We start from the raw sequence: 115343 nt of genomic DNA on the forward strand, positions 1-115343 counted from the left end.
ATCACATACTGCCACTAAAACTGCTTCATCTTTATTGGCTGCCAGAGCTTCAACATGTTTATATGAAATCCTTCCACAGCCTATAATGGCAAATCTCAATTTCTTCATAGAAGTAACCTCTCTCTCTTTCTTTATCAATAGTATAAGTCCTACAAATTAGGACTTATACAAATTTCACTTTTATAATTTATGAATTTTATTTCTGTTGTTCTTAACATCTTTTGTAGCATTTCTGGTATCATATACAAGTTTTGCCCTTTCCACAATCCGCTCATAATCATAACAGCTGTGGTTTGTAGTTATAATTACTATATCACTTTCATCTATAACTTTTTCCCAGTCAACACTGTGATATTCTTTTCCCTTGTGCTTAAAATTCGGTATATAGGGATCATTTATTATGATATCCGCACCATTTGCTTCAAGATGTTCTATTACCTTGAGAGCAGGTGACTCCCTCATATCATCTATATCATTTTTATATGCTACTCCCATAAGGAGTACTTTTGCCCCATTCATGGCCTTTTTCTCATACTTGTTCAAAAGTTTCATGGCATTGTCCACTACAAATAGAGGCATTGAATCATTTATGTCTCCAGAAGTCTCTATAAGCTTAGTGTGAAAATCATACTCTTTTGCCTTCCATGAAAGATAAAATGGATCAAGTGGTATACAATGTCCTCCTAATCCCGGTCCCGGATAAAATGGCATAAATCCATAGGGCTTAGTCTTTGCCGCCTCAATTACTTCCCATATGTCTATTTTCATTCTATTACATAATATTGCCATTTCATTTATAAGTCCTATATTTATATTTCTAAATGTATTTTCAAGTATCTTCTCCATTTCAGCTACTGCCGGCGAAGATACCGTAAACACATCACTATTAAGTACACTTTTGTAAAGAGCTGCTGCAACTTCCGTACATTCGGGTGTACAGCCTCCAACTACCTTGGGTGTATTTTTGGTCTTGTATTTTTTATTCCCGGGATCAACTCTTTCAGGTGAAAATGCCAAAAAGAAATCCTCTCCACATTTCAATCCACCTTTTTCAAGTATAGGTTTCAGCACTTCTTCTGTTGTTCCAGGGTATGTAGTACTTTCAAGTACTACAAGCATTCCTCTGTGAAGATATTTCGCCACACTTTTAGTAGAATCAACTACATAGGACAAATCCGGCTGTTTGTATAGATCAAGTGGTGTGGGAACAGATATCGTAACTGCATCCACGTCCTTAACAAATCCAAAATCAGTAGTTGCCTTAAGTTTTCCTGCTTCAACAAGTTTGGATAAATCTGAATCAACTATATCGCCTATATAATTATTCCCTTTATTTACCATTTCTACTTTCTTATCCTGAACATCAAATCCTATAACATTAAATCCTACTTTTGCTTTCTCCACAGCAAGGGGAAGTCCTACATATCCTAAGCCTACCACTCCCAGCTTAGCAGTTCTATCCTTCAATTTTAATATCAATTCATCTTTTAATTGTGACATTTCTTTCCTCCCGAGTTCTATAATTTATATAAGTTCACCATATAGTTTTGTAACTTTTTTGGCATTTGTATTCTACGTAAAATACTTTTGGATTGTATTCTTTCCTGTATTGCCTCCCTGTCTGTTTATGCAGATTCCTCCTCATTTTTCTTTCTCCTATAAGTCGGAACCTTTTCCTCCATAAGCTTAAATATATCTTCCCTGCTTCCAACAACAGCTCTTTCAAATTGTGCTATGGATTGTTCCACAAACTTAATATCTACATTATCCGATTTTTCTACAAATATTTTATTGTGTTCCGTTGCAGTAAGTGCTATTTCATTCATAAGTGGTTCCTCATATAACTTTTCTCCGGGCCTCAATCCAGTATACTCTATTTTAATGTCAACATCAGGCTTATACCCGGAAAGTGTTATCAAGTCTCTTGCCAAATCAACTATTTTAACTGGCTTACCCATATCCAGAACGAATATCTCGCCTCCATGGGCTATAGCTCCGGCCTGTATAACCAGCTGGGCAGCCTCAGGTATTGTCATAAAAAATCTGTTTATCTCTGGATGTGTAACAGTAACCGGTCCCCCATGGGATATCTGTTTCTTGAAAAGTGGTATAACCGATCCATTGCTGCCAAGGACATTTCCAAATCTGACAGCAACGTATTCAGTACTACTTATTTGATCAAAAGCCTGAACCATGATTTCACAAAATCTCTTGGTAGCTCCCATAATATTGGTAGGATTAACAGCCTTGTCTGTGCTTATCTGGACAAATTTTTTGACATTGAATTCATTGCAGCATTTAAGTACATTATAAGTTCCTATTATATTGTTCTTTATTGCTTCTTCTGGATTCAATTCCATAAGCGGAACATGCTTATGGGCAGCAGCATGAAAAACCACATCTGGCTTATATTGTGAAAATATGCTTCTCATTCTATTTATATCCCTTATAGATGCTATTATAACTTCTTTATTCAACTCCGGATGATTGTAGTTCAATTCCATTTGAACACTGTATACATTATTTTCATATATATCCAGTATCAATAATTTTCTTGGATTGAACTTCGATATCTGCCTGCATAATTCTGAACCTATAGAACCGCCGCCTCCAGTTACCAATATTACTTTATCCCTTATGTACTTGTTTATATTACTGTTATTTAATTTTACCTCTTCTCTTCCAAGCAGATCCTCTATATTGACATCTCTCAGTTTGCTTATATTCACTCTTCCATCTACAATTTCATATATACCAGGAAGTGTTTTTAGCTTGCAATCGGTTTTTTTGCATATATTTATAATATTCCTCTTCGCATCTATATCCACGGAAGGAATTGCAATTATTATCTCTTCAACTTCCTTCCTTTTGCAAATATCTACAATATCATCTCTTCCCCCTAGTACCTCAATTCCACTTATAAACTTTCCCTTCTTGGAAACATCATCGTCAATAAGTCCCACTATATCGTAATTTAGATTATTATGTCTTTTTATCTCCTTTATCAGTATTGACGACGCATCACCTGCCCCTATTATTAAAAGCTTCTTACATCTTTTCCTTACTTCCTTTTCTCCCTTGCTCTGATCCACTATCCTTATTAAAAATCTGGTTCCACCCAATGTAATTACAGATAATATCCAAAAAATTATATGTACGGAAAATGGAAATCTATAATACCTATTCTCCAAAAATCTAAAATTTACAAAATGACTGTAAATCACAAATACAACATTTGAAAGTGAAATAGAATATATTATAGACATCAATTCCTCTATAGAGGCATACTTCCATATGCTGTTGTACAATTTAAAAAACTTATTAAATATAAGTGTTATGGCTATTACTGGAATTAAAGAAAGCTTCAAAAAGCCCATATATTCATCAGGTATCTTAAAGTCGAATCTTAAAAGCAGTGCAAAATACAACGAACCAACCAGTAAAACTATATCATATATAATAAGTTTTCTATCTTTCTGCATACCAACACTTCCTAAAGTTTTTTGCAAAAGTTTTAGACAAAACTCCCTTTTTCTATTTTACCTCATAATAAAAATTATTCAACATAATTTTATTTACGAATTTATGAACTTATTTTGTCAGATTTATCTATTATCTCCTCGTTTACTTTCTTAAATAATTCGGTTTTTTTCAAATCCAGAAGGTATTTCATAAAAGGCTTTTTAAGTTCATCCCTCTTCAAAGCATATTCTACAGTAGCCTGCAGGAACCCCAATTTGTCACCTACATCATATCTTCTCCCTTCAAAAGCATATGCATACATGGCTTCATTTTGAGCAAGTGTCCTGAGGGCATCTGTAAGTTGAATTTCTCCTCCTTTTCCAGGAGTGGTATTGTCAAGTATTTCAAATATAGATGGAGTTATTATATATCTGCCGAGTATAGCTATATTGGAAGGAGCTTCTTCCACTTTAGGTTTTTCTATTAAATCTTTAACCTTATATACTTTATTTTCTATATACATACCCTTAACTATACCGTATTTATAAACCTCGTTTTTATCTACTTCCTGAACTCCTATGATTGAAGTCTTATATTCATCGTAACAAGCTATAAGTTGTTTCAAGCAGGGAACTTTACTGTCTACAACATCATCTCCAAGCATTACTGCAAAAGGTTGATTACCCACAAAGGTCTTAGCACAACTTATGGCATGACCTAGTCCCCTAGGCTCTTTTTGCCTTATATAGTAAATATCCGCCATATTGGATATATCCTGCACCATCTTGAGAAGATCACCCTTACCTTTACTGTCCAGTTCTTTTTCAAGCTCCACAGATTTATCAAAATGATCCTCTATTGCCCTTTTATTTCTTCCGGTTATTATAAGTATCTCTTCTATTCCAGAGGCCACTGCCTCTTCTATAATATACTGTATAGTAGGCTTATCTACTATAGGAAGCATTTCTTTAGGTTGAGCTTTGGTAGCAGGTAAAAATCTTGTTCCAAGCCCCGCTGCCGGTATTATAGCCTTTTTTACATTCATTTTAAAGCATCCTTTCCATAATTTATTTAATACGTCTTTATTCTAAATGTTTTTTCGAATTGGGTATATTTTTGATTATATTCTCCAATTGAATTACTACCTCATCTTTTGGATTCAACTTTTTTGCCATCTCCAAATGAATTTTTGCATCTTTTAAATTTCCCAAATTTAAATAGCACATTATGAGATTCGTACATATTTCCACAGACTTAGTAGCTTCAAAAGCCTTCCTTAAATAAGCTACAGCAGTTTCGTAATCCCCTAAAGAAGCATAATTTATTCCCATTTCATTCACAATTTCCACTATACTGCTGTCTATATTTAAAGCTTCATTTAGATAATAAATTGCTTTTTCATAGTTTTCAAGCATCCTATAGGCAACAGCTATATAGTAGTATAAAAGAGCGCTGTCACCTAAGGTATCCATGAGTGGTATCAACAGCTTTAAGGCCTTTGTAGGATTAGCCGGTGTACCTTCTAAAAGCTCTTTCCCTCTGTCATAATTCACAATGGATATCAGCCACTGCTTTAAATCCGTTACCTCTATGGTTTCTTTGCCGCCATTTTTTATATAGGAATTTATACAAAATAATGCCCTCTCATAATCCCCATCTTCTTTTTTTAAAATGGCTTCATAAAAATATGGAAGTGCATAGTTTTCTTTGCCTTCAGCCTTTTCCAGAACATTTAATTCCTCTTCTCTATATACATTATTTTTCTTTCTCATTTCATCTACCATAATTATAAGTTTGTCATATATTTTTTTAGTATCTTCTAAAACAGATAGTCCTTTTAAATTTATATAAGCGTCCTCATAGTCTTTATCTTTAATATTTTTAGAAATTACACCCTTTATAAATTTATTATTGTCCTCATGGCTTATCAATATATCTTTATAATATTTGTCAAATTTGAAATTTTCGTCTGCGCCCAATACATAGTACATTCCTTCAATAAAATATCCTACAGGTATTTCATCCATATTCCTCTTGAATTTAATATTATTTACTATATATTTAGAATTAACAGGCAAATATATGTTTTCTGAAATTCTAACTCCAAATATCTTTTCCACATTTCTCTTGCTGATTTCAAGAAATAAAAATCCAGATAACTTCTCTGCAAAATATGATCTTATATCCATAAATTTTTATCACCTACACCGTTTATCATCAATCTGCATTTCTAATTATATCCATGACGTTTTTTTCCAGTACTGTCATCTTATTTTGGGAATCCTCAAGGCTTCTGCCTATTACAGAAAGATATATTTTTATTTTGGGTTCTGTTCCTGAAGGCCTTACCACAAACCAGGATTTATCCTCCATAATAAATTTAAGTACATTTGATTTAGGAAGCTCTATATTCTTTTCACTTATATTCACCAAATCTTTTTCCACACTCAATTTATAATCCAGTTTTTTAACTATTTTCACATCTCCAAGTACTCTTTTCATTGAATGCCTGAGGCAATGCATTATTGTCTCGATTTTTTCATGCCCTTTCTTTCCCTTAAGTTCTATTGGTATAAGCTTTTCCCTGTAAAAGCCATATTTTTTATAAAGATCTATCAAAGCTTCATAAAGACTTTTACCTTTCATTTTATAGTACAAAGTCATCTCACATACTAAAGTAGATGCAATCACTGCATCTTTATCCCTTACAAAATCTCCAGCTAAGTATCCATAGCTTTCTTCAAAACCAAATATATATTTTTTATCTCCCTCTTCTTCAAATTCTTTTATTTTCTCTCCTATATATTTGAATCCAGTGAGTACATTTATCAAATTGACTTTATATTCTCTTGCTATATCAGCTGCCATTTCTGTAGTAACTATAGTTTTAACTATTTCACCATTTTCAGGAAGCTTATTAAATTCCTTCAAAGAAGATAGAATATAATCGGTCAGAAGCACTCCAACCTGATTTCCTGTAAGTACTCTGTATTCACCCAGAGAATCTTTTACAACTACACCAAGTCTATCACAATCCGGATCTGTCCCAAATATTATATCCGGCCTTATATCTTTTGCCATATCTAGGGCAAGATGAAATACTTTTGGATCCTCTGGATTTGGATAAGCTGCCGTTGGGAAATTCCCATCTGGTTTCTCCTGTTCCTCAACCACAAATACATTTTTATATCCAAGTTCCTTTAGAGTTCTTCTCACCGGAATGTTTCCAGTTCCGTGAAGAGGTGTATATATAACTTTCAGATTTTCTGCATGAGAACGTACGAATTCTTTTCTTATCACCAGATTCTTCACTTTTTCTATATAAGACGTATCTATTTCTTCCCCTATAATATGTAGAAGATCTCTATTCTCAGCTTCATCCATACTGATGTGTTTTATCTCTGAAAAATCTTCAATACTCTCTATATTTGAAAGTATTTCATTTGCCCAGTCATCCGTTATCTGGCCGCCGTCTTCACCATATACTTTATATCCATTATATTGTTTTGGATTGTGGGATGCTGTTATGACAATGCCAGCTTTACATTTTAATTCTCTTACTGCATAAGAAAGCATTGGCGTAGGATGAAGTGTTTTAAAAAGATTTACCTTTATTCCATTTGCGCATAAATTACATGCTGCAGTCTGTGCAAATTCCCTGGACATTATTCTGCAGTCATAGGCTATTGCCACGGAAATATCTTTTTTATATTTTTTTATAAGATATTTAGACAACCCTTCCGTAGCTTTCCCAACAGTATATATATTCATTCTATTTGTACCCAGACCTATTATTCCTCTAAGTCCACCTGTACCAAATTCTAAATCTTTATAAAATCTATCTTCTATCTCTCTTTCATCATTTATGTTTTTTAATTCGAATTTTCCTTTCTCATCTATATAAGGTGAGTTCAGCCAATATTCATATTTCTCTCTATACATACCATTTCCCCCTATATGCACTATTTAATAAGTACTATTATACTATAAAACAAGATTAAAAACACTTAAGCCATATATTTTTACTATAGTTTTACTTTATACATTTATATGAAATATTATTTAAAATCTGTCAATAATTTATTCCATAAAATTTATGCCTATATTGTTGAATTTATAGATCATTTAACATATAATTATATTAGTTTTTATTAATAATACAGTCCAGCCCTTTAATTTCAAGAGTTAGAGGGATATTTTTATGAAGGAAGGTGCTTTATCAAGTTGTATAGATTAGATCAAAGTGAAACACCGTTATTTGATGCATTGATGGAATATGTAAATAGAGAAACTATACCTTTTCATGTTCCAGGTCACAAAAAAGGTGTTGGAGCAGATATGGAATTTAAAAAATTTATGGGTGAAAATCCTTTTAAAATCGATGTTACCGTATTTAAATTAGTAGATAGCCTTCATCACCCTAATGGGCCTATAAAAAAGGCTCAACAATTAGCTGCTGACGCTTATGGTTCAGATGCTGCTTTTTTCTCAATTCACGGCACTTCTGGAGCCATCCAGGCAATGATCATGTCCGTGGTAACTTCAGGTGATAAGCTCATAATCCCCAGAAATGTTCACAAATCTGTTACTGCTGGAATTATACTGAGCGGAGCTATCCCCGTATATATGCAGCCTGCCCTGGACAAAACTATTGGTATCGCACATGGTGTTACTCCCGAAACCGTAGAAAAAACCTTAAGGGAAAATCCTGATGCAAAAGCAGTTTTAATCATAAATCCCACTTATTATGGAGTGGCTGCGGATATGAAAAAAATTACAGACATCGTACATAATCATAACATTCCATTAATTGTAGACGAGGCTCATGGACCTCATCTTGGTTTCAATGACAATCTGCCGATATCATCTATACAAGCTGGTGCAGATATGTGTTCTCAAAGCACGCATAAAATAATTGGCGCCTTGACCCAGTGTTCACTACTTCATGTTAATTCAGAATATATCGACATAAATAGGGTACAGCAAGTATTATCATTACTTCAAACAACTTCCCCTTCATATATTTTAATGGCCTCTCTGGACTGTGCTAGAAGGCAAATAGCTCTCCACGGAAAAGAGCTATTGGATAAAGCTATTGAACTGGCAAATTATGCCCGATATGAAATAAATAATATTCCAGGCTTCTACTGCTTCGGCAAAGAAATAATAGGAAATGAAGGCGTATTTTCCCTAGATCCTACTAAAATAACCATAACCTGCAGGGACTTAGGAATTACTGGATATGACTTGGATATGATCTTATCAAATAAATACCACATTCAAATGGAGTTGTCGGATATATACAATATTCTAGCTGTAGGCTCCTTCGGTGATACAAGAGAAAATATGGATTCTCTGATTCATGCTTTGAAAGAAATAAGCAATGAATACTATGGTAAGGGAAATAAAAAATCAGATTTTCTGGATATACCTGCTATACCAAAACAATTAATAATTCCTCGAACAGCTTTCAATTCCACAAAAGTTTCAGTAGCTTTAAAAGACAGTGTAGGAATGATAAGTGGTGAATTTTTAATGGCATATCCACCGGGAATACCCATACTTTGCCCTGGAGAAGAAATAACAGGGGAAATTGTAGACTATGTACAGGAACTGAAAAATACTGGCCTATACATTCAGGGTACAGAAGATCCTGAAGTTGAATATATAAAAGTTGTAAAATAAAAAATCCGGTATATAAAGCATCCCATAAATACTTTATATACCCTTTATTATTCTCTTCAAGCTATGAAACAACTGATCCAAGAGCTATTGAATAAAGTTTTGACATTGCACTATTTGTTCTAGATACCAATACTACAGGACATTTAGCTCCAACTATAATTCCTGCATTTTCTGCACCTGCAAAATATGTCATGGATTTTCCAAGTAAATTACCTGCTTCTATATTGGGAACCAGCAATATATCTACATCACCTGCTACTTCACTTGTTATTTTTTTATGTTCTGCAGAGGTTTTAGACACAGCCACATCCAATGCTAGAGGTCCATCAACTATGCAGCCGCCTATCTGTCCTCTTTTATTCATTTGAGCCAGAACTGCCGCATCCAGCGTTGACTGCATATGTGCATTTACAACCTCCACTGCGCTTATGGCAGCTACCTTAGGCAAGGTTATTCCCAACCTGTTAGCTACAAAAACTGCATTTTTTATTATTCCGATTTTCTCTTCTAAATTAGGATAAGTCAGCATTCCTCCATCTGTCAAAAATAATAATTTATGGTATGCTGGAACTTCATAGATCATTACATGAGATAAAAGTTTACTTTTTCTAAGCCCCGTTTCTTTATTTAAAACAGCCTTCAGCATTTCTGCCGTTTTAAGCATACCCTTCATTATAAATTGAGCTTTTCCCTCAGATACAAGTTTCACCGCTGCCGCTGCTGCTTTAGATGGATCTTTCTCATTTACTATCTCTATATTATTTTTATGTAAATTTTCTCTTTCTAAAATATCAACTATACTTTTCTTATCCCCTACTAAAATTGCATCTATGATTCCAAGTTTTACTGCTTCTGTAACAGCTTTTAAAACTTCTTCATCTTGAGCTACAGCCACAGACAGTACTTTTTTACTTTTTTCTTTAGCTATATCCACAAGTTCCACTAGTTTTTTTACCATTTTACATGTTCCCCTTCCACACCTCAAAAATAGCAAAAGTAAATTTTTTTAATCCTATGATAAAATTTACTTATTGCTATTTTCATTCTATGTTATTAAATTTGATTATCTGCTGTATAATATTCTACTATCTACATGCTCAATAGATTTACATCCAGTTAAAACCATGGCTGACTTCAGTTCACTCTTTAAATTTTCCACGTATAATTTTACTCCTTCTCGCTGTCCTCCAAAAGATGCAGTTACGAATGGTCTACCTATAAGCACGGCATCTGCGCCAAGTGCTAACATTTTGAGTATATCTACACCGCTTCTGATTCCGCCATCTGCTAATATTGTAACCTTTCCCTTAACTGCTTTAGCTATGTCCGGAAGAACTTCTGCCACTCCTGGAGTTTGATCTAAAACCCTACCACCGTGATTTGAAACTACTATTGCATTGACTCCGGCTTCTACAGCAAGCTCTGCCTCATCTGGCGTCATTATACCCTTTAGTATAAATGGAAGTTTAGTGCTTTCCACTATCTCTTTTATCTCCTCTATAGTTTTAGGACCCACGGGTTTTCCATGAAGTGCTAAAGTTATAAGACCTGCTGCATCTATATCCATTCCCACGGCAAAAACGCCTGCCTCTTCTGCAATTTTTATTTTACTTATAACATTTTTATTTTCCCAGGGTTTTATTATAGCTATACCATTGCCACTATATTCCTTCAGCTTTTTTAAATTGGTTATCAGAAAAGAATCTACAGCAGTATCTCCCACTATAGGATATATCCCTCCATCCAGACATCCTCCTATAACCCAGGATATATATTCTTCTTCAGTAAATTTCCCTCCCATGTTAAGGGTAGTCCCAGAGACTGGAGCTGCCAGTACAGGTATGTCCATTTTTCTTCCAAATATCTGTATGGAGGTATCTGGATTTTTAGCATCATGTATAACCCTCATATTCAGCTTGTATTTATTAAGTGAATTGAAGTTTTCTTTAAAAGAATCTCCTGTTCCCTTTCCTCCCATACCTGGAACTTCTCCAGCACAGGCATTTCCATTACAAGCAGGACATACCCTGCAACTTCCATTTAAATTTTCACGTGCATTTTTCAATACATCCTTATAATTCATGACAATAATACCGTTAAATAATGAAATTACATTAGCATGTAGAATTTTCATTATTCAGCGGATTTTTCACCCCTCTCTCTTTTAATAAAATTTTCTTTCAACGCTGCCCCTGTCAACATCCCCCAGCCTCAACTCTATGAAGTCATGGACAGACATTGGCAAATACCTATATAATTCTTCTAATATTCAGATGCAGAAAGTATATTTCCATGAGTAAACTTACCTAAGTCTAAATAACATTTAATATAATAATTATATCATATAAGATAGCGCTATTACTGTTAAAAAGTTTTAGAAAAATTTTTCATCTTACTTCATAGATTTAATCATTTTAACTCTACTATTGTGACGCCTGTACCGCCTTCACCATATTCCCCTAACCTATAATTTTTTACATGAGAATGATGTTTCAGCATATCTGCTATAGAATTTCTAAGTACACCGGTACCTTTTCCATGTATTATAGTGACTTCCTTCAGCCCACCTAGATAAGCGTCATCTAAATATTTATCTGTAATATAAGTTGCCTCTAAAGAATCCATTCCCCTCAAATCTACGGAAGTAGAAACACTTCTTAAATTCAGTTTAGCTTCTCTTTTAACCTTCTTCTTATCATTACTTGGGCTATTTTTACATGCTCTTAAATCTCTTAGATTCACTGTTATCTTCATAATTCCAGCTTGAACCTGAAGTTCCCCTTTAGCATCCGGTTTAGACAAGACCAGTACTTTTTGATTCAAAGAAGGTATAAACACTTCCTGCCCTTCTTTTACCGACTCAAGCCTATCCCCTTCCTCATCTCTGGTTTTATACAGATCCTCCTCAGTTTTTTCCAGTTTATTTTTCAATTTTTTTCTGTTTTCCTCTAGCTTATGTCTCGCTGAAGAAGTATATCCCATCCTCTCCAATTCTCTCATGTCCTTTAAAATTTTGTCCGCCTCTTCCTTGGCCTGTTTTAATATTTCTTTTGCCTCTCTCTTGGATTCAATAATAGATTTATCTCTTATATTCTGAAGTCTATCTGCTTTTTCCTGATATTTAGATTTAATCTTATCTGCCTCATTTTTTAAAATTTCTGCTTCTCTGGCAAAATTTTCAGCTTTTGCCCTCTTTTCTTGAAGACTCTGAATCAAATCTTCAAATCTCAAAGCATCGCTGGTTATATTTCTCCTTGCATCCTCTATAATAAATTCGGGAAGTCCAAGTCTTTTTGATATTTCAAAAGCATTTGACTTTCCGGGCAATCCTATCATAAGTCTGTAAGTAGGCCTCAATGTTTCCACATCAAATTCCACCGATGCATTTTCCACCCCTTTACTTTTCAGTGCATATACTTTCAATTCACTGTAATGAGTTGTAGCAACTATGGTGCATCCCCTATTCTTTAAATTTTCAAGTATGGACACCGCTAGTGCTGCACCCTCCGTAGGATCTGTACCTGCACCCAGCTCATCAAATAGCACCAAGGATTTCTCATCTGATTTCTTGATTATATTCACTATATTAGTCATATGAGAAGAAAAAGTGGATAAATTCTGCTCAATGCTCTGTTCATCTCCAATATCTGCAAATATCTCATTAAAGAACCCCACAGTTGAATTTTCTCTTGCAGGTATCATAAGCCCACTCAATGCCATAATATGTAAAAGGCCTATGGTTTTAAGAGCTACAGTTTTACCTCCTGTATTCGGCCCGGTTATGACCAGACATGTAAAGTCCCTGCCTATGTGCATATCCATTGGCACTACAATTTTCCTATCTATAAGAGGATGTTTACCTTCTATTATATCCACCAATCCCTCATCATTTACATTCGGCACAACTGCATTTAATTCACTTCCAAACTTAGCCTTTGCAAACACAAAATCCAATTCCCATATTATATCTGCATTGATTTTAACTTCATTTATATTCCCATATATTTCACTGGACAATTGAGCCAATATCCTGTCTATTTCTGCTTTTTCCTTCAATTTTAGTTCTTTTATCTCATTGTTTAAATTTACAAGCCCCATTGGTTCTATATAAAGAGTAGCTCCGCTGGAACTCTGATCATGGACAAGACCTGGTACTGAAGCTTTATTTTCTGCTTTCACAGGCAGTACATATCTATCTCCTCTCATAGTATATAAATTATCCTGTAAATATGAAGAATAAGACCTCATAAGTGAATTCACCTTATCCCTGACGGAAGTATTTTTATCTTGTAAATTTCTTCTTATACTATATAATACAGGGCTTGCTTTATCCGACACCCTTTCTTCACTTTCTATGGACATAAAAATTTTATTCTCCAGCTCCATCAAAACCGTAATATTTGAACATATATCCTCTATTATTTTAAAATGCTCTTCTTCCTCTTTGGCACTTATATACTTTTTAAATCTTCTAGCAGCTCTTAAAATAGCACCTATCTTCAAAATTTGTTCCGGCATCAGCACAAAACCTTTTTGGGCCATCTCTATGCCCTGTCTTACATCATACACTCCTTCAAAAGGCGGTGCTCCCTTAAGCACAAGAAGTCTTAAAGCCTCACTGGTTTCCTTCAAATGCTCCTTTACTTCATATATATTATTGTATGGAGCTAGAGATTCTATTAGATCTTTCCCTGCACCGGTATTTGCATATTTTTTTAATTTTTCTTTTATTTTATAAAACTCCAGTATTTTTAAAGACTTTTCATTCATTTAAATCTATCTATCCTTTCAGTCAAAAATAAATTTATTCTACACCATTTTTATAATGACCCCGTGTAAACTTGCTAAAATCACCCTTAAACATTTCTTTTTGAAAACATGACAATATACTTTTAACCTCATTATAATCTTCATCAATAAAATCTGCTCTGAAGCTATTAATACCTATACTTCTCAACTCCTTCATATTCGATATCAAATTAATAGGTACAGAATTGTATATATAACTTCTACAAAATTTATCTGTTTTCAACACAAACTTTTTTTTCTTTCTGTCCAGAAGTAAAAAACCTTCCCTTCTGCAGGGTTCACTGCAATTTTTAAAACGGCCTTTATTCCCTATAGTACTTCCTACAACACAGTATTCACTTACCATAAGTTCTATTTTGCCGTATACGAGCACTTGTGCTTTGACATCACTTTTCCCAATAATATCTTCTATTTCATTTCTATTTAATTCCACACTTAGACAATCTCCACTTGTGATTTTACCATAAAAATCTAATGCAGAACTATTGGTTATATTTAATTTGTAATCCCCTAAAATTCTTATTTTATCTTTAAATTTACTCATTATGCCTAAGTTAGCTGTAACTATACCTTCAATCTTATTTAAGTTTTTATTTATAAAATTCTCTATATAACTAAACTCTCCTCTTATTATATTAGGTACTCTGACATATATTTTTTTGAATTTCAAGCTTTCTAAATTATTAATTTTTTCCCGCTGAAATGGATTTATGCATATATACTGAAAGTCCGATTCCAGTACTGCTTTTAATTGTTCACAGTTGTTTACAAATATCATTTTACGAGGCAGCTCATTTCCAACAAATTTACTTTTTATAATAAACGGATGATGAATTTCATTGTTGAAATTATTATCGTTTCTACCTTTACGCAATATATATTCCCTGACTTTTTTCAAAAGCTTTCTTCTAACTTCATTTAAAGCAGATATAGGTAAAAATCCATTTTCAAAATATTTAAATTCTATACTTTTGAATTCAAACATCTCTTTTCCCGTTTTATTTAAACTTTCACATATTCTCTCTTTGCTCAAAGGCTGCTTTAATGCCTCTACAATTTTTTCCCCCTCTACCCTAAAATCCAGTTGATCATAAACTGTATGTAGTGCAATAGGCTCTCCCCTCTTAAATTTCACGGTTAAAAGTAATTTAATTTTTTTCAGAGATCCATCCTTATAATTTTCTCTCAGTTTTTTAATCTGAAGAAAATCAGAAGTTCTATACACAATATTTCCAACTTTATAATTAGAAGGGAGAATTTTTACATTTTCTCCTGTACAAGCTTTTATTACCTCCCTCTTTCCCTTTAATATTTTAGAAATCACAAATCCTGAATTTCCCATCCGGACTCCATCACCTACAGATATGTCCTCCATTAAAGAAATACTTTTATCCTCTTTAATAGTACCTATTTTTACGCCAGTGTTTTTAGGAAAAGCATAGGACATCATATCTTTCCCAGTATTTCCAAACAAGTAGGCTTTCGAAAATCCCTCTCTATTGAACAATTGCAAAAGATTTCTTTTACTGTAATTCAAATAAGACATATCTTCTAATTTTTCAGGATTTTCATAAAAACTATCAATCATTTTTCTATATTCTTTTACCACTCCTGCCACATATTCGGGTCTTTTCATCCTGCCCTCAATTTTTAAAGAAGATGTACCGGTTTTTATTATTTCTCCTATATTTTCAATGGTACACATATCTTTAGGACTTAAAAGATATCCATGTTTTCTATTTTTACCCTTTTCATCTATTATTTCATAGGGCAGCCTGCAGGGCTGTGCACATCTTCCTCTATTACCACTCCTACCTCCGATAATACTGCTCATAAGACACTGTCCCGAATAGCAAACACACAATGCACCATGTACAAACACTTCTGTTTCTAAACCTAGATCTCTTGATATACGTTCTACTTCATTCAGTGAAAGTTCTCTTGAAAGCACTATTCTTTTAAACCCCATTTTTTTTAAAAATAAGGCAGCTTCTCCATTATGTATGGTCATTTGAGTGGATGCATGTAATTCAAAATTTGGAAGTATCCTTTTCAAAATAGAAGAAAAACCTATATCCTGTACTATAAGGGCATCTACTCCAATATCATATAAGAATGTTGCATATCTACAAGCTTTTTTCAATTCTTCTTCCTTTATTATAGTATTTACAGTTACATATATTTTAACATTGCGGAGATGGCAATATTCCACTGCATTTTCCATATTCTTATCATCAAAATTAGGTGCATAAGCCCTGGCAGAAAATTTACTTCCCCCAAGATAAACAGCATCTGCTCCTAATTCAACTGCCGCATACATGCTTTCTAAATTTCCTGCTGGAGCCAATAGTTCTATCTTTTTCATCGATTTCTCTCCTCCATATCAATATTATATAATAAACCAATATAATTGAAAATCACAGGGTTATTTTATCTTTTTAAATATATATTATTTTAAAACATGTAACAAAACGCCAAAAAATTTATATATTATAATTGAAACAGTTTTAAATTATTGTACAAGAGAATAATACTCGAAAAGTGAGGAGGAAAATTTATGGCTTTTTACAAGGCTTATCCAACTGATGATGTATATATATCTCAATTCTTTCCAAATCAAAACTTCGTTTCATCATCCGTTTTGTATACAGGAGAATATGTCCAATACAATGGATGCCCAGATGATTATAGAAGCCTATTAAAATTCGATATTGCCAGCTCAATACCTTCTGGAGCCACAATAGCGAATGCAACCCTATATCTTTATGTAAATCGAAAAGAACAATCTGATTGTCAACAGCCATATCAACAGATAACTGTTTATAATAATTTAAGTGATTTTAATGAAAGTTCAGTTACCTGGAATAATGCACCTAATATTTCCATGACCCCATACACTAAAAGAATATTAGATGAGGATGTTTGCAATTATATACAAATAGATATCACAAATTTAGTCCTTAATTGGTATGAAAACACAGTTGCAAATAATGGAATAACCTTAGCTAGTTCAGAAGACATCATTAATACTATAATAGGTTACGACAGCAGCAGAGGAAATTACCCACCTTATTTACTAATAAGAGATGACTACTGCCATGATCCCTGTTATGATCCTTGTCATCCCATATGCCCACCAGTATGCCCAACTGGCGCCACAGGCCCGACAGGACCGACTGGTGCTACTGGACCAACCGGTCCTCAGGGTATTCAAGGAACTCAAGGGCCGACCGGCGCNTGGATCAACTGGTGCTACTGGACCAACTGGTCCTCAAGGCATACAAGGTGTTCAAGGACCTACCGGCGCTACTGGTCCTCAAGGAATCCAAGGACCGACCGGTGCCACCGGGCCGCAAGGTGTTCAAGGTGTGACGGGACCTACTGGGTCAACTGGTGCTACTGGTCCTCAAGGTATTCAAGGTGTAACTGGACCTACTGGATCAACCGGTCCTCAGGGTATTCAAGGAACTCAAGGGCCGACCGGCGCTACTGGTCCTCAGGGAATTCAAGGCGTAACTGGACCAACCGGACCTCAAGGTGTTCAAGGACCTATAGGGCCAACCGGGCCTCAAGGTGTTCAGGGTATTCAGGGCGTTCAAGGACCCACCGGCGCTACCGGACCTCAAGGTATTCAAGGTGTGACGGGACCTACTGGACCGACCGGGCCAACGGGACCTACTGGACCTCAAGGTATTCAGGGCGTTCAGGGGCCGACCGGNTCCTCAGGGTATTCAAGGAACTCAAGGGCCGACCGGCACTACTGGTCCTCAGGGAATTCAAGGCGTAACTGGACCAACCGGGCCTACGGGGCCTACTGGACCTCAAGGTATCCAAGGAATTCAAGGACCAACTGGTCCGACCGGACCTCAAGGAATTCAAGGCGTAACTGGACCAACCGGACCTCAAGGTGTTCAAGGACCTATAGCGCCAACCTGTCCTCAGGGTATTCAAGGAACTCAAGGGCCGACCGGCGCTACTGGTCTTCAGGGAATTCAAGGCGTAACTGGACCAACAGGGCCTACTGGGCCTACTGGACCTCAAGGTATCCAAGGAATTCAAGGACCAACTGGTCCGACCGGACCTCAAGGAATTCAAGGCGTAACTGGACCAACCGGACCTCAAGGTGTTCAAGGACCTATCGGGCCAACCGGGCCTCAAGGCGTTCAAGGTCTGAAGGGACGAACAGGCCCAACAGGACCTACTGGACCTCAAGGTATCCAAGGAATTCAAGGACCAACTGGTCCGACCGGACCTCAAGGAATTCAAGGCGTAACTGGACCAACCGGACCTCAAGGTGTTCAAGGACCTATAGGGCCAACCGGGCCTCAAGGTGTTCAGGGTATTCAGGGCGTTCAAGGACCCACCGGCGCTACCGGACCTCAAGGTATTCAAGGTGTGACGGGACCTACTGGACCGACCGGGCCAACGGGACCTACTGGACCTCAAGGTATTCAGGGCGTTCAGGGACCAACAGGTGCTGCCGGGCCTCAAGGCGTTCAAGGTCTGAAGGGACGAACAGGCCCAACAGGACCTACTGGACCTCAAGGTATTCAGGGCGTTCAGGGGCCGACCGGTGCTACTGGCGGAGGCGGTGCTATAATCCCATTTGCATCAGGTGTTCCCACTTCATTAACTACTGTTTTAGGTGGGTTATTAGGTACCGTAAGCCTAGTTGGGTTTGGCAATTCAGCTGCTGGTGTTAATATTGCAAGCAATGGTACTATTGATTTAACAGGTGCTTCGGGAACTTTGCTTAACCTGGCACTTTCTGTTCCTCGTACCGGTACTATAACTTCAATAACTGCATATTTCAGTACTACTGCATCATTGACTCTTATGGGATCAACCGTAAGCATTACCGCACAATTATACCAGTCAACTATACCCGATAACACTTTCACCCCAGTTTCTGGTGCTGCTGTAACATTATCTCCAGCATTAACAAATATAATTTCAATTGGCTCTGTCAGCAGCGTTTCTATTTCAGGTCTGTCGATACAAGTAACTACGGGGACTCGTTTATTAATGGTATTTTCAGCAGACGTCACATCCGGTATTGATTTAGCTACAACTATTGCAGGTTATGCAAGTGCTGGCGTCAATATTGACTAGCTTAGTCCTTTAATAAATATGAGTGTTACAAAATCATTTTTAAATAATTTTGTAACACTCCTTTTTAAAATTTGTCTAAACCCAGTAATTACTTAGTTTTATATCATCAAATGATTCTTAGATCTTTGAAAAAAATTTTTTTATAAGCAGATTTGACTTCTATGAACTTAAGAATTATTTTATCCAAGTGCATATTCAAATATCAGAGTTCAAATATCAAATAATAGTAATTTTAGGATAGACTTTAAAATCAACTAAATTCAATGTTTAAATATAAGAATGGAGATGATATATTGAAACATTCCATAAGCATAAGCCTGTGTATGATAGTAAAAAATGAAAGTGCTACAATAGAACGCTGTTTGTCATCAATTAAAAATATAGTCGATGAAGTTATAATAGTTGATACTGGTTCTTCTGATAATACAAAGAATATATGTAGAAAATTTACTGATAAAATATATGATTTCAAATGGATAGATGACTTTTCAGCAGCAAGAAATTTCTCTTTCAGTAAAGCAACCAAAGATTATATATTGTGGCTTGATGCAGATGATATCCTACTTTCCGATGATATAAAAAAATTTGAAGTTATGAAGAAATCCTTCGATATTTCCTTAGATTCTGTAACTATGAATTATAATGTTGGATTCGACGAATATGATAATATTACTTTGAGCTACAGACGTAATAGATTAGTCAAAGCTTCCCGAAATTTTAAATGGATAGGTTTTGTCCATGAATATCTAGAAGTATATGGTAATATATTTAATTCTGATATTAGTATAACACATAAAAAAGTAAATTATAAGCCAAATCGTAACATTGAAATATATGAAACTAAACTAAAAGAAGGAGTTCATTTTTCTTTAAGAGATATTCTCTATTACGGAAATGAGCTTTATGAGCATAAAAGATATATCGAGGCTATTCAGTATTATTCTAAATTTCTAGAATCAAATGAAGGATGGTCAGAAGATAAAATTAGAGTGTGCAATAATATATGTGATTACTATTTATCAATAAATAAACCTGAAGAATCTAGAAAGTATATATTCAAAAGCTTTGAATACGGTAATCCTAGAGCCGAAGGATGCTGTAGAATTGGATTTTCATTTCTAAATGAAAACAAACTATATCAGGCTATATTCTGGTATGAAACAGCTTTGAAATTAGAAAAGCCTAAGAACAGTCTAGGGTTTTTTAATGAAGCTTGCTGGACCTGGCTCCCTCATCTTCAACTGTGTGTCTGCTACGATAAACTCGGTAATCACAAATTAGCTTACTATCATAATGAAATGGCCAGTAAATTCAGACCTAATGACAAGCATATACTTTTTAACAAAAAATATTTTCAGAATATGAATATATAATTTATCTCTTTTTCAAAGTTAAATAAAAAATAACATGTCAAAAATATCCTCTTTCAGCGATATTCTTGACATGTACATAATTAATTACTATATTGTAATAAAGGCATAAAAACAGATTCGTTGGCCTTTATATTTGTGCTAAACAATTTCATTTTACAAAGTTGATCTTAATATAAAAATATAAATTAGAAAAGAGGATACTGTTATGAAACAGTGCATGGATTCTGACAATTTACATAGACGTATTAAAAAAATCATAGGACAGATAAATGCTATTGATAAAATGATTGATGAAGATATTCCCTGTGAAGATATTTTAATACAGATCAATGCAGCTAAAAGTGCAATGCACAAAGTGGGGCAAATAGTTTTGGAAGGTCATTTAAACCACTGCGTCAGGGATGGAATTCAACATGGAGATGCTGAGAAAACCATATCACAATTTGCAAAAGCATTAGAACATTTTTGCAGGATGTCCTAAAATATCTTAAACTGTCTATATAAACTCGTGCAGCTTTTTTATTGACAAGAATATAAGCATGACATTAAATTTTACTGCTGTAACTTTGGTTATATAATGATGGGTTTTCAGCAATAGCTGAAAACCCATTTGAATTTTAATATTTTTGACTTCAGTTTCTACTTTTGACTCCCCACACCAAATAAATTTTATTATTTTCTCCCATATTAAAAACATAAATATCGTGAATATTTACAATAGAATTATATCTTTTTAAAATATCAATTTTGGAATTGAACCATCTAACATGACCTTCAGAATAAAAATTAGGTACAGAAAATATAATATTCGAGCCACCTTTAATTCTACCTATTAACTTCAGATCTCCATTCAAATGCTCCAAGACTTCAAACAAAACAACCGTGTTATACTCATCGTCCATTATGTCGGATGTATAGGCATTGTCCACTTTAAACAAATTCCTGTATTTATCATTTCTTATTTTAGCTATTCTAATTGCCCTTTCACTGAAATCTATCCCCCTGTAACTGGTTATACCATTATCAAATACAAAATTGGCAAATTGACCGACTCCACAGCCTATATCTAGGATACTAATACTATCTATACCTTTAATAATTTCTATGCTCTTACTCCAAACAGGAAAATAATGAGTTTCACTATAATGCTTTAAATAGGTTTCATTCCATCCGCCGCTTTTGTATACAGTATTATAAAACTGGCTCTGCTTTTCCTTAAAATCAAAATCATCCCCGTGAAAATTAGAAATTACCCCATCAAATACATTGGCCAGGCTTTCCGTGAGGTGTTTTCTTTCATACTTTTCAATTTCACTATTTATTTCAAAATGGTCTTTATAATTATTTTCCCAATTTTTATAGACTTTCAATGTATGATCTTTTATGCCATCTACATCATCTATTTCAAAATTTTTGCCCCTATGTGTTTTAAGAATCAATTTTTCCACTAAGCTGCCCTTAGGTGACAGAGATATAACTTGTCTACATAATCTCAAATACTCAAAAATCTTGCCTGTATACACGGATTTTACCCTCACATCACTTCCAATTATCAGCAAGAGCAAATCCGCCCTGCTGGCATTTCTCAAGCTATCTACATGAGTCATGTAACTTTTTACTTCTATAACTTTATATATATCCAATTTAATAATTTTATCTAAAATATCTTCTTCAATTTTCCCGACAAATTCTATACTTATTTTTTTTCTATGAATTTTTTTCTCCTGTATTAATTGATTTACAGCAATTATAAAGTAATATGGATTTATTTCAAGATAAAGAGAGCCATTAAAAATTACTGTAAATTTGTCATTTCTATTTTTATTTTCTCTTATGCTCTTAAAATCATCTTCATCATACCCATTGGTAATGGTTTTTACCTTGCTTTCAGCTAAATTGAATTCATTTATATAATTTCCCCTTGATATTTCACTTACAGTTAATATCTTATCTGAACATCTCAATATATTATTTTCCATCTTTCTCTGCATTTTATATAATATAGATTGCTTATCTAAATCAAAATAAGGATTATTTGTCCATTCATCTCTAAAATCAGCTATCCAAGGTTTTTTATACTTTTCTTTTAAATAATATCCTATTATATGATCAGAATAAGGTCCAGAAGTCGAATAAACCAAATCTATATCATCAAAATCAATAATATCTCCTATTTTATCCATAACCTCAACAGCCCAGGTAACATTTATATCAGTAACAAAAATTAGATTTTTAAAATTATTTTGTAGTTTCAATAACTCTATTTCATACTGCCTTGTCAAATAATCGTCCTTTACGATTCCTCCATATAAATCAACAAAATCCTTATAATATTTATTATCTATATCTGTTTCCTCTATTCTGATAACTTGGATATCTTTTGGAATTTCACAAAGCAGAGTATGATCTTCAGGTGTAAATTTCCAATTCAAAACCGTAACAATTACCGGCTCATAATTAAATTCTCTCAAATACTTCACAAATTTTAAAGTTCTTTGAACTCCTGATCCTCCTATTGGGGGAAATATATATGCAATAATTAAAACTTTTTTCCTTCTATTATATTTCTTTATTTTTTCTATATCTTCACATCTGGAAATCTTATATTTAACCATTTCCATCATCTTATCCCTGGAAATACAACTTATTTTTTTGTACAAGACATATGCATTTATATATTCATTTTGAATTTCATATAAATTGGCCAAAACATATAGCAAATTCACATTTAGCGGATCAACCTTCAGTCCTTCATAGAGCATATTACAGACTTCATCTAAATTACTTCCTTCTATAAGAATTTTTAATTTGTCTTTTAGCTCTTTTCTATGGACTGTCAATTTAGTTTTATCATTAAAATTTTTATTCATATTCTCACCTTTTATAATCTGTAAATAATTTTAAACAGCACTACAATATACCATTTAATTTTAATTTTTCAATTATAATGGACATTCTTTTATCCCAGCTGTTATCTAATGCAAATTTTCTTCTTAAAATAGATAAACTCTTTTTGTCTTCGTGAATTGATTTTGTTATATTTTCCATAAAATCCTGCTTATCCTTTGATATATAACAGTTACTTTTCATTTTCACAACTTCTTCTATAGCGGTGCTGACTACCGGTTTCCCCAAAGACATATATTCGTATAATTTTATGGGATTACAGCAATTCGTCATTTCATTTACCTTAAATGGTATGATACAACAATTAAAATTATTAATATAGCAGGGAAGTTCTGTATATCTTTTTTCTCCCAAAAAATATACATTACTGTTTAGATTTATATCTACCTTACCGCATCTAGATCCTACAAACACAAAATCATAGCTACTGTTTGATATATACTTCACCAGATCCCAATCTATCCATGGAGCTATAGCTCCTACATATCCCACAACTTTTCTATTTTTAGGAATATCTTTCGGAATTATATTTTTATTTAAAGAAAATTTACCTGCATCCACTCCATTCTTAACTATATAGACCCTATTGTGCCTTAAAAAAAACTTTTCATAAAGCCTGTCTGATGTTACAAATACTATATCTGCTGCACTTAACATGTCTTCTACATATTGATTCCAAATTTTAAATTCATGAGAACTGTCGTCTACTACATCATATACTATATAATCATGATCTATATTATTTATTCTGACTATTTGTGCTGGAGAAGAGCACCATAATATTATAGGTCTGCTCAATTTTTTAATTTCAATTTTATAATTTGCTCCAACTTCATATAAATTTCTGTTTATTTTTATAAAATATTCCCCATTTACATTATCTATATAATACACGGTATATCCCATCTCACTTAATTTTCTCATTATCTGTTGAGGCCTCTGGTACATTCTATTATAAGCCACTGTAGGCATTTGAATAAAAGTAGCCAATTATGATCCCCCTATTCTATACTGATTTAGAATATGTCTATAACTTTCAAATAATGGGTTTATACATTTTTTCCAGTTGTAATTTTTAATTATATGATCCTTTAGGTCTTTATGGTTTTTTATTTCAATGCACGTACTTATAGCAGTTTTTATACTGTATTCATTATAAGGACTGCAGTAAATACACATATCTTTAAAATATTCCCTTGTACTTCCCTCTGCAGTTGAAACTATATTGCAGCCACTGGCAGCTGCTTCTAAAGACGATAAACCTGGTGTTTCTACGAAACTTGGCATTACATGAATTTTTGCATTTCTATAAGCATTATATAAATTATAATCATCCATAAATCCCAGATATCTTACATTATCATAGGACATACATTTGTTAAAATAATCTATATCATTTATACTTCCTATAAGCACTAATTGCAGCCCCAATTCACTGCATACTCTACTTAAGGCAAGTTGATTCTTTCTGCTGCATACCCTTGCCACACAAAGTACATAATCTTTCAGCCCATATGTTTCCTTAAAATTGTATAAAGCTCTATGTTCTACTTCCACACCATTATAAATTACCTTGTAGGGGACATTTATATGAAAATCATTTTGTATTTGAATATTCTCTAATTCACTGTTAGGATATATTAATCTACACCCTCTCAATATTTCTTTCCTGCACATATTCAGTTTATCCCACAACAACAAATTTTTATTATCTCTCACATAATTATAGTATCTCTTTAAGTTCCAATATATAGGCGATAATACTATAGCTTTTTTGTATTCTTTAGCTTTTTTGTAATATTTATAGGTCTCTTCAACTCTAGTCAAATTAAACAGATGTATTATATCATAGGGAGAATAATCCTGTACCAATCCTGTATTTATATCTACCTTCACTTTTTTCTCTCTTAAATATTGAGCCGTTTTCACAAGCTGCATTGAATCTCCTGCAAAATTTTTAAAGCAGTCTCCCCTTATACAAAATAAAACCCTCATAATAAATCCTCCAGACAATAGCAAAAAAGTTCTCTCCCAACTCATTATATGCACATATTTAAATTTAGTTATTAATTAAGTGATCCCTGGATATGTCGAAATTTTATTCATAAAAAAATTCGAACTAACATCATCATCAGTTCGAATTTCATCTTGATCCTCTATTTAAAAGAGGATTTTTCTGCTTTTTTTCTTTTGCCAAATTTATTTGGTTTTCTATCAATTTATGTTGAAGATCTATTATCTTATATTTTCCGGATTGAACTTGAAATTTTAATTCTTTATTTTCTTCTATAATCTTTGTGTTTTCCTTTATATATTTCTGAGTTGTTTCCTTTATAATTTCTATTTCCTCTTTAAGCTTTTCAATTTGCTTATCTTTCTCCTTTAATTGATCATCACTTTCAGCTTTTTTCAATTTTTCTTTAAATTCTCCATTGAGTTCTTCTGTATATTTAAGCTGTTTTTTTAAAGAATTAATCTGATCCTCATAAACCTTTTCAACTTTTTTTAATTCTCTTACCTGCTTTGACAATTCATCATTATTATTCTGCACCTTTAGCATATCATCTGCCACATTAAGTGCAGACAAAATAGCCGCTGAGGAAGTGCTTAATTTACTATTATTTTCTAATATATTTTTTACCTTTTTATCTACATAACTGGCTACCTTATGTAGATACTCTTCCTGCTCGTCACCTTTTAAATTGTATTCAATTCCATTTATAAACACTGTCACTACGTTCATTCAAACACCCTCTCAGATATCCATCCTGTTTTCACAATTCCCTATAAGAATATTTTATCACAAATACTGTATATATTAAATATTATATTTAAGTTTAAATAGTTATCAAGTGATTCTAAGATTCAAATAACAAATAATAAAATTAAGTTAGATAGTAGGTATTAACTTACCATCTAACTTAATTAAATTTTGATTTTACTTATCTAAGTTGTGCTCCAAACTTATGTTCCAACGCTTTTAATATTCTATCATGAACTTTATTTACTTCTTCATCTGTAAGTGTTCTATTCTCAAGCCTGTAGGATATAGAGTAAGCTACACTCTTTTTTCCCTCTGCCACCTGCTTGCCTCTGTAAACATCGAAAAATTTCGCCCTTTCCACCATATTTCCTCCTTGTTCCTTTATAACATCTTCTATTTCTTTTACCAGGACATCTTCATCCACCAGTATTGCCAAATCCCTCGTAACTGCAGGAAATTTAGGAAGTGGCTTATACTCTTTATTCCAATTGGCATATTTATAAAGCACATCCAAATCCAATTCTGCTATATAACACTTTTCGTCAACTCCATAATTATCTAATACATTAGGGTGAATCTCTCCCAGTACACCTATAAAATCCTTTTTTATATATAGGGATGCTGTCTTTCCCGGGTGAAAACTTGGATTACCGCTTTCCCTTTCAAAAGAAAACCTTTCTATTTTCAACACTTCTAATATATTTTCCACTATACCTTTTAAATCAAAATAATTTACTTTGCCATAAATGCCAATAGTCACAATATTTTTTTCCTGAGGCAGTTTATTCACATCCTTATTTGGTATATATACTTTACCTATTTCAAATAACCTGGCCAGTTCATTTTTCCTAGAATAATTTCTGCTTAAAGATTCCATCATGGAGGGTATTGTAGTAGTTCTCATTATACTATAATCTTCTCCTAGAGGGTTTTTTATAACCACAGCATTTCTAAGAACACTATTCTTTGGTAAAAGTATTCTGTCAAATACTTTTCTGCTGATAAAAGAATAGCTTATAGACTGATTTAGACCGCTGGAAGTAAGTGCCCTCAGCACTTCATCGTCCAATTTCTGTTTGGTATTTTTTCCACCTCTGGTACTTACACTTTTTATTATGGTAGAAGGTACATTGTCATAACCATATATTCGGGCTACTTCTTCAGCAATATCTTCCTTTATTTTTATATCTCTGCTTCTAAAAGTAGGTACATCTATTTTTAGATCTTCGCCTTCTATTTTAGTATTTAGTTCCAGTCTATTTAGACACTCAGCCATTTCATCTTGAGGTATTTTCGTACCCAAGAAATTATTTATCCAATTATAATTCACCTGCAAACTACCGGGTTCAATCTTTTCATTGTATATGTCTATGGTACCTTTCATGACCTCTCCTGCATTTAATTTTTCTATTAAATAACAGGCTCTGTCCACAGCCATCTCACATAAATTAGGATCTAGATCTTTTTCAAATCTAGCTGAAGCTTCTGTTCTAAGACCTAATTTTTGAGAAGAAATCCTTATATTAGTTCCATCAAAATTAGCACTCTCAAATACTATTGATGAGGTATCTTCCCTGATTTCCGAATTAAGACCTCCCATTATTCCTGCAATACCTATAGCTCTATCTCCATCCCTTATAGTAAGTACATTTTTATCCAACAATCTTTCTTCATTATCCAGAGTAACAAACTTCTCTCTATTTTCTGCCCTTTCCACTATTATATTGTTTGACTGTATATATCTCGTGTCATAAGCATGCATTGGCTGACCTGTTTCAAGCATTACAAAATTGGTTATATCCACTATATTATTTATAGGTCTTACTCCTGCATCCAAAAGCCTTTCCTGCATCCATCCAGGAGACTCTTCTATCTTTACATTTTCTACACCCCTAGCCATATACCTTCTGCAAAGCTTATCCCTTACTTCAACCTTTAAACCATCGTTTATGTATTTACTTGAGGAAATCTCATATTCCAATGCAGGCATTTTATAACTTTCATTTAAAGTTGCCGCAGTTTCTCTTGCCATCCCTATAATACTCAAGCAATCAGGTCTATTGGAAGTTATCTCAAAATCCAATATACTGCTGGTCATATTGAGCGCATCTTTTATATCCTCACCAATAGGTGTATCTACAGGCAAAATCATAAGTCCATGTACAGGTTTATCACCGGCTATTCCCAGTTCCTCTTCAGAACAAAACATCCCGTTTGACATGATTCCTCTCAATTTTCCCTTTTTTATCTTCACTCCTCCGTGAATTACAGAACCATGAAGTGCAACAGGAACTATATCATCTTCCTTCATATTAGTGGCAGCCGTTATAATTTGAAGCAGTTCATCTTTTCCTATATCTACCTGGCATACTACCAATTTATCTGCATGTGGATGTTCCTCTATCTTTACTATCTTTCCCGTAACTACATTTTGAATTTCATCTCCAGTTGTAATCACTTCTTCCACCTTTGAACCACTTAAAGTCAATTTATCTCCCAATTCCTTGCCTGTAATATCTATCTTCACATAATCCTTTAACCAATTTACAGGTACCTTCATAAAAAAATCCCCTTTCTTTGTTTAATTCAAATTATCAATTAAATTACAGTTATTCTATTTATTTAAGCTAAAACTGGTTTAAAAATCTCATATCACTTTCATACATATTTCTTATATCATCTATGCCGTATTTCATCATAACCATTCTATCTACACCCATTCCAAAAGCAAATCCACTGTAAACTTCAGGATCTATACCACAATTCCTAAGCACCTGAGGATGGACCATACCGCATCCCAGAAGCTCTATCCATCCCTCTCCCTTACACACTCTGCAGCCCTTGCCGTTACACACAAAACAGGTAGCATCCATTTCTGCAGAGGGTTCTGTAAAAGGAAAATGATGCGGCCTAAATTTTGTCTTGACGCCCTCTCCAAACATTCTTTTAGCAAACAGTTCAAGAGTTCCCTTCAAATTTGCAAAAGTTATGCCCTTATCCACTACAAGGCCTTCCATCTGGTAAAATATAGGTGAATGAGTGGCATCTACTGAATCTGCACGGTATACCTTCCCCGGAGATATCATCTTTATTGGAGGTTTTTGCTTTTCCATAGTCCTTACCTGTATTGGAGATGTCTGGGTCCTCAGCACTACATTGTCATTTATATAAAATGTATCCTGTTCTCCTCTTGCCGGGTGATTCTTAGGTATATTTAATGCTTCAAAATTATAATAATCCTTTTCGATTTCAGGTCCCTCTTCTATAGTAAATCCCATGGAAATAAATATCTCTTTCATGTCTTCTAAAATCTGTTCCAGCGGATGACTTCTTCCAATATTTTGCTTAACGCCAGGCATAGTTATATCAATCGTTTCACTTCTGAGTTTTTCCTTCGTTTTAAGTGCCTTCATCTTCTTTGATGTCTCTTCTATAGAGTTTTCCAAAAGTGTCCTGATCTCATTGGCTAATTTCCCCACTACAGGCCTTTCCTCTGGAGAAAGACTTTTCATTCCCCTAAGTATTTTAGTCAATTCGCCTTTTTTCCCCAAATACTTAACTCTTATATCCTCTACACTTAAATTATTTTTTTTATTCTGCAATTCTTCAAGTGCACTTTCTTTAATTTTCTCTAATTTTTCTTTTATCATGCCAAATTCTCTCCCTTCCAAATAAAATTCAATTTTTAAATCTAAATATAAAAAATTCGTCCCTTAAAGGGACGAATTCCTAATTCCGCGTTACCACCCAAATTAATATCATTTAAATAATATTCTCTTTGAAAATTTATCGGCATTACCGCTAACTGCTAATTACAATTTCACAGGTAGTACTCCAGAGCGAACTTCAATATATAGTATTTTAAAAAAGCTTTCAGCCTTGACTTTTTTTCTCTAGAAAATACTGATATACCTACTTTCTCCTTCACAGTATAATACTATAAATTTTTTGTTATCTATACTTTTAAATATTACATATAGTTTTCCCTGTTGTCAATATTAATTTTTTAAATTCTGCCTAACCAATTCAAACATCATTATAGATGCTGATACAGCTGCATTTAAAGATTCAGCTCCACCCGGCATTGGGATTCTTGCTTTTATATCTGCAATTTGTTCTATATCTTCACTCAGCCCATTTGCCTCATTTCCCACTGCAAATATAATTTTTCGATTTAAGCTTACATCATAAAAATTAGTTTCAGCATCCAACAAACTGGCTATGAGTTTAAATCCATTTTCTTTCAAAACTTTTATCTTATCAAGTTGCTCATCTTGAATTACCGGTACATGAAAAATTGAACCCATAGTAGATCTTAAAGTTTTTTCATTATATACATCCACTGTTCCTTTTGTGAGTATAACTCCTAAAGCCCCAGCAGCATAAGAGCTCCGTATTATAGTGCCCATATTCCCAGGATCCTGTATTCTGTCCGCCAATACATAAAATCCTTCCATATCTTTTTTATATCTTAACTTGGTGTTTTTCACTACTGCAACTATGCCCTGAGGATTTTCTGTAGTGCTTATACTCTTTAATACTTCATCAGTCACAATATATACAGAAGGCATATTTTTAATTTTTTCTTTCATTAAATTTCTTTCCCATATATCATAAAAATCACATGTTAAAAAAATATCAGTTATTGCAAAATCGGAATTCACAGCCTCCATTACGAATCTCAGGCCTTCTATCAAGAACTTTCCATTTTCAACTCTATATTTTTTTTCCTTCAATTTTCTAGCCTGTTTTATTTGTAGATTGTCTTTGCTCCTTATTATATCCATCTACATACCCTCATAATCCATATTGTAAAAATCAAGTGATTTCTTTAAATTCACATGAATTAACAAGTCATGTAAATCTAAAAACCACTTGATATAGTATAATTTATGCACTCAGTTGTTTTTTTGCTATGTCAACCAATTCAGTAAATGTCTTTGGATCATTTATTGCTATTTCAGAAAGCATTTTTCTATTCACATCAATACCTGCTGTCTTTATCCCATTTATGAATTTTGAATAGGAAAGCCCATTTATTCTGGCTGCAGCATTTATTCTAGCTATCCAGAGTTTCCTGAAATCTCTCTTTTTTAATTTTCTTCCTATATATGCATTTCTTAAAGCTCTTATGACTGTTTCATTGGCTGATTTAAACAACCTGCTCTTGCCGCCATAATAACCTTTTGCGAGCTTTAGTATCTTCCTATGATGCTTACGAGCATTCACAGCTCTTTTTACCCTTGCCATTTTAAAACCTCCTTTTAGAATACTTTATACATAAGGTATTAATTTTTTCATCACTTTTTCTTGAGCTTCTGCTACATATCCTGCCTTCCTAAGATTTCTCTTAGTCTTTGCGCTTTTTTTAGTCAATATGTGACTTTTATAAGCTTTTGATCTCTTTAACTTGCCTGTTCCTGTAACTTTAAATCTCTTTGCCGCACTTCTTTTTGTCTTCATTTTTGGCATAATAACTTCCTCCTCTCAATTATGCTTTTTTGTTGATAATGTCATTATCATATTCCTGCCCTCAAGTTTTGGCTGCTTTTCTATTACGCTGATATCTTCAAGTTTAGAGTAAAAATTATCTAAAATTTTTTTACCCATAAAAGAATGACCAGCCTCTCTGCCTCTAAATCTTATAGTGACTTTAACTTTATCACCTGTAAGCAAAAATTTTTTTGCATTCTTAGCTTTAATAGAAATATCATGTTCTTCAATAGTTGGGCTGAGTCTCACTTCTTTTATATTGGTAATTTTCTGCTTTTTTCTAGCTTCTTTTTCCCTTTTAGATTGTTCATAAATAAACTTTCCATAATTCATTATTTTACAAACTGGAGGGTTTGCCTTTGGAGATATCATAACCAGATCCAATTCTTTTTCCTCAGCAAGTTTTAAAGCTCTTTCTAAAGATACAATTTCAGCCTCATCTCCATCATTTGGAACTACTCTTACTCTTTTTGCAGCTATCTCATCATTTAAAAGAAAACCTTTATTTATATTATTCACCTCCTAAGTGAATCAAACAAAAAATATGAAAAAGGACGACTTACGCCGTCCTCTAAATACATGCAATAGAAAATTTATAATAAAATTTTCATAACCTTACTGGCCATGCCGTAAGGTGAGAAACGGCTAGTTTCTGCTTGACAAATTGTATTATACTATTTTTGTCATTACAAGTCAATACAAAATTATATCAGTTATATGTCACTTACTTTTTTGGAAATTTCCTCTTTAAGTTTAGATATAAAATCATCTAAAGACATAGCTCCTAAATCTCCATCTTTTCTATTTCTAACGGATATATTCTGTTCTTTTACCTCTTTATCCCCCAGGATAATCATATAGGGCACTTTCTGCATCTGAGCTTCTCTTATCTTGTAGCCTATCTTTTCATTTCTAACATCGGCTTCCACTCTTATATCCTGATCTTTAAGTCTTTTAATCACTTCTTCCGCATATTCTTTCTGATTATCTGTAATGTCCATAACTTCTACCTGGACTGGTGCAAGCCAAGCCGGAAACGCCCCTGCATATTGTTCTATGAGTATTCCTATAAATCTCTCTATGGATCCAAATATAGTTCTGTGCACCATAACCGGCCTGTGTTTTTCTCCATCTGCCCCTATATAAGTTAGATCAAATTTCTCTGGCATCTGGAAATCCAACTGTACTGTTCCACACTGCCATGTTCTTCCAATGCAGTCCTTCAAATGGAAATCTATCTTAGGGCCATAAAAAGCTCCATCCCCTTCATTGATTTTATAATCAAGCCCTGATACCTTTAATGCAGTTTTAAGGCCCTCAGTTGCAGCTTCCCATTCCTCCTCGCTTCCCATGGAATTTTCAGGTCTTGTGGAAAGTTCAACAAAATATTCAAATCCAAACACCTTATAAAAATCGTCTATAAGTTTTATAACTTGAGTGATTTCATGGGTAATATCCTCTCTCGCAACAAATATATGAGCATCATCTTGAGTAAAGCACCTTACCCTCATAAGTCCGTGAAGTGCTCCTGATTTTTCATGTCTATGGACAATTCCCATTTCACCATACCTTTTAGGTAAATCCCTATAGGAACGTATATCACTCTTGTAAACAAGTATAGATCCTGGACAGTTCATAGGTTTTATAGCATAATTTTCACCGTCTATTTTGGTAAAATACATATTTTCCTTATAGTGATCCCAGTGTCCTGACTGATGCCACAATCCTTCATTTAACAAAATCGGAGTCATTATTTCATCATAATCAGCTTTTCTATGCATTTCTCTCCAAAAGTTTTGAAGCTCATTTCTAATTATCATTCCCTTTGGATGGAAAAATGGAAATCCAGGTCCCTCTTCATGCATACTGAACAGATCCAATTCTTTGCCCAATTTTCTATGATCTCTCTTCTTAGCCTCTTCCATCATCTTCAAATAGTTTTCCAGATCACTTTTCTTTTCAAATGCAGTCCCATATATTCTCTGGAGCATTTTGTTCTTTTCATCTCCACGCCAATAGGCACCTGCTATGGAAAGGAGTTTTATTGCTTTTGCTTTCCCAGTAGAAGGTAAATGTGGTCCCGCACATAAATCCACAAAATCACCCTGCCTGTAAAAGGATATAACTTCACCTTCTGGCAGATCCTTTATCAATTCCACTTTATAAGGTTCTTTTCTATCTTCCATAAATTTTATAGCTTCTGCCCTTGGAAGTTCAAATCTCTCCAATTTGATATCTTCTTTTACTATCTTGTTCATCTCATTTTCAATCTTAACTAACAATTCTGGTGTAAATGAAAAATCTGCGTCTACATCATAGTAAAATCCTGAATCTATGGCAGGTCCTATGGCAAGTTTAACATCTGGATACAGCCTTTTTATAGCTTGAGCAAGTATGTGAGAAACTGTGTGTCTCAATATTTTTTTACCATCTTCATCTTCAAAAGTGAGAATTTCAAGTTTACAATCACCATTTATTGGATGATAGAGTTCAACTACTTCACCATCTAACTTAGCACCCAGCGCTTTTTTCTTCAGAGAAGTACTCAATTTTTCCGCCACATCAATTACCTTTAATCCCTTCTCCACTTCTATTTTGTCACCATTTTTAAGGCTTATATTTATCATTTTTATTCCTCCTTTACAAACTTTTCTAATTTCGAATTTTTATTTAACTATAAAAATAAATAAAAAAATACTCCTCCCTCTACTGGGACGAGTATTACCGTGGTTCCACCCAACTTAATAGTATAAGCAAAGATCACAAATACTATTCTCTCTACCTTTAACGCTGGCTAACGGAAATACTTACAAAACTTCAGTATACAACTCCTGGGTGGTTTTCAATAGATTTCATTTAAGGGATATTTCAGCACACAATCCCTCTCTCTTAAAACAATTGATCTATTTACTCTTCCCTTTCATAGCTTTTACTTCTACTTGGCTTCATTATATTATTCCAAAATGATTATGTCAATAAAAAAATAGAATTTTGTAGTTTATATTCTATTAAGATGATTTTTTATAGACTCACATGTACTGCAATTATTGCAAAATCTAACTCTATCAGTAAAAACTTTTTCAATGGTATTTATCAATTCTGGATTTTTACAATTTTCAGCACAGTGAATTACTATTTCATTGGGTGAAGTAGTTATAAGTGCACTTATCAAAATATCATCTAAATCTGAATTTGTATCTTTATTACGATTTAATTCCTTTAAATCTCTAAAAAAGCTTTCTGTTATATCCTGCTCTTTATCTCTTATTATATATTTACCATTATTATCTATTATTATACTTAAATAATCTATTTTACTTTCCTGAATTTCTACAAAATATTTTAAAAGCTTTATAAATTCATTATATTCTTTATTTACCATATATTTTTCCACTACTTTATCAACTATACTTTCTAAATCGTCTAAAAGTTCTTTTATTCTAAAAGTCACAAATCCATCTATATTTATTTCATTGTTCTCACTTATACAACTTGATATTTTATCTAGTATCTCATTTCTTTTATTTATACAGGATATAGAATTATCATCTATAATTTTCATCTCGCCCTTTAGCACTCTTATACTTTCTAGTTTGATTTCTTCCAATTCATCATATTTGAGAAAAAAATATTCATCAGACAAAAAATTCAAGATATCTTTTTCACAAAATTCCTCTATTACTATACCATATATAATATTTGCAACATACATATTGAATATATTCATAAGTTTGCTATTAATTTCTCTATCACAAAATAACTTAAGGAAGTGAGTATCAGATTCTATACTTTCATATATCCCAATAAGCACACCTTTATGTCTAAAATATTCCTTTAATTCCTGGATTCCCTGTATTACATTTTCTCTTTCTTTATTGTAAACTATAGTTAATAACAGCATTATTCACACTCCCTTCAAAAATAGTATGCATCTAAACAAAATCTATATTCAAATTTCTATTGTCAAATATCGACATACTAAAATCAACATTTTCAAAATATTGATCAATATATAGAATAAATTCCAAATAAGAATATATTAGCAACAATTTTGAAATCCACTACAGCCCGGCTGATTTTTTTATGCAAGGTATTGACAATATATAGAACTCAATATATAATATGAATTGTCGTGGTAATAATGTGCTTATGGGCGCATAGCTCAGCTGGGAGAGCATCTGCCTTACAAGCAGAGGGTCACAGGTTCGAGCCCTGTTGTGCCCACCATATTATGGCCCAGTGGCTCAGTTGGTTAGAGTGCCGGCCTGTCACGCCGGAGGTCGAGGGTCCGAACCCCTTCTGGGTCGCCATGTGGCCAGATAGCTCAGTCGGTAGAGCAGAGGACTGAAAATCCTCGTGTCCCTGGTTCGATTCCTGGTCTGGCCACCATTTATTTTAAATGTGCGGGAGTGGCTCAGTGGTAGAGCGTCACCTTGCCAAGGTGAACGTCGCGGGTTCAAATCCCGTCTTCCGCTCCATTTATACACGGCGCTATAGCCAAGTGGTAAGGCAGAGGTCTGCAAAACCTTCATCCCCAGTTCAAATCTGGGTGGCGCCTCCAAAGAAAGTACAAGGTAGTTTAATTATTGAAATATCAATAATTAAACTACCTTGTACTTTTAATACTGTTTTTTAAGTTGTAACTTTTTTTTGATTAATTAGGGAACTGTGGTTATTTAAGTTAGGCGGCTATTATGAATTTGTGAATATTGACTATCTTAACAAAGGCATACTACCTGTTAATTTATTAATTTTCTTCTTATTACCAAAAATAGCAATTCCAAAATATGTATGCTGATTTTCCAAAACAGTTGATACTTTCTGTAGATACTCACTGTAAACATTGCAACTTTGTGCAACATCCGAAAAGTCAACCGCAATAACATCATCAAAATCAGAAGTATATAGTTTTTCTCTTAATTCTCTAATAATCTCTTTATTCCCCTTTAAAATCGGTACTGGAATTGTAATAATACCTAGATGCTTTTTCCCGGAAGCGTCAGCAGCATCTTTGCCTACTAATTCAGGAATATGTTTTCCTAAGGTAATGCCCAATATTGCTGATGTATTTGCAATCACCCCCAATGGAAGATCTTCATTTATTACCATGACACATTTTATGTTCTCTTGTTTATTCATTCATATTCTCCTTTGTCCGTAAATTTATCTATAAAAATATTCATATATTGTTTTGGAGTCAAACCAATGAACTTTTTGAAAAATTTACTAAAATGGCTTTGGTCAGTAAATCCTGTATTTAATGCAACCTCTATTGGGCTAATTCCATTTTCCAAAAATTTCCTAGATTTATCTATACGAATGCTCTCAAGATAACTATAAGGTGATATTCCTTTTTGCTTGGTAAATGAACGCACCAAATTGTATTTACTTATCCCTGTCAGATTACTCAGATCATTCAGTGTAATATTTTTCATATAATTTTTTTCCAGAAAGTCACATACTGTTTTAATCTCCGTATTTATTTCCTGTATAACAGCTGCAGATATTGGTTTAGCATACTCAGTTATCAATTGTTCAATTATAAACAAAAAAATTTCCTCTTTTTTAAAATCTTTTTCACCTTGCATAATCATAAAGTATAATTCCTGTAATGATGTCACAATATCATTATTGAATATTACAGGCTCTGTAAAATACGGCATATAATTTTTACCTGTAATTTCAAATACAATTTGTTTCATTGCATCAGGTTTAATATTTAAGCATCTATAATCAAGTGCCCTTCCATCAATCTGTTCACAAGTATGATTGTCATGAGGATTAAATAAAATTAAATCACCATTTTTAATATCGTATTCTTTATTTTTACAAGACAAATGCCGCCTTCCATTTTTAATAAAGCCAATAACATAATACTCGTGAAAATGGTTGGGAAATTTCTGCTTAATTCCTTTAAAATTATAAGCTTCTATATTTAACTCCTTATCTAAATAAACAGTTCGAGCTTCCTTTTGCATTTTATAATACTCCTTTCTACTCGTTTTTAAAGATACCATAAATAAATCAATAATTCTTGTATGATATTGCATTACATATAAATTAATTTTCAAATTAAAAAAGACAACAACAAAGTTATCTTTTTTATAATTAGGAAACATTTAATAATATTAAGTTTTAGCACTTTACATCCATGAATATTTTAAACACCAGCTTCTCGTTTTCCCTACATGCCTTTACAAACCCACCGTGGTGTTTGACTATTTCTCTTACAATGGACAAGCCCAGGCCGCTGCCCTCTTTTTTTCTGGACAAATCACCTTTATACAGTCTTTCAAAGAAATTTTCTATATCTTCATCGCCAACTGGAGTTTCAGGAATATTTGATACTGAAATCACTGAATAAAAGCTATCATTGTATTTTTCCCTGCCTACATTGAATTCAACAGCTGTACCAGCCTTAGAATATTTAAGTGCATTACTTAAAAGATTATTCACTGCCCTCAGAAACAGATTGGGATCTGCTTTGATACCAATGGATTCCTGAGGTAATTTGAGTGAAAGCTTCAAGCCTTTCCGTATAAATTCATCTTCCTCTTCTTCAGCTACCTGCCGTGCCAATTCATTTAACTCCAGACATTGTTTTTCAAGTACTATGTCCTTGGAAGACAGTTTCGAATATTCGAAAAAATCATCCAGCATACTTTTTAAATACAATCCTTTTTTATCCATTATATCTATATAATCCTCAAGTTCACGTTTTGAATCATATTTTCCTTTTTTAATCATGTCTATATACCCCAGTATAGTAGTTAAAGGAGTTCTCAGATCATGGGATATATTGGTTAAGAATTCATTTCTGTTTTTCTCCTCCCCTTCAATCCTTGAAGCCATATAATTTATGTCTTCAGATAATTCTCTAAGTTCGTTTTTATATTTAAGAGGGACTCTTTCGGATAGATCGCCTTCGGCAATATTTCTAACTGTTGATTTTATTTTGGATATATAAGATATGCGTTTCCATATAAGCATGAAAAATACGATTATGAAGATTAAAATTGCCATTACACCTATAATATTGCCATTATCCAATTTACCATAGCCAGTATATATGTAATACAGATAATACCCATCTTTTAGGTAATCGCACCTGGTTATTTTAACCAGATTATCTCTATGGTCATTTAAAAACTTAAATGTTCTTTTTCCATTTTCAATCTGACCACTATCTATACTTTTAATTTCTCTATTATTTGAAGCTATCACCCCTCCATCTTTTCTCACTACAAAAATAAAATAGGTCATACTATATTCTCTGTTCATATATTTTTGTAATTTTCCGGAATTATTCATATCCATATTTTTCAAGTCCTGTTCAACCGGGGCAATCATGTTTTTATATATATATTCAGGAGTGCCATTATAACTATTCAAAAAAGAACCCAAAACAAATTCTCTCAAAAAAACTGCAAGTACAAGTGATATAATCACCGAAAAAACTGCAGAAAAAACCAGTTCACTCCTGAGTTTAAATATCCTTTTCAATTTTATAACCTACTCCCCATATAGTTTTTATGTATTTGCCCTGCTTAACACTATCTCCCAGTTTTCTCCTTAAATTTTTAACATGCATGGTTACAGTATTGTCTTTTTCCAGAAAGGTATCCTTCCAGATTATCTCATAGAGTGTCCTGGTGGAATATACCCGTCCCCTATTTGATGCCAGTGTGTATAAAATCTCATATTCCTTTGGAGTAAGCACGATTTCAATATTATCTTTTCTTACTGTATGCTCCAGAGTATTTATTTCTATATCCCTAATTTTCAGCATATGGTTTTGCAAGGTATTACCGGCTTTAGCTCTCCTGAGTACAGCCAGCACCCTTAATGAGAGTTCCGTAAAATCAAAGGGCTTTATTATATAATCATCACATCCAGCTATGAATCCCTTTATCTTGTCCATTTGCTGGTCTTTTGCAGTGAGAAGTATAACAGGCAGACTTGAGAATTCTCTGAGTCTAGACAGCATGGTATATCCATCCATCTTGGGCATCATAATGTCCAGAATTATCAGAGAAACTGGCTTTGATTTTAAAATTTCCAGACCTTTTTCTCCATCAGAAGCATTATATACCGTATAGCTTTCCTTTTGAAAATAATTTACAAGCATATTCCTTATGTCATTGTCATCATCTATTATCAATATATTTTCCCTCACATCAATCACCCAATTTAAAATTATAGCACTTTGTATTTTCAATCAAAATCCCTTTTGCCAAAAACATAACTGCTTAAAAACAGCATGACTAGAGTCCATGCTAAACAGGTTATCAATATAAAAGCTACATTTATGGTACTGGTAAGTTGCACAGAAATATCACCACTCAATGTGCTTATTACGTCAACTATATATGGAACAGGCAGAAATTTTACCAAAACCCCGTATTTTGCCGATACAACATATCTGCCTGCAAAACCAAAAAGATACCAGACGGCCGTTCCTCCAATTAACATAAAACTTATAAGAGATGAAATAAGTGAATTTCTGCATAAAACCGATATGAACAGAATTATTGATACAATGGCTATTGAAACAATTATTGCAATCAACACCATTTCAATAATTGCACTCCAGAGGGGAATAATTGATCTGCTTCCATTTACATACCTCATCTGTGAGGTTATTGGACTCAATATGAGAGAGCTGTCAAAAACATACTTTGCACCTACATCAAAAGGCAGCCTTAAATCTGAAATGCCAAGGTGAATTCCACCTTCCAGTATGAATATTAAGGTACTTACAATCAACGTACCTGTACTTAAGATTATGGCAGCAACAAACTTGGACATAATGATTTTCTTCCTTGAAATAGGTTTTGTAACCAAATTCTTAATTGTGTTCGGAGAGTAATCTCCTGACACTATGTCGGACAAGAATACAATGAGAATAAGTAAAAAAAACACCGGTATAAAATACGCCAGAATTTCCATAGCTGAATACATTCCCTTTGGTATAAGCTCATTTTTTTCTATATTATATTTTTTCTCATATTTCAATTGAAGCAGCTTGTATTCATTCTCAGTGTTATTTTCCCTTTCCAATTTTTGAATTCGCTCATCCAATTTTGATTTATCATAATTTTTTATTTCATTGAGCTGCTCTCCTTTATCTCTTATTTCCTTCTGTGTACCCACTATATCTCTGGAAAACTCGGCCTTTTTCAATTCTGAATCGGCTTTATCCCTGCCTATTTTTTGATTGACAAGAAGAGCTTTATATTTTTGAATCTGCACTTCCAATGTATTTGTTTTCAAAGTACTCCACAACCCAAATACAATTGTAACCACAAAAACAACAGCAATCCAAATTTTCTTTTTAATGATTATTCTTTTCAGCTCCTCCCATATATATCTATTCATCACCATTTTCCCCCATCATCTTTATAAATTTATCTTCCAGGTTTTGCTTTACTTCAAAGCAGCCTTCCACAATTATTCCGCTGTCATGTAATCTTTTCAATACCGTAAATAAATCACATGATTCAGTATTTATTAAAATTGAAACTCCATCATTTTTTACTTCCAGCAGTTTTACATCAAATATATTTTTTATAATTTCCGATGCCTTTTCAGATAAATTCGTTTTTATAAACATGTTTTTTGTACTACTGGCTTTGGAATTGCTGCCTATTTTTTCAACGCCCACAATTTTACCCTCATCTATAAAAACAACCTTTGTACATATACTTTCTATTTCACTTAAAATATGTGAAGATATAAGAACACTTACCCCTTTTTCCTCAGCTAAAATCTTTATAGTATTTTTAAGTTCCACAACCCCGATTGGATCCAGCCCATTTGCAGGTTCATCCAATATCAAAAGGGATATGCGGCCCATAAGAACCTGGGCAAGTCCCAGCCTCTGCTTCATTCCCAGAGAATATGTTTTTACCTTTTTATCAATTTTTGAACCTAATTTAGAATATTTTATGACATCTTCTATCTTATCTTTTGTAACGCTTTCCATCATGCCGGCTATATAATTCAAGTTCTGTCTTCCAGTCATATAACCGTAAAACTCCGGTTTCTCCACTATAGCCCCTATATTTTTCAGTGCTTTTTCTCTTTCAGTTTTAAGATCTTTTCCTTCTATTAGAATTTCACCTTCATCCGGGAACAACATACTGGTTATAATTTTGATCAATGTAGTCTTTCCAGCACCATTTTTCCCTACAAGACCGCAGATCTCACCTGCATTTATGGAAAAAGCAATGTCTTTTAAGACTTGTACCTTTCCTCTTTTTTTAAAAACTCCTTTTAACTCCAATACTTTTTGTATCAATGGTATCATTCTCCTCATAATCTATTTACTATGTTCATTTAAAATTGTAAAATATAAAAGTATAATAAAAATATATTAAAGATAAAGAAAAAATAAAGTTTTTTTCAGGGAGTATTAGCAATAATGATACGATAATTCAAAATAGATAGGAAGTGTAAACTTGAACAGCATATCAAGAAATGTACAATCCGTGGAAATTTCAGGTATCAGAAAATTTTACAACAAAGTTATCCAATATCCGGATGCAATATCACTAACTTTAGGACAGCCTGATTTCAATGTACCCGGTAAAATCAAAACAGCTATGATAAAAGCTATTGAAGACAACAAAACTACATATACTTCAAATGCGGGTATCATAGAACTAAGAGAGGAAATATCAAAATATCTTAAGGGATTTCATATAAATTATAGTAAAGATGAGATCTGCATAACCATAGGTGGAAGTGAAGCACTGATGGATGTGTTTGCAGCATTGATAAACAGCGGCGATAAAATACTCATACCAAATCCCGCTTACCCAGCTTACGAAAGCTGTGTAAAAATTTTAGGTGGAAATATAGTCACCTATAATTTAAAAGATGATTTCTCTATAGACTTTGACAATTTGAAAAGAACACTTGAAAATGAAAAGCCCAAGGTAATGGTTTTATCATACCCTTCCAATCCCACTGGTGCCGTTTTGTCTGGAGATGACAATAGGAAACTTTATAATTTGATTAAGAAAAATAAATTGATTGTAATAAGTGATGAGATCTACGCTTCATTAAATTTTGAAAAGGATTATTTTTCCCCGGCTCAATACAATGATATAAAAGATCACATTATATTAGTCAGCGGTTTTTCCAAAATGTTTTCAATGACAGGCCTCAGGATAGGTTATGTATGTGCCCATAAATCATTTATGGATGAAATAATGAAAGTTCATCAGTACAACGTGTCCTGTGCTCCATCCATATCCCAATGGGGAGCCTATACAGGATTAAAAAGCTGTATGAAGGATGTAGATTACATGTGCTCAAAATTTATTGAAAGAAGAGATTACATATATAATAAATTAAAATCTCTGGGATTTGAACTGAATCTACCTAGAGGCGCTTTTTACGTTTTTCCCTCAATAAAAAATTTCAACATGAAAAGTGAAGAATTCTGTGAAAAGCTCTTAAAGGAAGCCAAAGTAGCCGTTGTACCCGGCTCCGCTTTTGGAACAAAAGGCGAAGGGCATATTAGAATATCCTATGCCTACAGCATGGATAAACTTAAAACTTCCATGGGAAAAATAGAAGACTGGATAGCAAGTCATTTTTAGAACCGTCAAGCATTTTTTAGGTTCAGATGGAGTTTGTTATGAGGAATACTCCTTCTCCATCCAAACCTTCTATACAATGAATATATTCAACACCTTTTCAAGTAAAAAGAACTACTTGATCTTTATGAAATTACATCATCCATGGAATAGAATCCGCTCTTTCGACCATACATAAACTCACAGGCTTTTAAGGCCCCTACTGCAAATACTTCTCTTGAAATAGCTGTATGTTTTATCTCTATGGTTTCACCCTGTCCGGCAAATATAACCTCATGCTCTCCTACTATGCTTCCGCATCTCACTGCATGGATACCTATTTCATTATGAGCTCTTTTTCTGATTCCCTCTCTTCCATTTACAAAATTTATATCCTCTGATATGGAATTCTTTATGGTATTTCCCAGTAATAATGCCGTCCCACTTGGGGCATCAACTTTCTGGTTGTGATGCTTTTCTATTATCTCTATATCAAAATTTTTATATAGAAGGACACTTATATCTTTTAATACTTTATTTATCACATTTATACCTATGGACATATTTGCGGATCTAAAGATGGGAATACTATTTGAAGCTTCTTTTATCTTATTTATTTGCTGTTCACTATATCCAGTGGTGCAGAATATTACTCCAATGTTTTTTTTATTTCCATATTCAATAAGCGAATCCAATGCTTCAGGTCTTGAGAAATCTAGTATAACATCCGCATCCACATCACATTCTCCTATATTGTGAAAAACAGGAAATTTATTCTCTGCAGAATTCTTATCCACTCCTGCTACTATGGACACTTCTGAATTCTTTTCTGCCAGACCTGTTATTACCTTCCCCATTTTACCATTACATCCATTCAATATAACCCTCACCATTTATATCTCTCCTTAAAATTATTTATTTTAAAAAATTAAAACCCATTACATACAATTTAACGTGAAAGTAACTTGTCTTTCACGTTAAATTTACGAAATGAAATTTTCTATTTACACAATATTCTCAATAATTCATTCTATTTTTATTTCAAAAGTCCATAATTTTTAAGTTCTGATTTCACGATCTTCAGGTTCTCTTCTGACATACTGCAGAGTGGAAGTCTCAAATGACCTACATTCATTCCCAAAATATTCATAGCTGTCTTTATAGGTATAGGATTTGTCTCTATAAACATAGTATTCATCAATGACAATGCCTTTAACTGCATAGCTGCTGCCTCTTCCACTTTCCCCTCTAAAAATAACTTACACATATCATGCATGTCTTTAGGAATAATGTTGGCAAGTACAGATATAACGCCTATTCCTCCCAGGGAAAGTATAGGTATTGTCTGATCATCGTTTCCTGAATACAGATCTATCTTGTCTCCACACAGTGCTTTTACCTGAGCAATCTGACTTATATTTCCACTGGCCTCCTTAATAGCCTGAATATTTTCTATCTGGCATAATTTTTCCAGTGTTTTAGGTTTTAAATTCAATCCAGTTCTCCCTGGTACATTGTATATAACTATGGGTGTTTTTATACTTGAAGCAACTGCTTTAAAATGTTCCACCAGTCCCTTTTGTGTAGTTTTATTATAGTAAGGCGTAATTACCAAAACTCCATCTACGCCTATACTTTCTGCCCATTTGCTCATATTTACAGCAGTTTCAGTACAGTTACTTCCTGTTCCTGCAATAACTGGGATTCTTCCTTTAACTGTATCTACAGTAAACTTTATAGTATCTTTTCTTTCCTTTTCTGTCATAGTAGAAGCTTCTCCAGTAGTTCCACAAATTATTATGGCATCAGTACCTGACTCAATCTGCCACTTGAGCAATTCCTTCAATTTCTTAAAATCCACTCCACTATCATTAAAAGGAGTAATTATAGCAACTCCCGAGCCTTTAAATAAACTCATAATAACACCTCATCATTAAAATATTTAATAAAATATATTATTTTTCATCTTTAATTATACATTCTGCTATTTGGACAGCATTTGTAGCAGCACCTTTTCTTATATTATCCGCTACAACCCATAGATTGAGTCCTCTGTCCACACTAAAATCTCTCCTTATTCTTCCTACAAACACCTCATCCTTTCCGGCGCAGTCCAAAGGCATAGGATACACTAAATTCTCAACATCATCTTTTAATATTATTCCTTTACAATCTCCGTATAATTGGAATATATCTTCTATGTTGAAATCTTTCTCAAGTTCTACATTTATGCTCTCACTGTGTCCATACACTACTGGCACTCTAGCTGTGGTAGCTGTAATCTTTAAAGTATCATCATGAAGTATTTTTCTAGTTTCATTTATCATCTTCATTTCCTCTTTAGTATAGCCATTGTCCAAAAAAACATCTATATGTGGAAGTATATTTCCCGCTATTGGATAGGGAAATTTCTTAGGCGGATTTCCCTTATAGCCTTCCATAAGATCATTATAGCCACCCATTCCAGCACCAGATACAGCTTGATATGTAGAATATACTATTCTCTTTATGCCATATCTATCATATAAAGGCTTAATTGCCACCACTGCCTGTATTGTAGAACAATTGGGATTGGCAATTATTCCACTATTCCATTTTATATCTTCCGGATTTACTTCTGGAACCACTAAAGGTATCCGTTTATCCATTCTCCAGGCACTGCTGTTATCCACAACTACTGCTCCATATTTTGAAAATACAGGTGCAAATTTAAGACTTACACTTGCTCCTGCTGAAAACAATGCAATATCTATTTTTTTGTTTTTTACATTTTTTTCATCTAACTCTTCTACAACAAAATCCCTATCTTTAAATTTTAGCACTTTTCCACTGGACTTAGCAGAAGCATACAAATACAAATTTTTTATTGGAAAATTTCTTTCTTCCAATACTTGAAGAAATTTTCTTCCTACCATTCCAGTACATCCAACTACAGCCACATTATAATTCATCTCAGTACCCCTCCTAAAAATTTATCAAGTTTCGCCTTATTAAATATTCTACACTAAATTACTGAAATATGTTATAAAAAATAAATATTATTTAGAATTAAAAATAACATAAATCAACTCTCTTACAGGTTATTCGTGCAGCATATGATTCATACATATTTATTAATGAGACAATTTATATCTAACTTTACTTCAAATATATATGCTTAATTTTAAATACTTATAACTTTTGCAAAAGCTAGAACAAGTACTATTATTCCTATAAATATTCTGTATACGGCAAATACTCTCATAGGTTTTCTCTTCAAAAATCCTATGAACTTATCCACAACTACCAGTGCCACTAAAAATGAAATTACAAATCCTATGACAAGTCCAATTATCTGAATGGGGCTCATGGATATTTTAATTTTTATAAGAGACCATCCAGATGCCGCTATCATAGTTGGTATAGCCAGAAAAAAAGAGAATTCCGCTGCAGCTACATTGGTGAGCCCGCTTACCCAGCCTCCAATTATTGTAGATGCAGATCTTGACATTCCAGGCCACAATGACAAGCACTGAAAACATCCAATTTTAAATGCCTGTACAATATTTACATCCTCAATTCTTTTAATACTATTTCCCCTTCTATATTTATTCTCCATATATATCATGAGTACACCCCCAAATACAAGGGCACAGGAAACAGTAATCGGATTAAACAATCTTTCCTGAATAATATCATTAAGAAAGAATCCAGCAGCTGCAGAAGGTATAAAGGCAACCAATATACTGAACCAGAGTCTAAACCCCCATTTACCAGGTGCAAGGTTCTTAAGGGAATTAAATATCTTATTCCAATAAAGTACTACTATAGCCAATATCGCTCCAAGTTGGATTACAATCTCAAAGGTATCTATGTAAACTTTATTATAAGTAGGTGCTTTAAAATTTATTAAATTTCCTACTATTATCATATGTCCTGTAGACGATATGGGAAGAAATTCAGTTATTCCCTCTACTATTCCAATAATAACAGCTTTGATAATAAAGATTATTTCCATACATCATTACTTCCTTTCTTGGCAAATTAATTTATACACCGTATTTTATTTCAACTATATAAATTTAGAGATTTCCTGATAATTATCAAGTATTAACAGATATTTGTCAAGTATTAACAATTGCCATCTATAAATCTACATATCCTCTATTATAATTTTATTAGACATCCATGTCTACTCTTACATTTAACATAACGATTGCATATAAAAAAATTAACCGCCAACAGTAAATTACAATTTACTCCTGGTGGTTAAAATACTATTATAATACGAACAGACTTGTAAAATATTATATATGACTTAAAGATCTGATTTTTGGTCCAGCATTGATTATATTTTGTGAAATTCCATCAAATCTTTTAAAATTATTATAGAACTTTACAGATAATTCCTGTGCTTTGGAATCATAGGCTTTTTTATCTTCCCACATATTCCTTGGATTCAATATTTTATCTGGAACCCCAGGACATTGTGTAGGCATCATCACCTTAAACACAGGATGTTCTATAAAATTCACATTTCTAAGCTTACCCTCCAGAGCTGCTCTTACCATCGCCCTCGTATATGGCAGATCTATTCTGTTTCCAACTCCATATCCGCCACCTATCCAGCCTGTGTTCACCAAATACACTTCTGCATCATATTTATCTATTTTTTCACCTAGCAATTTAGCATAAACTATGGGATTCATCAACATAAAGGGTTCTCCAAAGCATGCTGAAAATGTTGTTTCAGGATCAGTTATACCTCTTTCCGTTCCCGATACTTTGCTGGTATAACCTGACATAAAATGATACATAGCTGCTTCCTTAGATAATTTGGATATAGGAGGCATTACTCCATAAGCATCTGCAGTTAAGAATATTACAGTCTGCGGATTTCCCCCCACTCCGCTTTCCTCTATATTGTCTATATATTCAACAGGATATGCTGCTCGTGTATTTTCCGTATATCTATTGTCATTATAATCAGGAACTCTATATTCATCTGTCACTACATTTTCAAGAACAGTACCAAATTTTATGGCCTCATATATCTCATGTTCTTTTTGTCTATCAAGCCTTATAGTTTTGGCATAACATCCACCTTCAAAATTAAATACACCCTTATCGCACCATCCATGTTCATCGTCACCAATTAATTTTCTCTGACCATCTGCAGATAATGTGGTCTTTCCAGTTCCCGAAAGTCCGAAGAATAAAGAAGTTTTCCCATCTCCACCTACATTTGCCGAACAATGCATAGGCATGACTCCTTTTTGGGGTAATAGAAAATTCATTACCGAAAATACAGATTTTTTTATTTCACCGCAATAATGAGTTCCACCTATCAATATAATTTTTCTATCAAAATTGATAAGTATGAATGCTTCTGAATTAATTCCATCCTTTATACCCTCACCTTTAAATCCAGGTGCAGCTATAACATTGAATTCCGGCTGAAAGTTTTTTAGCTTATCAGGGCTCGGCCTTCTAAACATGTTGGTGCTGAATAACGCCTGTGATGCATTTTCACATATAACTTTTATAGGCATAGAATATTCCTCTAATGCCCCCACAAATCCATCAAATACAAATATATCTTTTCCCTTTAAATAATCTAGAACCTTTTCATATAATTTATCAAATACTTTCTCCTCTACAGGCAAATTTGAGTTTCCCCAGTTTATTTTGTCTTCTATACTTTTCTGTTTAACTATGAATCTATCCTTAGGAGATCTGCCTGTATATTTTCCCGTGTTAATTACCAATGCCCCCTTGTCGGATAAAAGCCCTTCACCTCTTTTAATTGAAAACTCTACCAACTGAGCCGGTGATAAATTTCTATACACATTTTTATATCCCTCAATATTCAAATATGTCAAGTCACCATTCATGTTCCTTCCCCCCAAACAATCTTATAATTATATATTATACTATTTATAGAAAAATGCAACAAAAAAATTATTAATTTTTTATTATCTATGGTTTTTGGATTAATGCTTGCAATAACATATTCTTCATTTATAATTAAATATTATTATGCTATTCTACTTTTATATATGATATATTATATCATGAATAATAAATTTCTTATTTGTGAATTATAAGCTTCTATTTTCTAATATTTCTATCTTTTATATATAATTTATAAACCATTTTTTTTATTTTTATAATGTAAAAACCACTGTATTGTATTATAATATTTAGGAGTTAATTTGTATCAAGGAAGGTGGTGTGAAAAATTAATATAAAGTCTTTTTTTAGCATTGTTATTTCCAAAGCTATAATAAAATTATCAAAAATTTTATTTAAAGGTGGAAGTAATTTTCCTGGAAAAGTAGCATTAAAATTAGATAAAAACATCTTAAAAGTCATATGCAAGAATTACAAAGTTATACTTATAACCGGTACAAATGGGAAAACCACTACTACAAGTATGATATACAACATATTAAAAGATGCTGGCAAGCGTGTGATAACCAATAGTACAGGAGCTAATATGATAACTGGAATAGTTTCTTGCTTTGTAGAAAATTATTCATTTAAAAAATGTTGTGAAACAAGTTATGCGGTTATAGAATGTGATGAAGCAAATGTATCTTTTTTTACTGACTATATAACTCCAGAGATTATAGCTGTTACCAATTTATTTAGAGATCAGCTGGATAGATATGGAGAAGTTTATACTACTTTGAACAAAATTCTTCAGGGTATTAAAAAAGCCCCTCTTTCAAATTTAGTCTTAAACGGTGATGAATCACTGCTTGGGGATTTGAACTTGCCTAACAGAACTATTTATTATGGATTTAACTGTTCCCCCACGGGGAGCAGAAAAGTAGACGTCAATGCTGATGCTAAGTTCTGTAAGAAGTGCAAGAGCCCCTATGAATATAATTTTATCACATACAGCCATTTAGGTGATTATTATTGTAAAAACTGCGGCTATAAAAGACCTAACTTAGACTACATCCTAGAGAAGATAGAAATTCAAACCCCGGAGAAATCCTTAGTAGTGATAAATGGTGAAAAGTACTACATAAATCAACCAGGCGTATATAATATATATAATGCCCTATGTGCCTACTCTGTAACTAGGATTTGTGGAATATCCACTTCTCATATATATAATTCATTTAAAGAACAGCAAAGTGCTTTTGGAAGACAGGAAAGCATAAACATAGGTACTAAAGAAGTAAAAATAATTTTGGTGAAAAATCCTGCTGGTTATGATCAGGCTATAAATACCATCAGTCTCGACAATAATACTTTTAATTTAGCGGTACTTTTAAATGATAATTACGCTGATGGAAGAGATGTATCCTGGATATGGGATGTAAATTTTGAAAAATTGTCTTCTCTCAATATAGATAAAATAATGATATCGGGCATAAGACTCTATGATATGGCTGTTAGATTAAAAATTGCAGGACTGCCTGAAAAAAATTTTGTAATTTGTAAAACTTATGAAAAATTAGTTGAGGAAATAAAAAGCTGCAAATCAGATACTGTGTACATATTGGCTACTTATACAGCTATGATAGATTTAAGAAAATTTCTCAATTCTAAGGGCTATATTAAAAAGTTATGGTGATTTATTTAAACCAATGGGAGGTGTAGTATAAAATGGAACTTAACATATGCCATTTGTATCCCGATCTGTTAAATGTATATGGTGACTTGGGAAATATTCGTATTCTAAAATACAGAGCTCAGCAGAGAGGACTATCTGTAAATATATTCAACGTGTCTCTAGGCGATACCTTTGATGATTCCATTTACGACATAACTTTCTTCGGCGGCGGACAGGATTATGAACAGTCTATTGTATCAGAGGATTTAATTCAAAATAAAAAAGATGGCATAGTAAAATACATTAAAAGCGGAAAAGTATTCTTATCGATTTGCGGTGGTTATCAACTTTTAGGCAAATATTACTGTACTCCAGATGGCGAAAAACTTCCCGGTCTTGACGTGTTAAATATATATACAGAAGGTGGAAATAAAAGATTCATCGGGAATACTGTAATATACAATAAAAAGTTTAATGAAACCTATGTGGGGTTTGAAAATCATTCTGGAAGAACTTATATAAATGATCTGGAACCTTTTGGGAAAGTGATCGTGGGATATGGAAACAATGGAGAAGACGGCTTGGAAGGGTGCGTTTACAAAAATTGCCTATGCACTTATTTTCACGGCTCCCTGCTTTCCAAAAATCCTGAATTAGCAGATAGGCTTATATACACAGCTCTTTCACAAAAATATAAAAATGTAGAATTAGAGCCTTTAAATGATAAATTTGAAATAGCTGCTAGAAATTTCATAATAAAACGTGAAACTAAAAATAAGAAAGATCTTATTTAAAAAATAAGATCTTTCTTATTTTATATTTAGAGTCACCTGATTATTGATTACAATAATCTTCGCTGCTCTTTTTAGCTAAAATCATCATCTAAACTTTTTGGGTTGAACTGCCGCTTTCCTTTTTACTGGAGCTAATTTTAAAATAAGAACCAGCAATTATACATATTATACCTATGACCATATTCGTCTTTATACTTTCACCTAGTATAAGTATGGCAAAAATAGTGGCAAGTGCAGGTTTTATTAAAAATACCATAGATGCAGTTATAGCTGATGTCTCCCTTATTGCACCCATATAGCATATATAGCCAATTGCTTTTATGAAAATACCCATATACAATAGCACCAGTATATTCTGCAGTGTTATTCCTGAAAAAATTGGTCTGCCGGTTGCTATGAGAATAATCAACAGTGCCAGCACTCCAAAACTAAAGCCAAAGAAATTGGAAACATATCCTCCGTATATGGCAACCCTCTTTTTGCTGTATACCGTGTAGAAAGACCAGCTCACCGCAGAGCCAAGTGCAAAGAGCATACCTATGATATCCCTGGGATTTCCAATGCCGTTTATGATTTCTGATGGGTTGAGTATTATAACAGCTCCAACCAGGGACACTAGCATGGATATGAAGGTTCCTTTTGTGATCTTTTCCTTTAACATGAAATATGCAAATGGTATTGAAAATACCGCATTCAGGCAATACAGAACTGCCGCAGTAGATGCTTTGGTATAAGTAACTGCAAACTGAAGCAGTACCATAGATACGGTAACTGCAGATATACCACAGATAGCAAAATACCTTAGATCATCAGCTTTTATCTTCAATTTTTTAGCTTTAATATCTTTGGTAGCTAGAGGACACAGTATTATTGCACCTATCAAGAAGGCAATGAACATAACCTGAAATGGATCCATGTTGCCTAACTGTGCGAGAATTCTTCCTGCAACTTCAGCCGTACTGTAGAAAATGGCAGTTAAAATAATAAATATATATCCTTTTTTCACTTTTAATCCCTCCCCAAATATATTGGTAATAACCCTGTTTCCGTTAATCTAATCCCGCATTGTGAATACTATATGCTTCATGAAAATTGACAGTTATCGCAATTTAATATCATGAATATTCTTACTACTTTGGTTATTTAATTACAGAATCATCGCTGTCAATTTTTATCATTACATAATTTATAATTGTAATAAACGTATTTCAGCAGTTGCTGAGAAATTTAGCATTATATTGTTAAAACGGTTTCTGCAAAGTCTGAATTACCATTTGATAAAGAATCTGTTATAATATAGATGTGTGTGTAACTGTAAATTTTTTAGAAGTTATGATTTTACATTTTAAAAATCACGTTCTGTTAACATCTTACTATTTACCTAATGTTTATAAATATAATTTTAATTGAAACCCGTACTATATTTTATATTTAATAAGTACGGGTACTAATATAAATTTTAATGGGGAATCAAAGTTATAAGTATTCCACCCGCTATGGCAGTTCCAAATACACCGGCCAGGTTGGGACCCATTGCATGCATTATGAGGAAATTATATTTATTTTCCTGCAGTGCCACATTGTGTGAAACTCTGGCTGCAATTGGAACTGAAGCTATACCTGCAGAGCCAACAAGAGGATTTATCTTTCCATGTGACAGTCTGCACAGGATCTTTCCTCCCCAGATACCTCCTGCAGTACCTGTCATAAAAGCTATAAGTCCAAGTACTATTATCTCAAGTGTCTTAACTGTAAGAAAAGTATCTGCTCCCATTCTTGAACCTATAGACAATGTCAGCATTATGGTAATTATATTCATAAATGAATTGCTGGCAGTTTTGGCAAGTCTGTCTACAACTCCACATTCCTTAAATAAATTTCCAAGCATCAGCATGGTTATAAGTGGTGCAATCGGAGGAAGCAATAAATCAATTATTACTGTTATAAGTATCGGGAAACAAATCTTTTCCCTTTTAGTTACTGCTCTTGACTGCTTCATCATTATATTTCTTTCCTCATGAGTTGTGAGCCATTTCATAATTGGCGGCTGTATAAGGGGCATAAGTGCCATATAAGAATAGGCTGCTACAGAAATCTGTGCCATCAGGTGAGGCGCCAGTGTCTGCGTAACATATATGGCCATGGGGCCGTCTGCTCCGCCTATTATTCCTATAGCACCTGATTCAGCCAATGTAAAGTTGAGTACTTTAGCTCCAATGATTGCTATAAATATTCCCACATGGGCAAATGCACCCAGTACCATGAGACTCGGGTTTGCAATCATGGGCCCAAAATCCGTCATGGCACCCACCCCAAGAAATATCAAAGGTGGAAAAACAACCTTTTGAACTCCTAAGTAAAAATAACTGAAAAGTCCTCCCGGTTTAATAAGTTCATTGCCAGGTATATTTGCAACTATGCATCCAAAGCCTATTCCCACAAGTAAAAAAGGTTCATATTTTTTAACTATGGCAAGGTAAATAAACACTATGCCCAGAATAATCAAAAATATATTTCCAATCGATAAGTTTATCAAAGACGTTGAATGCCACATCGAATTAAGTGCATTAAGTATTATCATGTTTTTCCCTCCCATGAGATTTCAAATGAATTTTATTGACCATTGGGAGTAATCTTAAAATCAAACCTATAACATACAGGAAAAAAAGCAGCAGTATCATATCTATTATGGAAATAAGAACTGCACCTGAAACAGAATCCGCTATCATCTTTCTACCTCCCTACTTCAAATTTAAACTATAATCAGATATTGCCAATAAAGGTGCTATTTCAATACTGCCAGAGTATCTCCTGTATTTACCGAGGTTCCTTTTGAAACTACTATCTGCGCTACAGTTCCACCTTTTGAAGCCCTTATCTCATTCTGCATTTTCATGGCTTCCAGTATAAAGAGGACATCATCCTTTTTAACTGTGTCCCCTTCTTTTATCTTTACATCCAGCACTGTTCCCGGCATAGGGCTTGTAACTGTCTCCCCGCCGCTTACTACTGACGGGGTTTTTTTCGCAGGTGCGGCCTTTTCAGGTGCCGGTGCTGCTTTTGGTGCTGGTGCTGCTTTTGGTGCAGATGCCGGTGCTGCTGGTGCCTGATAAGTGCTGGACGAACTTTCAGTTATCTCATCTACTTCAACTTCATATGATTTTCCATTCACAGTAATGTTAAATTTTCTCATAATTCATTCTCCTTACAAATTAGTCCCTTCATTTATTTTAGACATCTTGTTGCGATTAAATGCCTTCATCTGTTCCCGACGCCCTGCAGTAGTCCAGGGTGAAGCTGCTGGTGCTGTTCTTTTTATAGTTCTTATAAGTACGCGGGAAGTTGAGACTCCCATAACTGCTGCAGCTGCAGCAGTTATGACAGCTACCAGCTCTTCTTCGTCTTCCCCGTCATTCTCTTCTTTTACTAAGACTCTCTGTTTTTTAAATTCAGCTGTATTCTTGATTTCAGCATTGTTGTCTTCTGACGGCTTATAGGGCGGGGGAGTTAACTTAAACAACAGCATCATACAAGCAACTGCAGCTATTAGAATCAATAAATCAGACATACAAAACCTCCTCTGCATACCTCTTTTTACACAGGTATATTGCCATGTTTTTTTGGAGGGTTGCTTTCCCTCTTCTCCTTTAACATTTCAAAGGCTGCTGCCAGCCTCTGCCTGGACTCTGACGGTACTATTATATCATCCACATATCCCCTCTTTGCCGCCATATAGGGATTTGCAAAATCATCCTTGTATTCCTGCACTCTCGCACGCCTTTCGGCTTCTGGATCTGCTGCAGCTTTGATCTGCTTTTTAAATACAATATTTGCTGCACCATCAGGTCCCATTACGGCTATTTCTGCTGATGGCCAAGCATACACTACATCCGCTCCCAGATCCCTGCTGCACATCGCCAGATATGAGCCTCCATAAGCTTTCCTGACAATCATGGTTACCTTGGGAACAGTGGCTTCAGAATATGCATAGAGCAATTTGGCCCCATGTCTTATTATTCCACCGTGCTCCTGGTTTTTGCCGGGCAGGAACCCAGGTACATCAACTATATTCAAAAGTGGAATATTGAAAGCATCACAAGTTCTTATAAATCTAGCTGCCTTATCTGAAGCATTTATATCAAGGCATCCTGCCAGTACTTTAGGCTGATTGGCTATTATCCCTATGCTTTTTCCATTCATTCTTCCAAAACCTATTATAATATTCTGGGCATATCTTTCCTGTATTTCAAAAAAGCTGTTTCCGTCAACTACCCTGTTTATTATATCCTTCATGTCATAAGGCTTATTGGGATTGTCAGGAATTATAGAATCAAGTTCAGGAATAATTCTGTTTAAATCATCCTCTGACTGAAATTCCGGAGCACTTTCCATATTATTTGAAGGCAAATAGGACAGTAGTTTTTTTACCTGATCCAGAGAAGTTTTTTCATCCGCAGCCTCAAAATGTGCAACTCCCGACTTTGTGCTGTGAGTTCCTGCACCGCCCAATTCCTCTACGGTCACATCTTCTCCTGTAACTGTCTTTAAAACCTTTGGACCTGTTATGAACATCTGACTGGTATTGTCAACCATGAATATAAAATCTGTAAGTGCTGGTGAATACACTGCCCCACCGGCACAAGGCCCCATTATCATGGATATCTGTGGTATTACACCTGACGCCTTTGTATTCCTGTAGAATATTCCACCATATCCTGCCAGTGCATCTACTCCCTCCTGAATCCTTGCTCCACCTGAATCGTTTATTCCTATTACAGGTGCTCCTGTCTTCACAGCAAGATCCATTATGTCGCATATCTTTTTAGCATGCATTTCTCCAAGCGCCCCGCCTGTGGAAGTAAAGTCCTGTGCATATACATAAACAAGCCTTCCATCTATGGTGCCGTATCCAGTTACCACGCCTTCATCAGGTATTTCAACCTTTTCCATTCCAAAATTAGTACACCTGTGGCTTACAAATACTCCCACCTCGACAAAACTGCCTTCATCCAGCAGATATTTTATTCTCTCCCTGGCAAACATCTTTCCCTTTTTATGCTGTTTGTCGATTCTGGCCTGGCCTCCGCCTTTTTCAATTTTTTTCTTATCCTCTATAAGTTTGTCAATCTTGCTCATATTCCTCTCTCCTTAATAGACAAAATTATTATTTCTGGCAGAGTTCCAAAAGTACACCATTTGTACTCTTTGGATGCACGAAGGCAATTTTTGCACCGCCTGCACCATCTCTGGGCTTTTCATCTATGAGTCTCATGCCCTGTTTTTTGAGCTCTTCCAGAGCTGCCTCCACATCATCCACTCTGACTGCAATATGCTGTATTCCCTCTCTCTTTTTTGCAATAAACTTTGCTATGGGACTGTCGTCGCTCGTAGGTTCCAGAAGCTCAAACTCACTCTCTCCAATAGGTACAAAGGCTGTTATTACTTTCTGAGATTTTACTTCCTCGGTTCCCTTGCATTTAAGTCCCAGAACACCCTCATAAAATTTCAAGGATTCCTCAATGCTCTTTACGGCAATTCCAACATGGTCTATTTTTTTCAAATCAATACTCATGTCATTCTTCATCTCCCATTTTAAAATTTTTATATAGTGTATCGGATGCAGTGTAAGGATCAATCTTTTTATTAAAGACGTCCTCCACAAGTCTTTTCAGCATGCCCGTTTTATAATCCAGTTTTAAAGCGGATCTTACCAGGTTGTTTTTCAATATAGAAATTATCTTGTCTTTTAATTTTGACTTTCTTCTCTCTTCCAGTACTCCCTCCGACGCCATACTGTCATAACATTCATTTATAGCTGAAAGCAATCTGTCAATTCCAGTATTGTCTTTTGCAGTTATGTTCAGTACTGGAGGCAGCTTCTCCCCTTTGTCATTGAAGCTCAGCATGGCCTCTATCTCTGCTGCTGTACGCTGAGCCCCCTCCTTATCCGACTTGTTGACTGCAAATATATCTCCTATTTCCATTATTCCTGCTTTCATTGTCTGTATGTCGTCTCCCAGACCTGGAACCATTACCATAACTACGACATCGGCTACTTTGACTATATCCACTTCAGACTGCCCTACACCGACAGTTTCAATAAATATATAGTCCATACCAAAAATATCCAGAATATTTACAGTTCCATATACAGCGTCGGAAAGTCCTCCCAGAGCACCTCTTGTACCCATGCTTCTTATAAATACCCCTTCATCGGTATTGAGATCATTCATTCTGACCCTGTCTCCAAGTATCGCTCCATGTGAAAAAGGGCTCGTAGGATCAACAGCTATGACCCCTACTTTTTTACCCTGTTTCCTGATAAGTTTTGCTATCTGATCTGTCACGGTACTCTTGCCAGCTCCTGGAGGGCCGGTTATTCCTATTACCCTGGCCTTCCCGGTTAGATGGTATAGATCTTTCATGAGTTCAAGAGATCTGGTGTCTTCATTTTCCATCATGGTTATTAATTTTGCAGCAGCTCTTTTTTTGCCGCCCATAATGCCCCTTTTAATATCTTCAATATCCATCATACTCACCCTTTAGCTTAGTTCAACTCAACATTTTTTCTAATAAAATCGACTGTGTCGGAGGTCTTTGTCCCCGGTGTAAAGATGGCTTTTACTCCTGCCTTCTTCAGCCCCGGTATATCCTCTTCAGGTATGACTCCACCTCCTATGACAAGAACATCTTCCGCACCCTTTTCCTTGAGCAGGTTTACTACCTTGGGAAACAGAGTATTATGTGCCCCAGACAGTATGCTCATTGCAACACAGTCCACATCTTCCTGTACTGCTGCTTCTGCAATCTGGTTTGGCGTCTGCCTGAGTCCCGTATATATAACCTCCATTCCGGCATCTCTCAGTGCCCTTGCTATTACTTTAGCTCCCCTGTCATGTCCGTCTAACCCCGGTTTTGCCACTAGAACTCTTATTGGTCTATCCATATCTAAAATCTCCCCTCACTTTTTAATTTATTTATATTCTCCAAATACTCCCCTAAGGACATCACATATCTCACCCAGGGTAGCATATTGTTTTACGGCATCAATTATGAAAGGCATCAGGTTATCTCCCTTTTTAGCTGCATTTTCAAGTGAACCAAGTTTTTCGCCTACAGCTTTTGAATCTCTTTCAGCCTTTAACTGCTGCAATTTCTCCTTTTGTCTCTCTCCTACAGAAGGGTCAACTTTTAGAAGTCCCTTTGGTGGTTCTTCTTCTATCTGGAACTTGTTCATTCCTACAACTACCTGTTCTCCTGACTCTACTTCCTTCTGGTACTCATAAGAACTGTCTTCTATCTCCTTTTGTATATAGCCTTTTTCAATTGCCTTTGCCGCTCCGCCCAGTTCATCTATCTTATTTATATATTCCATTGCCTTTTTCTCTGTCTCATCCGTCAGAGCTTCTACATAATAGGAACCTGCCAGAGGATCTATAGTATCTGGCACTCCGCTTTCATAAGCTATGATCTGCTGTGTCCTAAGTGCAACTCTTACCGAATCCTGGGTAGGAAGTGCCAGTGCCTCATCTTTTGAATTGGTGTGAAGGGACTGGGTTCCTCCAAGTACAGCCGAAAGTGCCTGAAGTGTAACTCTCACTACATTATTATCCGGCTGCTGTGCTGTAAGGGTACACCCTCCTGTCTGGGTATGGAATCTGAGCTTCAGGGATTTGGGGTTGCTTGCATGGAATCTCTCCTTCATGACTTTTGCCCATATTCTTCTTGCCGCCCTGAATTTTGCAACTTCCTGGAACAATCCGTTGTTTGCATTGAAGAAGAAGGACAGCCTTGGTGCAAACTGGTCAACATCAAGTCCTGCTTTTATAGCAGCTTCCACATAGGCAATTCCATCGGCAATTGTAAATGCAACTTCCTGCACAGCCGTAGAACCTGCCTCCCTTATGTGATACCCTGAAATGGATATTGTATTCCACTTCGGAAGGTTCTTGGAACAGAATTCGAATATATGGGTGATAAGTCCCATGGAAGGCTGAACCGGAAATATATACGTTCCCCTTGCCACATACTCTTTCAAAATATCGTTCTGGATAGTACCCCTTAATTTTTCAGGAGTTACTCCCTGTTTTTCCGCCACGGCGATATACATCGCAAGCAGTATTGAAGCAGGAGCATTTATTGTCATGGAAGTACTTACCTTATCCAATGGTATTCCGTCAAAAAGCGTTTCCATATCTTTAAGTGAGTCTATGGCAACACCAACTTTGCCGACTTCTCCTTCTGCCAGTTCATGATCTGAGTCGTAACCTATCTGCGTAGGCAGGTCGAAAGCCACGCTAAGTCCTGTCTGGCCCTGTGAAAGCAGATATTTATACCTTTTATTTGACTCTTCTGCAGTGGCAAAACCTGCATACTGTCTCATTGTCCAGAGTTTTCCCCTGTACATGGTAGGCTGGACGCCCCTTGTATAAGGATATTCCCCCGGAAATGAAAGCTCTTCATTATAATCAATGTCCTGCACATCTTCCGGTGTATAAAGTCTTTTCACCTCTATGCCGGATGTGGTCTTAAAAGATTTTTTTCTTTCTGGAAACCTTTTAAGAGCTTTTCCGAGAGTTCCGCTCTCCCATTTTTCTTTTTCGGACTTCACTTCGTTGATCTTTTCTTCCTTAAACATTTTCTAACCCCTTTCTCTATACTTCTGAATTTGATTTATCAGTCTTGATTTTCATGCTTCCAGTTTCCTCAAATCTCTCGTGCCATGACAGCGCTTCTTTAAGTAAAACCGGCGTATGAATATTTTTGCCTTGACTTGCCCTCTTAAAATAATCTTTAAGGAAAGGTCTATAATAAGGATGACTGCAGTTTTCTATTATGACTTTTGCCTTTTCCTTTGGTGACAATCCTCTTAAATCAGCTACTCCCTGTTCTGTAACTATAACATCTACATCATGTTCTGAATGATCACAGTGAGGTACCATTGGAACTATTGAGGATATTTCACCATTTTTAGCAATTGACTCTGTAGTGAATATGGATATATATGAACTCCTCGTAAAATCTCCTGAACCACCTATTCCATTCATCATTCTGGAACCCATTATCTGACTTGAATTTACATTTCCATATATATCCGCTTCTATAGCTGTATTCATGGCTATTACTCCAAGCCTTCTGATCACTTCAGGATTGTTGCTTATTTCCTGAGGCCTCAATATGAGTTTCTTTCTGTATTCATCAATTTTTTTATAGAATTTTTTTTGTCCCTCCTCAGAGAAAGAGACAGATGTAGCTGAGGCCACTGAAATCTTGCCTTCATCCATGAGATTAAATACTGAATCCTGTGCAACTTCAGTGTATACCTGCAGACCAGTAAATCTGGATTCTTTTAATCCTGCAAGTACTGCATTTGCAACAGAACCAACTCCTGATTGAAGTGGCAGCAAATTTTCAGGAAGTCTTCCCTGTTTGACTTCATTTTCAAGAAAATCTATCAGATTCCCAGCCATCTTCCTGCTTGTTTCACTTATTGGTGCCACAGTTCTTATATTATCTTTTATATCACTGAAAACTATACATTTTATTTTTTTAGGATCTGCCACTATATAATCTGTCCCTATTCGGTCTGCTGCATGAATTATAGGTATCGGCTGTCTAAAAGGCGGTTTTTCAGGAACATATATATCATGTATTCCTATAAGTGAAGTGGGCTGAGTTTCGTTTATCTCCACAATTACAATATCTGCATTTTTAACATATGTAGGTGAATTCCCTACAGATGTAGTTGGTATTATATAACCCTCTTCAGTTATACCGACAGCTTCAACTATCGCTACATCGATTTTGCCCATAAAACCATAATCAACCATCTGTGGGGACATACTGAGATGTGCATCTACGTAATCGATTTTACCTGCATTGATGGCATTTCTTACATCCTTGTGTGTCTGATATGGAAATCTCTTTTTAATTGCGCCGGCTCTGGCCAGTTCTCCATCCAGTTCATCCCCTACAGAGGCACCTGTGTACAAATTGATTTTAATTTTTTCACCATCTTTTACCCTCTTCGCCAGTGCTATGGGCACTGATTTAGGATAACCTGAAAACGTAAAACCACTAGTTCCGACAGTCATGCCGTCTTTGATAAGTTGGGCAGCATCGTTTGGTGTCCCTATACGTTTTAAAAGTTCTTTGTTTTTTATTCTATCCGTAATCATACTATCCCCTTCTTTATTAAATAATTAGCATAATTATATTATTTATTAAATTTTTTAATTTATGCTTTACATTCTGACTTTTTTGATCTAGGTATGTACAATAGAAAAACAAAAAACGGCATAAGTGCATTGAAAAATGTACTCATGCCGTTATTTTTATTAATTTTATATAAAGGTTCAGCCTTCATACCATAATAAAATGGCAATATTATTAACTTTTTTTCTTTACTTTCTTTACTATCATTTTATACCTTTCATAACAATTTATCAATACCGCTATAAAAGATTTTTTAGCCATTCCAAAATAATTATCTTCTATATCCGACACAATTCCTTCAATATCATTCAAATTTTTCCTTATTAACAATTCTTTGGCATATTTTTTTGCGGTGTCAGTGACAAAAGAACACTCTATATCCTGTATTTCTCCTGAATACCTATTTACAATAACTCCTATAACAACTTCTCCACCGTAAAGCTGACTTGCCGTTATTCCCTTCGGAAGCTTTGCATAGCCTGTAATAAATATATTATCCTGTTTCAAAAAACATCCCCCCATAACATATATCTCCCTTTCCTCCGAAGGAATCAACATATATATTAGGCAGGCTTCCTGGCTCAGATTCATCTTACTCCTTAGTCTTCCCAGACAATACATCCAGTGACATGATAAAGTTTCATTCTCCATACAGTAGCGGCGGACTGCAGTATTTAACTTTTCCTTTTACTTATTAAAATAACACCTAATTAAATATTTAATTTTAACAAATTTTCTATATTTTTTCTATTTCAAATTTGTCTTTATAATCCACTTTTATATTACAGCCTTCATAAATATCACCTTTGATTATTTTCTTGGCAATAGAAGTTTCAAGAACATTTTCCATGTACCTTTTCAAAGGTCTGGCTCCATAAACCGGATCGTATCCTTCTTTTGCTATAATATTTTTTGCCCTGTCAGTTATCTCTATATAAATGTTTTTATCTTTTAATCTATTTTCTATATCTTTTAAAAATATGTCTATTATAGATTTGATTTCCTCTGTATTCAATGGTTTAAACATTATTATATCGTCCAGTCTGTTTAAAAATTCCGGTTTAAACTTCAACTTCATGTCATTCATTACCCTGTCTCTTACATCTTTGTCTATTCCCACAGCACTTTTATTTTCCAGAAGATAGCTGCTTCCTATGTTGGAAGTCATAATTATAATGCAGTTTTTAAAATCCACTACCTTGCCCTGATTATCTGTAAGTCTTCCATCATCCAATATCTGAAGAAATATATTAAATACATCGTTGTGTGCCTTTTCTATTTCATCAAATAATATTACACTATAGGGTTTTCTCCTAACTGCTTCCGTAAGCTGGCCTCCTTCTTCATAACCCACATATCCTGGAGGAGCTCCTATAAGCCTTGAAACAGAATACTTCTCCATATATTCCGACATATCTATTCTGATTATATTCTCCTCACTGTCAAATAAAGTCCTGGCAAGAGTTTTGGCCAGTTCCGTCTTACCTACACCTGTAGGTCCCAGGAATATAAATGAGCCTATGGGCCTCTTTGGATCCTTCATTCCTGCCCTTGCCCTTATTACGGCATCAGAAACCGCCTTAACAGCTTCCTCCTGACCTATGACTCTTTTTGAAAGTTCATCTTCCAGCTTAACAAGTTTTTGTCTTTCTCCCTCTACCAATCTGGATACAGGTATCCCCGTCCATTTGGATACTATCTGTGATATCTCCTCTTCTGTAACTTCCTCTTTTAGCATAGCACTTTCATTATTTTCTTTTATAAGATTCTCTTCAGCTTTTATTTTACTTTCCAGTTCAGGTATGACTCCATATTTTAATTCTGCAACTTTATTTAAATCATATTCTCGCTCTGCTTTATCAATCTGGCCTCTCGCGACATCCAGCTGCTTTTTTAAATTTCTCACTTCAGTTATATTGGACTTTTCTTTCTCATATTTAGCTGTCAGTTCATTATCCTTGTCTTTTAAATCATTTAATTCTTTCTCCACTGTTTTAAGTCTTTCCACAGAAGCGCTGTCTTTTTCCTTTGACAATGCCTCCCTTTCAATTTTCAACTGAAACAGTTTCCTTCTCACATCATCCATTTCAGTAGGCACGCTGTCAATTTCAGTCCTTATCATGGCGCAGGCTTCATCAATTAGATCTATAGCCTTGTCTGGCAAATACCTATCCGTTATATACCTGCTGGAAAGTTTCGCCGCTGCCACTATGGCAGAGTCATGAATTCTTATGCCGTGGTATATTTCAAATTTTTCTTTAAGCCCCCTCAGTATGGAAATAGAATCTTCCACAGTCGGTTCATCTATTACAACCGGCTGGAATCTTCTCTCCAGTGCTTTATCCTTTTCTATATATTTCCTATACTCATCAAAAGTAGTGGCACCTATGCAGTGAAGCTCCCCTCTTGCAAGCATTGGTTTTATAAGATTTCCTGCATCCATGGACCCCTCCGTTTTTCCAGCTCCAACTATGGTATGAATTTCATCTATAAAAAGTATTATCTTTCCCTCACTTTTCTGTACCTCTTTTAATACAGCCTTTAATCTCTCCTCAAATTCACCTCTGAATTTAGCTCCTGCAATCAGTGCTCCCATATCAAGTGAAAATATTATCTTATCTCTAAGTCCCTCAGGTATATCGCCTCTTATAATCCTCTCCGCCAGTCCTTCCACTATGGCAGTTTTCCCAACCCCCGGTTCTCCTATGAGTACGGGATTATTCTTAGTTCTTCTCGAAAGTATTCTTACCACTCTTCTGATCTCGTCATCTCTACCTATAACAGGATCCAGTTTGTTCTTTTTCGCCTCTTCAATTAAATTTCTTCCATATTTGACTAAAGCCTCATACGTTCCCTCTGGATCCTGGGTATCAACTCTTTGATTTCCTCTAACTTGAGACAGTGCTTCTAAAAAAGCATTTTTCGTTATGTTAAATTTTTGCAATATTTCATCCACATCTCGAGAATGAATTTCCATAATGCTCAACATTAAATGCTCTACACTTATATAGGAATCCTTAAAGTTCTTAGCTATACTCTCTGCCTTTACAAAAACATCTTCAAACCTCCTGGTAGCATAAAGAGAGCTGCTCTCTGCACCTTCTCCCAATACCTTCGGCATTTTATCCAGAACCTTCTTTGTTTCATTTACAAGAGATTTTACGTCTACAGACATCTTTCCGAATATATTTGGAATCAATCCATCTTTTTCAAATACCAGCGCTGAAAACAAATGAATTACATCTATTTGCTGATGATTATGTCTTACAGCTATAAGTTGTGCTTCATTTATTGACTGCTGGGCCTTTACTGTAAGCTTATTTATATCCATAACAATATTGTGCAAACCTTATAAATAAGTATCTACACAATCCCTCCTTTTTATTTTAATATTGCATATACCATTCATTATAATTAACAATTACAAAAATTTATATTTTTCTTTTAGATTTATAGCAAAGGTAAAATATTTAACAGATTCCTCCACATTACCTACCTTATAATACATCTCTCCCATTTCCATATATCTTTTATATATTTCTCTGCTGGTTCCAAATTTGAGAAGATTATCTAAAGAAAGATTCATACACATTTCTCCCTTTGAAAAGTCTCCCTCTTTTAATAACATCAAAGCTTTGTAATAATATGCCCTTTCTATAAAAGCTATATCGTCTAAATTTATAGCATAATCTAAAGCTCTGTTACATGTAATACATGCCCTCTTTAAGAATTTATTATCTATTAATATATCTGTACTCATAAGCATAAAATGTACTAATTCCCTTATATTATCCTTAGGATATATTCTCAATGATTCATCCAGATAACTCAAAGCCCTATTTTTCTCCCCTAAATTAAACAGTACACGGGCATAATCAAACATTGCTTCACATTTATTCTTTAAATTTTTTTCACAGAGTTCATACACTTTTTTTTCATACTTACTAAATTTATTTATGTCCATTTTTAATGAAAGTATAGCAAGCATCTGATAAATACATACATTTTCTATATCCCCCTGCATTGAATCCATTAAATTTACAATTTTCATCGCCAGTTCATATGCCTTGTCATAACACTTCAGATTAATATAACAGGTGGCCTTATGGTACATAGCTTTTAATAGATATTCACCGCATCCATCCTCTTCACAAATCCGAATTACATTATCATAATAATTTATAGATTGAGAAAATTCTCCGGACACATAAAAATATCTGGCAATATCCATATAGTAAATTGAATTTCTTTCATTGGAAAAGCATTTCTGTAGATAATCATAATAGGTTGAAATTATAAACTGCAGCTTTCCAACTTGTTTTTTATCCAGATAGTGATTAAAAAGCATATGCATTATAACAAAGCATATATCGCTATAAGAGTAATTGTCCGCAAATTTTAAATTATATTGAAGTAATTTTTCATAATTTTCTCCAGGAGAACTTTTAGATATGTCATCTATATTTTTGATTATCTGACTTCTTACATCCTGTTTTAAATATTCAACATCGAGTTCAAGCTTACTTGACACAAATTTTAAAATCCACTGTTCAGGCTTTATTTTATCATTTTCTATACAGCTCATCTTTGAAACGGAAATTTTATCACCGCATAACCTTTTTAAGGTATATCCCTTATATATCCTGGCTCTTTTAATTTTTTGTCCAGTAGAAAGTATCTCCATAATTCTCACCTATTTTATTTAAGAATCTTTTAATAATCCTATTTTTTTAAAATTCTCAACACCTTCATTTAAATATTTAGCAGCTTCTTTATTTAAATTATTTTCTATATAAAATTTTCCTAGCATTATTGATATTTTGGCAGCTTCCTCAATATAATCCATATTATTTGCAAAATTCAATGCCATGATCAAAGTATTTTCTGCCTCTTTTTTATTAGACTCAAGCATATCTATTCTGAACTTCAGCAAATAATAATATATTAAAGTTTTGCTATTCCCCTCATCTACTTTGTCCATTATCTCATCGAGAACTTTTTTTGAATTCTCAATGTCTTTTAGCTTTATATAATTTTCACATATATCCACCAGTGTTGTAACTACATCTCTGTCCTTCAGCTTTATTCTCAATTCTTTCGCCTTATTTAAATGAATAAAAGATTCTTCAATGTTGTCAAACTGATAAAATAGTTTTCCCAAGTTATTTTCAATTTTGGCAACATTCATAGCATCATCCAATTTTCTGTACACTTCTAATGCATTTTTAGAATATTTTATAGCTTTATCTATGTCTCCCTTTTTACTATATTCTTCAGCTAGCAGAAAAAGTGTATTAGCATATTCTTTTTTGTTATCCATTTGATTAAATTTTTCTTTTGCCAAATAGGAATAGTTTATGGCTTTTTCTACATTTTCTAACTTAAAATTTGCACATGCTATATAATAATATATTTCTCCCACTAAAAAATCATTCTCAATTTTGTTTTCATTATATACATTTTCCGCCTGTTGAAAATAACTGCAAGAAGAATGGTAAGATTTCAATTTCATTGTAATTTTACCTAAATTGATAAAAGTCTTTATAATCTGTTCATATTTATTATTTTTAATAAATATCCCATTAGCTGATAGAAAAAATTGTTGTGAAATTAAATAATCACCTTTAGCCATGTGTATTACACCTTTTAAATACAAATTCTTTGCTTTCTTGTATTCTAGTCCATATTTATCCGCAAAATATAAAGTCTTTTCAATGTATTGTTCCGCCTGAATTAAGTTTTCGCTTATTATGCAGGATTCAGTTATATTTTCAAAATAAGTACAAATTTTTTCTGCTTGAGTTTCCTCCGATTCCATTAGATATTCAACAGAAGTCTTCAATTCTGCTGCCAAATATTCCAGAAGATCCATACTTGGATTTGATTTTCCGGACTCTACAAGACTTATTTGTCCAGGTGTAATTCTATCCCCTGCCAAATCCTTTAAAGTCATGTTCAGTTCTTTTCTTCTTTTTTTTATTTTTTCTCCTAAAGAAAGTATCTCCATAATTTCATCTTCCTTTACACTGTGCAACTATAGATCATAAATTTTAACCACATTAAAATTTTTACTAAGTATTTATCCCATTATACCATATTTTTTGTAATAAAAGAAAATCTTTTAAAATATGATCTAAATTAAATTTAAGTTAATAATTGTCTTATTTAAAATAAGATGTACATTTTGTCACTAACATCTGTAATATTATGAAAAAATGTACATCAACCTTCATTTATATTAAATTATAAATTATCACTTCCCCCAATTCATCATTTCATCTGCAGTATCTTTCAGGTGTCTAGAGACTCTTTTTATTTTTCTCCGATTAGATCCCCCCAGCCCAGGCATCACCATCATGCCAACTGCCGCTCCGATTATTGCACCAGCTATAAATTTTCCATGCATTTATATCCTACTCCTTTCTTAATTTTCCCTAAAATATTGATTTTTAATATAATGGGGATTTAACTATATTAAATAGGATATGTAAATTTAATTTTTTTAAACAGACTAATTTTCACAATTATTTATAGGATGGGATTTAAATATGTTTCGAATCTGTTCTAAAATTTTAGATACATTTTTACCCCCTAATATTTCCGTGATATAATTCACTGCTTCCTTTGTAATTGAAATTATATTTTTTTCTCCCTGCCAATTATCCATTATGATCTTTTCAGGTATTTCATCTATTATGATATTAAGTGCAAAAAATGCTATGGAAATATCATCTATTTTTCCTACAAAAGGTATAAAATCAGGTAGTATATCTATAGGACTTGCCAGATAAGCTGTCAGGGCAGTAAGAATAATCTTAACTTTTAAACTCACTCTTTTATCTTTGAGCAATCTCCAGAACAGCACTATTATATCCGGCACAAGCATACCATATTCTACAATTTTTTCGTATTTAGATGGCACTTTGTGTAAAATTTTTTTTCTAAATTTATGATAACCATTTAAAATCAATGGATTTTTCTTTTTCTCTATATGAGGAAATTTTTTCTCTTTTTCATATTTTATATTTTCTGCCTCTATCTCTAAAGCATTTGGTAATGTCTCTATTCTTGTTAATTTAAGATTAAAATATGGTATGAGCTTTACAGCCAAATTTAAATCAATATTTATATTGTCTCCGTTCACATTTATTCCGTATGAAACAAAATTTTCCAATATTTTTTTTACTGCAATATTTTTAACACTTTTTATTATTTTTAATTTATAGATCTTTAAATCAAATATCTTTAAGTTTATAACATTGTTTCTTATGCTGCCCAGCCCCAATTTAATCTCAAAGGCAGTATTTATTTTTTTCTTGTAGGTACCGCTTACAGTAATTATTTCTTGTATATTTATATTTTCTATATCCAATCCTTCTATTTTTAAATAATCTTGAGCTATACTGAGTATATCTTCTTCAGTTAAGATAACTTTTGCTGCAGACACATTCATATATAATTCTCCTCTCCATTATGGTACATTATTTCAAGAATCAAGCATTTTATTAAAATCATTCAATCTGTTCTTTTTCCCACAGACCATTTTTGAGAAACGATGCTGCTTTTTCTTCAGCTCCATTTACAATATTATCTCCATATCCAAAAATGCTTAAAAGCTTTATTGCATTTTGAGTCTTAGACTTCCCCGGGTAAATTTTGTAATCAAAAGATATTTCATTGTCCTTAATGCTCTCCCGAAAATGATAATTTCTAAAATAATCTTCAAGTATGTACGTAAGTTCTATATCATGAGTAGCTGCTATGCAAATACAGTTATTCAATGTAAAATATTTAAGCACCTGTGAAGAAGCTGCTATTCTCTCCACTGTATTGGTTCCCCTGAGTATTTCATCCACAAAACACACGGTGGGTATGCTTTTGTCAATGCTGTCAATAATTCTCTTCAAGGATCTAGTTTCCACTACATAGTAACTTTCCTTTCCCAATACATCATCCCTTAAAGCCATGGAAGTATATACTTTTACATAATAGCCCTCAAAATAACTGGCAGTGCATGTACATATAGTTTGAGCAAATATGATATTCAAAGCTAAAGTCTTCAAAAAAGTTGATTTACCCGATGCATTGGAACCTGTGATCAAAATGGATTCCGTGATCTTCAAAGAATTAGGTACAGCCCCTTTTATAAGTGGATGAACCAAATCTTTAACTACAATACTTTGATTTTTCTTGCTGCTGCATATATGTAATTTTGGGACAGCATAGCTTTTTATTCTCACTCTATATGAAGCAATCGCTATACAGCTATCTATATTCCCAATTATCGAATAGATGGTTTTAAATTCATCACTTTTCTGTTCAAGTACAGAACTCATTTTTTCATAGTTTATCAGATCCGTCAGGAATAATATACTCATATATTCCATTAACATGGCCATATCCGTGCCATTATTGAACAAGCTAAAATAGAATTTCTTGATTTTTCTAACAGAATCAGAAGCATTTTTCAATTTATCAATACATTGACCCAGTTCTTCCACATGGATTTTCAATATCGAATTGGAGCACTTCACTATATTGATTATATAGGCGAAATCCCTGAGCTTATAATCTAATCTTCCTTTAAAAAAATAATGAATTGTAATATTTATGAAGCAGCATATGATTAAAGAAAATGCCCCCACATATAAATTCACAATCATAAATGCAATTGAAGCTATAGGTAAAATCCTAAATAATCTATAAATATTTAATAATGAATGCCTGTGTTCACAGTGATTGACATTATAAAAATAATTGGTTATGGAAATTCCTCTTTTTATTCCAAGCTTACCAAGCACATATTGTAAAGTTTTCCTCTTTTCAGGATTCTTCATAAAATATTCTATAATCTCATTTCTATATTTTAGAGCTTCATCATCATATATGGGTTTTCTCAGCATGGCATAGAGAGATTCAGCTCCTGGAGTACTAGAAGTAGTATCCATATCTTTAAATATTTCATTCATTTCCAAATCATTCCATGTAATATCATCAACGAAAAAACTATTCTTTTCATATAGATTTATATTTCTAAAATATCCTGATATATCATTGATTTCTTGCCTATTGTATTTCTTATCTGATTTTTTACCCCATTGTTCTTCTATTCTTTTTTTTATTTCAGCATTATTTTTTAAAATCGATATAATGGAAACTACTGCAATTATTGTTACTACTACCAATAAGTATCCGATAACCTGAATCAATTTATTCACCTCTGTCTTTTCGGAATGTCCTATAATTAATTTATCTATATCATATCAATTTATACACAGTTCGTCTATACTTACCTAAAAGTAAAGCCAACTTAATTTACCGGGTATCTATCCCCGCCATTTCATCAGTTTTTAGCTTTTTCCATAAATTACACTAGAAATATTTATGATTTTCATTAGACTAATTGTCAAAAATATTATAATATCATTATAATATTACAATTATTATAGTTTAAATTTGTTTTCAAATTATATGTAAAATAATTTAATTATAACTAATTTTTTGTAATTAAGCTAAAAATTATTTCAAGAAGGTGAGAAGTTCAATGAAAAAAATAAAAAACAAGCTTGTTTTAATACCAATTTTAATATTTGTACTCTCTGTGGGTTTATTGGTGTTTATGAATTATAACAATAATTCTATAAATTATAAATCATATACTTCATTTGAAAAAGATCTTTCTGCTAAAAATATCTCCACAATTTATTTAACAGACTCTCCCAAAATAAGGGTACAATTAAAAAATGGTACAATATACGACACAGATAATCCCAGAACACCTAGTACTAAAGAAACTTTCTTGAAAAATGGAATAAATGTACTTGAAAATTATCCTGTAAATAGTAGGCAAGTATACCCTATTGCCCTGATGGCTGTTTCCATTATATCTATTATAATTTTGTCACTTAAACCTTCTGCAAAAGCTTCTAAAAAGGCATTTTCCCTGGATTCTCTGGATGCTACTGCTGTTGAAGACTCCAATTATAATTTTAATAATGTGGCTGGAAATGATGAAGCAAAAGAAAGTGTAAAAGATATAGTAGATTTCCTGAAAAACCCAGAAAAATATACCTCTTATGGGGCCAGAATGCCAAAAGGCATCATGCTTTATGGACAACCAGGTACAGGGAAGACCCTTATCGCCAAAGCTGTTGCAGGTGAAGCAAATGTTCCTTTTTATGCAGTCTCTGGTTCTGACTTCATACAGGTATATGTAGGTGTTGGAGCCAGTCGTATAAGGCAGTTGTTTAAAAAAGCTAGAAATAACAATCAGGGAAAAGCCGTCATATTTATAGATGAAATAGATGCTATCGGCAAAAAGCGAAGTGCTTCAAATAGCTCTGGTGGTTCTGACGAAAGGGATCAGACTTTAAATGCCCTTCTTACAGAAATGTCCGGATTCAATGAAAAAGAAGGCATTGTAGTTATAGCCGCGACCAATAGATTGGATATGCTGGATCCCGCCCTTTTAAGGCCGGGTAGATTTGACAGACATATAGAAATAATCTTACCAGACATTTCCTCAAGAGAAAAAATCATAAATCTACATTTGAAAAATAAACCTATAGGTGATATAGACATCCATGAGTGGGCTCAAAAAACTTCCTATTTTTCAGGGGCAAAAATTGAAAATTTAATAAATGAAGCTGCCATAATTGCCTGCAAAGAAAATAGTGCTACTATTGAAAATGATCATATGGATAAAGCCTTCTCCATTGTATTGGCGGGATACGAAAAGAAAAATAGAGATTATATAAGAGATGTGGATAGAAAAATAACTGCATATCACGAAGTGGGACATGCATTGGTATCCTCAAGAATACTGCCAAATGAAAAGATATCTAAAATAACGATTATTCCAAGTACCAAAGGTGCAGGTGGATATACATTAAGTATTCCAGAGGACAAGCTTTATGAAAACAAGGATTATTTAAAAAAGCGGATAATGGTACTCCTTGGAGGCCGTGCCGCTGAAGAAGTTGTATTCGGCTCCAACTACGTTACTACCGGAGCCCGCAATGACTTGCAGCGCAGTACCAATATAGCCTTTAACATGATAACTCAATACGGTATGGGAAAAACATTAGGTCTTTTAAACATGCAGGAGCTATATGATTTGAATATAAATCAGGATAAAATAATTCAGGAATGCAAAAGTCTAATTGATTCCATATATGGAGAAGTGAAAAACATCATAATCGAAAACAGACACTGTCTTAAAAAAATAACAGATTTACTTTTAAAAAAGGAAACTTTATTTTCAAAGGATTTAAGCGAATTAAAATCAACGGCATATAGGTAATCACAACATATTCCCTATAAGAGTGCTCATCATCGGTTTTTCAAATTACCAGGAGCACTCTTTTTTCTACTTCATCTTATCCAACAGCCAGGTTATAGATATACCTCCTATAAGTCCTCCTAAATGTCCAAAATTATCTACATTTGCCACAGAAAATCCTATCATCAGATTCATTATAATTACAAACATTATATTCACAATAAATCCTCTTCCTACCTGCCTTTTCATTTTAAGGGCAAATACCAGAGAAGCACCTAAAAGTCCGAATATCGCACCAGATGCTCCTACAGAAATAGAAGGTGAAAATACACAGCTGAAGGCAGATGAAATAATACCCGATACAAAATATATGATCACATATTTTATTTTACCATATATTTTTTCAATAAAAGTACCCATTATATAGAGAGAATACATGTTTACAGCTAGGTGTATTATTCCTGCATGTAAAAACATGCATGTGAATAATCTATAGTATTGTCCACTGTCTATAAGAGAATTGACCTTAGCTCCCATAAATATAAGTACATTTAAATTGCTATCAAATATATTTCCAGAAAAATATGATGTTACAATATAAGTCATTATGTTTAAAGTTATAATCACGTAAGTGACAATAGATTTAGTCATTTCCTCTCTTCTACCTACACCACTGCCATAAGAATTATTGAGGCCAATATGCTGCATTGCCTGAGCTATCTGTTCGGCCAAATTTCTCACAGCATTTGTACACCCTAATACCCTGTTTAAATTGGGGTTGATTAAAATCAATTCACACTGTGGATAAATTTTATAATTTAACTGTGGATTACTACCATTTTGCAATATATCGGCATTTTTATCTACAACTATCTGTATTAATCTCATATCCTCACCGGGAAGCAGCTTTCTAAAATTATACATTATATTTTCTACTACTATATCTCTATAACTTTCTATATCAGAAAAAAACATTATATTTAGGGCATCACCATCTCTATTATATATTGCCCATCTGCTGCATACTCCTGGCTGCTGATCCATCTCTATGATATTAAAATCATACAATTTATAAAGTTTATCTATTAAATCTTTAATATATGAATTCATGTTTATCTCCTGAAAATATAAATATTTAATGATTTAAATATTCTTAGATCTATTATACGCTTTACAAATTATTCTATACAATTCCATTTTATTCAACTATTGTTACTATAACCAAATCTGTACTTTTCAGCAAATCTATTTCAAAAGCTGGTATAGCTTCCCTGGTCTTTGCATCGTACAGCACTCTTATCACCGGCCTATCTGGAAATCCCCTATTTTGCCTTATAACATAACCTTCAACCCCATTTGACAATTTGACACAACATCCCAGGGGATAAATAGCAAAAGTATTTTTAAAATAAGATACCAGATTTTGATCAAAACTGCTTCCGCTTCCTGAAAGAATGAGTTCATAGGCATCGTTAGGGCTAAATTTTTTTCTGTAACACCTGTCATTGCTCACCGCATCATATACATCACATATACAAACCAGTTTTGCAAATTTTGTTATCTGTCTATTACTGAGTCCATAAGGATATCCTTTCCCATCTACTCTCTCATGATGCTGCTCCACCATCTTTATTATATTATCTGAGATAGCAAAATTCTTTTTCAACAGTTGTGAGCCATATATAGGATGTTTTTTTATTTCATAAAATTCCTCCTCCGTAAGCCTGTCCCTTTTATTTAATATAGCAGTAGGAACTTTCGTCTTTCCCACATCATGCAGTGCCGCTCCTACTCCAATTTCCTTTAAATCCCAATTGTTATATCCTGCTGAAATGCCCAAAAAAGAAGCCATAATGCATACATCTATAGAATGAATAAAAGTATAATTATCATAAGTTTGTATATCATAAAGGCTTTTATTAACATCTCCAAGCTCAATTATATAACTTATCATATCTTCCACATCTATTAATGATTCCTTTAGTTTTTTGCCATTGCAATCATGTATATTTGCAAGTATATTTGACATGCTTTTAATTGTAAACTGTTTTAATTGGGTTAATTTTTCATCCTCCACCTGTACATCTTCTAATCTTTCATCCTCTACATATAAATAAAACACACCTAATTCTTTTAGTTTACTTATGAAACTACTATTTAATTCAACTCCTGCTCTTAACAAAACTTGCCCTTCACTGGTTAATATGCTTTTCCCTAGTATATCCTTTTCTTTAACCCTATTTATAAACTCTAACCTCATCATTTCACCTCAATAAAGTTTTGCATAATAATTTTATTTTTTACGAAACCATAACAACATATTATTTTAAAAATTAAAATACCATGACTTTTAATTAAAAGCGTATCTATCAATATTCAGTTATTATTATTGAAAATTCTACCAGTAAATATGAAATTAGTATTTACTTATGAATAAATTTTAGATATTATAATATTGAAAATATTTTTTCCATTATATGGAGGTAAATATGAAAAAATTTTTATTTTTAACTATGCTAATTATTATAAGTCTTGTAATAACAAAAAATATATACACGTCAATTAATTGTAGAAATATTGATTATGCAGTTACGCACTACTTTACAACGGGAATTTTTAATAAATATAAGATATACGATATGCAAGATATGACTACCTCATTTTCCAACGGTGCAGTTGCATTCATTAAAGTTGAGGGAATCTCAAGTGAATCCCCTCATAGAAGAGTAGGATATACTGTATTTTTGGAAAAAAACAACAGGGGTATATGGAAAGTAAAAAAGGTATATCCTGCCCAAGTAACTCTTAAGCAAAGTGATTTTTAATTTATACTTTTTTTATTTTCTTTCTGCAATCTCTGCATATACCTTTTATCTTAAAATCAAGCTTTTCCTCTTCAAATACAAAGCCTGTTTTACTCTTTATTATTTCCTCTACCTGTTGCATGGGACAATCTATTTCTATTTGCTTATGACATATTTTACATTGTAATATATGCTTATGTTTTTCTCTTATTATTGAATAACTGTATTCCCCTTGACCTAAATCAATTTTTCTTACAATCTTTTTTATTTCAAATAGCTCTAAAGATCTGTAAATTGTAGATAAATCCACATTTACGTTTTTTTCCTTGCACTTTTTAAATATACTTTCCGCATTTATTGCCTCCTCACTTTTATATAATATATCCATGATATTTAATCTTGCCTTTGTAACTTTTATGTTATATTTTCTCAAACATTTTTCTACATCCATGAATTCACCCCAAGTTTCTCTTAAAAAAACATCATTTTAATACCAAATATAATAAGTATTATACCACCTATATAATCTGCATACTTGCTTATAATATGTATTTTCCGAAGATACCCTGAAATCAGGAAGGCAATCAAAGATATTAAAAATGTAGTTATACCTATAAATAAAGTACTATACAGCAAATTCAAATTACTCTCTATATTATTCAAAGTGGTAAATCCAATTATCAAAGCATCGATGCTCACTGAAATTCCAAATACCATAACCATTCCCGGTTTAAAAAATAGAGATTCCTTTTTATTTTTCAAACCATCTCTCAGCATTAATACTCCTGTTATCAATACCAATGCCCCTCCTATAACCTCTGGCACGGAAACAATATATCTATTAAATAGAAATCCTGCATATGCTCCAGATATTGCAAAAAAAAATTGGAAAAATCCAAAAGAACCTATAAATTGAATTTTAATCTTTCTACTTATTGCTTTATTTAATCCTATACAAAGTGAAACACCAAAAGCATCTAGAGAAAGTGCCAGTGCAATCAAGAGTAGTGAATAAAACTCCATATCAGTTTTCCTCTCACATTATTTTTCTCGTATAAATATTATTTTACTTCATATTTCTTTTGATGTCTACACTATAATGGTGCATCCAGGATTTTAAGGGAATCTAAGCATGTATCCATTATTTTTAAGCCAATTCCTTTTATCCAAATATTGAGGTATTATGGAGCCAACCATTCTCCAATATCCCCCAGAGTGATCCATATACACTAGATGACAGAGTTCATGCACAACTATATAATCTATTACATCCAAAGGTGCCATCAGAAGCTTGTAATTAAAACTTAGATTCCCTTTTGAAGAACAGCTTCCCCACCTGGTTTTCTGACACCTTACTGTTATTTTATTGGGATGTACATTTATCTTTTTACCATAAAACCTCACTTTTTCAGCAAAAATTATTTTGGATTTCTCTTTATAAAATTTACGGATGCTTTTGTTTATAGCCTCCTGATTTTTTATTAATGAACTATTGCCATAGATAATAATTTTGTCATTCAAAACTTCCACGTGACATTCTTTTATATCTGACTCGCATTTTTTTACTTCTAGAAGTTTCCCCAGCCAAAGCATATTTTTCCCCTGTGAAATACCCATGGACTTCATATACTCAATCTTGTCTTTTATGATATTTTTACTTTTATATATCCAGTCCATTTTGCTTTTAACTATCTTTTCTACAGAGTCATAATTTATATTCCATGGAGCTATTACAATTATATCCCCCTTTTCATCTATACTTATACTTACATTCTTTCTGTTTTTCCTGATAACTCTGTATTTAAGTGATGAAATTTTATGAGTAGTTTCCATATTCCCACCTTCTGACAGCAGATTTATTCTATTTCCTTTTTTAGATATTAATATTTCTTATGCCTTCAATTTAAAATAAAGCAAATGGCAATTCACCATTATAACTTTATGATAAATTGCCATTGATATTAAATAAGTTTCGTTATCCATTCACCGCCAATTGAGCACTTTGACCGGTCTTTTCAAATTTGCATTTATATAATCAATAAACTGGTGTACAATATTTAGCATACTTAGGATTTTTCCCAGTAGTAAGTCCAAAGAAAAGCTCCTTGATTTTTTTATAAACCTCTCCTTGTTTACCCGTACCTATAATCCTATTATCCACCTTTACTATTGGGGTAACTTCCATAGCAGTTCCACTAAAGAATATTTCATCTGATGCATAGAGTTCTGTCCTGGCAATGCTTCTTTCTACTACTTCAATTCCAAGTTCCTCTCTGCCAAGCCTCATGACAAGATCCCTGGTTATACCTTCTAGTATATTGTCAGAAGGCGGCGGTGTAATCAACTGCCCTTTTTTAACAATAAAAATATTTTCTCCAGGTCCTTCGCAAACATGTCCACTTACAGTCAAGAACAGTGCTTCATCATATCCACTTTGATTTGCTTCTAAAGATGCTAAAGCGGAATTCAGATAAGCTGCAGTTGGCTTAGTCCTTGGAGGAAGCATGGTATCCTCCAGTCTTCTCCAAGAAGATATACAGACGCTTAGCTCTTCTTTGCCTGCAAATTTGCCCATGGGTTGACAATATATAAGGAACTTAGGTTCCGCATCCGAAAGGGTTGGATTTATATTTGTCCCTCCATCAAATACGACAGGCCTTATGTAAGTAGTCTGTTTAAATTGATTTTTCTTCAACAAATCCACTGTAATTTTACATAACTCATCTACACTATAAGGAATATTTAAATTAAAAGTCTTTGCAGATTGAAGTAATCTAACATAATGGTCTTTCAGCCTGAATCCATAAAGTTGTTTTTCATCCTCATCCCAGTAGGCTCTTATACCCTCAAAGCATCCTAATCCATAGTTAAATGCCTTTGATCTTATGTTTATAGTTACCTCATTTTCATCTACAATTTTTCCATCATAAAATACATATGATTTTGACATTAAAAAAGCCCTCCTTTTAAAATCATCTAAAAGCAAGTTGTCCAAAATAGCAACAATTACTTTTATGTGCCCCAAAAATTTAAAATATTTACTATTAAATATACAGCTATAAAAAAAATAAGTCAACACAAATAATTTAGTTACAATTTTTACGAAGTATTTCCTTAAAAGTGTTTACAATATAAGGTATGTCCTGCTTTTTCACCCAGTAATTGGTTACAAACCTCATCTTTCCGCCTTCTTCTGGATTTATTTTAATTCCCTTCTTATAAAATTCCTCTACTAGCTTGGCACTGTCATAACCAGTTTCTGACATGTCAAAAAAAACCATGTTTATTTGAATGTCTTTCATATTCACTTTTATCCCAGGTATTTTGGATAGTTCTTCTCCAAGGGAAATGGCATTTTCACGATCTTCGCCCAGCCTGCCCACCATATCCTTCAGTGCCACAAGTCCTGCCGCTGCCAGAAAACCTGCCTGCCTTAATCCACCACCCATAAGTTTTCTACATTTTCTAGCTTTCTCAATGAAACTTCTGGAACCTGCCAGCATAGAACCTACAGGAGCGCACAATCCTTTGGACAGACAAAACATTACAGAATCACAATACTTCGTTATCTCCCTGGCATCCACTCCCAAATAGGAAGCTGCATTAAATACTCTGGCACCGTCAAGGTGAACTGGAATATTATATTCTTTGGCAGCATTATAAATTTCAGACATGTTTTTTAAGGAAAGTACTCTCCCATTGGAATAAGCATTTTCCATACATATAAGTCCTGTTTCTGGATAATGTATATTTTTTTCAGTTCTTATTGTCCTTCTTACTTCTACAGGATCCATTTCCCCCCCATTAGTTCTAAGTGTTCTCAGCTGAACTCCTGCTATAACCGACGCAGCACCTACTTCATGAACTACAATATGGCAATCATCTCCCAATATTACTTCAGAACCTCTCTTACAGTGTGTAAACAGGGAGAGCTGATTCCCAAAAGTACCACTTGGCACAAACAATGCCGCTTCTTTACCTACAAGTTTAGGTGCATATTCCTCCAATTCTCTCATTGTCGGATCATCTCCGTACACATCGTCTCCAACTCTGGCACTATACATGGCATCTCTCATAGCTTGAGTAGGCTCAGTTGCAGTGTCACTTCTCAATTCTATAAACCTCATATAAAACACTCCTCTTTTTATATACTAGTTTAATTATAAACTCACAAGCTGCAGAACACCATATTATCAAGGCAATATTATTTTCGTATTTGGCCTTTCCCATATACCATATACTTAGTAGTTGTCAATTCATTTAATCCCATAGGCCCCCTGGCATGAAGCTTTTGAGTGCTTATTCCTATTTCCGCACCAAACCCAAATTCCCCGCCGTCCGTAAACCTGGTAGAGGCATTTACATATACAGCAGCTGCATCAACTTCCCTTAAAAATTTCTGGGAAGAAGTGTAATTATTAGTTATTATGGCCTCAGAATGTTTTGTACCGTATTTATAAATGTGATCTATAGCTTCATCCACAGAATCAACCACCTTTACAGCCAAAATCAAATCTAAGAATTCCTCTTCATAATCTTCCTCGGTAGCTAATTTTATATTTGGAATCAATTTTTGCGTTCTTCTGCATCCTCTTATTTCAACATTCAACCTTCTTAAGGTATCTCCCAGGCGAGGTAAAAATTTTTCAGCTGCATCCTTATGAACAAGTAATGTTTCCATTGCATTGCAAACTGCCGGCCTTTGTGTCTTGGCATTTACAACTATTTTCTCTGCCATATCCAAATCTGCATCAGCATCCACATATACATGACAATTTCCAGCTCCTGTCTTAATTACAGGCACAGTGGAGTTTTCTGCCACAGAATTTATAAGTCCCCTGCCTCCCCTCGGTATTAAAACATCTATATATCTATTGAGTTTCATCATAACCTCTACTGCTTTTCTCTCAGTAATATCAATAAATTCCATAGATCCTTCCGGGAAACCTGCATCAACAGCTGCTCTATTTATAATACTATATATAGCTGAATTTGAATTAATGGCCTCTTTTCCTCCTCTTAGGATAACTGAATTCCCGCTTTTAAGGCACAACGCCGAAGCGTCCACTGTTACATTTGGTCTGGCTTCATATATTATCCCTATTGTTCCCAAAGGCACTCTCACTTTTTCAATACGCAGATCATTAGGTCTTTTCCACATTTTTACGCCCTCACCTATGGGATCAGGAAGGGAAGCTACTTTTTCAAGGCCCTCTGCCATAGAATTTATTCTCTTTTCATCTAAAGACAATCTATCGATAAAGGCATTGTTTTTCCCGCTTTTTTTGGCATTCTCCAAATCCAATTTATTGGCCTCTAAAATATCATCTTTACTTTTTTTAACCTGATTCGCCATGGAAAACAGTGCTCTATTTTTATCTTCAGTACCCATATTAGATAAGATTCTCGCTGCTGTACTTGCCCTTTTAGCCTTCTCTACAACATAATCATCTATATTCATAATTTTATTTTACAATCCTCCCTCTTTAATTCTGTACAACGTGCATAAAGCCACTTAAATTTGATCCCATTAAACCTCCTACTCTTCAAGTAGAAAAAAATATTTATGAATTAATTTATCCATAATTGTATCAGTAAATCATTATACGGTCAATGTATTTCTACCTTCAAAAAATATAGGAGTAAGTATATATAATATTTTAAATATAGATTATAATTATTATATAGTTAGACAACTGCTTTTTTAATGAATAGGATTTCAATTATGTATAAATCTCGCTTTTGAGGTAAAAATAATTTATAGTAAAAGTGGGAGGGTGGTATTAATGTCAAAAACGCCGCTGAAGAAAATAATAAAGGCAAAATTAAAAGCAAACAGAGAGCTTACAGAGGCCGAGAAACTGAGAGAAAAATTGAAATACGAAATAGCAGAAGAATTGGGATTAAAAAGGAAAGTGGATCTTTATGGCTGGAGCGGTTTGACAGCTGAGGAAACCGGAAGAATTGGTGGTATGATGACTAAAAGGAAAAAGGAACTCAATATACCAAAAAATGAAAGTCTATTGAACAATGAGATAACCAAGAATACACAGTAATTTGATTCACGGAGTGTATAAAAATAGCTTTAAGAGAGGGGAAATATCCATTATATATAATATATAAGATTATAATGGGATACAAATGAATTGTTACGAAAAATTCGCACATATATACGATAAATTGATAAACGAAGATATTGATTATGGTAAATGGGCTTTAAAAATTTTAGATCTGTGCTGTACTTTCAATGTAGAATTCAAGAATTATCTGGATTTAGCCTGTGGAACAGGAAATATGACTGAAAAAATAGCACCCCATTTTCAAAACAGCTGGGCAGTGGATCTGTCCAATGAAATGCTTTCTGAGGCAGATAAAAAATTGAGAAACAGAGGATTAAAAACAAATTTAATATGTGAAGACATAAGCAATTTAAAATTAAATAGACAATTTGACCTAATAACCTGCTGCCTTGATTCCACAAACTACCTGCTAAAGGAAGAAAATCTGGAAAATTATTTTGAAGGCGTATTCAGCCACCTCAATCCCAATGGAATATTTGTATTCGATATAAATTCCTATTATAAGATCACCAGCATATTGGGCAATAATACCTATACCTATGATGAGGGTGAGCTAACTTACATATGGGAAAATTATTTGCAAGATGAAATTGTGGACATGTATCTCACCTTCTTTGTAAAATATAAGGACATATATAGACGATTTGACGAACACCATAGAGAAAGAGCTTATAGATGTAATACAATAGAAAAATTTTTAAAAAACTGTAAATTAAGTGTTCTGGGAAAATTAGACAACTACCAGACTGACAGTATAACTGATATTTCTGAAAGAATAGTATATGTAGTAAAAAAATACAAATAAAGTGGTTCACAATAAATTGCTAGCACTGAGGAGATGAATTTGATTATGGAAGATAAATTGATAAGAGCTACGGCCAAAAACGGCAACATCAGAATAATAGCTGCTTCTACTACAAGACTAGTAAATGAAGCTGTTAAAATTCACAAATGCCGCCCCACTGCAGCTGCAGCTTTTGGAAGAATGCTAACCGCTGGATGCCTTATGGGTGCAATGCTAAAATCACAAAGTGACAGTTTGACTTTAAGAATATCAGGTGGAGGAAAAGCAAAAGGTGTGCTGGTGACCTCCTATTCAGACGGACATGTAAAAGGATATATTGGAAATCCTACGGCAGATCTACCTCCCAACGGCAAAGGTAAATTGGATGTTGGGGGAATCATAGGCACAAATGGAAATCTAACCGTCACAAGAGATCTGGGACTTAAAGAACCTTATTCCAGCCAGGTACCCATACAGACTGGAGAAATAGGAGACGATTTGGCTTACTATTTTACAGTTTCTGAGCAAACTCCTTCTGCTGTGGCACTGGGAGTCTTAGTAAATGTAGATCTCAGCATAAAATCTGCCGGCGGATTTATACTACAGATGATGCCGGGGGCAGATAACAGCCTGTCAGACCTACTCACAAGCAGGCTGCAGGAAATATCTCCTATATCCACCATGATAGATGTGAAGAAAAATATATATGAAGTATTAAATGATATATTTGGAGACATAGATCTAAAAATACTGGATGAGCTGTCTCCATCCTACAAATGTGACTGCTCCAGAGAAAGAGTTGAAAAAGCTCTCATGAGTATAGGATTTAAAGATTTGAAAAAAATCTATACTGAAGGTAAATCAGAGGAACTCAGGTGTAATTTTTGCAATAAATCCTATGTATTTACCCATGACCAAATAGGTAGAATACTTAAAAGTGCTAAAAAAGATCTTTAAAGACCATATTGTAGATTTTAAAAAACTTATATGTTATAATTGTTTAAAAATTAAAGATGCTTCTATATAATAAACGCCAGGAATTATTGTATAAACATATGAAAAGAGAGGATGATTCAACATGGAATTAAAGTATGATCTTACAGATCCCTATCAAATAGCCAAGTACATAAAAGAAGCCAAAAAATCCACACCGATAAAGCTGTATATCCAGGGAAATATATCAAAATGTAATCTAAATGACATGGAAATCTACGGGAGTGATAATTTTCATATTATATTTGGAGAAAGTGATGTGATATCCAAATTTCTAGTAGAGAACAGAGATAAAATTGATCATTTCAGAATAGAACAGGATAGGAGAAATTCAGCTATTCCGCTTATGGATCTAATAAACATAGACGCAAGAATTGAACCAGGAGCAATAATACGGGATAAAGTCAAAATAGAAAAAAAGGCAGTTATAATGATGGGAGCAGTCATAAACATAGGCGCTGAAATAGGTGAAGGCGCCATGGTTGATATGAATGCAGTAGTGGGTGCCAGAGGCAAATTAGGGAAAAATGTTCATTTAGGTGCTGGGGCAGTAGTGGCCGGGGTTTTAGAACCGCCTAGTAAGTCTCCCTGCGAGATAGGTGATGATGTCCTCATAGGCGCTAATTCAGTCATCCTAGAAGGTGTGAAGATAGGAAATGGTTCGGTTGTAGCCGCAGGTTCGGTAGTAATAGAGGACATTCCAGCTGGAGTAGTTGCTGCCGGAACTCCTGCAAAGATAATAAAAAAAGTAGACAGCAGTACCATGGACAAAACTAAAATTCTAACAGATTTAAGACAATAATTTAAAATCAAGCGGATAAAATAAAGCTAAAAAACCTTATCCGCTTAAATACCTATTTACATTCAATCTATCTTTAAGTCATATTCTGATGGTATAAAATTATTTAAGTTTAATTCTTGTTTAATTTTATACCAAAATTCTTGTTCGTTTTCTGGAATATTTTCAAGTTGATCACTCATGATGTCAAGCCATTTATATTCTCTATCCTCAATATATACTTCCTTATTGTCAATTGCCTTTCTTATTTCATCCATTGCATCACGAACTATTTTATTAATTTCAATCCCCCATTCTGGATTTACAGTCATAGGTGGAAGAAGCTCTAATTCCACCACCAAACCTTTGCAATATAATTCTTTCGCCCTCTTTAATACTCCTCCTATTACCAATCCATTTTTTGTTGTCACTGGATTTTTAGCAACACCATATATAAAATCTTTTAATGAACTATAAGCTAACCTGTTAAACTTTTTATTCATATGAAACCCCTCTCGTAAGATAAGACAAATTTAACTTAAATATTTCTTTATCAAAATATCTTTTGCTGCTTCTGCAGCAGTAGCGGCATCCGGCATATAAATATCTGCATCAACTTGCTTTGCATAGCTATCTGTAACTGGCGCACCACCTATCATAAACACATATCTATCTCTTACACCATTAGCTTTAAAATTTTTAATTACCTCACCAATAGATGGCATAGTAGTGGTCAATAATGCCGAAATACCTACAATATCTGCATTGACCTCTGCAGCTTTTTCCGCAAATACTTCTGGTGAAACATCTACTCCTAGATCATGTACTTTTATTCCTGCCCCCTGCATCATCATTTTAACTAAATTTTTTCCGATATCATGCAAATCTCCTTTTACCGTACCAATAACGACTGTTCCTATGGGTTTTATACCTGATTCAGTTAATATTGGCTCCAATATTTTTAAACCAGCACTCATGGCTTTTGCTGCAATAAGCATTTCAGGTACATATATTTCATTATTTTTAAATTTTATACCAACTTGTTCCATAGCAGCTATTAAAGCTTCATCTAAAATTTTCTTTGCACTGATTTTTTCTTTTATTAACTGCAGCACAAACTCTTTTGTCTTTTTTAAATTACCTTCTTGAACATATAGAGAAAGTTCTTCTAAATTCATCTCAATATTCATCTCAATTACTCCTATCTTCCATATTTTGTCCATTTACGGGAAAATGTTAAAAATTCATCTGCCTCTTTTCTATTTGAACAATTTACAACAAAAAATACGCCATCTGGAGAAATATTATTTAAAATAGGCTTAATTTGCTCAGGTATAACCTCTCTTATAACTAATTTTTTTCCACAGGATTGAATTTGTTTATACACCTCTATCGATGTTTCACTGGAAAAATCCTTAATCACTTTATTAAATTTTGGACTATACTTTGGTACAGGATCCCATTCTATTGAATGAAGCCCTTCTAATCTCAACAATATAGATAAATATTTAACCTGGTCTTCACCATCCAAATTAAAAAGAGCTTGATCTAAATAATCCGCTTCCCTTTGAATTGCAGGAAATACTATATCTTCAAACATAGTTGGGGAAATCATTGTTGAAAATTCACTTAAAAGCGGATACCATGTTTTTTGATTTACAATAGGAACCCATGAAGTAAAGGTTCTTTTATACCTGCTTAGAATTTTTATATTTTCATCAAATACTTCTTTCCAGAATTGATCAATTCTAAAAAGAAACCTTTTAACTTCATCAGGTTCAACAATCAAGTCCATTAGTAAATTTTCTCTTCCTCTCAAGGACGCCAATACATCCATATTAGCACCAACATCAGTAATACTTGTAATATACCTTCCCTGCGAAGCCTCACAAAAGCTTTTGGTAATACCAATAAATTTTTTATAAATTTCGCTGTCTTTTAGAAGACTAAGCTTAGGTAAATCATTCCAATCTGAAATTATAGGTTTGGCATCATACCATATAGTATCCTCTGCTAATTTATATTCAGAGCCCAGAAATGAAGCTAATATACCAGAACCAAAGTCAATATTGGCAATAGGAACTGCATCACCAGCAAAATAAGTAGTATTAAGTTTTTGATTATTTTCTTCCAATCTATAATCTATATCAAACCATTTTTGTTCAAGAGAACCTGGAGGCTTTATTGGTGGATATTTATCAAGTGCTGTTTCATCTGGTGCCATAATGGCAAAATATGCCCCTTCTCCTTCAAATCTTTTGTCCCAAAAATTATAATGCCTATTAAGTCGTTTCTCCATTTCCTCTAAATCCAACAAGTATTTCACCTCCAAAATAAATAATAATCTTCAAATTGCATTTACAATAAACCTTTTAAGCGCCTTACCTATAAATTGACGTGTCCTATTTTCCGAAGGATTAGTAAACATCTTTTCCACAGAACCTTCTTCAACTATTATTCCATCTTCCATTAAAACCACTTTGTCAGCCACATCACGAGCAAAACCAAGCTCATGTGTAACTATAATCATTGTATTATCATCATTAGCAAGCTGTTTTATAGTATGAAGTACCTCATCAACCAATTCTGGATCCAGTGCAGAGGTAGGTTCGTCAAAAAGAAGCACTTCAGGATTCAAAGCCAGGGCCCTGGCAATGCCAACTCTCTGCTGCTGACCTCCTGAAAGCTGGCACGGATAATAATCAACCCTATCTTTCAGACCAACTTTATCTAAAATCTGCCTTGCAATTTCCACTGCTTTTTCTTTATTTAATTTTTTAACTGTTGTAAGCCCTATAGTTACATTCTGAAGCACATTTAAATTTTTAAAAAGATTATACTGCTGAAAAACCATAGCAGTGGAAGTCCTAAGCTGAAATATATCTTTTTTGCTTGCAGTTTGAGAATTAACCCTAAGTCCGTTGATTTCAATTATTCCAGAGGAAGGCCGTTCTAAAAAATTTATACTGCGCAGTAAAGTAGATTTCCCAGAACCACTCGGCCCAAGTATGGCAATTACCTCACCTTTTTTTACTGTTAAATTCACATTTTTCAATACATGATGCTCAGAAAAATATTTATTAATATTTCGTAGATTAATCATCAAACAACACTTCTTTCAAATATTCTGCTTCGTTTTTCCAATAAATTAAGACACTTTTCAAGTATTATGCATATAAACCAGTATATAATGGAGACGGCTATATAAATTTCAAAAAAAGCCAAACCTCTGGCTCCAATTATTTTTGCCTCCCCCATTATGTCTACAATACCTATCATAAAAATGAGAGAAGTATCTTTAACGGTGCTGATTAATGTATTTCCTAAATTAGGTATAGCTACAATCAGTGCCTGCGGAAGAACAATTTTGAGCATTATTTGAGCTTGGCTCATTCCTATAGAATTAGCTGCTTCAAACTGACCCCTGTCAACAGCTTCAATTGAAGATCGTATGGTCTCAGACAAATATGCCCCTAAATTAACTGAAAACGCCAATATCGCATAGTATTCAGGTGGTATTACATTTACATTAATGTTCTCAAACCAACCGTATTTTATCTGAAAAAAGTACAAAAATTTAGGCATACCAAAATAAATAAGATATAGTTGAACTAACAAAGGTGTTCCCCTTACAAAAGACACATAAACCATAGCAATTTGCCTTAATACTGATATTTTATAAATTTTAACAATAGCTATAAAAAAACCTACCAATAACCCAAATAACATGGATATAACAGTTACCATCATCGTAGCTGATAAATATGGAATTAACTTTGGAATACACTTCACCATATAAGTAAAATCAAATATCTTGTCCATAAAACACCCTCCTGATATGAAGTCATGATATTCTATACCATCTATTTATTTAGGTATATACTCTCCACCAGTCCATTTTTTTGATAACTTTGCAAGCGTGCCGTCTTCTCTAAGCTGTTTAATTATAGGATCGATTTTTGATTTGAGTTCCTGCCCTTGCTTGTCTTTCTTAAAAACAAGATGTATCTTGTCACTTTGAACTGGTTTTGCAACTACCTGTACCTGTAAATTCTGCTTTTTGATAGTGGCCTCTGTCATTACTGGATCATTTACATAAGCGTCAACTCTTCCATTTTGCACATCTATCAAATTATCTGATGAATTTCCTGTATCATTATATTTTAAAATTATTTTATTACCATTTTCCTTATTATATTTTTCAAGCAATTGTGTGTATGAGTCACCTACAGAAGCTGCTACACTTTTACCTTTTAAATCTTCCAACGACTTTATATCATTTCTACCTTTTTTTACAATTATGACTGACTCAGCTGTAAAATACGGCTGATCTGAAAAAAGATATTTTTTCTCACGTTCAGGGTTTTTAGCAATTTCATCTGCAACAATTTGAGTTTTATTTGATTCCAGCGAAAGAAAAATACTATCCCAAGCAGCAGGTGCAAATGTAAATTTATATTCATCTAATCTCTTATCTATTTCCTTTATTACATCAATATCATATCCAGTTAAATTACCTTTGTCATCATTGTAACAAAAAGGCGGATAATCATTTTGCGTACCTACATATATGGTTTTTACTTCTTTTTTGCTCGTATTGGGTTTTGTATTTGAAGAGCATCCGTTAAAAATCGCTATTATTACCACTAACGCTAAAATTATTGCAGTTTTCTTTTTTTCCATATTTTTCTCTCCTTTGAATTTTATTATATCTTTATCAATATTCACAACTATTTTAAATAAATCTGCAATATCACCGCCTTTTGATAATTATTTTGGGAATAAACAAAGGCCAAGAATTACCATTATAAAATTATAAATTCATAATTTCACAACGGCAAAACTTAGCCTTTAGTTTTCTAATCAACTAATTTTAAATTAATAATCTTTAAATTTTTCCCAAGTCTCAAAAAATAATCAGAAATAAAAAAACTTCTTGCAGAGAAAACTACAAGAAGTAACATTCTAATAATATCCTCATCTTTCAGGCTTCGCCTGATGGAATTAGCACCATTGAATACATAATAATATCCAGGTTGCCGAGCTTCATAGGGCCAGTCCCTCCGCTTCTCTTGATAAGAAAATTAATTTTTAATTTATATTGCATACATTACGAGATTTAGTATATAACATATCAATTTTTTTGTCAACAGAAATCGAATTGTCAATTTTTTTATTCTTATCCATAATTACTTAGGATATACGTTTACCTTCCACATTTTCATTAAAATTGTTCTTTTGTTCTTCTTTTGCTTCTTTTAAATTTTCTTCACCTTTATCATCAGCCTTTTTCACGCATTCTTCATCGTTATCGTTTTTATTCACTTTTTCCATTTTAGAAATGGAAACTTCATAGGCCACTTTTTTTACGACTTCTGTATCAGATATTTTTTTTTGATATTCTCTGCTCTGCAGCCTTCCCCAAATTCTTATGTTGTCACTGACTTTCAACGACTTACAAAACCTAGAATTTCTTCCCCAGGCAATAGTAGGTATGTAGTCAGATTTATTATAGGCTCTATTTACAGCTAACAGCATATCGGAGATCTCCCTTCCAAAGGGAGTTGTCCTATAAATTGGTTCTTTGCATATGAAACCGTCAAGAAAAATTTGATTTGGATTTTTACTTTTTTCTTTACATAAACTTATATTCCTTGCAAATACAGTTAATATCAATCTATTTGCTCCATCTACAAATTTATTGTATGATCTCAATTGTCCTTCCACTACAATATCTATTCCCGGGATAATATTCATTCCACCTATAAGTCTTTCTGAAATTGTAATAAATAATACATCCTTGCTTTCGCTTAATCTCGGGACTTCAATATTAAAGGTATAAAAACCTTCACCATACATTTCATGACTAAATTTTAATTCTGATACTACTTTGCCTTCAAGATAAATTTTATTATTTAACATTAAATTGTCCATCATAAACCCCTCTTTCCCTTAGTTTTAAATATCTCATTATCCTATAACTATTCACAGGGAGGTAAAAATATACTTGCAAATACTTAATATTTAACTAAAAATTTTAAATGCTTTATTTTTGAGCAATATATGCATGTATCTATTATCCATCAGCCCCAAAGTTATAGCTATCATAGCTGCATATAGTTCATCAATGTCTCTTAAAACCATATTAATCGGAATTTCCTGAGATTCAATTATATTCTGTCCATTTTGTACAATATCTCTCTGAAGGCAATATACAAATCCACTGTTATAATCTAAGCTGGATATGGTAACTGTATTTTTGCTGCCTAATCCATAGGTTATGATATAACCTTGCAAATTTAAATCATCACCTAAACCATCTATTAAATCCATATTTATAAAATAATAGCGTCCATCCAAAATATCATGTTTTTTATTTATAGAATTCATTATTATATATTTTGCTTTTTCAACGCCATCTTTATTTTCAGACACATTGTACTGTAAATTGTTCAGATCTAATAAATTTATCAAATGGCTTTTAAAATTATCATTACTATCAATAATTTTTACGAATCCCATAAAAATATTACCTCCTGAAAAAATATATAATCTAAAATTATTTTAAACAGGATATAGTTTTTTATACTAATTCTCCATTTGCTAAAAATCTCATTATAAACCTTTACTATATGAGTATTATATACAGACTTGCTTTACTGCCATTATAATACATATTTATCCTATTTTTCAATAACTGTTATAATATAAGATATTTAATTGGGTATCTGCTTTCCCTCATAATTTAACTTGTAATTATTTTTGTAAATTAAATCTCCTACTTTGACAAATTTATAACCTTTTTTTTGAAGTTCTTTTATTATTTTAGGCAAATTTTCCGGCGTATATCTGGCATTACCATGAAACAGAAGTATTGAACCTGGCTTTGTATTCTTAATTATTCTGTTATATTCAATATCTGCTCCCTGTTCTTTCCAGTCCACACTGTCCACATTCCATTGAATACAATAATATCCTGATTCTTTTACTAAATCTATCACCCTGTCATTATAAGCTCCTTCTGGACATCTAAATAACTCGGTACCTGCTCCTGTTATGCTTCTTATTTTCGCTTCGTTTATATTTATATCTTCAATGATCTTTTCACGAGATATTTTAGTCATGTTAGGATGTCTATTGGAATGATTTCCTATTTCATGTCCCCTTTTATATATTTCTTCTAGTTTAACAGGATTTTTATCCACCCAGTCACCTACTACAAAAAATGTGGCTTTAATATCGTATTTATCAAGTAAATCCAATATTTTTTCAGTATAATCATCTTTACCTAAACTCACATCAAAAGTTATAGCCACTTTTTTTTCTTTTGTGTCTACAGAATATATAGGTAATTTTTTGCTTGAATTTATAAAGACTCCTCTATACCCGTAATTGGTAAAAAATGATACTCCAATAGCTACAAATAATAATACAGATACCATAAATATTTTTTTTATAAGTCTTGTTTTCAATTTTTTTCCTCCAAATATTTGCTTTTATAATTTTATATAGTATCTCATATTGATAAATATTACATAAATTAAAAAATTTACTTATATAAAATTATTTCAAAATATAAGTTCAAATATTTTATGTTATAATATAAATATATTTTAAATTCAATGGAGAGGATTTTAAATGTTCGAAGATACTTTAGAACTAGCAGAAAATAAACTATTACTGCTTTATATATTTAAAAGAATTAAATTTCCCATTTCCAATAATGAAATAACACAAATTATACTTGAGAACGGCTTTATAAACTATTTTACTCTTCAACAATATTTAAATGAACTTTTATCTTCTAATTTTATCAAAAAAGTAGTTTATTCAAATAATCATAAATTCATAATAACCAAAAAAGGTCTTAAAGTATTGTTGTTATTTGGAAATAGAATTTCAAAAAATAAAATGGACATCATAAATCAGTATTTAGATACGAAAATTGAGTCTATAAAAAAGAATCTTTTTATAAATGCCAGTTATACCATCGATCCAAAAAACAATTTTATCGTGAACTTAAAAATACTGGAAAATAATTCTGAACTAATAGACATAAAATTAAATGTAGACTCCAACAGCAAGGCCAAAGAGCTGTGCAAAAAATGGAAAAAAGATTACTTAGATCTCTACTATAATATTGTTGAACTACTTATGAGCAATTAAAATTCAACTTAAAACCATACCTGTAGGTTCTCCACCTATGGGTATATATTTTTTATTTTTACTTTTTATATTCATCTTTATCAATAGATCATTATAGTTGTCTCCCACATACAGGTTTTCCTTATATTTTATTATATTTTTAGGCATTCCACCAACAATTATCTTTTTTTCCTCCTTATAATTATTTATATCCAAAATACTTATTGTACCCTCTCCAAAATTAGATACAAAACAATGTCTACTGCTGCAATAAATATCTATTGGCGAATTTCCCACAATAATCCTGTTTATTATTTTATAATTTTTCAAAGATAAAATAGCTACACTCCCCCTAAATTCAGATCCTATGTTACTTTCACATATCAATACATGTTGTCCGTCTAATGTAAACACAGCTTTAGTAGGATAAGATCCCACTCTTATATTTTTAACACATCTATTGTTTGTACAATTTATTAAAGTTATGCTATCATCTTCCATATTGGATATCAATAATAATCTTCTCTCTTTATTCAAGCATATGCTATAGGGAAGACTTCCACAGGGGATTTCTTCAGTTACTTGCTTCTCTTTAAGATCAAAAACCAGTAAGCTGTTTAAGTCACTACATATTATATATGCATTGTTTCCGTAAACCACAACATCATTACAACAAGCTCCTACATAATAACTTTCTTCCTGTATTTCCCTTTTTATATCAATTATAGATATGGTATTGTTATATCTATTTGCTGTTATGAGCTTATTATCATTGGTATATATTCCATGAGGACCTACATTATAAATCATATCATTGGACCTTAAATATATTCTCTTCTCTTCGCAGAAGTAGTCCAAATTAATTTTTGACACAAGATCAGAAGAAGTGCTGCATACATAAAGATAATCCAACACCATCACCCCCTTACAAATATAATATGAATATCTGCTAAAATAGGTAATAACAATTGAAAATTTATTTTATTGTATTGTATAATGTTTGTGTTACATAATTACTTTGTTCAATATATTCATTCCCTATAGAAATCAGGTGATAAAATGTATACTTATACCACAAAGGGAGTTTGCTCGAGTAAAATAATTTTTGACATAGTGGGAAATAAAATTGCAAATGTAAATTTTATAGGAGGCTGTAATGGAAATCTTCAAGCTATATCCAGACTTGTAAACGGGATGGATGTAGAAGAGGTAATAAAAAAATTGCAGGGTATTTCCTGTAACGGCAAGGGTACCTCCTGTCCAGATCAGTTTGCAAAAGCCCTCAAAAAATTAGTTTTAAAAAATAAGACGGTTTAGATTTCTCCAATTTGATTTATAGCGTAAAAACTCAAAAAACAAAATGCACCTTGATTTAGGTGCATTTTTATATGGCAAACTCATCAAAATTAAAATTTTGCACTGTATCTTTTTATTATCTTCCTCATATCCCCTATCATATAAAGCGAACCGGATATTAAAAGCAAATCCTCCTTCTCGCAGTAAGAAAGTGCTTTTTTATAGGCAATTTCATAATCCTCAAAAGCTTCACAGTTTGGATTATACTTTTCCACTACAGCTCTCAGTTGTTTTGAGCTCTCTGCCCTCGTATTGTTTGGAGTTACGGCTATAACCTTCCAGGCAAGTGGTACAATGGTCTTCACCATGATATCTACTTCCTTGTCAGCCAGAATACCCAATATAAGCACCATATGGTTATAGCTGAAATAGCTCTCTATATTATCCTTAAGCACAGAAATCCCCTCCCTGTTATGGGCTCCATCTATAACTACTAAAGGATTCTTTGCCATCACCTCAAGCCTTCCCATCCACTTTACACTGCTAAGAGCTCTTGATATTATGGATCTACCTATTTGAATCCCATATCTGGACAATTGCTCTACAGCAAAAACGGCCGCAGCACAGTTCAAAAGCTGATGTCTACCTAAAAGGGATAATTTAATATCATAGTTCTGTTTTCCCGTATGAAGGCTTATATGCTGCATGCACCCTCTATTGCGGCTGCTTATTTTATCTTTTTCAATACGTTTTACTGAATTTACTGGCACTTTTATAAGCTGACTTCCTTTTTGTCCACACACCTGTTCTATGACTTTCCCGGCTTCTTCCTCTTCAGGATACATTATTACCGGAATGCCGGGTTTAATTATACCTGCCTTTTCATAAGCTATTTTTCCCAGTGTATCCCCCAATATTTTCATATGATCATAACTTATAGAGGAAATTATGCTTAGCATAACTCCACCTTTTTGTTTCTCAGAAAAAGGCGGCATTACATTTGTAGAATCTAATCTTCCCCCCAACCCCACTTCAACCACAGCTATGTCTACTTTCTTTTCAGCAAAATAGTAGAACATGCTGCAGGTAATTATCTCAAATTCAGTAGGGTTGTCATAGCCCATCTCAACAACCCTTCTTACAACTTCAGATACCTTTGTAACCACTTTGCTCAAGTCATCTCTCGGTATATTGACGCCATTTATCTGTATTCTCTCTTCAAATACTTCCAAATAAGGAGAAGTATACATCCCTACTTTAAAACCAGCTTCCATCAATATTTTACTTATCATGGCTGTGATAGAGCCTTTTCCGTTAGTGCCTGCCACATGTATGGCTTTTATCTTTTTATGGGGGTCACCTAAAATCTCCAGCATTTTTTCAGTTCTATCAAGCCCCAGATTGCTCCCAAACTTAGCTACATTTTCTATATATCTTAAGGTCTCTTCATAATTCATAGTAGTACATCCCCATATTTTTATTTTAAACTCTGTATTCTCTCCAGTACAGTATTAAGCATTTCCCTGTACTTACAAGCTTTTTCTTTCTCCTTATCCACTACATCTTTAGGAGCTTTTAAAAGAAATTTTTTATTTGAAAGTTTTTTCTCCACTCTTTCTATTTCATCTTCTAATTTTCCTTTTTCCCTGTTCAGCCTTTCAATTTCTTTATCCCTATCTACCAGATCCAAAAGTGGAATGAATAGCTCTGCTCCTTTAGTAACTGCCGACACTACATTTTCTGGTACATCACCTTTATTGTTTAAAAACTCCAGTTCACTCGTTGAAGCCAATTTTTTAAAATAGTCTTCTCCATTTTTTAACGATTCCGACGCACTTTTTTCAGTAGCCCATACCATTACCTTGGCCTTTCTCGAAAATGGTACATTCATCTCAGTTCTGACATTTCTGACAGCCTTAATAGCCTCTATGACATATTCCATATCTTTTTCTGACTCTAGGTCTTTAAGTTCATCATTATACTCCGGCCACTTCGATATGGTTATGGATTCATATTCTGTGCAGAGATGCGTATATATTTCCTCCGTTATAAAAGGCATTATAGGATGAAGCAGCTGTAAGCTTATAGTAAGTACTTTATTCAATACATTATAAGCCACTCCCTTGGTCTTTTCATCCTCACCGTACATGGCAGGTTTAACAAGTTCTATATACCAATCGCAAAATTCACCCCATATAAAATCATATATCTTTTGGGCAGCTATTCCCATTTCAAATTTCTCTATATTGTAAGTTACTTCCTTTACCAGCGAGTTTACTCTGGACAATATCCATTTATCCGCAATACTGTAATCTTTACAGTTCTTGTATTTATCCATCAGATCTTCATCCAAATTCATAAGTACGAACCTTGAAGCATTCCATATCTTATTGGCAAAATTTCTAGAAGCCTCTACTTTTTCAGGATAATATCTTATATCATTTCCCGGTGCATTGCCGGTAATAAGTGCAAACCTCAGGGCATCTGCTCCATACTGCTCTATGACTTCTATAGGATCTACCCCGTTTCCAAGGGATTTTGACATTTTTCTTCCCTGAGAATCTCTCACAATCCCATGTATAAGCACATTTTCAAAAGGAATGTCATCCATGCAGTATATACCAGAAAATATCATTCGTGCCACCCAAAAAAATATTATGTCATATCCGGTAACGAGGGTATTGTTAGGATAGAAACATTTTAGATCCTCCGTGTTATCCGGCCATCCCAAGGTGGAAAAAGGCCAAAGCGCAGAGCTGAACCAGGTATCCAGCACATCTTTATCCTGTTCTATATTGGTTGAACCGCACTTAGTGCATTTTGTAGGATCCGTATCACTTACTATAACTTCACCACAATCTTTACAATACCAGACAGGAATTCTATGACCCCACCATAGTTGTCTTGAAATACACCAGTCCTGAATATTTTCCATCCAGTTAAAATAGATCTTTTCAAATCTTTCCGGTACAAATTTTACCTTTTTGTTTCTTACCACATCAATAGCAGGTTGTGCCAGAGATTTCATTCTCACAAACCACTGTTTTGAAAGCATTGGTTCGACAGTAGTGCCGCATCTGTCATGACATCCTACATTATGTGTATGATCTTTTATCTTTACCAGAAATCCCTGTTCTCTTAAATCCTCCACCAGTACTTTTCTGGCCTCATATCTATCCATTCCATCATATTTGGTTCCCGGAAGCTTTATGGTTCCATCTTCATTCATCACTACAATTTCAGGTAAGTTATGCCTTTTTCCCACCTGATAATCATTTGGATCGTGTGCAGGGGTTATCTTGACTGCACCTGTGCCAAACTCCATATCCACATAATCATCGGAAACTATGGGTATTTCTCTGTTGACAATAGGCAGTATGGCAGTTTTGCCAACCAAATCCTTGTATCTTTCATCTTTTGGATTAACTGCAATAGCTGTATCACCAAACATGGTCTCCGGTCTTGTAGTAGCTATTTCCAAATATCGGTCGCTGCCAACTATCTTATATCTTATATTCCAGAAATGGCCCTGCTGTTCTTCATATTCAATTTCTGCATCGGACAAGGCAGTCTGGCATTTAGGACACCAGTTTATTATTCTGTTTCCCTGATATATGAGTCCATCATTGTATAATTTGACAAAAAATCTTCTTACAGCTTTGTTGAGCCCTGCATCCATTGTAAATCTCTCCCTTGTAAAATCCACAGAACATCCAAGCTTTTTTACCTGATTTCTTATTCTCTCCCTGTACTCATGAGTCCAATCCCAGGTTTTTTTAAGAAATGCCTCTCGCCCCATTTCCTTTTTTACAATGCCCTTTTTTAATAATTCCTTTTCCACTTTTACCTCAGTGGCTATGCTGGCATGGTCTTCTCCTGGAACCCACAGCGTATTGTAACCCTGCATCCTTTTAGTTCTTATTATTATATCCTGAAGCGTATCATCCAGAGCATGACCCAGATGTAATTTACCAGTAATATTGGGAGGTGGTATCACCATGGTATAAGTTTTTTTGTTGTCCTCTGCTGCAGGCGTAAAATATCCTTTTTTTTGCCAATTGTTATAAAGTTTTTCTTCAAATGTCTTTGGATTGTAAGTAGTTGCTATATCTTTCCTCTTCGACATTAAATCTCCTCCTCCTATAGTTCTGAAAATAACTTGATATATAAAAAAGCCTTCATCCACAAAGGACGAAGACCCGCGTTACCACCTTTTTTTCTGAAAATTACAGACTCTCACAAAAATAACGGTACAAAACCGTCTCTACTTACTTCTATTTCAGTAAAGAAGCTCCAAAACTACCTTCAGGATATACCATATGAAAAGCCTTTCAGCTAATAAGCTTTTCTCTCTTTATACAATGCTATCCTTACTCTTTTTTTTCACAGCTGATAAATTAATTAATACATTTTCTATTATAACGTTAATTTTTATACTGTCAAGAAATTTTACACATTCAGCAATTAGAAACAAATACTTTAAAAAACAAGATTGCTTTTTTATAAATTTTATTGTATTTTACAGTTATAAAGTAGGTAATTATATATGGAAGGAGATATAAAAATGAATTGTTTAAGCACAGAACTCAGGAAGTGCCTTATTGGGAAAGGCGCTTCAATTGTCGGTTTTGCAGACCTAAAAGATATTCCAGAAGATCAGAGGGAAAGCTACAGATACGGAATTTCAATTGCGGTAGCAATGAATCCTCATGTAATTGCTGGAATAGAAAATCGACCGACAAAAGATTATTATGCTGAATATACAAGAGTAAACGAGCTTCTGGATAATCTCGATGAATATGCAGCAAAAATAATACGACAGCGTGGATTTAAGGCACTGCCAAAAGTAAAAAGAAGCATTCAAACGGATAAAACAACTTAATGTATATTTGTATGCCCTTGGGCACAAAAATATTTAAAATCACAGAATTCAATTTAAAATATTTTTAGAGCTGGCTCCCCCCCTTTACAGTGGGTTGACCCAACTCTACATCATGCCTATTTAACGGCTTTTTCCGCAAAAGAATTATTCACTATTTTGTCAAAAGGAGGTCTTTCAGGTATCAAATCTGATTTATATGATTGTATTACATCCATAAGTCTATTTAAATCCTGTTCTTTTATAATCGGAGTATCAGCATAGGCCTTTATATTCCTGTAGTTTTTTATTACAGATTTTAGTACATCCTCATCAGTTCCCGGGAAGAAGGATTTTATAGCCTCAGCTACTTCCTCATCACTGTGTTTTTGAACCCATATCTGCCCTTTATGAATGGCATTTGTAAATTTCTGTATTAACTCAGGATTCTTCGATATATAAGACTTAGTGGCAAAATAACAAGTATAAGGCAGTACACCAGCAGATTCACCTACAGAAGCCTGTATATAACCATTTTTATCCTTTTCCAGCATACTGGCAGTGGGTTCAAAAAGAGCCACATAATCTCCTGTATTGGCTTTAAATGCACCTGCTGTTGCAGTATAAGCCAAATTAGTTATTAAATTTACATCTTTCCCGGGCTGTATATTATTTTTTTTAAGTACATATTCTAAAGCCATTTCTGGAACTCCACCAGGTCTTCCGCCAATTATGGTCTTTCCCTTAACGGATTCCCATTTAAAATTCTTCTGCTCACTCCTACCCACTAAGAAGGATCCATCCGTAGCAGTCAATTGAGCAAATAATACAGGAAAATCCTTTCGCTTTTGATTATATATATAAATTACCTGCTCTGGTCCGCAAAAGCCTATATCACAGCTGCCGCTTAATACCTGCTGCATTGTCTTATCTGCTCCCTGACCTGTAGTAAGATCTATATTTATACCCTGTTCTTTAAACATTCCCTTGTTTATCGCCACATACATTGGTGCATAAAATGCAGATCTTGCCACTTCATTCAACTTTATATTAACTACGGAATTAGCACCTTTTTTGCTATTTCCACAAGCTGCAAAAATGGTAACTATAAAAATAAAGCACAATAGAACAGAATAGAGCCCTAATTTTTTTCTTATCATATATCCTCCAAAAAGCAATTTTAATATCTATTCATAATATGAGTATAATGTAAATTGTGTTAAAGCCTTTTGGATTTTCATTTATTTCCATCCTCTACAAGCACTGCCTGGGGAACCAGTTTATTTTTACGGCTCTCCACTGCGACTTCACTTTCCATGGATTTAAATGCCACTGACAACATGAGCTTTAACCTGTTTAACTGATTTACCTCACTTGCACCTGGATCATAATCTATAGTTGCAATATTGCTTCCTGGATACCTTCTTTTTAGTTCCTTTATCATTCCCTTGCCTGTTACATGATTAGGCAGGCAGGCAAAAGGCTGCATACACACAATATTTTTTACTCCGCTTTTTATAAGTTCTATCATTTCAGCTGTCAAAAACCAACCCTCTCCTGTCTGATTTCCAATGGACAATATTTGTGAAGCATCTTTTGCCAGCTGTTCAATATTAGATGGTGGAGCAAACCTTTTGCTGTTTTTCAGTGCATCTCTCATATATCGTCTAAAATATTCAATAAATTTTATTGCCCCTTCATTTATAATTGTACTTAAATAGCTTCCAGACAAATATCTGTGCTTGAATTTAGCATCATAAGCACTGTACAATAAGAAATCCGTCAAATCAGGGACTACTGCTTCGACTCCCTCTTCTTCCAATGTATCCACAATTCTATTATTGGCAGTTGGATGAAATTTAACCAATATTTCTCCCACTACTCCTACTCTTGGTTTCCGTATATCGGTCACTTCCAGATTGTCAAAATCATCTACTATATCGTAAATATTTTCTTTAAATTCTCTGTGAACACCGTTGGCAACATTTCTCTTGCATTTTTCAATCCATCTTTTATAGAGTAAATTTGCAGATCCCGGTATTTTTTCATAAGGTCTCACCCTATACAGTACTCTCATAAATAAATCCCCATATAAAAGCGCTATCATGGATTTATTTATAAGTTTCGGTGTGATTTTAAATCCAGGATTTTTCTCCATTCCAACTACATTCACAGATATTACAGGTATATTTTTCATTCCAGCTTCTTTTAATGCCTTTCTCAAAAAGCCTATATAGTTGGTTGCCCTGCACCCCCCACCTGTCTGGGACATCACTACAGAAGTATTATTCAAATCATATTTGCCAGATTTTAATGCCTCTATCAACTGTCCTACCACTATTATGGAAGGATAACATGCATCGTTATTTACATATTTCAGTCCCTCGTCAACAGCTTTTTTATCAACAGAAGGCAGTACTTCCAAATTATAACCTGAATTTCTAAATGCTTCCTGCAAAAATTGAAAATGTATAGGCGACATTTGTGGACATAATATAGTATGATTCTTTCTCATCTCTTTAGTAAACATCACTTTTTTATAATTGTCCTCAACCCTATGTGGCTTAAAGCCTGCCTTTTCTCGTTCTTCAAGAGCTGCTTTCAAGGAACGTATCCTTATTTTAACTGCTCCAAGATTACTTCCCTCATCAATTTTCAGTACCGTATATATTTTCTCATATTTATTGAGTATTTCCTGAGTTTGATCCGTAGTAACTGCATCCAATCCACATCCAAAAGAATTCAATTGAACGAGCTCCAAATTATCCTGGGTATTTACAAAACTTGCTGCAGCATACAACCTGGAATGGTAAACCCATTGATCTACCACACGAAGCGGCCTCTCCACAATGCCAAGGTGAGCTACTGAATCTTCAGTAAATACTGCCATACCATAGGATGTAATTATATTGGGAATCCCGTGATTTATCTCCGGATCAACATGGTAAGGTCTTCCAGCCAGCACTATTCCCTTTCTTCCAGTTTTTTTAAGATATTCCAGTACTTCCTCTCCCTTTGCCCTTATATCCCTTTTCATTCTTTTATCTTCTTCAAAGGCTTTGTCTACAGCATCGAATATCTCCTTTTCAGGAATGTGAAATTCCTTAAGTTCTTCTACAAGTCTTTTCTTGAGTCTCTCCTTATTGTTCAGTGGTAAAAATGGATTTTTAAAATTAATATGTCTTTCTCTGATTATATCCATATTATTTTTTATAACTTCAGGATAGGAAGTTACCATTGGACAATTATAACTATTATTGGCCTCTTTTTGCTCCTTCTGCTCATATGGTATACAAGGGTAGAATATAAAATTTATTCCCCTCTGTATCAGATTCATTATGTGGCCGTGAACTATCTTGGCAGGATAGCAGGCAGATTCCGAAGGTATAGTTTCTATACCAAGTTCATAAATGCGTTTTGAGGAACGGGCTGACAATTCCACTCTAAACCCCAGCTGAGTAAAAAAAGTAAACCAGAATGGATAGTTTTCATATATGTTCAAAACCCTAGGTATACCTACCTGTCCTCTATTTGCCTCATCTTTTTTGAGAGGTATATAATTAAATATTCTCTTGTATTTATAGTCATAGAGATTCGGTATATCTAAGGTTTTCCTCTCAAGACCTGCACCCCTTTCACATCTGTTTCCAGATATAAATTCTTTTCCATCTGAAAATTTATTTACAGTCAACAGACAATTATTAGCGCATTTCCCGCATCTTCTCATTGTAATTTCCGTTGAAAATCTATCCAGCTCAGCTGAGTTTAACAGTGACGTCTCATGCTCCGGTTCAAATCTTTCCCTGGAAATAATAGCAGCTCCAAATGCCCCCATAAGGCCTGCTATATCCGGTCTTATCACTTCTCGCCCGGATATGATTTCAAAAGCTCTCAATATGGCATCATTATAGAATGTGCCGCCCTGGACTATTATCTTTCTACCTAGTTTCTCAGGATCTCTTATCTTTATTACCTTAAATAATGCGTTTTTTATAACCGAATAGGAAAGTCCTGCTGAAATATCTCCTACAGAGGCTCCCTCTTTTTGGGCTTGCTTAACCCTTGAGTTCATAAAAACAGTACACCTGGAACCCAAATCCACGGGCTTTTTAGAAGTTTCTGCAGACTTAGCAAAATCTTTTACACTCATATTTAAAGACTTGGCAAAAGTCTCTATAAAGGAACCACACCCGGAAGAGCAGGCTTCGTTCAACATTATTTTATCGATTACTCCATCCTTCACTTTAAGGCATTTCATATCCTGTCCGCCAATATCCAATATAAAATCCACCCCAGGCTGAAAGAACTCTGCTGCTTTATAGTGGGCAATAGTTTCAACTTCACCTATATCTACAGATAAAGCTGCCTTTACAAGTCCTTCCCCATATCCTGTAACTGTTGAATTTACTATTTTAGCACCTTCCGGTAATTTTTTATATAAATCTTTCAATATATCCACTGTAGATTTCAAGGGATTACCTCTATTACTTCCATAAGAAGAATACAGCAAATTTCCATACCCATCAATTAGAGCTGCCTTAGTGGTTGTAGAGCCTACATCTATCCCCAGATAACAGTTTCCACTAAATCCTTCCAAACTTCCTCTCTTCACCGAATTCCTGCTGTGCCTTTCTCTAAATTCTTTTAATTCATTTTCATCTTTAAAAAGAGGCCTTAATGTTTGTATATCCTCACCCGAAGACTTATTTAAATTTGGAAGTCTATCTATTAAATTTTTGAAAGAAATAGGTTTTTCATTTTTAGATGAAATCGCAGCACCAAGTGCTACAAATAATTGAGAATTCTCTGGGAAAAACACTTGTTTATCTGTAAGTTTTAAAGTTTTTATAAATCTTTTTCTAAGTTCAGATAAAAAATATAGGGGTCCACCCAGGAATGCTACATTACCCCGTATAGATTTTCCACAAGCAAGTCCGCTTATAGTTTGATTTACCACCGACTGAAACACAGATACTGCAATATCTGACTTATCAGCCCCTTCATTTAAAAGTGGTTGTACATCAGTCTTTGCAAATACACCGCATCTGGCCGCTATAGGATAAATCACCTTATAATTTTTAGCCAGCTCATTTAAACCCTTAGCATCTGTTTGAAGCAGCGATGCCATTTGATCTATAAATGCTCCGGTTCCTCCTGCACAGGTTCCATTCATTCTCTGATCAATTCCGCCCTCAAAGAAGGTTATTTTAGCATCTTCCCCTCCTAATTCTATTGCAACATCAGTATCTGGAATAAATCTTTCTATAGTATTAGTGCAAGCTACAACCTCCTGTATAAAGGGTATATTAAGCCATTTAGATACAGACATTCCTCCAGAGCCTGTGACCATTACAGTGATATCTGAATCCTTTAGCTTTACATAGGCATCTTTAATAATTTTAGCTATAGTATTTTTTATATCAGAAAAATGTCTTTGATATTTTTGATAGATTATACTGTCTTTTATATCCGATACTACTATCTTTACTGTAGTTGAACCTATATCAAGACCTACGTGAAATAAATTTTTCATAATCAATCACCTTTTAAAATTAATAATTTAGACTAATTTTATAGACTTTAAAACAACATATTATCTATAAATTGCAGATGTATGTACATATATTATAACATATGAACATGTATCTGCAATTCTAATATATTCCATTCTAATATATTCTGAATACCCTAATTTTATAATAATATTCCTAATGATGTGGATTTTTAACACCATATTGTACTCATTCATATAATAGATTATAACTTAATTTTACCTTATATTAAATAATATAAAATTAGAATTTCAACCTATCTTTAACACCTTAAAACACAGTTATTAGGAGATGATATCTTGAATAAATTAGTTGTAAACAACATCTATATGAATTATCATTCACCCAAAAACTCTACTAAAGCCTTGGAAAATATAAGTTTTGCTGTAGAGAAAGGTGAATTTTTAAGTATAGTAGGCCCTTCCGGATGTGGTAAAACCACTCTTTTAAATATAATATCAGGTCTTATAAAACCGTCCCACGGCGAAGTATATATAGATGATGAAAAATTAACTTCTTTTTCTTCCAAAATGGGATATATGTTTCAAAAGGATCAGCTGTTTGAGTGGCTGAATGTATGGGATAATGTATTTCTCAGCATTAAAATACAGCATAGATCCACAGTTAAATATAAAAATAAAATAGCTGCCATGTTAAAAAATTATGGCCTGTGGGATTTCATTCATCATTATCCTGAAGAGTTATCTGGAGGAATGAGACAAAAGGTAGCTTTAATAAGAACTCTGGCACTAGAACCGGAATTTCTATTATTAGATGAACCCTTTTCATCATTGGATTACCAAACCAGATTAAACATAAGTGATGAAATATTTAAGATAATAAAAAAAGAAGGTAAAACTGCCATAATGGTAACTCATGATATTTCAGAAGCCATATCAATGTCAAACAGAGTCATAGTTCTTTCCAAAAGGCCTGCAAAATTAAAAAGAATCTACAATATAGATTTTGAAGGGAATCATGATTCCCCCCTAAAATGCAGAGAAGATCCTAAATTTAGAATTTATTTCAATAATATTTGGAAGGAGTTGAACAATTGATTATGGACTATATAAAGGAACGTGAAGTATATTTAAAAAATGTCAATACGCGAAAGAAAAAAATCATAATAAGCAGAATAGCCATTTTAATAGCTTTTTTTATGTTGTGGGAAATTGCTGGAGATTTAGGGTGGGTGGATCCTTTTTTGACAAGCACTCCTTCCAGAATGTTAAAAAACCTGATAAAACTTTATGCTGAAGGAAATCTATTTAAACATATTGGTATAACTTGCATTGAAACAATATTGGGTTTTTTACTCAGCACAATTATAGGTACTTTCATCGCTGTACTCCTATGGTGGTCTGATTTTGTTTCAGATGTATTGGATCCTTATGTAGTGGTATTAAATGCTCTTCCCAAAGTTGCTCTGGCTCCTATAATAATATTTTGGGTGGGTAATGGAATACCTGCTATCATTTTAGTAACCGTATTGATTTCAGTAATTGTAACCATATTGACTGTACTAAATGGGTTTAAAGAAGTGGATAAAGATAAAATTAGGCTTCTTCAAACTTTTGGCTCATCAAAATTTCAGATTTTAACTTACCTTATAATACCAGCTTCCATACCAACATTGGTATCTTCCTTAAAAATAAATGTTGGACTTTCCTGGGTGGGAGTAATAATGGGAGAATTTCTGGTGGCAAAAGAGGGACTTGGATTTTTAATAATATATGGCGGCCAGATATCACAATTGGACACAGTTATGTTGAGTATAATAATTCTTTCAATCTTAGCTTATGCAATGTATGAAGCTGTATCAATAGTTGAAAGAAAGCTGAGAAAAAAAATGTTTCACTAAAAGATTTCGTTAAAATGCCTTTCTGGCATTTTAACTTTTTAAATGGAAAATATTTTAGAATATTTTTTCTAAAAATGGATATAAATTTATTAAGGGATTACAAAATAATATATAATCTAAGGAGGAGTAAAATGAGTTATTTTCAAAAAGCCAATGAGTATTACAATTCAAAAAACTATAAAAGAGCCATTGATATGTATGAAAAGGCAATAAAAATAAAGGATAATGAATCATCTTCACTATACAATTCAGCCGTATGTTTTATAAAATTGAAAGAATACAGAAAAGCAATTGACTTGTTGAATTCCGCAATTAAATTAAAAAGAGAAAGTAAATATTTTTTTAATCTTGGATATTGTTATACCATGTTGAAAGATAATAAAAAAGCTCTCATATACTTTAATAATGCATGGTGTTTAAATAATGAAGACTCAGATTGTGAAAAAGCCATAGATAACATACTTAAAAATTACATAGCAAAATCAAAATAAACAAATACCACTCTTTTTCAAATCAGAGTGGTATTGATCTTTTTGACTTTCTACCATTCTCCTATCACCTGTGCATTTTTGTGATCAACCTGAAATCTTCTGCTGTTAAAATAATTTCCTCCCTTATAAAAAGTAGTATCTACATTTATCCATTTATTCTGTTCTGGAATATAAACTTGATTCCAGGCATGGCTTACCCAGCTTATTCCATTAAATCCCTCGCCAGTTATTAATCTCACTTTCATGTTATTGGCCCTGGCCATAGCTACATACAGGCAAGAATAATCAAAGCAAATTCCCTTTTTGGAATAGAATGTGGGAATCGCTCCTGACTTCACATTAAAATCATTGTTCAACACCTTGTTGGCTTTCTCATTATCATAATTTATATTAGTTCCTATCCAATTGTACAGCATTTCTGCCCTTTCAGTAGTATTACTTCCCTCTGAAGCAAGATCCTTGGCAAAACTGTTGATCTCTGAGTTTGATTTAACACCTTCATCCAGTGTAACTCCGTTATAATATACTATGGTATTTTCATCATTTTTTACTCTATTTAAATTACCTGCATCTTTTACTTCATTTGAATTTGGTTCTCTTATAACTATCTTGAAAGAATTATCCAATACATTTGGCAGTTGTTTTGCAATAGTTGAATTGGTAACAGGTATTATTATTTCCTTGCAGATATAATTATAGGGCTTTGAACCTTCCATATACTTATTTAACTTTGAATTTATATTAAACATGGACATTATATTTAGTACAAATGTAACTAAAAGCACATAACATATCGCCTTAGGAACTTGAGATACCACTCCAAGTATTCTTTTAAAAGTATTGCTTTTGGATCTCAGAAATCTATCTATGCTGTCAAGTACAGGGTAAAATGTAAGATAATTAAGTAAATCTAAAAACAATTTTATAATTTTATAACATATGAACACAAACAGTGGAATTGCAACTGCATATACTATAAAGTTATTGTTCTCAAGATACTGTGAAAGATTGTCGGGTATTAAATTATATATTTTCTCATATATTCCTCCATCATGCTGTATAAATACTTTTTTCCCAAAATATGTGCCCATTATTAAAGATATTATAAATGAAACACTTCTACTCACATCACTTATATCTAACTTCAATGCATTAGAAGAAAACTTAAACAAAAACCCCTTTACAAGGGGATATAAAAATATCAATCCTATCATCAATGTTATAGGATTCACTTTCATAATCATAATCACCTCTAAACGGCAAAAAGTTTCAAATCCAAATAATAAATTTTAATTATATATAGTAAATTCTAAATTATTTTTTCAGTACAGTCAAAAGGTAATATATTCTAAATTAAATAGAGAAATCCTCCATAATCTTTCCTAAAACCTTTTTTATATCTTCCCATAAGTATCCCCTTCGCAGCAAATATGTCCCTATTTTTCTATATATTTTATTCCTGTCCTCTTCTGATTTTATTGCTATCTGGTATCTCTTCTGAGCGATATTGTACAACTTATCTATATCATTTTCACTTAAATGGATTCTTTCATCCTTTCTATTGAAATCATCACATTTGTTTAATATCTTTCGAAGTACGTCTTTAACTATGCTATAGTCATACCCTTTTCTTGTCAAATAATCTCCTAATTTTTTATATATTATTTTTGTACTATTTTCATTTTTTGAAATAGCATCATATTTTTTTTGTGCTATATTTAAAGCAGTCTTCTCCTCAAAACAATTATCTATTGAATTCAATTTTTCATTCAGAAGATTTTCCTCTATTCCTTTTTTCATTAAGGAATACTTAATTTTATTTCTACCCTGGAAATTAATCTTCTCCTTTATATACAGTTCTACAAATTTATTATCATCTATAAATCCATATTTTTTCAAAAAATCCATGACTTTTGCAACAGTTTCCTCGTCATATTGCTTTTCAAGCAATTTATCTTCCATTTGTTTTTCCGTCTTATAGGTTTTTTCCAATACTTTAAGTGCAGAATTCTTGCATCTCATATAATTATTTTCAGCTGCTACACTTTTTAAATATTCTATATCTACAATTTTTCCTTTAAATATATTAAATGTATATATGAGTTCTAAATCACAGGAAAAAGCAAACTCTCCATCTACATATACATTGGCTTTTTCTCTATTCCTTCTTTGAACTTCAATTTTAGTTATTACATGTTTATCCATAATTTCCTCCCTAAATACTAGTTCAATGCGCAATTAATGAAGGCTTTCGGATAAGATCAAAAATCAGCTCTGAAGTTTGTCTAAAATAATTTCTTCTAAGACCTTCTCTTGAGTATATGAATAGTAGGTTCCCTAAAAACAGCCCTGGCTACTTCATATATATCTTCTTTCCCTATATCTTCAATTTTTTCTATATCATAGATAAATCTGTATATGCTGTCTCCCCTCATAGCTTGATGCAGTACATAATTTCCTAAGTCCATAGGATCCTCTAGAGTAAATACCACTGCTGTTTTTAATACCTTTTTCATCAGAGTCATCGTATTATCATTAAAATTTACCTTCTCATTCTTCATCTTGTTTATGCAATCTTCAATGACACTAACGGCATCTCTTATGTTTTCTTCTCTTACAGAGGTATATATATACAAAGTTTTTATATAGTCCGATAAATCTAAATCACTATATATATCATAGGCAAGTCCTTCTTCTTCCCTTAGCTTTCTAAACAAAATAGAATTGCTGCTCTCTCCAAATTTGTGATTTAATATTCTAAGAGCTAATTCATCTTTTTCACTCAATCCGTAAAAAGAAAAAAGATATATTATAGTGTTCTGTTCTATATCCCTTTTATAAGAAACTTTTTTGCATGGAAAATTTTTTTCAACTATTATTTTATTTCTACTAAACTCCTTATATTTCCATACTCCAAAATATTTTAGAACCAAATTATAGATTTTCTCATGTTCATAGGAAGAAACCACTGATATAAAGCAATTATTGGGTACATAATATCTATTGTAAAATTCAATCAGATCATCTCTTTGAAATTTACTCACACTATCTTCATTTCCTGTTATATCATATCTCAGAGGCCCTTTTTTGAATGCCAATTCATTTGTTTTTCTAAAACTATATTCTTCAATATCGTCTTTGTTGGTTCTTATTTCAGAAAGTATTACATCTCTCTCTTTTTCAATTTCATCTGCGGGAAATATTGAATTCATAAGCATATCAGAAATAATATCTAAAGACTTTTCTAATTCTATCCACAATGCTGTAATGCTATACACTGTAGAACCATTATCCGTATAAGCATTGTATTCTCCACCTAAGGTTTCTAAATTCACATTCAATCTTTCATTATTTCTAGATTTCGTGCCCTTAAAAAGCATGTGCTCAATAAAATGGGATATACCTTTTTCATCAATGTTTTCATATATGGCGCCAATTTTAATGCCAGCATGTAAAGCCATTATTTGTGTATCCTTCTTTATAGTGATAAGTTTTATACCATTAGGCAGAACACTTTCTTTAGCATCAAACATATGAAATTCTCCTTTAATTCATCAGTATATTCTATTATAGTTTATATCATTATAAATAAAAAGTATTTAAATCAAATTAAAATTTGATAATATGTATATACTATGATATGATAAGTTTTGTTTTGTAATATAAAAAAGAAAGAGGAATTTTAATGAAAAATATTGATTTTAATAATTTAGGCTTACATTCTAAAGTCCTCCAGGCCATAGATAATATGGGATTTGAAGAGCCTTCTCAAATTCAAGCGGAATCAATTCCCATAATATTAGAGGGAAAAGATGTAATAGGTCAGGCACAAACAGGTACGGGAAAAACCTTGGCCTTTGGAGCACCAATGCTGAGTAAAATTGATTGCAATAGTAAAAACATTTCATCTATAATAATCACGCCTACTCGAGAGCTTGCCATTCAAGTAAATGACGAACTATCCAGAATTGCCAAATTTAGAAAAATATCACTGCTTCCAATATACGGCGGTCAGCCCATAGAGAGGCAAATCAAAGCCTTGAAAAGAGGCATAGATGTAGTAGTAGGCACACCTGGGAGAATATTAGACCACCTACATAGAAATACCCTGGATTTAAGCAGTATACAATTTCTGATAATAGATGAGGCAGATGAAATGCTGGATATGGGTTTTATAGATGATATAGAAGATATAATCAAAGCCTGCAATTCAAATAGACAGACACTGCTCTTTTCTGCTACCATGCCAAATCAGATAAGAAAATTAGCCTCAAAATACATGAAAAGCGATACAAAATATATAGAAATAGCTAAAAACACGTTAACTGTTGAAAAAACAAAACAGTATTACTATGAAATAAAAAACAAAGATAGGTTCGAATCTCTATGTAGAATTTTAGATGTAGATGAACCCTCCAGTGCTATCATATTTTGCAGAACTAAACGCGGCGTAGATGAATTAGTAGAAGGCCTCCAGTCAAGAGGATACAATGTAGAAGGTATGCACGGAGACATGGGGCAAAATCAGAGGTTGAACACACTTAGAAAATTCAAAGATTCCTCCCTGGACTTTTTAGTTGCCACTGACGTAGCTGCCAGGGGAATAGATGTTGAAAATGTATCCCATGTAATAAATTATGATCTTCCCCAGGACACCGAATCCTACGTACACAGAATAGGAAGGACTGGAAGAGCCAATAAAGAGGGAATTGCCTATTCTCTGGTAACTCCCAAAGAATATATGCTGTTAAAGCAAATAGAAAAGTTCACTAAAAGCAAAATAAAGAGAAAAGAAATTCCTACAGTAGATGATATATTTGAAGCTAAATATAAAAATATAGAAAAAAAGATAAGAGATGTTATATCGGAAAACAATTATAAAAATTTTGTTCCAGTAGCAATGGAATTGGATGAAGAATACAATTTGGTGGATGTGGCTGCTGCCCTTATGAAGATAATTTTCGAAAAGGAATTGAGTTTTAATTATAAGGAGAATTCCATAAACATAGAAGAGGAAAATATGAGATTATTTTTTTCCATAGGAAGAATGGATAATATAACTCCAAGAAAGCTGTTGAAATTCATAGCTGAAACCTCTTCAGTGGAGGCCTATGAAATAGGAGATATAGACATACTAAACAAATTTACCTTTATAAGCGTTCCCGAAAGAGTTGGAAACATCATACTTAAAAAATCCAATGGTAAAAAGCTTCAAGGCAGAAGAGTTTCTGTAGAACTGGCAAAAAATAAAAAATCCCATCGTTAAATTAATTTGTCCTATAAGAGCCATGTGAAACCCTGTAAATATCATGAAATATATCCCTATGGTTTCTTTTAGGACTTTTATCCAATATTGACAACAACAACATCAAAAATAGAATTTTAACTCAAAATGTATAAAATAAGTTGGAGGAACCCATATGAATAAATTAAATTTTAAAGGCAGTGCAATGTTAAACCCAACTCCAGTGGTCCTTGTGGTTTCCAAAAGCATATCCAATAAATTAAATATTTTTACAGTGGGATGGGTAAGCACTGTATGTACTAAAAAACCCATTGTCGCCATGGGAATAAGACCTGAAAGGCTTTCTCATAAATACATTAAAGAAAGTGGACAATGTTCTATAAATCTTCCTACAAAAGATATGACTACAATTGTAGATTATTGTGGAGTTGTTTCTGGAAAAAAGGAAGATAAAATCAAACATTTTAATCTGAAACTTAACAAAGGCATATCCATCTCCACTCCATCTCTTGAAAGATCTCCAGTAGCCCTGGAGTGCAAATTGCTGTCAATTGCACCTCTTGGAACTCACGATCTATTTTTGCTGGAAATTTCAAACGTAAAAGTGGATAAAAATCTGCTTGATTTAAACAATAAAATACATTTCGAAAAAGCGAACCTTATCTGTTACAGCCATGGAGAATACTACAGCCTAAATTCAAAACCTCTTGGCCACTTTGGATATTCAATCAAGAGAAGAAATAAAGCCCCAAGATAAGGGCTTTTATTTGATCATTTACAGTATTAACTAGCTCTCACAAACATCTATCCACTGTCCATTTACCAAATTGCCAATTACCTCTGGTTTTATTTTAAGGGCAAACTCTTTAGATCCAGCAGCAGGGTATACATATTCAAAATCCCTTATAGATTTATCCAAATATACTTTAATAGGGTTTTTCAATCCAAAAGGACACAGTCCTCCCACAGGATGACCTGTATCTTCCAGCACCTCATCATGACTCAGCATTTTAGCCTTAGTTTTAAAAAACTTTTTGTATTTTTTATTACTAACTCTTAAATCCCCTCTCATAACTATTAATATATCATCATCTTTAACTTTAAATGCCAACGTCTTTGCTATATATTTTGGCTCCGTATGTATGGTTTCTGCAGCCTGCTGAACAGTAGCACCACTATCAGGAAGTTTGAATACTGGATTTTCCATTCCCCTATCTAAAAAATAATTAACTACACTTTCTACACTCATCTTCAATTCCTCCAATTTTTTATCAAATAATTCTTAAGTTCAAGAAATGACATCCATGATTATACATTGTAAACTGTGAATCAAGAAAAGATAGCCTTCAGATAAAAAATCTCCTTATAGATAAGCTATAAGGAGATTTACATACTCATATATCTTATCTTCCAGGTATCACCTGCTGGAATTAGCACCTTAAAATATAATTTTAGGTTGCCGGACATCATGGGGCCAGTCCCTCAGTCTCTCGCGATAAGAATTTTAATATTAATTTTAAATACAGGATACCAGACTATCATTTGTTTGTCAACTCATGTTTTTGTAAAAAAATATTTCGCTAGATAAAATATCCAGCGAAATATTTATAAAATCTTTTCTATTTCCACATCATAATTTCCATCTGGAGATGCAACCGTCGCCCTTTCCCCCACTTTCATCCTAAATAAGGCCTTACCCAGAGGTGATTCTATACTTATTTTCATCTTTTTCACATCTGATTCTACTGAACTTACAAGAGTAACCTGTTCAACTTCATCTATATCACAAAATTTTACTTCTGCCGTTTTATTTATATCGAACACATCTTCATCCTGTGAACTCTCTATTATTACAGCATTTTTAAGTTGACTTTCCAGTTCCTGTATTCTAGTTTCAGTCATAGATTGATCATCTTTAGCTGCACTGTAATCGGCATTTTCGCTAAGATCCCCCTGTGCACGAGCAGATTTCAAGGCAGCTTTTATTTCCACCCTTTTAACCGTCTTTAAATATTCCAATTCCTGTTCAAGTTTTTTTTTGCCTGATTCTGTCAAAATTACATCTTGCATAAATAATTCACCTACTATTCTAAATTTTCCATAATGTAATCAAAAAACCAGCTATTTTTCATGGATTCGCTGTTTTTTTACGTGCTCATTTGCCTTACTATTTTATTATAATATTACTAATTAAATAATACAACCCAAGTTCCAGACAGTCTAGTAAAATTCAGGCCAGCCTTTTATAGATGATTCTTAAAATCAACATAATTATACCTATCAGTATCAATATTGAAAACATGTTGACACAATAATATTTACCATTATATAATATATTTAGTAAGGCATTTAAAAGACATACACACAATTATATTTGCAATTTTTGTATGTATGAGAGCATATGAATCTGAGAGAGTATTTACTTAGATTTTTATATGCTTTTTTTAATGAATAAATTTACAGTCAAGTGTATACAAGGAGGGAGGTTATTTATTATGAAAAATATAAAAGATATTTTTTTCATGTTGATTGGAACATTTCTTGTAGCTTTCGGTACCTATTTCTTTTTAGCTCCAAATCACATTGCCGCCGGTGGCACAAGCGGTATTGCCATAATTATAAACACATTGTTTCCAAATCTTCCTATTGGTCTGTTGATGATGGGAATGGAAGTTATATTATTCACTTTAGGAATTATAATAATTGGCCCTATATTCGGCGGGAAAACCGTATTCTGCAGCTTCTCCATATCTGCACTGATATTTTTCTTAGAAAAAATATATCCACATATAAAGCCATTTAGCAGTGATATTCTAGTTCAGCTTATATTTGGCATATTGATATGTGGAATGGGCATGGGTATAATATTTAATCTAGGCGCTTCAACTGGAGGTACGGATATAATCGCAAAAATAATAAACAAATATACAAAAATAAGCATAGGCAAATCCGTGTTGATAGCTGATATAACCGTAACTATAGCTGCAACTATAGTACTCGGGGTAAACAAAGGTCTTTATGCCATACTGGGGGTAATATTAAATTCTACAATAATAGACAGGGTTATAGTAAGTCTAAATTCCTATAAGCAGGTTGCTATAATAAGTAATCACGGGAGGAATATACAAAATTTTATTATAAAGGAACTTGAGAGAAGCGCCACCATCTATTATGCCAAAGGCGCCTATAAAGATGATAAAAAGGAAGTCATAATTACCATTTTAAATAGAAAACAATTTTTAAAATTGAAAAATTATATAAGACTTTTAGATAATAAAGCTTTCATCACTGTAAATGACATAAATGAGGTATTAGGAGAAGGATTTAGCAATATAGTGTAGAAGATATCCGAAAGGTAACTAGATTACTTTTCGGGTATCTTCTACATATTAATCTGGTGACAATATATCTTCCACTTTTTTGTAAG

General features: G+C 33.4%; 102 protein-coding genes, 5 tRNA genes, 3 riboswitches and 4 other annotated features (1 of these 114 running past the window's edge). Of the genes, 28 read left to right on the forward strand and 79 right to left on the reverse strand.

Features of this window, described 5'->3' with window-relative positions:
• From ACFHWD_RS00005 to ACFHWD_RS00030, 6 genes are all read right to left on the reverse strand, one after another.
• Positions 1 to 108, reverse strand: a 108-nt coding sequence (locus ACFHWD_RS00005; protein WP_378059986.1) for a Gfo/Idh/MocA family oxidoreductase, incomplete at its 3' end; no start/stop codon positions are given.
• Between the two features lie 72 nt (positions 109 to 180).
• Positions 181 to 1500: a nucleotide sugar dehydrogenase gene (locus ACFHWD_RS00010; RefSeq protein ID WP_150356190.1), complete on the reverse strand. Its 1320-nt coding sequence runs from the start codon at positions 1498 to 1500 to the stop codon at positions 181 to 183.
• 125 nt (positions 1501 to 1625) lie between these two features.
• Positions 1626 to 3482, reverse strand: coding sequence for a nucleoside-diphosphate sugar epimerase/dehydratase (locus tag ACFHWD_RS00015; RefSeq protein ID WP_150356191.1), 1857 nt, complete (start codon positions 3480 to 3482; stop codon positions 1626 to 1628).
• 101 nt (positions 3483 to 3583) lie between these two features.
• Positions 3584 to 4507, reverse strand: a complete 924-nt coding sequence (gene galU / locus ACFHWD_RS00020; RefSeq protein ID WP_150356192.1) for a UTP--glucose-1-phosphate uridylyltransferase GalU — start codon at positions 4505 to 4507, stop codon at positions 3584 to 3586.
• Positions 4508 to 4544: 37 nt separating this feature from the next.
• On the reverse strand, positions 4545 to 5651 hold the full coding sequence (locus tag ACFHWD_RS00025) for a M48 family metallopeptidase (RefSeq protein WP_150356193.1): 1107 nt from the start codon (positions 5649 to 5651) through the stop codon (positions 4545 to 4547).
• Positions 5652 to 5679: 28 nt separating this feature from the next.
• Positions 5680 to 7404 carry a phospho-sugar mutase gene (locus ACFHWD_RS00030; RefSeq protein WP_150356194.1) on the reverse strand — a complete coding sequence of 575 codons (1725 nt, stop codon included), beginning with the start codon at positions 7402 to 7404 and terminating at the stop codon, positions 5680 to 5682.
• Positions 7405 to 7686: 282 nt separating this feature from the next.
• On the opposite strand from ACFHWD_RS00030, the gene ACFHWD_RS00035 reads away from it, so the two are divergent.
• Positions 7687 to 9147: an aminotransferase class I/II-fold pyridoxal phosphate-dependent enzyme gene (locus ACFHWD_RS00035; RefSeq protein WP_378059715.1), complete on the forward strand. Its 1461-nt coding sequence runs from the start codon at positions 7687 to 7689 to the stop codon at positions 9145 to 9147.
• A 61-nt stretch (positions 9148 to 9208) separates the two neighbouring features.
• On the opposite strand, the gene ACFHWD_RS00040 is transcribed toward ACFHWD_RS00035, so the two are convergent.
• The 4 genes from ACFHWD_RS00040 to ACFHWD_RS00055 all read right to left on the reverse strand — a co-directional run bounded on the left by ACFHWD_RS00040 (position 9209) and on the right by ACFHWD_RS00055 (position 16321).
• A complete protein-coding gene (locus ACFHWD_RS00040) occupies positions 9209 to 10105 on the reverse strand; it encodes a bifunctional enoyl-CoA hydratase/phosphate acetyltransferase (RefSeq protein ID WP_150356196.1) in 897 nt (298 codons plus the stop codon).
• 105 nt (positions 10106 to 10210) lie between these two features.
• Positions 10211 to 11230: an alpha-hydroxy-acid oxidizing protein gene (locus ACFHWD_RS00045; RefSeq protein ID WP_150356197.1), complete on the reverse strand. Its 1020-nt coding sequence runs from the start codon at positions 11228 to 11230 to the stop codon at positions 10211 to 10213.
• A 326-nt stretch (positions 11231 to 11556) separates the two neighbouring features.
• Complete coding sequence (locus tag ACFHWD_RS00050) at positions 11557 to 13917, reverse strand: endonuclease MutS2 (protein ID WP_150356198.1); 2361 nt, start codon at positions 13915 to 13917, stop codon at positions 11557 to 11559.
• Positions 13918 to 13951: 34 nt separating this feature from the next.
• Positions 13952 to 16321, reverse strand: a complete 2370-nt coding sequence (locus ACFHWD_RS00055; protein WP_378059718.1) for a DUF3656 domain-containing protein — start codon at positions 16319 to 16321, stop codon at positions 13952 to 13954.
• 192 nt (positions 16322 to 16513) lie between these two features.
• On the opposite strand from ACFHWD_RS00055, the gene ACFHWD_RS00060 reads away from it, so the two are divergent.
• From ACFHWD_RS00060 to ACFHWD_RS00075, 4 genes are all read left to right on the forward strand, one after another.
• Entirely contained in the window at positions 16514 to 17743 is a 1230-nt protein-coding gene (locus ACFHWD_RS00060; RefSeq protein ID WP_378059720.1) for a DNRLRE domain-containing protein, read from the forward strand.
• Between the two features lie 608 nt (positions 17744 to 18351).
• Positions 18352 to 19068 (forward strand): exosporium glycoprotein BclB-related protein, encoded by a 717-nt coding sequence (locus tag ACFHWD_RS00065; RefSeq protein ID WP_378059722.1) that lies wholly within the window; start codon positions 18352 to 18354, stop codon positions 19066 to 19068.
• 323 nt (positions 19069 to 19391) lie between these two features.
• Positions 19392 to 20441 carry a glycosyltransferase family 2 protein gene (locus tag ACFHWD_RS00070; protein WP_229980738.1) on the forward strand — a complete coding sequence of 350 codons (1050 nt, stop codon included), beginning with the start codon at positions 19392 to 19394 and terminating at the stop codon, positions 20439 to 20441.
• 205 nt (positions 20442 to 20646) lie between these two features.
• Entirely contained in the window at positions 20647 to 20922 is a 276-nt protein-coding gene (locus ACFHWD_RS00075; protein WP_150356201.1) for a metal-sensing transcriptional repressor, read from the forward strand.
• 151 nt (positions 20923 to 21073) lie between these two features.
• Here ACFHWD_RS00075 and ACFHWD_RS00080 read toward each other — a convergent pair whose 3' ends face one another.
• From ACFHWD_RS00080 to ytxC, 12 genes are all read right to left on the reverse strand, one after another.
• Positions 21074 to 23311 carry a methyltransferase domain-containing protein gene (locus ACFHWD_RS00080; protein WP_150356202.1) on the reverse strand — a complete coding sequence of 746 codons (2238 nt, stop codon included), beginning with the start codon at positions 23309 to 23311 and terminating at the stop codon, positions 21074 to 21076.
• A 40-nt stretch (positions 23312 to 23351) separates the two neighbouring features.
• A complete protein-coding gene (locus ACFHWD_RS00085; RefSeq protein WP_150356203.1) occupies positions 23352 to 24338 on the reverse strand; it encodes a glycosyltransferase in 987 nt (328 codons plus the stop codon).
• The gene (locus tag ACFHWD_RS00090) at positions 24339 to 25343 is read right to left on the reverse strand and encodes a glycosyltransferase (RefSeq protein WP_150356204.1); all 1005 of its coding nucleotides are present in this window, start codon (positions 25341 to 25343) and stop codon (positions 24339 to 24341) included. It abuts the gene before it with no gap.
• Between the two features lie 148 nt (positions 25344 to 25491).
• Positions 25492 to 26091, reverse strand: a complete 600-nt coding sequence (gene zapA, locus ACFHWD_RS00095) for a cell division protein ZapA (protein ID WP_150356205.1) — start codon at positions 26089 to 26091, stop codon at positions 25492 to 25494.
• 199 nt (positions 26092 to 26290) lie between these two features.
• Positions 26291 to 28672 (reverse strand): phenylalanine--tRNA ligase subunit beta, encoded by a 2382-nt coding sequence (gene pheT / locus ACFHWD_RS00100; RefSeq protein ID WP_378059726.1) that lies wholly within the window; start codon positions 28670 to 28672, stop codon positions 26291 to 26293.
• 67 nt (positions 28673 to 28739) lie between these two features.
• Positions 28740 to 29762 (reverse strand): phenylalanine--tRNA ligase subunit alpha, encoded by a 1023-nt coding sequence (gene pheS / locus ACFHWD_RS00105; RefSeq protein ID WP_378059728.1) that lies wholly within the window; start codon positions 29760 to 29762, stop codon positions 28740 to 28742.
• Positions 29763 to 29826: 64 nt separating this feature from the next.
• Positions 29827 to 30049: a binding site (T-box leader), on the reverse strand.
• Positions 30050 to 30110: 61 nt separating this feature from the next.
• Positions 30111 to 30899 carry an RNA methyltransferase gene (locus ACFHWD_RS00110; protein WP_150356207.1) on the reverse strand — a complete coding sequence of 263 codons (789 nt, stop codon included), beginning with the start codon at positions 30897 to 30899 and terminating at the stop codon, positions 30111 to 30113.
• Positions 30900 to 31002: 103 nt separating this feature from the next.
• Positions 31003 to 31362 (reverse strand): 50S ribosomal protein L20, encoded by a 360-nt coding sequence (gene rplT / locus ACFHWD_RS00115; protein WP_150356208.1) that lies wholly within the window; start codon positions 31360 to 31362, stop codon positions 31003 to 31005.
• Positions 31363 to 31386: 24 nt separating this feature from the next.
• Positions 31387 to 31584, reverse strand: coding sequence for a 50S ribosomal protein L35 (rpmI, locus tag ACFHWD_RS00120; RefSeq protein WP_150356209.1), 198 nt, complete (start codon positions 31582 to 31584; stop codon positions 31387 to 31389).
• Between the two features lie 15 nt (positions 31585 to 31599).
• Positions 31600 to 32124, reverse strand: a complete 525-nt coding sequence (gene infC / locus ACFHWD_RS00125) for a translation initiation factor IF-3 (protein WP_150356210.1) — start codon at positions 32122 to 32124, stop codon at positions 31600 to 31602.
• Positions 32125 to 32141: 17 nt separating this feature from the next.
• Positions 32142 to 32269: a sequence feature (ribosomal protein L20 leader region), on the reverse strand.
• A gap of 49 nt (positions 32270 to 32318) precedes the next feature.
• Positions 32319 to 34232, reverse strand: coding sequence for a threonine--tRNA ligase (thrS, locus tag ACFHWD_RS00130; RefSeq protein WP_150356211.1), 1914 nt, complete (start codon positions 34230 to 34232; stop codon positions 32319 to 32321).
• A gap of 80 nt (positions 34233 to 34312) precedes the next feature.
• Positions 34313 to 34538: a binding site (T-box leader), on the reverse strand.
• Positions 34539 to 34603: 65 nt separating this feature from the next.
• The gene (gene ytxC / locus ACFHWD_RS00135) at positions 34604 to 35506 is read right to left on the reverse strand and encodes a putative sporulation protein YtxC (RefSeq protein ID WP_179977891.1); all 903 of its coding nucleotides are present in this window, start codon (positions 35504 to 35506) and stop codon (positions 34604 to 34606) included.
• A gap of 250 nt (positions 35507 to 35756) precedes the next feature.
• Here ytxC and ACFHWD_RS00140 point away from each other — a divergent pair.
• The 5 genes from ACFHWD_RS00140 to ACFHWD_RS00160 all read left to right on the forward strand — a co-directional run bounded on the left by ACFHWD_RS00140 (position 35757) and on the right by ACFHWD_RS00160 (position 36166).
• A tRNA-Val gene (locus ACFHWD_RS00140) sits at positions 35757 to 35832 on the forward strand.
• Positions 35833 to 35838: 6 nt separating this feature from the next.
• Positions 35839 to 35915 (forward strand) — tRNA-Asp (locus ACFHWD_RS00145).
• A gap of 3 nt (positions 35916 to 35918) precedes the next feature.
• Positions 35919 to 35994 (forward strand) — tRNA-Phe (locus ACFHWD_RS00150).
• Positions 35995 to 36008: 14 nt separating this feature from the next.
• Positions 36009 to 36083, forward strand: a tRNA-Gly gene (locus tag ACFHWD_RS00155).
• 9 nt (positions 36084 to 36092) lie between these two features.
• Positions 36093 to 36166: transfer RNA gene (locus tag ACFHWD_RS00160), tRNA-Cys, on the forward strand.
• A gap of 152 nt (positions 36167 to 36318) precedes the next feature.
• Here ACFHWD_RS00160 and ACFHWD_RS00165 read toward each other — a convergent pair.
• The 6 genes from ACFHWD_RS00165 to ACFHWD_RS00190 all read right to left on the reverse strand — a co-directional run bounded on the left by ACFHWD_RS00165 (position 36319) and on the right by ACFHWD_RS00190 (position 41905).
• Positions 36319 to 36744 carry a DUF2000 domain-containing protein gene (locus ACFHWD_RS00165; protein ID WP_150358336.1) on the reverse strand — a complete coding sequence of 142 codons (426 nt, stop codon included), beginning with the start codon at positions 36742 to 36744 and terminating at the stop codon, positions 36319 to 36321.
• Positions 36741 to 37583 (reverse strand): AraC family transcriptional regulator, encoded by an 843-nt coding sequence (locus tag ACFHWD_RS00170; RefSeq protein WP_150358335.1) that lies wholly within the window; start codon positions 37581 to 37583, stop codon positions 36741 to 36743. The genes ACFHWD_RS00165 and ACFHWD_RS00170 overlap by 4 nt, the downstream gene beginning before the upstream one ends.
• 157 nt (positions 37584 to 37740) lie before the next feature.
• Positions 37741 to 39108: a histidine kinase dimerization/phospho-acceptor domain-containing protein gene (locus ACFHWD_RS00175; RefSeq protein WP_378059733.1), complete on the reverse strand. Its 1368-nt coding sequence runs from the start codon at positions 39106 to 39108 to the stop codon at positions 37741 to 37743.
• Positions 39092 to 39781, reverse strand: a complete 690-nt coding sequence (locus tag ACFHWD_RS00180; RefSeq protein ID WP_378059989.1) for a response regulator transcription factor — start codon at positions 39779 to 39781, stop codon at positions 39092 to 39094. Before ACFHWD_RS00180 ends, ACFHWD_RS00175 begins: the two co-directional genes overlap by 17 nt.
• Before the next feature lie 38 nt (positions 39782 to 39819).
• Positions 39820 to 40983 carry an ABC transporter permease subunit gene (locus ACFHWD_RS00185; protein WP_378059736.1) on the reverse strand — a complete coding sequence of 388 codons (1164 nt, stop codon included), beginning with the start codon at positions 40981 to 40983 and terminating at the stop codon, positions 39820 to 39822.
• The gene (locus ACFHWD_RS00190) at positions 40976 to 41905 is read right to left on the reverse strand and encodes an ABC transporter ATP-binding protein (protein ID WP_378059738.1); all 930 of its coding nucleotides are present in this window, start codon (positions 41903 to 41905) and stop codon (positions 40976 to 40978) included. The genes ACFHWD_RS00185 and ACFHWD_RS00190 overlap by 8 nt, the downstream gene beginning before the upstream one ends.
• Before the next feature lie 160 nt (positions 41906 to 42065).
• On the opposite strand from ACFHWD_RS00190, the gene ACFHWD_RS00195 reads away from it, so the two are divergent.
• The gene (locus ACFHWD_RS00195) at positions 42066 to 43214 is read left to right on the forward strand and encodes a pyridoxal phosphate-dependent aminotransferase (protein ID WP_229980389.1); all 1149 of its coding nucleotides are present in this window, start codon (positions 42066 to 42068) and stop codon (positions 43212 to 43214) included.
• A 122-nt stretch (positions 43215 to 43336) separates the two neighbouring features.
• On the opposite strand, the gene dapB is transcribed toward ACFHWD_RS00195, so the two are convergent.
• The 5 genes from dapB to pckA form a co-directional block, all read right to left on the reverse strand.
• Entirely contained in the window at positions 43337 to 44083 is a 747-nt protein-coding gene (dapB, locus tag ACFHWD_RS00200) for a 4-hydroxy-tetrahydrodipicolinate reductase (RefSeq protein WP_229980391.1), read from the reverse strand.
• A gap of 143 nt (positions 44084 to 44226) precedes the next feature.
• On the reverse strand, positions 44227 to 45108 hold the full coding sequence (dapA, locus tag ACFHWD_RS00205) for a 4-hydroxy-tetrahydrodipicolinate synthase (RefSeq protein WP_229980393.1): 882 nt from the start codon (positions 45106 to 45108) through the stop codon (positions 44227 to 44229).
• Positions 45109 to 45145: 37 nt separating this feature from the next.
• On the reverse strand, positions 45146 to 46141 hold the full coding sequence (locus tag ACFHWD_RS00210) for an aspartate-semialdehyde dehydrogenase (protein ID WP_150358329.1): 996 nt from the start codon (positions 46139 to 46141) through the stop codon (positions 45146 to 45148).
• Between the two features lie 212 nt (positions 46142 to 46353).
• Positions 46354 to 47187, reverse strand: coding sequence for an undecaprenyl-diphosphate phosphatase (locus ACFHWD_RS00215; RefSeq protein ID WP_150358328.1), 834 nt, complete (start codon positions 47185 to 47187; stop codon positions 46354 to 46356).
• A gap of 289 nt (positions 47188 to 47476) precedes the next feature.
• The gene (pckA, locus tag ACFHWD_RS00220; protein ID WP_150358327.1) at positions 47477 to 49063 is read right to left on the reverse strand and encodes a phosphoenolpyruvate carboxykinase (ATP); all 1587 of its coding nucleotides are present in this window, start codon (positions 49061 to 49063) and stop codon (positions 47477 to 47479) included.
• Positions 49064 to 49410: 347 nt separating this feature from the next.
• Here pckA and ACFHWD_RS00225 point away from each other — a divergent pair, with 347 nt between their 5' ends.
• Together ACFHWD_RS00225 and ACFHWD_RS00230 are read left to right on the forward strand one after the other, a co-directional pair.
• Positions 49411 to 50760 (forward strand): MurT ligase domain-containing protein, encoded by a 1350-nt coding sequence (locus ACFHWD_RS00225; protein ID WP_378059991.1) that lies wholly within the window; start codon positions 49411 to 49413, stop codon positions 50758 to 50760.
• A gap of 32 nt (positions 50761 to 50792) precedes the next feature.
• Positions 50793 to 51533 carry a type 1 glutamine amidotransferase gene (locus ACFHWD_RS00230; RefSeq protein ID WP_378059743.1) on the forward strand — a complete coding sequence of 247 codons (741 nt, stop codon included), beginning with the start codon at positions 50793 to 50795 and terminating at the stop codon, positions 51531 to 51533.
• 88 nt (positions 51534 to 51621) lie between these two features.
• On the opposite strand, the gene ACFHWD_RS00235 is transcribed toward ACFHWD_RS00230, so the two are convergent.
• The 18 genes from ACFHWD_RS00235 to ACFHWD_RS00320 form a co-directional block, all read right to left on the reverse strand.
• Positions 51622 to 52539, reverse strand: a complete 918-nt coding sequence (locus ACFHWD_RS00235) for a DMT family transporter (RefSeq protein ID WP_378059745.1) — start codon at positions 52537 to 52539, stop codon at positions 51622 to 51624.
• A 453-nt stretch (positions 52540 to 52992) separates the two neighbouring features.
• Complete coding sequence (locus ACFHWD_RS00240; RefSeq protein WP_378059747.1) at positions 52993 to 54114, reverse strand: sodium ion-translocating decarboxylase subunit beta; 1122 nt, start codon at positions 54112 to 54114, stop codon at positions 52993 to 52995.
• Positions 54101 to 54262: a hypothetical protein gene (locus tag ACFHWD_RS00245; RefSeq protein WP_179977896.1), complete on the reverse strand. Its 162-nt coding sequence runs from the start codon at positions 54260 to 54262 to the stop codon at positions 54101 to 54103. The genes ACFHWD_RS00240 and ACFHWD_RS00245 overlap by 14 nt, the downstream gene beginning before the upstream one ends.
• 56 nt (positions 54263 to 54318) lie before the next feature.
• A complete protein-coding gene (locus ACFHWD_RS00250; RefSeq protein WP_378059749.1) occupies positions 54319 to 54726 on the reverse strand; it encodes a biotin/lipoyl-containing protein in 408 nt (135 codons plus the stop codon).
• Positions 54727 to 54738: 12 nt separating this feature from the next.
• Positions 54739 to 55101 carry an OadG family transporter subunit gene (locus tag ACFHWD_RS00255; protein WP_378059751.1) on the reverse strand — a complete coding sequence of 121 codons (363 nt, stop codon included), beginning with the start codon at positions 55099 to 55101 and terminating at the stop codon, positions 54739 to 54741.
• A 26-nt stretch (positions 55102 to 55127) separates the two neighbouring features.
• Positions 55128 to 56669, reverse strand: a complete 1542-nt coding sequence (locus ACFHWD_RS00260) for an acyl-CoA carboxylase subunit beta (protein WP_378059753.1) — start codon at positions 56667 to 56669, stop codon at positions 55128 to 55130.
• Between the two features lie 28 nt (positions 56670 to 56697).
• Positions 56698 to 57105: a methylmalonyl-CoA epimerase gene (mce, locus tag ACFHWD_RS00265; protein ID WP_150358038.1), complete on the reverse strand. Its 408-nt coding sequence runs from the start codon at positions 57103 to 57105 to the stop codon at positions 56698 to 56700.
• Position 57106: 1 nt separating this feature from the next.
• Entirely contained in the window at positions 57107 to 58063 is a 957-nt protein-coding gene (gene meaB, locus ACFHWD_RS00270; RefSeq protein ID WP_378059756.1) for a methylmalonyl Co-A mutase-associated GTPase MeaB, read from the reverse strand.
• Positions 58064 to 58080: 17 nt separating this feature from the next.
• Positions 58081 to 58479, reverse strand: a complete 399-nt coding sequence (locus ACFHWD_RS00275) for a cobalamin B12-binding domain-containing protein (RefSeq protein WP_378059758.1) — start codon at positions 58477 to 58479, stop codon at positions 58081 to 58083.
• A gap of 27 nt (positions 58480 to 58506) precedes the next feature.
• Positions 58507 to 60171, reverse strand: a complete 1665-nt coding sequence (locus tag ACFHWD_RS00280; RefSeq protein WP_378059760.1) for a methylmalonyl-CoA mutase — start codon at positions 60169 to 60171, stop codon at positions 58507 to 58509.
• A 16-nt stretch (positions 60172 to 60187) separates the two neighbouring features.
• Positions 60188 to 61711, reverse strand: coding sequence for an acetyl-CoA hydrolase/transferase family protein (locus tag ACFHWD_RS00285; protein WP_378059762.1), 1524 nt, complete (start codon positions 61709 to 61711; stop codon positions 60188 to 60190).
• A 211-nt stretch (positions 61712 to 61922) separates the two neighbouring features.
• Positions 61923 to 62255, reverse strand: a complete 333-nt coding sequence (locus ACFHWD_RS00290) for a DUF3870 domain-containing protein (RefSeq protein WP_378059764.1) — start codon at positions 62253 to 62255, stop codon at positions 61923 to 61925.
• A gap of 41 nt (positions 62256 to 62296) precedes the next feature.
• Positions 62297 to 62473, reverse strand: a riboswitch (cobalamin riboswitch).
• Between the two features lie 11 nt (positions 62474 to 62484).
• Positions 62485 to 65079, reverse strand: coding sequence for an ATP-dependent chaperone ClpB (gene clpB / locus ACFHWD_RS00295; RefSeq protein ID WP_378059766.1), 2595 nt, complete (start codon positions 65077 to 65079; stop codon positions 62485 to 62487).
• A 90-nt stretch (positions 65080 to 65169) separates the two neighbouring features.
• Positions 65170 to 66432, reverse strand: coding sequence for a transcriptional regulator (locus ACFHWD_RS00300; RefSeq protein ID WP_378059768.1), 1263 nt, complete (start codon positions 66430 to 66432; stop codon positions 65170 to 65172).
• A gap of 18 nt (positions 66433 to 66450) precedes the next feature.
• A complete protein-coding gene (locus ACFHWD_RS00305) occupies positions 66451 to 67755 on the reverse strand; it encodes a helix-turn-helix transcriptional regulator (RefSeq protein ID WP_150358030.1) in 1305 nt (434 codons plus the stop codon).
• A 246-nt stretch (positions 67756 to 68001) separates the two neighbouring features.
• Positions 68002 to 68154, reverse strand: a complete 153-nt coding sequence (locus tag ACFHWD_RS00310; RefSeq protein ID WP_378059770.1) for a YtxH domain-containing protein — start codon at positions 68152 to 68154, stop codon at positions 68002 to 68004.
• Positions 68155 to 68259: 105 nt separating this feature from the next.
• Positions 68260 to 69201: a YkvA family protein gene (locus ACFHWD_RS00315; protein ID WP_378059772.1), complete on the reverse strand. Its 942-nt coding sequence runs from the start codon at positions 69199 to 69201 to the stop codon at positions 68260 to 68262.
• Between the two features lie 58 nt (positions 69202 to 69259).
• Complete coding sequence (locus tag ACFHWD_RS00320) at positions 69260 to 70957, reverse strand: DNA mismatch repair protein MutS (RefSeq protein ID WP_378059774.1); 1698 nt, start codon at positions 70955 to 70957, stop codon at positions 69260 to 69262.
• Between the two features lie 335 nt (positions 70958 to 71292).
• On the opposite strand from ACFHWD_RS00320, the gene ACFHWD_RS00325 reads away from it, so the two are divergent.
• Entirely contained in the window at positions 71293 to 73050 is a 1758-nt protein-coding gene (locus ACFHWD_RS00325) for an ATP-dependent metallopeptidase FtsH/Yme1/Tma family protein (RefSeq protein WP_378059776.1), read from the forward strand.
• Positions 73051 to 73116: 66 nt separating this feature from the next.
• Here ACFHWD_RS00325 and ACFHWD_RS00330 read toward each other — a convergent pair whose 3' ends face one another.
• On the reverse strand, positions 73117 to 74139 hold the full coding sequence (locus ACFHWD_RS00330; protein ID WP_150358947.1) for a rhomboid family intramembrane serine protease: 1023 nt from the start codon (positions 74137 to 74139) through the stop codon (positions 73117 to 73119).
• 88 nt (positions 74140 to 74227) lie between these two features.
• A complete protein-coding gene (locus ACFHWD_RS00335; protein WP_150358946.1) occupies positions 74228 to 75289 on the reverse strand; it encodes an HD-GYP domain-containing protein in 1062 nt (353 codons plus the stop codon).
• Positions 75290 to 75518: 229 nt separating this feature from the next.
• Here ACFHWD_RS00335 and ACFHWD_RS00340 point away from each other — a divergent pair, with 229 nt between their 5' ends.
• Positions 75519 to 75854, forward strand: coding sequence for a hypothetical protein (locus ACFHWD_RS00340; protein ID WP_150358848.1), 336 nt, complete (start codon positions 75519 to 75521; stop codon positions 75852 to 75854).
• A 1-nt stretch (position 75855) separates the two neighbouring features.
• On the opposite strand, the gene ACFHWD_RS00345 is transcribed toward ACFHWD_RS00340, so the two are convergent.
• From ACFHWD_RS00345 to ACFHWD_RS00370, 6 genes are all read right to left on the reverse strand, one after another.
• Positions 75856 to 76284: a Fur family transcriptional regulator gene (locus ACFHWD_RS00345; protein ID WP_378059779.1), complete on the reverse strand. Its 429-nt coding sequence runs from the start codon at positions 76282 to 76284 to the stop codon at positions 75856 to 75858.
• A 20-nt stretch (positions 76285 to 76304) separates the two neighbouring features.
• The gene (locus ACFHWD_RS00350; RefSeq protein WP_378059781.1) at positions 76305 to 76856 is read right to left on the reverse strand and encodes a manganese efflux pump MntP family protein; all 552 of its coding nucleotides are present in this window, start codon (positions 76854 to 76856) and stop codon (positions 76305 to 76307) included.
• A 93-nt stretch (positions 76857 to 76949) separates the two neighbouring features.
• Positions 76950 to 77666, reverse strand: coding sequence for a M48 family metallopeptidase (locus tag ACFHWD_RS00355; RefSeq protein WP_378059784.1), 717 nt, complete (start codon positions 77664 to 77666; stop codon positions 76950 to 76952).
• Positions 77667 to 77868: 202 nt separating this feature from the next.
• Entirely contained in the window at positions 77869 to 78783 is a 915-nt protein-coding gene (locus ACFHWD_RS00360; RefSeq protein WP_378059786.1) for a branched-chain amino acid transaminase, read from the reverse strand.
• Between the two features lie 136 nt (positions 78784 to 78919).
• Positions 78920 to 79960, reverse strand: a complete 1041-nt coding sequence (gene ltaE, locus ACFHWD_RS00365) for a low-specificity L-threonine aldolase (RefSeq protein ID WP_378059788.1) — start codon at positions 79958 to 79960, stop codon at positions 78920 to 78922.
• Between the two features lie 77 nt (positions 79961 to 80037).
• Positions 80038 to 81294: a glutamate-5-semialdehyde dehydrogenase gene (locus tag ACFHWD_RS00370; RefSeq protein WP_378059790.1), complete on the reverse strand. Its 1257-nt coding sequence runs from the start codon at positions 81292 to 81294 to the stop codon at positions 80038 to 80040.
• Positions 81295 to 81619: 325 nt separating this feature from the next.
• On the opposite strand from ACFHWD_RS00370, the gene ACFHWD_RS00375 reads away from it, so the two are divergent.
• The 4 genes from ACFHWD_RS00375 to dapD all read left to right on the forward strand — a co-directional run bounded on the left by ACFHWD_RS00375 (position 81620) and on the right by dapD (position 84492).
• Positions 81620 to 81889, forward strand: a complete 270-nt coding sequence (locus ACFHWD_RS00375) for a small, acid-soluble spore protein, alpha/beta type (protein ID WP_378059792.1) — start codon at positions 81620 to 81622, stop codon at positions 81887 to 81889.
• Positions 81890 to 81974: 85 nt separating this feature from the next.
• Complete coding sequence (locus tag ACFHWD_RS00380) at positions 81975 to 82718, forward strand: class I SAM-dependent methyltransferase (protein ID WP_179977901.1); 744 nt, start codon at positions 81975 to 81977, stop codon at positions 82716 to 82718.
• Between the two features lie 45 nt (positions 82719 to 82763).
• Complete coding sequence (hslO, locus tag ACFHWD_RS00385) at positions 82764 to 83654, forward strand: Hsp33 family molecular chaperone HslO (protein ID WP_378059795.1); 891 nt, start codon at positions 82764 to 82766, stop codon at positions 83652 to 83654.
• Between the two features lie 121 nt (positions 83655 to 83775).
• Positions 83776 to 84492 carry a 2,3,4,5-tetrahydropyridine-2,6-dicarboxylate N-acetyltransferase gene (dapD, locus tag ACFHWD_RS00390; protein WP_150358572.1) on the forward strand — a complete coding sequence of 239 codons (717 nt, stop codon included), beginning with the start codon at positions 83776 to 83778 and terminating at the stop codon, positions 84490 to 84492.
• 62 nt (positions 84493 to 84554) lie between these two features.
• On the opposite strand, the gene ACFHWD_RS00395 is transcribed toward dapD, so the two are convergent.
• From ACFHWD_RS00395 to pdaB, 9 genes are all read right to left on the reverse strand, one after another.
• Positions 84555 to 84971: a methyltransferase MtaB domain-containing protein gene (locus tag ACFHWD_RS00395; protein WP_150358573.1), complete on the reverse strand. Its 417-nt coding sequence runs from the start codon at positions 84969 to 84971 to the stop codon at positions 84555 to 84557.
• 30 nt (positions 84972 to 85001) lie between these two features.
• Positions 85002 to 85658: a B12-binding domain-containing protein gene (locus tag ACFHWD_RS00400; RefSeq protein WP_236035311.1), complete on the reverse strand. Its 657-nt coding sequence runs from the start codon at positions 85656 to 85658 to the stop codon at positions 85002 to 85004.
• A gap of 11 nt (positions 85659 to 85669) precedes the next feature.
• Positions 85670 to 86785, reverse strand: coding sequence for a hypothetical protein (locus tag ACFHWD_RS00405; RefSeq protein ID WP_378059798.1), 1116 nt, complete (start codon positions 86783 to 86785; stop codon positions 85670 to 85672).
• Between the two features lie 30 nt (positions 86786 to 86815).
• On the reverse strand, positions 86816 to 87571 hold the full coding sequence (locus ACFHWD_RS00410; RefSeq protein WP_150358575.1) for an amino acid ABC transporter ATP-binding protein: 756 nt from the start codon (positions 87569 to 87571) through the stop codon (positions 86816 to 86818).
• Positions 87571 to 88290, reverse strand: a complete 720-nt coding sequence (locus ACFHWD_RS00415) for an amino acid ABC transporter permease (protein ID WP_150358576.1) — start codon at positions 88288 to 88290, stop codon at positions 87571 to 87573. The genes ACFHWD_RS00410 and ACFHWD_RS00415 overlap by 1 nt, the downstream gene beginning before the upstream one ends.
• Before the next feature lie 45 nt (positions 88291 to 88335).
• On the reverse strand, positions 88336 to 89151 hold the full coding sequence (locus tag ACFHWD_RS00420) for a transporter substrate-binding domain-containing protein (protein ID WP_150358577.1): 816 nt from the start codon (positions 89149 to 89151) through the stop codon (positions 88336 to 88338).
• 291 nt (positions 89152 to 89442) lie between these two features.
• Positions 89443 to 89550, reverse strand: a riboswitch (SAM riboswitch).
• A 111-nt stretch (positions 89551 to 89661) separates the two neighbouring features.
• The gene (locus tag ACFHWD_RS00425) at positions 89662 to 90402 is read right to left on the reverse strand and encodes a single-stranded DNA-binding protein (protein ID WP_150358581.1); all 741 of its coding nucleotides are present in this window, start codon (positions 90400 to 90402) and stop codon (positions 89662 to 89664) included.
• Positions 90403 to 90492: 90 nt separating this feature from the next.
• A complete protein-coding gene (locus ACFHWD_RS00430) occupies positions 90493 to 90990 on the reverse strand; it encodes a hypothetical protein (protein ID WP_150358578.1) in 498 nt (165 codons plus the stop codon).
• A gap of 194 nt (positions 90991 to 91184) precedes the next feature.
• The gene (gene pdaB, locus ACFHWD_RS00435; RefSeq protein WP_150358579.1) at positions 91185 to 91940 is read right to left on the reverse strand and encodes a polysaccharide deacetylase family sporulation protein PdaB; all 756 of its coding nucleotides are present in this window, start codon (positions 91938 to 91940) and stop codon (positions 91185 to 91187) included.
• 166 nt (positions 91941 to 92106) lie between these two features.
• On the opposite strand from pdaB, the gene ACFHWD_RS00440 reads away from it, so the two are divergent.
• A complete protein-coding gene (locus tag ACFHWD_RS00440) occupies positions 92107 to 92634 on the forward strand; it encodes a DUF4364 family protein (RefSeq protein WP_150356917.1) in 528 nt (175 codons plus the stop codon).
• Positions 92635 to 92637: 3 nt separating this feature from the next.
• Here the strand turns inward: ACFHWD_RS00440 and ACFHWD_RS00445 are convergent, their stop codons facing one another.
• Entirely contained in the window at positions 92638 to 93525 is an 888-nt protein-coding gene (locus ACFHWD_RS00445; RefSeq protein WP_378059802.1) for a YncE family protein, read from the reverse strand.
• Between the two features lie 147 nt (positions 93526 to 93672).
• On the opposite strand from ACFHWD_RS00445, the gene ACFHWD_RS00450 reads away from it, so the two are divergent.
• Positions 93673 to 93930: a TIGR03905 family TSCPD domain-containing protein gene (locus ACFHWD_RS00450; RefSeq protein WP_150356919.1), complete on the forward strand. Its 258-nt coding sequence runs from the start codon at positions 93673 to 93675 to the stop codon at positions 93928 to 93930.
• 89 nt (positions 93931 to 94019) lie between these two features.
• Here the strand turns inward: ACFHWD_RS00450 and ACFHWD_RS00455 are convergent, their stop codons facing one another.
• Complete coding sequence (locus ACFHWD_RS00455) at positions 94020 to 95366, reverse strand: folylpolyglutamate synthase/dihydrofolate synthase family protein (protein ID WP_150356920.1); 1347 nt, start codon at positions 95364 to 95366, stop codon at positions 94020 to 94022.
• Between the two features lie 20 nt (positions 95367 to 95386).
• Positions 95387 to 98035, reverse strand: coding sequence for a valine--tRNA ligase (locus tag ACFHWD_RS00460; RefSeq protein ID WP_150356921.1), 2649 nt, complete (start codon positions 98033 to 98035; stop codon positions 95387 to 95389).
• 58 nt (positions 98036 to 98093) lie between these two features.
• Positions 98094 to 98305: a binding site (T-box leader), on the reverse strand.
• A 150-nt stretch (positions 98306 to 98455) separates the two neighbouring features.
• On the opposite strand from ACFHWD_RS00460, the gene ACFHWD_RS00465 reads away from it, so the two are divergent.
• The gene (locus ACFHWD_RS00465; protein WP_378059805.1) at positions 98456 to 98791 is read left to right on the forward strand and encodes a hypothetical protein; all 336 of its coding nucleotides are present in this window, start codon (positions 98456 to 98458) and stop codon (positions 98789 to 98791) included.
• Between the two features lie 116 nt (positions 98792 to 98907).
• On the opposite strand, the gene ACFHWD_RS00470 is transcribed toward ACFHWD_RS00465, so the two are convergent.
• Positions 98908 to 99927 (reverse strand): ABC transporter substrate-binding protein, encoded by a 1020-nt coding sequence (locus ACFHWD_RS00470; RefSeq protein WP_150356923.1) that lies wholly within the window; start codon positions 99925 to 99927, stop codon positions 98908 to 98910.
• A gap of 77 nt (positions 99928 to 100004) precedes the next feature.
• Positions 100005 to 104300 (reverse strand): 2-hydroxyacyl-CoA dehydratase, encoded by a 4296-nt coding sequence (locus ACFHWD_RS00475; protein WP_150356924.1) that lies wholly within the window; start codon positions 104298 to 104300, stop codon positions 100005 to 100007.
• A 318-nt stretch (positions 104301 to 104618) separates the two neighbouring features.
• Between ACFHWD_RS00475 and ACFHWD_RS00480 the strand changes: the two genes are divergently transcribed.
• From ACFHWD_RS00480 to ACFHWD_RS00490, 3 genes are all read left to right on the forward strand, one after another.
• Positions 104619 to 105377, forward strand: coding sequence for an ABC transporter ATP-binding protein (locus tag ACFHWD_RS00480; RefSeq protein WP_150356925.1), 759 nt, complete (start codon positions 104619 to 104621; stop codon positions 105375 to 105377).
• On the forward strand, positions 105377 to 106180 hold the full coding sequence (locus tag ACFHWD_RS00485; RefSeq protein ID WP_150356942.1) for an ABC transporter permease: 804 nt from the start codon (positions 105377 to 105379) through the stop codon (positions 106178 to 106180). The genes ACFHWD_RS00480 and ACFHWD_RS00485 overlap by 1 nt, the downstream gene beginning before the upstream one ends.
• Positions 106181 to 106311: 131 nt before the next feature.
• Positions 106312 to 106671 (forward strand): tetratricopeptide repeat protein, encoded by a 360-nt coding sequence (locus tag ACFHWD_RS00490; protein ID WP_150356926.1) that lies wholly within the window; start codon positions 106312 to 106314, stop codon positions 106669 to 106671.
• 50 nt (positions 106672 to 106721) lie between these two features.
• Here the strand turns inward: ACFHWD_RS00490 and ACFHWD_RS00495 are convergent, their stop codons facing one another.
• The 3 genes from ACFHWD_RS00495 to ACFHWD_RS00505 form a co-directional block, all read right to left on the reverse strand.
• On the reverse strand, positions 106722 to 107909 hold the full coding sequence (locus ACFHWD_RS00495; RefSeq protein ID WP_150356927.1) for a transglutaminase-like domain-containing protein: 1188 nt from the start codon (positions 107907 to 107909) through the stop codon (positions 106722 to 106724).
• 115 nt (positions 107910 to 108024) lie between these two features.
• Positions 108025 to 108876 carry a recombination regulator RecX gene (recX, locus tag ACFHWD_RS00500; RefSeq protein ID WP_150356928.1) on the reverse strand — a complete coding sequence of 284 codons (852 nt, stop codon included), beginning with the start codon at positions 108874 to 108876 and terminating at the stop codon, positions 108025 to 108027.
• 95 nt (positions 108877 to 108971) lie between these two features.
• The gene (locus ACFHWD_RS00505; RefSeq protein ID WP_150356929.1) at positions 108972 to 110204 is read right to left on the reverse strand and encodes a pitrilysin family protein; all 1233 of its coding nucleotides are present in this window, start codon (positions 110202 to 110204) and stop codon (positions 108972 to 108974) included.
• A 152-nt stretch (positions 110205 to 110356) separates the two neighbouring features.
• On the opposite strand from ACFHWD_RS00505, the gene ACFHWD_RS00510 reads away from it, so the two are divergent.
• Together ACFHWD_RS00510 and ACFHWD_RS00515 are read left to right on the forward strand one after the other, a co-directional pair.
• Positions 110357 to 111937, forward strand: a complete 1581-nt coding sequence (locus tag ACFHWD_RS00510; protein WP_150356930.1) for a DEAD/DEAH box helicase — start codon at positions 110357 to 110359, stop codon at positions 111935 to 111937.
• Between the two features lie 154 nt (positions 111938 to 112091).
• A complete protein-coding gene (locus ACFHWD_RS00515) occupies positions 112092 to 112673 on the forward strand; it encodes a flavin reductase family protein (RefSeq protein ID WP_150356931.1) in 582 nt (193 codons plus the stop codon).
• A 30-nt stretch (positions 112674 to 112703) separates the two neighbouring features.
• Here ACFHWD_RS00515 and ACFHWD_RS00520 read toward each other — a convergent pair whose 3' ends face one another.
• Entirely contained in the window at positions 112704 to 113165 is a 462-nt protein-coding gene (locus ACFHWD_RS00520; protein WP_150356932.1) for a YbaK/EbsC family protein, read from the reverse strand.
• A gap of 151 nt (positions 113166 to 113316) precedes the next feature.
• Positions 113317 to 113418, reverse strand: a riboswitch (SAM riboswitch).
• Between the two features lie 103 nt (positions 113419 to 113521).
• On the reverse strand, positions 113522 to 113986 hold the full coding sequence (gene greA, locus ACFHWD_RS00525) for a transcription elongation factor GreA (protein WP_150356933.1): 465 nt from the start codon (positions 113984 to 113986) through the stop codon (positions 113522 to 113524).
• 425 nt (positions 113987 to 114411) lie between these two features.
• On the opposite strand from greA, the gene ACFHWD_RS00530 reads away from it, so the two are divergent.
• The gene (locus tag ACFHWD_RS00530) at positions 114412 to 115257 is read left to right on the forward strand and encodes a YitT family protein (RefSeq protein ID WP_150356934.1); all 846 of its coding nucleotides are present in this window, start codon (positions 114412 to 114414) and stop codon (positions 115255 to 115257) included.
• Between the two features lie 48 nt (positions 115258 to 115305).
• On the opposite strand, the gene ACFHWD_RS00535 is transcribed toward ACFHWD_RS00530, so the two are convergent.
• Positions 115306 to 115343, reverse strand: the 3' portion of a protein-coding gene (locus ACFHWD_RS00535; RefSeq protein WP_179977911.1) for a DUF917 domain-containing protein. The gene runs 1078 nt beyond the window's last position; 38 of the gene's 1116 nt are visible here — the last part of the coding sequence; the start codon falls outside the window, past its right edge; its stop codon occupies positions 115306 to 115308.

Origin of the sequence: Clostridium sp. MT-14, assembly GCF_042436595.1 — a bacterium.
In the GTDB taxonomy this organism is placed as follows: domain Bacteria; phylum Bacillota; class Clostridia; order Clostridiales; family Clostridiaceae; genus Clostridium_B; species Clostridium_B aromativorans.

Coding starts and splice junctions, on each gene's coding strand:
- ACFHWD_RS00375 (WP_378059792.1), top strand. CDS start 81,620: ATGTCAAAAACGCCGCTGAAGAAAATAATAAAGGCAAAATTAAAAGCA.
- ACFHWD_RS00025 (WP_150356193.1), bottom strand. CDS start 5,651: ATGGATATAAGATCATATTTTGCAGAGAAGTTATCTGGATTTTTATTT.
- ACFHWD_RS00335 (WP_150358946.1), bottom strand. CDS start 75,289: ATGAGGTTAGAGTTTATAAATAGGGTTAAAGAAAAGGATATACTAGGG.
- ACFHWD_RS00285 (WP_378059762.1), bottom strand. CDS start 61,711: ATGATTACGGATAGAATAAAAAACAAAGAACTTTTAAAACGTATAGGG.
- ACFHWD_RS00045 (WP_150356197.1), bottom strand. CDS start 11,230: ATGAATTATAAGGATGTATTGAAAAATGCACGTGAAAATTTAAATGGA.
- galU (WP_150356192.1), bottom strand. CDS start 4,507: ATGAATGTAAAAAAGGCTATAATACCGGCAGCGGGGCTTGGAACAAGA.
- ACFHWD_RS00185 (WP_378059736.1), bottom strand. CDS start 40,983: ATGAATAGATATATATGGGAGGAGCTGAAAAGAATAATCATTAAAAAG.
- ACFHWD_RS00475 (WP_150356924.1), bottom strand. CDS start 104,300: ATGAAAAATTTATTTCACGTAGGTCTTGATATAGGTTCAACTACAGTA.
- ACFHWD_RS00260 (WP_378059753.1), bottom strand. CDS start 56,669: ATGAGCAAGATTGACAAACTTATAGAGGATAAGAAAAAAATTGAAAAA.
- ACFHWD_RS00495 (WP_150356927.1), bottom strand. CDS start 107,909: ATGAAAGTGAATCCTATAACATTGATGATAGGATTGATATTTTTATAT.
- ACFHWD_RS00055 (WP_378059718.1), bottom strand. CDS start 16,321: ATGAAAAAGATAGAACTATTGGCTCCAGCAGGAAATTTAGAAAGCATG.
- ACFHWD_RS00360 (WP_378059786.1), bottom strand. CDS start 78,783: ATGTCAAAATCATATGTATTTTATGATGGAAAAATTGTAGATGAAAAT.
- ACFHWD_RS00330 (WP_150358947.1), bottom strand. CDS start 74,139: ATGAATTCATATATTAAAGATTTAATAGATAAACTTTATAAATTGTAT.
- ACFHWD_RS00530 (WP_150356934.1), top strand. CDS start 114,412: ATGAAAAATATAAAAGATATTTTTTTCATGTTGATTGGAACATTTCTT.
- ACFHWD_RS00215 (WP_150358328.1), bottom strand. CDS start 47,187: ATGGAAATAATCTTTATTATCAAAGCTGTTATTATTGGAATAGTAGAG.
- greA (WP_150356933.1), bottom strand. CDS start 113,986: ATGCAAGATGTAATTTTGACAGAATCAGGCAAAAAAAAACTTGAACAG.
- ACFHWD_RS00170 (WP_150358335.1), bottom strand. CDS start 37,583: ATGCAAAAGGAAGCTCGAACTGTTTATTTAGATAAGGAGTTAAATATA.
- ACFHWD_RS00075 (WP_150356201.1), top strand. CDS start 20,647: ATGAAACAGTGCATGGATTCTGACAATTTACATAGACGTATTAAAAAA.
- ACFHWD_RS00165 (WP_150358336.1), bottom strand. CDS start 36,744: ATGAATAAACAAGAGAACATAAAATGTGTCATGGTAATAAATGAAGAT.
- ACFHWD_RS00490 (WP_150356926.1), top strand. CDS start 106,312: ATGAGTTATTTTCAAAAAGCCAATGAGTATTACAATTCAAAAAACTAT.
- dapB (WP_229980391.1), bottom strand. CDS start 44,083: ATGGTGAGGGTTATATTGAATGGATGTAATGGTAAAATGGGGAAGGTA.
- ACFHWD_RS00515 (WP_150356931.1), top strand. CDS start 112,092: ATGAATAAATTAAATTTTAAAGGCAGTGCAATGTTAAACCCAACTCCA.
- ACFHWD_RS00420 (WP_150358577.1), bottom strand. CDS start 89,151: ATGGAAAAAAAGAAAACTGCAATAATTTTAGCGTTAGTGGTAATAATA.
- ACFHWD_RS00430 (WP_150358578.1), bottom strand. CDS start 90,990: ATGGGATTCGTAAAAATTATTGATAGTAATGATAATTTTAAAAGCCAT.
- ACFHWD_RS00440 (WP_150356917.1), top strand. CDS start 92,107: ATGTTCGAAGATACTTTAGAACTAGCAGAAAATAAACTATTACTGCTT.
- ACFHWD_RS00310 (WP_378059770.1), bottom strand. CDS start 68,154: ATGCATGGAAAATTTATAGCTGGTGCAATAATCGGAGCGGCAGTTGGC.
- ACFHWD_RS00415 (WP_150358576.1), bottom strand. CDS start 88,290: ATGGACAAGATATTTGATTTTACTTATATGGTGAAGTGTATTCCAAAG.
- pckA (WP_150358327.1), bottom strand. CDS start 49,063: ATGAATGGTGACTTGACATATTTGAATATTGAGGGATATAAAAATGTG.
- ACFHWD_RS00345 (WP_378059779.1), bottom strand. CDS start 76,284: ATGGATGTAGAAAAATGTTTGAGAAAATATAACATAAAAGTTACAAAG.
- ACFHWD_RS00380 (WP_179977901.1), top strand. CDS start 81,975: ATGAATTGTTACGAAAAATTCGCACATATATACGATAAATTGATAAAC.
- ACFHWD_RS00355 (WP_378059784.1), bottom strand. CDS start 77,666: ATGGAAACTACTCATAAAATTTCATCACTTAAATACAGAGTTATCAGG.
- ACFHWD_RS00050 (WP_150356198.1), bottom strand. CDS start 13,917: ATGAATGAAAAGTCTTTAAAAATACTGGAGTTTTATAAAATAAAAGAA.
- rplT (WP_150356208.1), bottom strand. CDS start 31,362: ATGGCAAGGGTAAAAAGAGCTGTGAATGCTCGTAAGCATCATAGGAAG.
- ACFHWD_RS00275 (WP_378059758.1), bottom strand. CDS start 58,479: ATGGATAGACCAATAAGAGTTCTAGTGGCAAAACCGGGGTTAGACGGA.
- ACFHWD_RS00110 (WP_150356207.1), bottom strand. CDS start 30,899: ATGGATATAATAAGGAGCAAAGACAATCTACAAATAAAACAGGCTAGA.
- meaB (WP_378059756.1), bottom strand. CDS start 58,063: ATGGATATTGAAGATATTAAAAGGGGCATTATGGGCGGCAAAAAAAGA.
- ACFHWD_RS00470 (WP_150356923.1), bottom strand. CDS start 99,927: ATGATAAGAAAAAAATTAGGGCTCTATTCTGTTCTATTGTGCTTTATT.
- ACFHWD_RS00240 (WP_378059747.1), bottom strand. CDS start 54,114: ATGATAATACTTAATGCACTTAATTCGATGTGGCATTCAACGTCTTTG.
- ACFHWD_RS00505 (WP_150356929.1), bottom strand. CDS start 110,204: ATGTTTGATGCTAAAGAAAGTGTTCTGCCTAATGGTATAAAACTTATC.
- ACFHWD_RS00080 (WP_150356202.1), bottom strand. CDS start 23,311: ATGAATAAAAATTTTAATGATAAAACTAAATTGACAGTCCATAGAAAA.
- ACFHWD_RS00410 (WP_150358575.1), bottom strand. CDS start 87,571: ATGATTAATCTACGAAATATTAATAAATATTTTTCTGAGCATCATGTA.
- clpB (WP_378059766.1), bottom strand. CDS start 65,079: ATGGATATAAATAAGCTTACAGTAAAGGCCCAGCAGTCAATAAATGAA.
- ACFHWD_RS00465 (WP_378059805.1), top strand. CDS start 98,456: ATGGAAGGAGATATAAAAATGAATTGTTTAAGCACAGAACTCAGGAAG.
- ACFHWD_RS00015 (WP_150356191.1), bottom strand. CDS start 3,482: ATGCAGAAAGATAGAAAACTTATTATATATGATATAGTTTTACTGGTT.
- ACFHWD_RS00210 (WP_150358329.1), bottom strand. CDS start 46,141: ATGAATTATAATGTGGCTGTAGTTGGATGTACTGGAATGGTAGGAAGA.
- ACFHWD_RS00395 (WP_150358573.1), bottom strand. CDS start 84,971: ATGAATAAAAAGTTTAACAGGTTAGCTTATAGTTCATTAAAAGATTTT.
- ACFHWD_RS00400 (WP_236035311.1), bottom strand. CDS start 85,658: ATGAATATTGAGATGAATTTAGAAGAACTTTCTCTATATGTTCAAGAA.
- recX (WP_150356928.1), bottom strand. CDS start 108,876: ATGGATAAACATGTAATAACTAAAATTGAAGTTCAAAGAAGGAATAGA.
- ACFHWD_RS00510 (WP_150356930.1), top strand. CDS start 110,357: ATGAAAAATATTGATTTTAATAATTTAGGCTTACATTCTAAAGTCCTC.
- ACFHWD_RS00450 (WP_150356919.1), top strand. CDS start 93,673: ATGTATACTTATACCACAAAGGGAGTTTGCTCGAGTAAAATAATTTTT.
- ACFHWD_RS00460 (WP_150356921.1), bottom strand. CDS start 98,035: ATGTCGAAGAGGAAAGATATAGCAACTACTTACAATCCAAAGACATTT.
- ACFHWD_RS00040 (WP_150356196.1), bottom strand. CDS start 10,105: ATGGTAAAAAAACTAGTGGAACTTGTGGATATAGCTAAAGAAAAAAGT.
- ACFHWD_RS00230 (WP_378059743.1), top strand. CDS start 50,793: ATGGAACTTAACATATGCCATTTGTATCCCGATCTGTTAAATGTATAT.
- ACFHWD_RS00030 (WP_150356194.1), bottom strand. CDS start 7,404: ATGTATAGAGAGAAATATGAATATTGGCTGAACTCACCTTATATAGAT.
- mce (WP_150358038.1), bottom strand. CDS start 57,105: ATGAGTATTGATTTGAAAAAAATAGACCATGTTGGAATTGCCGTAAAG.
- ACFHWD_RS00350 (WP_378059781.1), bottom strand. CDS start 76,856: ATGGAGTTTTATTCACTACTCTTGATTGCACTGGCACTTTCTCTAGAT.
- ACFHWD_RS00325 (WP_378059776.1), top strand. CDS start 71,293: ATGAAAAAAATAAAAAACAAGCTTGTTTTAATACCAATTTTAATATTT.
- ACFHWD_RS00300 (WP_378059768.1), bottom strand. CDS start 66,432: ATGGAGATACTTTCTACTGGACAAAAAATTAAAAGAGCCAGGATATAT.
- ACFHWD_RS00315 (WP_378059772.1), bottom strand. CDS start 69,201: ATGAATGTGTCTGCAGCAAAAGTTATCTTAACTGAAGAAGATATACTC.
- ACFHWD_RS00340 (WP_150358848.1), top strand. CDS start 75,519: ATGAAAAAATTTTTATTTTTAACTATGCTAATTATTATAAGTCTTGTA.
- pheS (WP_378059728.1), bottom strand. CDS start 29,762: ATGATAAAAGAAAAATTAGAGAAAATTAAAGAAAGTGCACTTGAAGAA.
- ACFHWD_RS00090 (WP_150356204.1), bottom strand. CDS start 25,343: ATGAGGGTTTTATTTTGTATAAGGGGAGACTGCTTTAAAAATTTTGCA.
- ACFHWD_RS00370 (WP_378059790.1), bottom strand. CDS start 81,294: ATGAATATAGATGATTATGTTGTAGAGAAGGCTAAAAGGGCAAGTACA.
- ACFHWD_RS00520 (WP_150356932.1), bottom strand. CDS start 113,165: ATGAGTGTAGAAAGTGTAGTTAATTATTTTTTAGATAGGGGAATGGAA.
- ACFHWD_RS00245 (WP_179977896.1), bottom strand. CDS start 54,262: ATGATAGCGGATTCTGTTTCAGGTGCAGTTCTTATTTCCATAATAGAT.
- ACFHWD_RS00455 (WP_150356920.1), bottom strand. CDS start 95,366: ATGAATTATGAAGAGACCTTAAGATATATAGAAAATGTAGCTAAGTTT.
- ytxC (WP_179977891.1), bottom strand. CDS start 35,506: ATGCTGTTATTAACTATAGTTTACAATAAAGAAAGAGAAAATGTAATA.
- dapD (WP_150358572.1), top strand. CDS start 83,776: ATGGAATTAAAGTATGATCTTACAGATCCCTATCAAATAGCCAAGTAC.
- ACFHWD_RS00425 (WP_150358581.1), bottom strand. CDS start 90,402: ATGGACAATTTAATGTTAAATAATAAAATTTATCTTGAAGGCAAAGTA.
- ACFHWD_RS00070 (WP_229980738.1), top strand. CDS start 19,392: ATGATAGTAAAAAATGAAAGTGCTACAATAGAACGCTGTTTGTCATCA.
- zapA (WP_150356205.1), bottom strand. CDS start 26,091: ATGAACGTAGTGACAGTGTTTATAAATGGAATTGAATACAATTTAAAA.
- thrS (WP_150356211.1), bottom strand. CDS start 34,232: ATGATAAATATAAGCCTTAAAAATGGTGACAAAATAGAAGTGGAGAAG.
- hslO (WP_378059795.1), top strand. CDS start 82,764: ATGGAAGATAAATTGATAAGAGCTACGGCCAAAAACGGCAACATCAGA.
- dapA (WP_229980393.1), bottom strand. CDS start 45,108: ATGAGTTTATTTAAAGGCTCGGGAGTTGCTATAATTACTCCTTTTAAT.
- pheT (WP_378059726.1), bottom strand. CDS start 28,672: ATGAAGGTACCTGTAAATTGGTTAAAGGATTATGTGAAGATAGATATT.
- ACFHWD_RS00010 (WP_150356190.1), bottom strand. CDS start 1,500: ATGTCACAATTAAAAGATGAATTGATATTAAAATTGAAGGATAGAACT.
- ACFHWD_RS00255 (WP_378059751.1), bottom strand. CDS start 55,101: ATGTCTGATTTATTGATTCTAATAGCTGCAGTTGCTTGTATGATGCTG.
- ACFHWD_RS00250 (WP_378059749.1), bottom strand. CDS start 54,726: ATGAGAAAATTTAACATTACTGTGAATGGAAAATCATATGAAGTTGAA.
- ACFHWD_RS00305 (WP_150358030.1), bottom strand. CDS start 67,755: ATGGAGATACTTTCTTTAGGAGAAAAAATAAAAAAAAGAAGAAAAGAA.
- ltaE (WP_378059788.1), bottom strand. CDS start 79,960: ATGAGGTTTATAGAATTGAGAAGTGACACTGCAACTGAGCCTACTCAA.
- ACFHWD_RS00280 (WP_378059760.1), bottom strand. CDS start 60,171: ATGTTTAAGGAAGAAAAGATCAACGAAGTGAAGTCCGAAAAAGAAAAA.
- rpmI (WP_150356209.1), bottom strand. CDS start 31,584: ATGCCAAAAATGAAGACAAAAAGAAGTGCGGCAAAGAGATTTAAAGTT.